The sequence below is a fragment of the Stenotrophomonas sp. 63632_Sma genome, from assembly GCF_056482875.1.
The window spans coordinates 447,375-560,051 of record NZ_CM151220.1 but is presented as its reverse complement, the minus strand read 5'-3'; the positions used below and the strand labels follow the sequence as shown (position 1 = coordinate 560,051).

The window sequence follows — 112,677 nt, the reverse complement described above, 5'->3', positions numbered from 1 at the left end:
TGGCCTGCCGACCAGATCGAGCGATCCAACTATCTACTGGCTGCACGCATGCTGCGTGATGCCGCACCGCCCGGTGCGTCCGCCAGCATCAGCGGCTTCATGTTCAGCGTGTATCCGCTGTCCGGGCGCCTGCCACCCTCCGGTGAACTGAACAACCTCAGTGCGCGTATCATCCAGCTCGACCTTGATCCAGCACGGCTCGCGAAAGAGCTTGCGACCTGCTCTCCCGACCTGGTGTTGACCACCACGCGCACCGACTGGCCAGGCGCGCACGAGCTGGAGCAGGCGATCGCAATGTCTTCGCTGTACGAGCAGATCGGCGTCCTTCCAGCCGACCCGGCCAAGCACTACGGCATCTTTGGCGGCACGTTGTACCGGCGGATCAAACCCGGTGGTCATCACTGCGCGCAGTGAGAGTCAGTGCTGCTGCCGCAATAGTTGCCGCATCACCGCGTGCAAGCCATGACGCCAGTCGGGCAACTGGATCTCCAGCGCCTGCTGCAGGCCACGGTTGTCCAGCACCGACCATGACGGGCGTCGCGCAGGCGTGGGGTAATCAGCAGCGGGGATCGCCTCGACGTCCGGCACCCGCTCCAGCAGGCCCAGCGCGAGTGCTTCGGCAAAGATCGCTTCGGCGAATCCATGCCAGCTGGTCTGGCCGTTCGCCGTCAGGTGCCAGGTGCCCGACAATGATGGTGATCGTTGCAGTGCCAACACCGTAACATCGGCGATCAGCGCTGCAGAGGTCGGTGTACCGATCTGATCAGCCACCACGCGCAGCCGATCGCGCTCGGCGCCCACACGCAGCATGGTGCGCAGGAAGTTCGCGCCATGCGAGGCATACACCCATGCCGTGCGGAAGATCAGATGGCGTCCTCCCGCAGCCCGTACGGCGTCCTCGCCATCACGCTTGCTGATGCCATAGACACCCAGCGGTGCGGTCGGCTCGTCCTCACGGTACGGTGCCGTGCCCTGGCCATCGAACACATAGTCGGTGGAGTAATGCACGAACGGCACATCATGCGCCGCACACCAACGCGCGATCACGCCCGGTGCCTGTGCGTTGACCGCAAAGGCCGCGTCGACTTCCCGTTCGGCACGGTCGACGGCGGTGTAAGCCGCCGCATTGACGACGACCGATGGCTGAAGCCGGTCGAGCAAGGCCGGCAGGCTGTCCGGCTGGTCGAAATCGGCGGTTTGGCAGACACTGCCATCGGGCAGGATGCCGCTGCGGGTGGTCGTGACCACCTTGCCCAGCGGCACCAGCGCGCGCAGCAGTTCCTGGCCGACCTGGCCGTTGCCGCCGAATACCAGAACGGTCATGGCACGTAGACCGGCAGGCGGTCTTCAGCGATGTCCTTCAGGAAGGGAGCACTCTCATCCTTGGCCGACAGCGTCGGTGCACTGATCGGCCAGTCCACGGCGATGTCCGCATCGTTCCAGCGCACGCCGGCATCGAAGTCCTTGAGGTACACCTCGGTGCACAGGTAACTGAACACCGCGCGTTCGGACAGCACCGCAAAGCCGTGCGCGAAGCCATCCGGAATCCAGAACTGCTTCTTGTTCTCGGCGCTCAGCACTACCGCTTCCCACTGGCCGAAGGTCGGCGAGCCACGGCGGATATCTACGGCGACATCATAGACCTCCCCTTCCAGCACGCTCACCAACTTGCCCTGCGGGCGCGGCCACTGATAATGCAGGCCGCGCAGCACTCCCTGCGCCGAGGTGGAAACATTGCTCTGTACGAAGCGATGCGGCAGGCCCAGCGCGGCGAAGCGCTCGGCATTCCAGGTTTCGAAGAAGTAACCACGGGCATCACCAAACACGGCCGGCTCGATCACTACGCAGCCGGGCAACCTGGTTTCAATCACTTTCACGGAACGACTCCACGCAGCGCGAGTTTATGCAGGTACTGGCCGTAGCCATTCTTGATCAGCGGTGCAGCCAGTGCTTCCAGCTGCTCGGCGCTGATCCAGCCCTTTCCGAACGCGATTTCTTCCGGGCAACAGACCTGCAGGCCCTGGCGGGTCTGGATGGTCTCAATGAAGTTGGATGCTTCCAGCAGCGACTGGTGGGTGCCGGTGTCGAGCCAGGCATAGCCACGGCCCAGCGCTTCCAGGTGAAGATTGCCTTCCTCCAGGTAGCGCTTGTTGAGATCCGTGATCTCCAGCTCGCCGCGCGGCGACGGCTTCAGTTCCGCCGCGTAATCGCTGGCGTTGCCGTCGTAGAAATACAGGCCGGTCACCGCATAGTTCGAGCGCGGGTTCTCCGGCTTCTCCACCAGGTCGATGATCTTGCCGCTGGTGTCGAACTCGGCCACGCCGTAACGTTCTGGATCATTGACCCAGTAGCCGAACACGGTCGAGCCATCCACGCGCTCGTCGGCGCGCTTGAGCACTTCGCGCAGGCCGTGGCCGTGGAAGATGTTGTCGCCCAGCACCAGGCAGCTCGGCTTGCCGGCCACGAAGTCGCGGCCGATCAGGTAGGCCTGGGCCAGGCCATCGGGGCTGGGCTGCACCGCGTACTGGATGTCCATGCCCCACTGCGAGCCGTCGCCCAGCAACTGCTGGAACAGCGCCTGTTCGTGCGGGGTATTGATGATCAACACTTCGCGGATGCCCGCCAGCATCAACACGCTGAGCGGGTAATAGATCATCGGCTTGTCGTACACCGGCAACAGCTGCTTGCTGACGCCCTTGGTGATCGGATAAAGGCGGGTGCCGGAACCACCGGCGAGGATGATGCCCTTGCGCTGGGTCATGGTGTCTCCTGGGTTCAGGCCGCAGTGCCGATGCGCTGCAGGCGGTAGCTGCCGTCGAGCACGCCGTTGACCCAGTCCTGGTTGTCCAGGTACCAGTCGACGGTGAAGGCGATGCCCTGCTCGAAGGTGTAGGCCGGTCCCCAGCCCAGGTCGTTCTTCAGCTTCGACGCATCGATCGCGTAACGGCGGTCATGGCCGGGGCGGTCGGTGACGTAGGTGATCTGGCTGCTGCGCGGCTGGCCATCCTCACGCGGGCGGCGCGCATCGAGCAGCGCGCAGATGGCCTGCACCACTTCGATGTTCTGCTTTTCCGAGTTGCCGCCGACGTTGTAGGTCTCGCCGACCTGGCCCTTGGCCAGCACGGTACGGATCGCTTCGCAGTGATCGGACACGAACAGCCAGTCGCGCACCTGCTTGCCGTCGCCGTACACCGGCAGCGGCTCGCCGGCCAGCGCCTTGGCGATCACCAGCGGGATCAGCTTCTCGGGGAAGTGGTAGGGGCCGTAATTGTTCGAACAGTTGGTGGTCAGCACCGGCAGCCCATAGGTGTGGTGGAACGCACGTACCAGGTGATCCGACGCAGCCTTGGACGCCGAGTACGGCGAATTGGGCGCGTACTGGGTCGTTTCACTGAATTTGCCGGTCTCACCCAGCGTGCCGTACACCTCGTCGGTGGACACGTGCAGGAAACGGAACGCCGCGCCCTGTTCGGCCGGCAGCGCCTTCCAGTAGTCACGGACCGCTTCCAGCAGGCCCAGGGTGCCCACAACATTGGTCTGGATGAAGGTGCCGGGGCCATCGATGGAGCGGTCAACGTGGCTTTCGGCGGCGAAGTTCACCACGGCATCCGGCTGATGCTCGGCCAGCAGTCGGGCGACCAGTTCGCGGTCGCCGATGTCGCCTTGGACAAACAGGTGGTTCGGGTTGCCATCAAGGCTGGACAGGGTCTTCAGGTTGCCGGCGTAGGTCAGCACATCGAGGTTGATGACCTTGACGCCGCGCGCGACGGCCTCGAGAACGAAGTTACCGCCAATGAATCCGGCGCCGCCGGTGACAAGCCATGTGGGCACTACCTGTTCTCCTGATCGATCTATCGAAGTCCGGCGATATGAGAACCGTCCGATTCAGCCATACAGAATACATGGAGGGCCCCCGCCAACTGTCTGCCGAGCATGAACAAAGGACCCGGCGCGATGGATTTTGCCGCGCCGCAGCAAAACCATACGCATTCGCATGGTCACCCCAAGCCAGCTAGAATCGGGGTCCCACCCCCGAACCGGTTGCTGTTGCAGGACCGGGCGTTCTCCGCAACTGTGAGCCGGCCAGCGGCCGGCACTACAAGGATCGAGCAGCAGATGAAAATCCTCGTCGCGTACAAGCGCGTGGTGGACTACAACGTCCGCATTCAGGTCAAGCCGGACGGTTCCGGCGTGGTCACCGACGGCGTCAAGCTGTCCCCCAACCCCTTCGATGAAATCGCCTTGGAAGAAGCCCTGCGCCTGCGCGACAAGGGCATCGCCAGCGAAGTCGTGGTTGCCACCATCGCCCCGGCCGACGCCCAGGCGCACCTGCGCAACGGCCTGGCCATGGGCGCCAACCGTGCCATCCACGTCGTCACCGACCAGGCCATCCAGCCGCTGACCGCCTCGCGCACCCTGCTCAAGCTGATCGAGAAGGAACAGCCGGACCTGGTGATCCTCGGCAAGCAGGCCATCGACGACGACGCCAACCAGACCGGCCAGATGCTGGCCACGCTCTGGGGCCGCCCGCAGGCGACCTTCGCCAGCAAGCTCGACATTGCCGACGGCAAGGCCACGGTGACCCGTGAAGTCGACGCCGGCCTGGAAACGCTGGAAGTGGACCTGCCGGCCGTGGTCACCACCGATCTGCGCCTGAACGAACCGCGCTTCATCAAGCTGCCGGACATCATGAAGGCCAAGGCCAAGCCGCTGGAGACCCTGCAGCTGGCCGACCTCGGCGTTGAAGCCGCCGACACCTTCAAGACCACCCAGTACGCCGCGCCGTCCAAGCGCAGCAGGGGTGTGATGGTCAAGGACGCGGCCGAACTGGTTGCCGCACTCAAGCAGAAGGGGTTGCTGTAATGAGCAGGATTCTCGTCATCGCCGAGCACCACGACGGCAAGCTCAACGCCGCCACCGCTAAGACCGTCAGTGCCGCCGCCGCCATCAGCGGTGCCAGCATCGACGTGCTGGTGCTGGCCGCCGATCCGGCCGCTGTCGCCGCTGAAGCCGCGAAGATCGCTGGGGTCGCCAAGGTCCTGACCGTCGCCAACGCGGCCAACGCGCAGGCCATCGCCCAGGTGCTGGCGCCGCAGATCGCACAGCTGGCCAAGGGCTACACCCACGTATTCGGCCCGTCGACCACCTTCGGCAAGGACCTGATGCCGTGCGTGGCCGCCCTGCTCGGCGTCAACCAGGTCTCCGACCTGATGAGCGTTGAAGGCAGCCACACCTTCAAGCGCCCGATCTACGCTGGCAACGCGATCATCACCGTGGAAGCCCCGGCCGACCAGATCGTGGTCGCCACCGTGCGTGCCGCGTCGTGGCCGGAAGCGGCCCAGGGTGGCAATGCCGCCGTTGAAGCAGCAAGCGTCGACGCTGCCCTGCCGACCCATACCCGCTTCGTCGGCCTGGCCGCCGGTGCCAGCGACCGTCCGGACCTGCAGAGCGCCAAGCGCGTGGTTTCGGGAGGCCGTGGCGTCGGTTCGGAAGAGAACTTCAAGGTCATCTTCCAGCTGGCCGACAAGCTCGGTGCTGCCGTCGGTGCCTCGCGTGCGGCGGTCGATGCCGGCTACGTGCCCAGCGACCTGCAGGTCGGCCAGACCGGCAAGATCATCGCGCCGGAACTGTACGTGGCCGTTGGCATCAGTGGTGCGATCCAGCACCTGACCGGCATCAAGGATGCCGGCACGATCGTGGCGATCAACAAGGACGGCGACGCGCCGATCTTCGAGATTGCCGATATCGGCCTGGTGGGGGATCTGTTTGCGATCCTGCCAGAGCTGGAAAAAGCGCTCTGATCTGCTGAAAGTGAAGGCCGGCCCCGACAGGGCCGGCCTCTTTCATGCAGTGCTCAACGATCGATATAGCGACCGGCGTCTGCCGTTTCCGCACCACCCAGCAGGCGCAGCATCAACATCACGCCAAATGCGATGTAGGCTGCCGCCTCCAACGTCGCCAGCAGAGACGGATAGTTCACACCCAATGCCACGATGTGATGGACCCTTTCCGGGCTGAAAAGCACTTTGCCGAAGATGCCCGCCATGTCCCCGACTTCGCCGGTTCCCCAACCCACCAACAGGAGGATCGACGCCAGCCAGACACCCGCGGCACGCCAACGGTCCTCAGCTTCGGCCACCAGCAGCATCAGAGCCGGGAACATCAGCATGGCCATGCCGAAGGTGTGCGCATAGGCCGCCTGGAACCAGGCAGTTAATGCTGCGGTCACCAGCGCGACAACCTGCCAGGCCCCCATGCCATCGGCAACGTGCTTCACCCGGTAAGCCAGGACCAGGAACGCAATGGTCAGGAAGGCCAACGGTCGGTTGATCACCACTGCATCGCCAAACAACGGGAACCAGGTGGCCCAGCCGATCCGCTGCGACTGCGGGTTCACCCCCAGTGACAGGGCATAGGCCGGCACCCGACCGTAGCTCCAGTAGATGGCCAGGCTGGCCACTGTCACCGCGGCCGCGATCAGCAGGATGCGCCCCTTGAGTGCCTGCCTACGGGCAGCGAACAGGGCGATGGCGAATGCAGGGAGGACCAGCATGTGCTGAGGCTTGGCGAACACCAGGCCCAGCACCACCAGTCCCAGTCCGGCGGCCAGTGTTCCCGGAGCGAGAACCCGGCGCGCGCCCGCCACCAGCAGGGCCACCGCAATCACATCGACCTGGCCCAGGACCAGCGAATAGTAGAGGCCGAAGGGATTGAACAGCAGTACGAAGAACAGCAGGCGCGGATTGCCGCGCCAGCGCTCCTTGAACAGCAACTGCAATTCCAGGCACAGCCAGATATAGGCAGCCACGATCGACAGGCTGACCAGTGCATAGGGACGCAGATTCATCCCGATCGACTGCAGGTCGCCCTGAATGCCAGCGAGGGCCTGCATCCAGATCAGGCTCACCGGGTTGTACGGGTAGATCGTCAGCGCCCCACCGGTACCGACCAGCACGTCATGGACGTAGAAGTTCAGTCCGAACTGCAGCCCGGTGACGACCTGCCCGAAGGGGCCCATGTCGATGATGCCTACCTTGAGCAGGGAGAACAGCAACAGGCCTGCCGCAACCAGCAGATCCACCGGCCGCAACCATGGACAGGCGGTGCGCAGCCGACCCAGCCAGCGCCCTGCAACCTGGCGGCGCCACATCAGGATCGTCAAGACAAGGACAACCCCAAGGCCCAGCCAGCGAACCGCCGCCGAGTGCAGCGGACCGCCACCGGCATGAAATACTTTCACCTGCTTGTCGGCATGACTGGACAGAGGCTGTCCGTCCCGGGTCAGGACGTCGCCTTCCCAGCGCAGACCACGCCCCTCCAATGCTTCTACCGGGATGTGCCGTGCACGCTGATCGAACACCTTTTTTTCAGCGTCGTCCACCAGGACGTAGTAGCTCTCCCCCCAGGTGTTGTACTGGAAGGCCAGCACGGCACGGCCGGCCACCAGGCACAGGTACCCCAGCAACAGGGTCAGCAGTATCCGGGCGACAACCGGCATGGTTCAGCTCCCAAGGATTTCGTGCGCCACCTTGCGACCTTCGCGGATCGCATAGTTGGTACCACGGTCTTCCGGATAGATCTGCGCCATCGAGCACAGGTAGAAGCCCTGTTCCGGCCCACGCACTTCGGGAATCAGGCGGCTGTAGAACTTCTCGACAACCGGTTGCGACCAGCGTGCACGCCACAGGTGGTGCTTGGTGATCCATTCGCGGCGTAGTGCCGGGAACATCTTCTGCAGATAAGGCAACGCGAAGTCGAGGAACTGATCGCGGTCCATCGAATAGAGCGCATCCGTATGCGGCAGATACTTGGACAGATACACGATATGGCTGCCGCCGTAGGTTTCGGCACGCTCGAAGTTGGTGTGCTCGATGACGCCGACGAACGGGAAGCTGGGATCGTTGACGTTCAACCAATAGGTATCAGACAGCTTGCGGTCCATCTCCAGCACCAGGCAGACATTGCCGATGTACTGGATGCGCTGCAACGACTGCACATACTCCGGCGACGCCCAGCCGGAGACCATGTCGGCCACCAGCGGCAGCGCGGTGGTGGCCAGCACCTTGTCGGCATCGATCGGGCCGGCACTCGTCTGCAACTGCCAGCCGTCGCCATTGGGGGCGAAGCTGTCGACCCGGGTACCGGTGATCACCTTGCCCCCCAGCGCCACGATGCGGGCCGCCAACGCCTCGGCCAGGCTGGCAAAGCCACCGCGGAAATAGGCAAGACGCTCTTCACCGCCCTTGCCACGGCTGCCGCCACGCAACTTCAGCTTGTTCCAGAACCACACGGCGGAAATCGTCTCGGCGTAAGGGCCGAACTTGCCCTTCAGCAGCGGCTCCCACACCACCTCATAGACCTTCTCACCGCCCAGGCTCTTCAACCATTGGGCCGCAGTCAGGCCTTCCAGCTCCATCCAGTGCTTGACCCTGCGCGCGCGCAGGGCGAGCAGGCCCAGGCGGATGCGATCGACGAACGAAAGCGGTGTGAAGTTGAGCAGGTCCCATGGAGTGGACAGGCGGAAGAAGTTGTTGGCGTAGTACATGCCAGTGTTCGTCGGATTCACTTCAACCCGGTCATTGAGACCCAGCTCGTCGATGAGCTGCATGACCTCCAGGTCGTTGGTGAACCAGTGGTGATAGAAGCAATCCAGCTTCTCCCCACCAACGTCGAATGCTGCTGCCAGGCCGGCAACATCGGCTTCGGCCTCCAGCACCGTCACCTGCACGCCATTGCGTGCCAGTTCATAAGCAGCGGTAAGACCGGTGAATCCGCCACCGATGATGGCAACGCTCTTGTTCTTCATTTCCTATCCTCGGAAGACGGCTTGCCCCGCATCGAACGGGTCATAAGGAACAGACCGCCAATCACTGTCGGCGGCAGCCACAACATGAAATGGACCAGCAGCGCATAGACCGTCGATTCGGCAACACCATTGCCCATCGTCTTCATCGCCCTGACCACGAAGTAATCGAAAGTCCCCACATAACCTGGCGTGCCGGGGAGCAGCGTGGCCAGCGTTCCCAGCGGCAAAGCCAGCCAGGCTGCCGCGGCAACAGCGAGGCTGGCCAGCGCCTTGGCGCACAGGTAGAACACCAGCCCCTCGCCGGTCCATGCCAACACCGACCACAGCATCAGGCCGGCCATGGTGCCCTTGCCGGAAAGATGGCCAAGGGTATCGACCCCCTTCAACAGTTCACCCTGCACGCGGGCTCCGATGCGGGGCGAAATGCGCGAGAGCAGGCGACCGCCCCAGGCCAGCAACGGCGAGAACGCGCCCGGGAACAACAGCACCAGGGCAATTACCAGCCCTGCCGCCGCCAGCGTCCAGATCCCGACGCCGCCGGCCAGCGAATCACTGGCGCCACTGACCCACAAGGCAATGCCGAGCAGCAGCACGACCATCAGCAGGTCCAGCAGGCGCTCGACGAACAGGGTCGCCACCACCACGCCGGAGGTAACGCCCAGACGGTCATTGAATGCAAAGGCACGGAGGATGTCGCCAGCGCGCATCGGCAGTACATTGTTCATGGCGAAACTGCCCATGAACGGTCCCGCGCAGTCGCGCCAACGCAGGTCGGCGTTGTCGCGCGCCAACATCCGGCGCCAGCGTTCGATGCGTGCAGAGTAGCCCAGCAGGAAGCAAAACAGGGCCAGACCCAGCCAGCCCCAGCCGACGTTGGCAAAGGCATTCTTCATCTGCTCGACGCTGACCTGGCGCAGCACCAGCCAGCCGAACAAGCCCGCCACCCCCACCCCGACCAGCAGTCGCAGGACCTTTCGGGCCCCCCTCATTCACCAGACTCCGTCCGACTGACGGCAGCGGTGCCATCCCTCGTTTCCTGCACGATGTACAATGGGCGACGCTTGACCTCACGGTAGATGCGGCCGATGTACTCGCCCAGGATGCCGACGCAGATCAGCTGCACGCCCCCCAGGAACAGCACCGCGATCATCAGTGCGGTCCAGCCCGGCACCCATACCTGGGTGAACAGGCGCATGGCCAGCGAATAGACAATGACGAACATCGCGAGCAACGAACTCAGCACACCCAGCGTCACCGAAATCTGCAGTGGCTTGGCCGAAAAAGACAGGATTCCGTCGGTCGCGAAGCGCACCATCTTCCGCAACGGATACTTGCTTTCGCCCGCAAAACGCTTGTCACGGCGATAGGGCAAGGCAATCTGGTTGAAACCCACCCAGCTGACCATGCCGCGAACGAAGCGATCCTGCTCCGGCATCGACTTCAGCACCTCGACAACATTGCGGCTCATCAGGCGGAAGTCCCCTGTATCCAACGGGATCGGCACATCGGACAGGTGGTTGAGCACGCGGTAGAAGGCGCGAGCAGTGGCCAGCTTGAACCGCGATTCACCTGGACGGTCCGTGCGGGTTCCATAGACCACGTCGAACCCCTCTTCCCAGCGATCGACCATTTCCGCGATCACTTCCGGCGGATCCTGCAGGTCGGCGTCGATCAGGACCACGGCATCGCCGCGCGCTGCGTCAATGCCGGCGGTTACCGCCAGCTGATGGCCAAAATTGCGTGCGAAGCCCAGCATGCGGACACGACGATCACTGGCGGCATAGTACCTCAGCAGTTGACGGGTACGATCCCGGCTGCCATCGTCAACGAATACCAATTCAACCTTCAGTCCACGGGCCTCAAGGGTTTCCGCGGTCTCGGAGAGGCGGCGCAGTGTCTCGGCCAGCACCTCTTCCTCGTTGTAGCAAGGTACGACGATAGACAACAATCTGCCGTCCGGATTGTCAATGCTCATTGCAGGGTCCTGGGTCCACATCCTTCGGATGAACGGCGCACAGCCCATTCAGGCCGCGTCATTTTCAGCCGGACATGATATCCGAGCCTCGCCACCTTTGCGCTACCGCGGTCCCAGGCGACGCTGATACCATCTCTATCCCCTCTTGCGTAACCCGCACCCTTTCGCTACAGGCCATTCACGACAGTCCATGACCCAAGAGCATTGCACCGATATCGACCCGAAGGGGGTCATGAGTGAAATTGAACGCATTCAGCCTTCGGTGGTCTGCTTCGACTACTTCGATACCCTGGTATCGCGGGGCGTCCATCCGGAGGACGTAAAGCGGCTGTGGGCCGAGGGGATTGCCCGCACCTTCCCAGAGGGTCCTGACGGCCCCGAGCTGTATCGCCAGCGCAACGCGCGCGAGGCCGCTCATTGCGCCATCGACCGTGGTCCCGGCCTGGACAGCGAATTCCGCGCCAGCGAGGTCTATATCGAACTTTGGGACGCCAACCCGGGGCTGCAGTCGATGCCTCGCACCGCATTCACCACACTCGCGCTGGACCTGGAAGTCTCGCTGGAATTGTCTACTCAGCAGCTGGACGAACAGGTGGTTGGCCTGGTCCGGGAGCTAGCGGCAAAGGGCATTGAATGCTGGCTGGTCAGCGATTTCTATCTTGAAACCGATGTTTTCCAGCGGTTCCTTGCCCATCATGGGCTGGATACGGCCTTCAAACGCATGTTCGTATCATGCGATTCGTTCACGACCAAGCGCGGCAATGGAATGTATGCCCGCCTGCTTGCGGAAACGGGCATCGCGCCAGGCCGGGTGCTGATGATCGGCGACAACGAGCACGCTGATTTCAACAACGCCAGGGCCGCTGGACTCCACGCCATCCACCTGGATCGCAGTCGACGTCACGCCCATTACCAGGTGCTGGCTGAACGTGCCGCCGACCTTGCCCGTACCCGTGCCGACGTCAATCGCCTGCTCAGTGCAGGACCCGGCGTGTTCCGCGAGCTTGCGCTCACGCTCCATCTTTTCATCGACCGTCTACATGCGCGCCTGGTCCGCGAGGGTGCCCGCGATGTGTTTTTCCTGGCCCGTGAGGGCCAGTTCCTGAAGCGCCTGTTCGACCACTACCAGAGCACGCGGCAGCTCCAGGGCGCAGTCCGCATTCGCAGCCATTATCTCGAGGTCTCGCGCCGCGCCACCCTGCTGCCGTCACTGCAGCCACTGGCCCAGGAAACCTTCGAGACGCTGTTCCGCCAGTATCGGCGCATCTCGCTCAACGACTTCCTGTCCAGCCTTGGCCTGCAGTCGATGTCTGCTGAACTGGCCGAGCGCCTTGGCGTTGGGGCCGACGCCATCCAGGATGACCTCCCGTCCAGCGAAGTCTTCGCCCGCCTGCGTGCCGATGCGCTGTTCCAGCAGACCTATGAACAGGAACGCCTGGCACGCCGCTCGGCGTTCCTCGCCTACCTGAACGCCTTCGGGGCCGACCCCACAGCCCAGACCCTGCATCTGGTCGATGTGGGCTGGAAGGGCACCATCCAGGACAACATTTCGGCCATCGTCATCGGTGCGGACAACGGCCTGACAGCCGTACAAGGCCATTACATCGGCCTGGTGGCCAGCGGTTCGGCTTCGGCCCGGAACCGGAAGGATGGCCTGCTGTTCTCCTGCGTTGGCAACACCAGCCGCAACTTCGCAGTTTTCAACGAAAACCGTGCACTGTTCGAAGTCGTGCTCGCGGCCGACCATGGCTCGGCATTGCGCTACAGCTTCGATGCCAACGGCCTGCCCGTGGTGAGCCACCAGGAGTTCAGCGAGGAGTCGCTGTTCCGCAGCAAGGTCGCACCGCTGCAAGCCCAGTTGTGGGACCTGTTCGTTGAACTGGATCGCGTCTTCCGCCACCACAACATCCCTGCCCGTGAGCTGGAACGCCTGGCCACGCGCGCGCATGCACGCATGCTGCTGCAGCCGGACCAGGCCGCAATCGAGTGGTTCGAGAACGTTTACCACGTCGAGAACTTCGGCGTGTTCAACCATTCCACCTTCGATGTCGGCGCACATCAGCCATCGTTCATCGACAAGCTTCGTTTCTACCTGTCATTGCGCCGCAATGGCGTGGACAACCTCGGCTTCTGGCCCCTGTTGACCTGCCTGCAGCGCGGTGGCCGCTGGGTTGCCTCGCGCTACGCCTCAGGTCGACTGCGCGGCATTGAAGATTGATCACCGGGAAGCCTGAATGAAAATTGCGTTCTTTGTCGGCTCTGCCGACATCAGCGGTGGTACCTACGTGGTGTTCCAGCATGCACTGCATGCGATCCAGGAAGGGCATGACGTCACCCTGGTACTGCAGTACCCCCATGTCGCGAGCCAACGCAAATGGCACCCCGCACTTGATGTCCTGCGGATCGTGCAGATCTGGGACCTCGGCGAGGAGCACTTCGATCTGGCGGTCGCCACCTGGTGGCGTACCGCCACCGAGCTGCACAAGATCAATGCCGACCAGTACGCCTACTTTGTGCAGTCCATCGAATCGCGTTTTTACCCCGACGCGGAGCGACCACTACAGGCGCTGGTCGACAGCACCTACGATCTGGGGCTCCCGGCCGTCACCGAGGCAACCTGGATCCAGGAACACCTGGGGGAACACCATGGAAACGATGCCCGATTGGTGCGTAATGGCATCCGCAAGGATCTGTACCGCCTGGACGGCCCGGTCCACGCGCCGCGGGGCCGCGATCTGCGCGTGTTGGTCGAAGGTCCCTTCGGTGTGTTCTTCAAGAACGTCGGCCGCAGCCTAAAACTTACCCGCAACAGCCGCGCCGACCAGACCTGGCTGCTGACCTCCAGTCAGCTGCGCTGGTATCCAGGCATCGACCGTCTGTTCTCGAGGGTTCCGATCGACCAGGTTCCCGCGATCTATCGCTCATGCGATGTGATCGTCAAGCTCAGCTATGTCGAAGGCATGTTCGGGCCGCCGCTGGAGATGTTCCACTGTGGCGGCACCGCGATCGTCTATAACGTCACCGGCCATGACGAGTACATCCGCAATGGCGAGAACGCCTTGGTCCTGCAGCGTGACGACGAGAGTGGTGTAGTCAATGCCCTGAATCTGCTGAAGGACTCGCCGGATGAACTGCAGCGGCTGAAGCACAATGCAATCGCGACGGCCGAGGCCTGGCCCGACTGGAATACCTCGTCGACCCAGTTCGAGTCAGTGCTTCGTCAGATGCAGTCGTTGCCGGCAGTCGACCGCACCGAACTGCGCGAACGCAACGAGCATTTCTGGGCGCGATATGTTGCCGATGAGAACGAACGTCTTAAGCACATCCCGCAGCACGTCAGCCTGCGCAAGCGCGTCGGCGCGCGCCTGTACCGCATCCGCGCCATCCACGACTTCCGTCAATGGTGCCGCTACATCGGCGAGGGCTGGTTCTGAACCAGCCCGTAAGTCGGGACGCTACTCAAACGTCCTGGTAGCCTCTCGGATACTGCGTCTGCCAGCGCCAGCTGTCTTCACACATACGCTGCAGGTCGAACTGCGCCTTCCAGCCCAGCAACTGCTCGGCCAGGCCCGTATCAGCAAAGCACTCCGCCACGTCACCTTCCCGACGTGGCGCGAAGTCCACCGCGATGCTCTGGCCCGACGCCCGCTCGAATGCATGCACCACCTCAAGCACGCTATAGCCGCGCCCCGTTCCCAGGTTCACGGTGAAGCCCCGCGGGTGCTTCTGCAGGGCATCGATGGCACGCACATGGGCCTCGGCCAGGTCGACCACGTGCACGTAGTCGCGCACTCCCGTGCCGTCACTGGTGGGATAGTCATTGCCGAACACGTTCAATGCGGTACGACGGCCAATTGCAACCTGCGAGATGTAGGGCATCAGATTGTTCGGCGGGCCGTTGGGATCCTCGCCGATCAATCCGCTCTCGTGGGCACCGACAGGGTTGAAGTAGCGCAGCAGCGCTGCCCCGAACTCCGGCATGGAGGCGGTCAGATCGCCGATCATCTGTTCCATCACCAGCTTGGTACGGCCATAGGGATTGACCGCACCAAGGCCGGCCGACTCTGTGATCGGCGAGGTGTTGCCATCGCCATAGACCGTGGCCGATGAACTGAACACGAGTTTGCCGACACCTGCGTCCTTCATGGCCCGCAGCAGGCACAGGGTGCCGGTGATGTTGTTGTCGAAGTAGGAAAGCGGATCGGCGACCGACTGGGCCACCGACTTGAGCGCGGCGAAATGGATCACCGCCTCCGCACCGCTGCTGCGCAGCAGCTCGGCGAATGCCGGCTCGCGGATGTCCATCTGATGGAACTCGGGAGTGAAGCCGATGATCTTGGCCAGCTGGTCTACCACACGTGCCGAGGAGTTGCAGAGATTGTCCACCAGGCAGACATCGTAACCCTGCTCGACAAGCTTCACGCACGTGTGCGAGCCGATGTAGCCGGTGCCGCCAGTTACCAGGATCTTCATCCTTGTTCTTCCTTATTTCTTCGTACATGCCGCTGGGATGGACTACTTGCCGAGCTTCTGGTTGAGGCTCGCAATGATCTGGTCACGCGCCGCGATTTCAGCATCCATATGGGTCATCACCTTCCAGCGCGCTTCAAGGAGGTCGGCCTGCCCCTGCAGAGCCTCATCACGCGCATCGATCAAGGCAGTCATCGAACGGATCGATTCATCGCGGCCATCGATCAGGTGCCCCTGGGATTGAATCACCTCGTCGCGTTCGGACACCATCCGTTCGAGCGACGTGATGATCTCATCCCGTTCGGACACCATCTGGTCCAGCGACTGCAGAACCTGCCAACGCTCGTCCAGCAGGCGCGCCTGGGATGCAATCGAGTCGGTACGCTCGCGGATCATCCACTTCCAGCATTGCCGGCTCTGCTCAAGCAGGCGCTCCTGGGGCAGCTGTCGCGCGGGAGCCGACCAGCGCAGCGCCTTGATGCTGCGCGTCGCCGAGTCCAGAAGCTCAACCCCCACGATCGATGCGAACTGCTGCGGCTGCTCCGGATCCCCCAGGTAAGCCTCATGCCCGCACGCAAGCATCTCGAAGGCAACCGTGCTGGCCATGCGCCAACGCGCACGGGCCTGTTCCGGCTGACCGCCAGCGGCCAGCAGCTGCCCGGCCTCGTAGGCGGCATCGACGATCTTGGTACCGATGGTCGGGCTGAACGAGCGCCAGTCAACGGCAACAACCGCATCAAGCGCTTCCAGCGCTCCATCCAGATCACCGATACGACGCAACAGGGATGCGCACAGATAGCGCAGCGAGATCGACCAGCGCAACGCGTGTGGAGACGGGATGGCGCGGTCCAAGTGCTCCACCATCCGCCTGACCACGACAGTGACCTCCTCGGCCACAAGCTCCTCACGTTCGAGCATCTGGTAGCCGAGTACGGCCAACGCAGCCGCCGCGTCCGGAGCACCCTCGTTCGCAGGTTGCGCCAGCACGCGCCGGGCGATGTCGGCGAGTACCTGCGGATTGCGTGCGCGGAACGGGAACTCCACCAGCGCACGAAGCAGCCAGGGATTACGGTAGTCGCGGGCGAACTCCAGAACTTCGGCCGGTCTATCACTGGCTCCGTAGACGGATTCACGGTAGACGAATCCCGAAGCCAGCGGATCCCGCATCACGACCAGTAGCAACTCGGCGCCCTTCGGGACCGTGTCCGTGCACTCCAGCCCGCAGGGGGCAAATGCACGCACCGCACCGCCCCTGCCCCGGGGAATGCCACCGAGCAGGCTGAAGGCCTGTTCGAGGTACCAACCGGACGGGAGTACATCCTGCAGTTTGGGCCATGATTCCGAGGCGTCGCCACCGTCTGCCACCAGTGACAGCAGCACGCGACCTCCAGGCGAAACCCCGCCCTGCAGCGAATCCAGCACATCCACCAGCGTCCCGCGCGACTTCGGGTCACCGACCGCGACGACGAAATCGACTTCAGGTGCTGCGCCGGACAGCGTCGGGCGAAGGCGGGGATCCATTGCGACATAGGCCGCCTCAAAGGCCAAACGTGCCGCGGGATCGATCACGCAGTAGAGCGTGTCCGCTTCGGAGCGGCGCGACAGCAGATAGCTGCCTGCACCGGCCGCCGCCTCCAGATCCAGCACCCGGTCACCCGGGCGTACATAACCCGCCGCCCAGTGGTACTTGTAGAGTTCGGCGTCGGCCACGATACCCGTGCTGCAGCAGGAGTCGCACACTGCATCGCCCGCCACCACGGGCTTCGCCTCCAGTGCCAGCAAAATCACACCGTCGTCGAAGTTCAACGACTCGAAGTTGATCAGGTCGAAGTAGCCGGGGTGCTTGCGGAAGCCCGCGTCGAAGCACTTCTGCTCCCACCAGCTGCGGCCCTCGATGACCTGCCTGCCATCCCCCTCCTCCACGACCGCCGACACCTGCACGCGTACCAGTAACTGCCCCTGGCAGATCCGTCGCAGCTCGGCGAGCACGGGCGGCACATCCACTTCATCCAGGTACTCGAAGAGGCCGTTGGCCACGACACAATCGAAATGGCCATCGGGGTAAGGCAGGGCCGTCGCAGCAGCGCAGGCGAAACGACCCGGCGCACGCTGCTGCGCCGCGCTGATCGCGACCTGCGATATATCGACACCACGGGCGTCCACGCCTTGCTTGAGCAGCTCTGCGACCAGCCCGCCACGGCCACAGCCGACGTCCAGCACCTTGCCAGCACCGGCAGTAGCCAAGATTGTCTGCGCGAACGCAGCAATCGCCGGAGTGTCGTCCTCTGCACCGGCACTCCAACACCGGTCCCAACGCAGCTGGTAGACCGCTACGCTCTCGTTCTCACCCATATCCACACACCCATCGCTAACGGTCCCAATCGGCCTGCATCCTCAGGTCGATGACACCGCCAAAGAAATGCTCATCCCTGCGCATCAGCACCTGGAAGAACGCGGCTTCATCCATCCAGTGCAGTATGCGCTGGCTGGTGTAGTCCGGCCGCTCTTCAAAGGACACTGCGGCCTGAATTTCGTACAGATTGACACCGAGATCACAATCGCAGGTGAACGTGACACTGAAGCGCTCACCCGGGGCAAACTGGCGATTCCAGAAGACCTCGCCTTCTGCCAGGCCTGCCAGGCGCTTCATGTCCTGATTCAGGGTGCCCCATGAATAAATCTTGAAACCTTCCTTGTTTCGAATGCGAACTCCGACATTCAAATTGCTGATTGCGACACGACTCTCGCATTCGACGCGAATGGTGATCCGCTGCGAGGGGTAGTACACGGATACGTTGTCACCCGCCTCGTCCAGCGTCTCCACCTTCACAACAAAGGCCTGCTGGTCGCCGAATGACATGTTGCCCGAGCGTGCGCCCTGGGCCACTTCTACCTCTCCGGCCGGCGGCGACGAAGCAGCATCGGCCCGCGTGTCGAGGGGCAGCACGGGAAGCGAAGGCTCCGATTCCTGCTTGTGGAGGGCTGCCGACGCCGCGATCTTCTCAGTCAATGAGGAGAAGTAGCGCGACTCCTCCTCATGCAGCAGTCGCCGATAGCTCACGATCACTTCCGAAGACGTTCCCCAGCCGATCTGCCGGCCATCGCGCAGCAGCAGCGCCCGATTGGTCAAGGTGCGCACCGATTCCTGGTCGTGGGAAACGAACAGCAACGATACGCCGTCACTGACGAGGCGCTCGATCTGCTGGAAGCAGCGCTTCTGGAACAGCGCGTCACCCACGGCCAAGGCCTCGTCAACGATCAGGATGTCGGGCCTCAACTGCACCTGCACGGCGAACGCCAGACGTACGAGCATGCCGCTGGAATAGGTCTTGACGGGTTGTTCCAAGTGGTCGCCGATATCGGCGAACCCAGCAATAGCGTCAAACTTTTCGTCGATCTCGGCCGGCGTCAGGCCCAGCAGCGCGCCGTTGAGATAAACGTTCTCGCGCCCTGAGTACTCATGATTGAAACCCGATCCGAGCTCCAGCAGCGCAGCAATGCGCCCGCTGGTACGGACCTCGCCGGCGGTAGGCGACAAGGTGCCCGTGATGATCTGCAACAGCGTGCTCTTGCCGCTGCCGTTGCGCCCGACAATACCGACCGCCTCACCGCGCTTGACCTCGAAATCGATGTCGCGGAGTGCCCAGAACTCACGGAACTGATCGTGGCAAAGGCCCGGCGAAACACGGTTCAGCGCCGGCACGAAGAACTGTTTCAGGCGCTGCCGCGGGGTGTCATACATCTCATAGCGCTTGCTGACGCCACGTACACTGATTGCTATTTCATCAGAGGACATCGGCAAACCCCTTCCTGGTCTTCTGGAACCACCAGAAGCCGAATATGGCAACAACACCGGCGATTACCGTACCCACCAGCAGCTGGCGGAAGTCAGGATAGGTTCCGAACACGATCACCTTGCGCGCATTCTCGATGATGAAGGTCAGTGGATTGAGCATCAGCCAGCCGCGGTACTTCTCAGGAAGCGCGGTGATGGGATAGAACACCGGCGACAGGAACAGCAGGATCGTCATCACCGTACCAGTCATCTGCCCCACATCGCGGACGAATACGCCCAGCGATGCAAGGATCCACGACAGGCCCATGGCCGCAAGGATCAGGGGCAACATTACCAACGGCAGGAACACGACGGTCCAGTGCATCTCCTGCATGAAGGCCAGCTGCGCGGCAAACAACGCCAGGAGACTGATTGCCGCATGGAACAGCGCCGAGCCCAGCGAGATCAGCGTAAGAATCTCCAATGGAAACACGACACGCTTGACGTAGTTCACATTGCCCACGATCAGACCGGGGGCACGGTTGATGCATTCGGCCAGGAAGGTATGCATGATCAGGCCGGAGAACAGGATGATCGCGAATGCAGCCTTGCCACCTGGGGCATCAGTGCCCCAGCGCGCGTTGAAGATCACCGAGAAGAAGAACGTATAGATGACCAACATCAGCAGTGGATTGAAGAACGACCACGCCAGGCCGAGCAACGACCCCTTGTAGCGCCCGGTCACTTCACGCCGGGTCATCTGCACGATCAGGCTGCGATGGATCCAGATGCTCCGCGCCAGCTTCCTGGGCGCATTGAACAGATTGGTACGCTCTGAAATCGAGTTCGGCGTATGGACGACAACGTCATTCATGGATGTAAGTACTCCCGGGCTAGCCGCTGTCTCACGAGCCCAGCGCCCGTTCCAGATCCACCTGCAGATCCCCCAACTCCTCCACACCCACGCTCAGCCTTACCAGCGCATCACTGATACCCAGCTGCTCCCGCCGCGCGACCGGAATCGAGGCATGCGTCATCACCGCCGGGTGGTTGACCAGGCTTTCCACGCCGCCCAGCGACTCGGCCAGAGTGAACAGTTCGGTCTTCTCGCAGAAGCGCTTGGCCGCCTCGAAACCGCCCTTGAGCACGATCGAAACGATGCCGCCGTAACCGGCCATCTGCTTGCCGGCCAGCTCATGCTGCGGGTGCGACGGCAGGCCCGGGTAGATCACCTTTTCCACGGCCGGGTGCTTCTCCAGCCACTGGGCCAGCGCCAGCGCGTTGGCGCAGTGCGCCTTCATGCGCAGCGGCAGGGTCTTCAGGCCACGCAGGGCCAGGAAGCTGTCGAACGGGCCCTGCACACCACCCACCGAGTTCTGCAGGAAGGCCATCTGCTCGGCCAGTTCGGCGTTGTCGCCGACCACGACCATGCCGCCGACCATGTCCGAGTGGCCATTGAGATACTTGGTGGCCGAATGCAGGACCAGGTCCGCACCCAGTTCCAGCGGACGCTGCAGCATCGGCGAGGCGAAGGTGTTGTCGACGACGACGATCAGGCCATGGCGCTTGGCGATGGCAGCGACCGCGGCGATGTCGACGATCTTCAGCATCGGGTTGGTCGGGGTCTCGATCCACACCATCTTCGTCTTCGGCGTGATGGAGGCCTCGAACGCGGCCAGATCGGTCAGGTCGACGAAGCTGAAGTCCAGCCCGGCAGTGCGGCGACGCACGCGCTCGAACAGGCGGAAGCTGCCGCCGTAGATGTCGTCCATCGCCACCACATGGCTGCCGGCGTCCAGCAGCTCGATCACGGTCGAGCTGGCCGCCATGCCCGAAGCGAAGGCAAAGCCGCGGGTGCCGCCTTCCAGCGACGCCACGCAACGCTCATAGGCGAAGCGGGTCGGGTTGTGGGTGCGCGAGTACTCGAAGCCCTGATGCTCGCCCGGGCTGGACTGGGCGTAGGTCGAGGTGGCGTAGATCGGCGGCATCACCGCGCCGGTGCTGGGGTCGGGCGACTGGCCACCGTGGATGGCCAGGGTAGCCAGGGCCAGGGCGCGATCCTGGGAAGTTGCGTTGGACATGTTCTTTCCTGAGGGGCGCCGACGCACGGCGCCATCGAAGGTGCGGAAGTCTACCAGCGCGGCCTTAACGACCTTTGACGCGGATAAACCAGGATTCAGCAGTGAACGTCGGCGATCAGCGGCTTACTGCACGCGACGGCGCAGATAGTTCAGCAGATCGATACGGGTGATCAGGCCCAGGAAAGTGTCGCCGTCCATCACGATCGCCACCTGGCCGCGGTCGAACACCGGCAGCAGCGCCTCGATCGGGGACTTCACGTCCAGCCGGTCCAGCTTGCTGACCATCGCGGTGGCGACGGTGTCGCGGAAGCGTGCCTCATCGCCATACACGTGCAGCAGCACGTCGCTTTCGTCGACGATGCCGACCAGCTGCTCGCCGTCCATCACCGGCAGCTGCGATACGTCGTACAGCTTCATGCGCTGGTAGGCGGTGGTCAGCAGGTCGTTCGGACCGATCACCACGGTGTCGCGCTGGCCGTACGGGCGCAGGATCAGGTCGCGCAGGTCACCGTGCTGCGGGCGCTGCAGGAAACCGTTGTCCAGCATCCAGTAGTCGTTGTACATCTTCGACAGGTACTTGTTGCCGGTATCCGGCACCAGCACCAGCACCTTCTTCGGCGTGGTCTGCTCCTTGCAGTACTTCAGGCCGGCGGCCAGCAGGGTGCCGGTGGACGAGCCACCCAGGATGCCTTCCTTGCCCAGCAGTTCGCGTGCGGTGTGGAAGCTCTCGGCGTCGCTGATGGCATAAGCCTTCTTGACGCGGCTGAAATCGGAGATCGACGGCAGGAAGTCCTCGCCGATGCCTTCCACCAGCCAGCTGCCCGACTTGTCGTTGAGATTGCCGTCGTTGATGTACTCGGCCAGGATCGAACCGACCGGATCGGCCAGCACCAGCTCGGTCTTCGGCGACAGCTTGGCGAAGGCACGCGACAGGCCGGTCATGGTGCCGGAGCTGCCGCAGCCGAACACGATGGCGTCAAGGTCGCCGCCCATCTGCTCGAGGATTTCCGGGCCGGTACCGAATTCATGCGCGGCCGGATTGTCCGGGTTGCCGAACTGGTTGATGAAGTAGGCGCCCGGGGTCTGCTCGGCGATGGTCTTGGCCAGATCCTGGTAGTACTCCGGATGGCCCTTGGCCACGTCCGAGCGCGTCAGGCGAACTTCGGCACCCATCGCCTTCAGGTTGAAGATCTTCTCGCGGCTCATCTTGTCGGGAACGACCAGGATCAGCTTATAGCCCTTCTGCTGGGCCACCAGCGCCAGGCCCAGGCCGGTGTTGCCAGCCGTGCCCTCGACCAGGGTGGCACCGGGCTTCAGGTCGCCGCGCTTTTCCGCCGCCTCGATCATCGACAGGCCGATGCGATCCTTGATCGATCCGCCCGGGTTGGCGCTCTCCAGCTTCAGGTAGAGCTCGCAGACGCCGGTGTCCAGGCGCTGGGCCTTGACGATCGGGGTCTGGCCGATGAGTTCGAGGACGGAAGAATGGATGGGCATTCGGAGGACTTTCGGTTCGCGCCGCACAGGGCCGGACCGATGATTATCCGACGGATGGCGATGAAAGTCAGGTCGGCAGGGCCGCAGCCCGTCCACCGTAAAAAGAGATGCGGACGGCCCCGGATCGACGAGGAGACCGGTACCGCCCGCATCGGTGAGCTGTGCCTGCAGGCCAAGGCACCACGGCCTGTGGTGCCTTGGCGCGGCCGCCTCATCGGCGGTGCCGCGATGCCGGGGCAGGAGCGCCCGGCGGGGCCATCGATGGCCGGGTCACGCCGTTCCGGGCGTGACGGGGTGCGTCAAAGCGTGGGGGACGTCATTGGGAGCGGTGTTTCGTACATTCGCAGAAGTCGTTGCTTGGCCAGCAGCTTCTCGCGCTTCATGCGACCCAGGGTGACATCATCGATCGGGAGTACACCCAACTCCGCGTCCATGCACTTCTTGTTCAACTTACGGTGCTGGTCATGGAGTGCCCTGAACTCCGGATCACGCGCGCGACGGGCGTCGATCTCGCTCTGGGGCTGATCTTCAAACATGATGGACCTCCTTCGACAGATACACGAACGCCCCGGCCGCAAGGCACGGGGCGTTGTTCATGGAGGAGCGCCGGTCGATGGCCACCTGGACGCCTGCAACGACCTGCGGCACTGGCCTGCGCACGTCGATCTGCTGCGGTTCGCGCCCTGTTTGCATCGGCCCGGCCCTCCCATCGTCCGGTCCGCGGCATTGCGTCCCGGACGATTGACCCTACGCCTGCTCAAGGCGGGGTACAAGACCCCTGCGGCAAAAAGACCGAACCCCGCCGGGGCGGGGTTCAGGCTGAATGCTCATCGCAACGAAAAACAAACAATATCAAGCAATTACGGGGCGATGATGACCTCGGCCGAGCGTGCCCGGGTGGACGCGGCCTTCTTGCCACTGAGCTGGATCCGGTTGCTGGCGACACCGCCCGCGACCAGGGCGTCGCGCAGCGCTTCGGCGCGCTTCTGACCGACCCCGTTGGCGCTGTCATAGGCCTCGATGCGCAGGCGGCCCTTCTTGCCGATGTTCAGGTACTCGGCCAGCGCCTTGGCCTGGTTGCGGGCCCCACCGGACAGGCTGGAGGCGCCAGCGGCAAATGCGTCACCATTGAAGGTGAAGACTTCGCCACGGCCATCGAACTTCGAGCCCGGCAACTTCTGCCCGGATACCAGCTCGGCTTCCTCGCGGGCCAGCTTGGCGGCGTTCTGCTGGGCGGCGCTGAGGCGCTGCTGCTGCTTGCCGGCCACGCTGGTCAGAGCATTCTCGGCATCCTGGCGGGCCAGGGTCTCGGCCTCGGCGGCCTGGCGCAGGCGCTCAGCCTCCTCGGCCTGCATCTGCGCCTGCATGCGCAGCTGCTCGGCCTCCTGGCGGGCACGGGCGGCATCGCGGCGGCTGGCCTCGATCAGCAGATCACTGCGGGTGCGCTCCAGGCGGTCGACCTCACGCGCGGCCAGTGCGGCACGCACGGCAGTCTCGGCAATCTCCACCCGGCGCTCGGCCAGGTAGGTGGCCAGCTCCTGGTCGCGGCGCTTGGCCTTTTCCAGGGTGGCGATGGCCTGCTGGGCCTGCATGCGCTCGAAGGCGCCCAGCTCAGCCGTGTCGGGATTGGCCTGGATGGCCATCAGACGCTGGCTCAGCTGCGCCACCATCGGGTTGTCGGCGGCCAGGGCCAGGGTCGGCAGCGTCAGCAGGGCAGCCAGGGTTGCGGCAGTCATCGGCTTCACCGGCGGTCCTCCCCGGTCGACAGCTGGCGCTGCAGCTGGTTGACCTCGTTGCGGCGCAGCTGCAGCTGCGCGGTGACGGTGGCTTCCTCGCTGCGGGCGCGGGCCAGGTCGGCATCGGCAGCGGCGCGCAGGGCGATCGCCGGGGCGTTCTTGCGCTCGCGGCGGTCGCCGGCAGCACGCTGGGCCTGTTCCAGCCCCTGCCGGGCCAGCCCGATCAGGTCCGGGGCGTACTGGTCGGCGTCGGCCTGGGTGGCCTTGTCGACCGCCTGCCGGGCCTGGGCCAGTTCCAGTGCGCCGTCCTGCGCCCAGGCGGGGGCAGACAGTGCGAATGCAAACGCCATCACATACAGGCCATGGCGCATTCGTGCGAAGCTAAGTCGTTTCATTGGGGAGGCCGTACCGGTTGTCGGTTCACGGCCATTGTCGTCAAGCCGACACCGTGCTGGCAACGGGCGTCGGCCGTTTCGTTGGGGAAAATTCGCAATGGATATCGGCTACTTCCTGAAGCTGATGACCGAAAAGAACGCTTCGGACATGTTCCTGACCACCGGAGCACCGGTCTACATCAAGATCGAGGGGAAGCTTTATCCGCTGGGCAATACCGGCCTGCCGCCGGGCATGGTCAAGAAGATCGCCTACTCGCTGATGGACGAAGGCCAAGTGCCGCAGTTCGAGCGCGAGCTGGAGCTCAACATGGCCATCGCCCTGCCCGATGCCGGGCGCTTCCGCGTCAACGTGTTCAAGCAGCGCGGCGAAGTGGGCATGGTCATCCGCGCCATCCGCAGCCGCATCCCGAGCATCGAGGAGCTGAACCTGCCGCAGGTGCTGAAGGACGTCATCATGACCCCGCGCGGGCTGGTGCTGGTGGTGGGGTCCACCGGTTCCGGCAAGTCCACCTCGCTGGCGTCGATGATCGACCACCGCAACAGCACCACCACCGGTCACATCCTCACCATCGAGGACCCGATCGAGTACCTGCACAAGCACAAGATGTCGATCGTCAACCAGCGCGAGGTCGGGCTGGACACCCATGCCTTCCACAACGCGCTGAAGAACGCGATGCGTGAAGCGCCGGACGTGATCCTGATCGGCGAGATCCTGGATGCGGAAACGATGGAGGCGGCGATCGCCTTCGCCGAGACCGGCCACCTGTGCCTGGCCACCCTGCACTCCAACAACGCCGACCAGACCATCGAGCGCATCCTCAACTTCTTCCCGGAAAGCGCGCACAAGAACGTGCTGATGAACCTGGCGCTGAACCTGCGTGCGGTGATCAGCCAGCGCCTGGTGAAGAACAAGGAGGGCCGTCGCCTGCCGGCCACCGAGGTGCTGATCAACACGCCGATGATCCGTGACCTGCTGCGTCGCGGCCAGGTGCACGAGATCAAGGCGGCGATGGAAGGCTCGCTGGAGGAAGGCATGGAGAGTTTCGACCAGTGCCTGTTCCGTCTGGCCAAGGCGGGGATCATCGAGCAGGAGGAAGCGCTGCGCGCGGCCGACTCGCGCGATGGCCTGGCCCTGAAGTTCCGCCTGTCCGAAGGCAGCAGCGGCGAGCACGACCCGTACGCGGATTTCTCAGCCGGCCAGCCAAGCATCACTCACGGGTTCTGACCGCACGAAAAAGGGGACGGAGGGGATTAAGTCGTAAGTGCATTTACGACTTAATCCCCTCCGTCCCCTTTTCCTGAAGAATTCAGGGGCGGTCTCATCCAATGAGACCCCTCATCCGTAGGTTTCCTCAATGGAAACCATCCGCAAGCTGGCCATCCTGGCCGATGCCGCCAAGTACGATGCGTCCTGCGCCTCCAGCGGCTCGGGCAAGCGCGATTCGCGCGTCAGTGGCGGTATCGGCAGCACCGAGGGCATGGGCATCTGTCACAGCTACACGCCCGATGGCCGCTGCGTTTCGTTGCTGAAGATCCTGCTGACCAACTTCTGCATCTACGACTGCGCCTATTGCGTGAACCGCGTCTCCAGCAACGTGCCCCGCGCACGTTTCAGCGTGGACGAGGTGGTCACACTCACCCTGGACTTCTACAAACGCAACTACATCGAGGGCCTGTTCCTGTCCAGCGGCATCATCCGCAATGCGGACTACACCATGGAACAGATGGTGGAAGTGGCCCGGCAGCTGCGCGAAGAACACCGCTACGCTGGCTACATCCACCTCAAGACCATTCCCGAGGCCTCGCCGGAGCTGCTGGCCAGCGCCGGGCGCCATGCCGACCGCCTGTCCATCAACGTGGAACTGCCGACCGAAGCCGGCCTGAGCGCCTTGGCGCCGGAGAAGACGGTGCATTCGATCCGCGGCGCGATGGGCGAACTGCGCTGGCGCATCGAGGAAGCCAAGGAGGCGCGCAAAGCCCCCGCAGCGATGGCACCGAGGGCCAGCCGCAGTCCACGCCCTCCCCGTTTCGCACCCGCCGGGCAGAGCACGCAGATGATCGTCGGCGCGGACGGGGCCAACGACCAACAGATCCTGGCCAGCGCCGATGCGCTGTACGGCAACTACCGCATGCGCCGGGTGTACTACTCCGCGTTCAGCCCGATTCCGGACGCCAGCCGGCAGCTGCCACTGCAACCGCCTCCGCTGCAGCGCGAACATCGCCTCTACCAGGCCGACTGGTTGCTGCGCTTCTACGGTTACGGCGTGGATGAGATTACCGATACCACCCAGGACGGCATGCTCGACCTGGATATCGACCCGAAAATGGCTTGGGCGATCCGTCACCCCGAGCGCTTTCCTGTGGATCTCAACCGTGCGCCGAAGGAAATGCTGCTGCGCGTACCCGGGCTGGGCGTGCGCAACGTGAAACGGGTGCTGATGGCACGCCGCCACGGTCGCCTGCGGGTTGCCGATGTAGCACGCCTGAAGGCACCGATGAGCAAACTGCTTCCGTTTGTGCAGCTGGCTGACCACCATCCACGCAAATCGCTGGACGATCCGGCGGCGCTGCGCGCGCAGTTGGCCCCACCGCCTCGTCAGGGATCGCTGTTTGATGCACCGCCCGCCGCCTGACGCGCAGCGCTGGTCGCTGCGGGTGGACCCGCAGTGGTCGCTGCAGGCCTGGCGCGATGCTGCGCGCGAAGCGTTGCTGCGAGGCGTGGCCCCGCCTCAGCTGGACTGGCTGGAAGGGAGCGAAACGTCGTTGCTGGATGCGCCGGCCGTGCAGCGGGCGCCGATGCTGGCCGATGCCAGTGCACCCAACGTGCCCCGCGATTTCCTGGAACTGGCGGCCACCTGCCTGTGCCATCGCGACCCCCAGCGACTGGCCTTGCTGTATCGCCTGCTGTGGCGCATCGTCCATGGCGAGCGTTCGGTGCTGAGCAACCCCGCCGACGCCGATGTCCTGCGCGCAACGGCGCTCGCCCAGGCCGTCCGCCGTGACACGCACAAGATGAAGGCATTCGTGCGCTTCCGCGAGGTGCCTGGCCAGCCTGATGCGTTCATCGCCTGGTTTGAGCCACAGCACCACATTGTCGACCGGGTCGCGCCCTTCTTCGCGCGCCGCTTCACCGGCATGCGCTGGGCGATCCTCACGCCTTCGCGCAGCGTCGCATGGGATGGGCAGGCGCTTGCCTTCGGCCCCGGCGCACGGCGCGAGGATGCCCCGGCCGAGGATGCGCGCGAATCACTGTGGCAGACCTACTACGCCAGCATCTTCAATCCGGCGCGACTCAATACACGCATGATGATGCAGGAGATGCCGGCAAAGTACTGGCGCCACCTGCCGGAGGCCCAGCTGCTGCCACGCCTGGTGCGCGATGCGGCCGACCGCGTACAGGAAATGCATGACCGTCCCGCGCAGGCACCGCAGCGCAGGATCCCCCTGCGTGCAGGTGTTGCGATGCCAGCAGCGGATGCCAGCAGTCTGGAGAATCTACGCGGACAGGCCAGCACCTGCCGCCAGTGCCCGCTGTGGGAGCAGTCCACGCAGACCGTGTTCGGGCAGGGGCCTGCAGACGCCCGCATGATGCTGATCGGGGAACAACCTGGCGACACCGAGGATCTGCGCGGACAGCCGTTCATGGGTCCTGCCGGTCAGCTGCTGGACCGTGCGCTGACCGAATTGGGAATCGATCGCGCGGCGCTGTACCTCACCAACGCGGTGAAGCACTTCCACCATGAACGGCGCGGCAAGGTGCGGCTGCACAAACGGCCGGAAAGCCGCCACGTCCAGGCCTGCCGCCCCTGGCTGATGGGTGAGATCGCGCGCGTGCGGCCCCAGGTGATCGTGTGCCTCGGCGCGACAGCGGCAGCCTCGGTGTTTGGTCGAGGGTTCGACCTCTCACGCGACCGCGGACGCTGGCACACCCTCGAGGACGGCACTCGCGGCTATGCCACGGTGCACCCGGCATGGGTGTTGCGGCAGACCGACGATGCGCGCCGCGAGGATGCCTATCGGCTGTTCCGAGATGATCTGGCCCGATTGCAACAAAAAGGGGACGGAGGGGATTAAGTCGTAACTGCACAAACGACTTAATCCCCTCCGTCCCCTCTACTTTCAGGCGGCGTCGGGCTGGTTTTCCGGGCGGGCGCGGTCGAAGGCGTCCAGCGCCTGGCAGGCGGCTTCGATGCGGCGCAGGGTCGGGTACGGCGTCAGGTCCAGGCCGAAGCGGTGGGCGTTGTACAGCTGCGGCAGCAGGCAGAGGTCGGCCAGGCCGGGGCGGTCGCCGTGGCAGAAGGTGCCGGTGTCGCGACTGCTGGCCAGCATCGCTTCCATGGCATCGAAGCCTTCGGCGATCCAGTGCAGGGTCCACTGCGTGCGGGCATCGGCTGGCAGCTGCAGGCTGCGCTCCAGGTACTGCATCACCCGCAGGTTGTTGATCGGATGGATATCGCAGGCCACCAGCTGGGCCAGCGCACGCACCCGCGCGCGGCCGGCGGCGTCGGCCGGCAGCAGCGGCACCTGCGGGAAGCGCTCGTCCAGATACTCGACGATCGCCAACGACTGGGTCAGCGTGTGCCCGTCATGCAGCAGGGTGGGCACCAGCTGCTGCGGATTCAGCGCGCGATAGGCGTCGAGGTGCTGCTCGCCGCCCTCGCGCACCAGGTGCACCGGCCGTGCGTCCCAGGCCAGGCCCTTCAGCTCCAGGCCGATGCGCACGCGGTAGGCGGCGCTGGATCGCCAGTAGGTGTACAGCACGATGCCGTCGTCGACCGGGATCTCCATCGCCGCCTCCCTGCTCAGGGCCTGGTCGCCTGTTCGATGCGCTGCTCGATCGCACCGAAGATGCTGTTGCCGGCGGCATCGAGCATCTCGATGCGGACCACGTCGCCGAACGACATGAACGGCGTACTCGGCTTGCCGTCGCGCAGGGTCTCCACCACGCGCTGCTCGGCGAAGCACGAGGCGCCCTTGCTGGTGTCCTCGTTGGCGATGGTGCCCGAGCCAACGATGGTACCGGCGCTGAGCGGACGGGTCTTGGCCGCATGCGCAACCAACTGGGCGAAGTTGAACTGCATGTCCACGCCCGCTTCCGGCGCACCGAACCACTGGCCGTTGATGTGGGTCAGCAGCGGCAGGTGCACCTTGCTGTCCTGCCACGCGGCGCCCAGCTCGTCGGGGGTGACGAACACCGGCGACAGCGCCGAGCGCGGCTTGGACTGCAGGAAGCCGAAGCCCTTGGCCAGCTCGCCCGGAATCAGGTTGCGCAGCGAGACATCGTTGACCAGGCCGACCAGCTGGATATGGCCTGCGGCCTGTTCCGGGGTGGCGGCCATCGGCACGTCGTCGGTGATCACCACGATCTCTGCTTCCAGGTCGATGCCGTAGTCCTCGCTGACCACCTTCACCGCGTCGCGCGGACCGTAGAAACCGGCGCTGGTCGCCTGGTACATCAGCGGGTCGGTGTAGAAGCTCTCCGGCACCTCGGCGCCACGGGCGCGGCGCACGCGCTCGACATGTGGCAGGTAGGCGCTGCCATCGACGAACTCATAGGCACGCGGCATCGGCGCGGCCAGCGCCTGCGGGTCCAGGTCGAACACGCCATCGGCGTCGCCCGCGTTGAGCGATTCGTACAGGGCGTTCAGGCGCGGCGCGATGTGGCTCCAGTCCTCCAGGGCCTGCTGCAGGGTGGCGGCAATGCCGGTGGCGCGCACGCCGTGGCGCAGGTCACGCGAGACGACGATCAGGGTGCCGTCGCGGCCGCCTTCCTTCAAAGAACCAAGCTTCATGGGTGGGTGTCCGGAGTCGTGGGCAAACAAGTTTCAAGTGTAATCAAATCTGCGGCGGCGCCAAGCTGCAGCGCCGCATCGGCCCACCCTACCGTAGTGGGGGGTTCGGCAGGGTTGCACCCTGCACCTGCTTCAAGCCAGGGCAACGTCAACAGCAACAGCCGGCTCTGGGTTGTCTGTGAGCTGGGCGGGACGGTGTGGGTGGGCAGGACACGCCGTAAACCCGTCCTTGAAGTGACCCCCGGGAGTTGGACACCAGATCCAACCCCGAGGGATACATGAACAAATACGACGCGCGTTTCAAACTGCAGGTCGCCAAAGAGGCCTGCAAGACCTCCACATCGGTCAAAGCCATTGCCCGTCGCCACGGCCTGGAGTTCTCCACGGTCAGGCGCTGGGTGGCGACCTATCGGCTGCATGGTAGGCGGGGATTTCATCGCCAGGCCCGGTCCTATGACCTCCCGTTCAAACTGGCTGTCCTGGAGAAGATGAGCCAGGACGGCTTGTCCGGGCGGGAGGCCACCACCTACTTTCAAATTGGCGATGCCGGCGGTGGGGCGATGGCGGCGCCTGTATGCTCAAGGCGGTGCCCAAGCGTTGGCACCCCCTCCGCCGCCGCCCCGAAAGCCGATGAAAAAGACCCGTTCGTCCAAGCCACCTGAGGATATGAGCCGCGATGAGCTGCTCAAGGAAGTCGCCTATCTGCGTGCGGAGACCGACTACCTAAAAAAACTCGATGCCTTGATCCGGGAAGAGCAGGCGGCGCAGGACGCAAAGCGCAAGCCGTCCAAGGATTGAGGCAGGTTCATACGCTGTCGCTTCTGCTCGAAGCAGCTGAGCTGTCACGCAGTACGTTCTATTACCAGAACCATGTCCTGGCCCATCCGGATCAGGATGAGGCAGCCCTGTGCGAGCGCATCCGTGCAATCTACGATCAAAGCCAAGGGCGCTATGGCTATCGCACGGTGACGCTGGAATTAGCCAATCAGGGTCATCGGACCAATCACAAGCGGGTTCAGCGCCTGATGGGGGAGATGGGACTGAAATCGCGGGTGCGTGTGAAGCGCTACCAGGCCTTCAAGGGGGCGGCCAATGTTGTGGTTGGCAATGACCTCAATCGCCAGTTCCATGCCGAGCGGCCCAACCAGAAGTGGGTGACTGACGTGACCGAGTTCAAGGTGCAGGGCATGAAGCTGTACCTGTCGCCGATCATGGACCTCTACAACGGCGAAATCGTGGCTTATCAGATCAAGCGTCGGCCCGTATTTGATCTGGTGGGTCAAATGCTGGAGGAGGCCATCAAGAAGCTTTCCCCGGATGAGCGCCCGATGATCCACTCCGACCAGGGCTGGCAGTACCAGCATGAAAACTACCGGCATATGCTGGAAAAGCACTCGTTGAAGCAAAGCATGTCCCGGCGCGGCAACTGCCTGGACAATGCGGCGATGGAGAGCTTCTTTGGAACGCTGAAGTCGGAGTTCTTCTACCTGAACAGCTTTGACAGCCTCGAGAGTCTGGAGGCTGGGCTGGTGGAATACATCCAGTACTACAACGAAGAGCGCATCAAACTGAAACTGAAAGGTCTGAGCCCGATAAAGTACCGGGAGCAGGCCCAATCGGCCGCCTGACCCCGTCCAAGTCTCGGGGGTCACTTCACCATGGGGGCTCGATGGCGCCATCCATGGCGCCAACGGTCCTGCCCACCCACACCGCCCCACCCCCGACAGGTTCCCAATGACTGATCGAACATCCACATCATTCATCGTCGAGATCCGTCAGACACCGAAATTGATCGAATGAGATTCGACAGATCGCGGAAAACTGTCGAAGGCGGGGTGGGTCCGGTGACAGGGGCGTGAGCCGCATGGATGCGGCGACCGAGCTTACATGGACGTACTTGCAGCGTCCCCTGCCACCGGACCCACCCCGCCTACCCACAGGAACCCTGCCTTTGACGTTGCTTCAGCCTCTGCGGGTGCAGGGCGCAGCCCTGCAGAGAGCCCGCCCTACCTGAACAGGCCTTTTTGCGTGAAGTCTCAAACATCGTTTAGACTTACAGGGTCTGCAGCGGCCGTCCGTTTCCCTCCGGGACCGCCGGCGACCAGGGTCCGCCCTCTTCGCCCGCCCCCACTCCGACGCCGTTCGTCACGCATTCCAGCCTGCGCTTCGTGCCGGCTGCACCCAATTCTCGCAGCGCGGTTCACGGGAACGCTCCGAGTCAGCCGATCAGTTTGATCTGCCCCCGTCTGTCCGATCGGACAGGCGTTTCTTGTACTTGGAGCAATCTCAATGTCTTTTGAATCGCTGGGCCTGGCGCCCTTCCTGCTGCGTGCGCTTGCCGAGCAGGGCTACGAAAACCCGACCCCGATCCAGCAGCAGGCGATCCCGCTGGCGCTGGCGGGTCGCGACCTGCTGGCCGGCGCACAGACCGGTACCGGCAAGACCGCTGCCTTTGGCCTGCCGCTGCTGCAGCACCTGGGCACCGCCTCGCAGGAAGTGCGCAGCGGCCCGCGCAAGCCGCGCGCGCTGATCCTGGCCCCGACCCGCGAGCTGGCCACCCAGGTGCATGACAGCCTGCGCGGTTATAGCAAGTACCTGCGCATCCCCAGCGCCTGCATCTACGGCGGCGTCGGCATGGGCAACCAGCTGGACATCCTGCGCCGTGGCGTGGACCTGCTGGTGGCCTGCCCGGGCCGCCTGATCGACCACCTCGAGCGTCGCAGCATCGACCTGTCCGGCATTGAACTGCTGGTGCTGGACGAAGCCGACCGCATGCTCGACATGGGCTTCCTGCCGTCGATCAAGCGCATCCTGGCCAAGCTGCCGAAGCAGAACCGCCAGACCCTGCTGTTCTCGGCCACTTTCGAGGACAACATCCGCCAGCTGGCGCTGGAGTTCATGCGCAACCCGGAACAGATCCAGGTGACGCCGAAGAACACCGTGGCCGAAACCATCACCCACCGCGTGCACCCGGTCGATGCCGGTCGCAAGCGTGACCTGCTGCTGCACCTGCTGGCGCAGGACAGCCGCGAGCAGACCCTGGTGTTCGCCCGCACCAAGCACGGCAGCGACAAGCTGGCCACGTTCCTGGAAAAGTCGGGCATCAAGACCGCGGCGATCCATGGCAACAAGAGCCAGGGCCAGCGCCTGCGTGCGCTGGGCGACTTCAAGGCCGGCCGCGTGACCGTGCTGGTGGCCACCGACATCGCCGCGCGCGGCATCGACATCAACGAGCTGCCGAAGGTGATCAACTTCGACCTGCCGATGGTGGCCGAAGATTACGTGCACCGCATCGGCCGCACCGGCCGCAACGGCGCGACCGGCCAGGCGATCTCGCTGGTGGCGCAGGATGAAGTGAAGCTGCTGCGCGCGATCGTGCGCCTGCTGGGCCGCGACATGGACATCCGCGATGTGCCGGGCTTCGAGCTGCAGACGCCGATCCGCTGGGGCAACAGTGCGCCGGGCAAAGCCGAGCACGATACCGGCGAGCGCGCACCGCGCAAGAGCCACGCGCGCCGTCCGCACGGCGATGCGCCGCGCCATGCGCATGCGGGCCCGAAGAAGGCCGGTGGTGGCCGTCGCGAGGGCGGTGGCAATGGCCAGCAGCGTGCAGGTGCCGGTCAGGGCCAGCGTCGTGGCGGTGGCGGCAATGGTGGCGGCCGTGGCCGCGGCCAGGGTGGCAACGGCGGCGGTCGCGCCGGCTGATCCCAGCTGACATGGAGGGTGCTTCCCGCTGCGCGGGGGCTATCGAGGGACGGCGCTGACGCGCCGTCCTTTTTTGTTGCGGGCTACCGGGTGATAAAGCACGCGGTGGCAGTACCGAGGGCGAATGGGCATGGGGGCAGCGCAGAACACGCTGTAAATACGTCCATGTAAGCTCGATGGCGCCATCCATGGCGCCAACGGTTCTGCGCTGCCCCCATGCCCATCCGCTTCAAGCATTGCCTGCGCCTTCTTGTCCCGCCGGGTAGCCGGGAGAAGAAAGATCAAATTCAAATTCAAATTCAAATTCAAATTCAAATTCAAAGGCAAAAGCCGAAGTCGCAATTCCTGGCTTTGCTTTTGCTTTTGCTTTTGCTTTTGTATTTGCCCTTGCTCCCGCCTTGGGGTCTGATGCGTCCGCGCCCGCAGGAAACTGTCATGGGAGGCAGGGGGCCTCAGCCAGGACCGTTGGCGCCAAGGATGGCGCCATCGAGCCCCCATGGATGGGTTTACGGCGTGTCCTGGCTGAGGCCCCCTGCCTCCCAAACCCAGCAACAACTCGGCGCCAAACGCCTCAACCCCGCGCTTTACTCGGATTCACCAGATTCCCGAAGAAGACCGCGTTGATCAGCAGTCGATCCGTCCCGTGCCAGTACTTGCGATGCGCCGGATCATCGGCGAACAGCACCACGTTGCCCTGCCCTTGCGCCGACACCAGCAGCCACGCGCTGCCTGCCACCCGCGCGCGGTTGCGCTCGGACAGATAACCATTCACCCGCGGCGGCGTGTCGATGCGCACCACCGTCGAGAACGGGTTCGTGCTCGGCTGCAGCGTTACCGTGTTCTCCTTGTTGATCGCCAGCTGCCGGCGCGGCACACCGAACGCCAGCGGATGACTGGTATCAACATCGGCACTGAGGATGTTGCCGCTGACCCGCTCGATCGCGGCGATGTCGCGCTGATCGCCGAACGCGCGACGGCTTTCGTCAGCTGCATCTTCTTCCTTGCCGAGCTTCTCGCCGTCGGCCAGCTTCTGTTCGATCGCCCACTTCGAGGCACTGCCGTACGTCACCAGCGAGCCACCGGCCTGTACCCAGCGCTTCAGTGCAGCCACCGCCGTGGCATCGACGCCGGTATAGGTGCCGCCGGACAACACGATGGTGGTGTAGCGGTCCAGCGGCACTTTGCCCAGCTGTTGCGGATCCAGCTTGCTGGCCGGCAACCGCAGCTGCTGGTCCAACAGGAACCACGCCGATCCGATTTCGGTGGCGGCCACGCCCTCGCCCATCACGAGTGCCACCGCAGGCTTGCGCAGCGCTTTGACGCCGTCACTGCCGAGGTCGATGCCTTCGCGGCTGCGGCCACTGGACAGCGCGTGCACCTGCACACCTGCCTCGCGTGCGGCGGATGTAACTGCCTCAAGCAACGCCGTGCCCTGCAGTGGTTGCCCGGCTACCGGAATCACCAGGCTGCCGGCGGCGAAGCTGGCCTCGCCCTGCGCCGTCGCGGTGGTGAACGGCTGGAATGCCGCGCGTGCATTCACGCCCTTGCCCTGCAGCGCGGCCAGCGCGCGCCCGGCATTGTAGTCGCGCCAGTCGATCGCGTAGGCGAATCCTGCCTGGCCGCCCAGCACGGTGCCCTGCTCCGCCGGCAGCGCCGCCACGCGTGCGCCGCCGTCGATGCGGCTGCGGCTACCGGCGAAGGCCACGCCGTAGGCCGGTGCAATCGCGTAGCTGGTGCTGCCGTAGAACACATCGCCCTTGATCGGCGGCGTCTCGGCAAAGATCGAATGCACCAGGCGGAACTGCGCCTGCTGCACCGGCACCGCGTAGGCGCTGCCGGCATCGAAGCGCTGGCCATCGACACTGACGTCACGATCCAGCGCGCGCACCTCGATGCGATGCAGCAGCAACAGTTCCAGCAGGCGCCGGGTCAGTGCCGGATCATGCGCATCGCCGAACACGAAGCTCTTCACCGGCTGCTGTGCGGCCTGCTTCAACGCGCTCCGGAAGAACTGCTTCTGCAGGTCGAACAGGCCGCTGCGCTCGGCTACCGCGCCGCGCACCGTGCCCAGCCCGGTAGCCACCTGGTTGCGGATGGTGAACGGGAACGTCAGCAGACCATTCATCGACTCCTGCACGCGGCCCCGCGAGCTGGCCTGCTCGACGGTAACGCCGACGGCACCGTGGAAATCAGGATAGGTCGAGCCGTACACCGGCGAGAAGTTGTCGAAGTTCTCGCCGGTGTAGTACAGCGAGCCCAGCGCATCCAGCGCCTGCGCGTGGTACTTGGCCAGGGTCTTGTTGAATTCATACGACGCCGCTGGAATCAGCGGGCTGTGCATGCTCTTCGGCGACGGTTCGAAGTAGTAGGTGCTGTCCTTTCCCATCTCGTGGAAATCGATCTGCACGTTCGGGTACCACTGGTGGAACACCTCCACCTTCGGCCGCGAGTCCTGCTGGGTCAGGGCCAGCCAGTCGCGGTTGAGATCGGTGAAGTAGTGGTTGGTGCGGCCCTGCGGGAACGGCTCGACGTGTTCCTTGTCGGCCGGGTCGGCCGAAGCCGGATCGGAGGCCCAGGCGTTGTGCCAGTTGGCGGCACGATCACGGCCATCCGGATTCTGTGCCGGGTCGAACAGCACCACCGCCTGCTGCAGCCACTGCTGGGTTTCGGCACTGCGGTTGGCCACCAGGTAGTACGCCGTCAGCATCGCCGCTTCGGCACTGGAGGTCTCGTTGCCATGCACGCTGTAGCCCAGCCACACCACCACCGGGCTGTCACCGGCGGCGCTGCGCGGCTGCGCCGGATCGGCCAGGGTCGCGTGCTGCTGGCGGATCTGTTCCAGCCGCGCGTGGTTGCCTGCAGCAGTGACGGTGGCGATCAGCAGCGGGCGACCTTCATAGCTGCGGCCGATCTCGCGCACGCTGATCTTGTCCGAGCGTTTCGCAAGTTCCTGGAAGTACGCCACCAGCTGATCGTGCCGGGTGTAACGGCTGCCGATCGGGTAGCCGAGGAACTGCTCCGGCGTGGGCACCGCTGCATCGAACGCCGCTGCGTCGGTGACCTGCGGGAAGAAGTACGCGCTCTGTGCCTGCGCCGGCTGCGGCGAGGACAGTGCGGTGGCGGCGGCAAGCAGCAACGGAAGAACGGCACGACGATGCAAGGACACGATGACTCCCCTGGAACACAACGGCAGACAGTCGCGCGGCCGGTCCCTTCAGGTGACCGGTCGCGGCGGATGGATCAGAAGCGGTAATCGAAGCCCAGCGTGAAGTAGCGGCCACGCAGGTCGTACTGGCTGAAGTCGTACGGCGCGCGGATGCCCGGGAACGAGGCGTCGTACGGCGGCGTCTTGTCGGCCAGGTTCTGCACCTTGGCGTACACGGTCAGCTTGTCGATGCCGGTGTAGGCCAGGTACAGGTCGTACTGGCTGTAGCTGCCGACACGCTGCTGCACGGCCTTGGCGGCGGTACTGGCTTCCTGGCGGTAGCTGCTGGTGTAGTACCAGGTCACGGCTGCGTTGAAGTCGCCGTACTTCCAGTCCAGCGTGGTGGTGGCCTTGTCCTTGGGCAGGGTTGCGCCCAGGTTGCTGCCGGCGTAGTCCACCAGTGGGCCGCCGACCACGGTCGGGCGACGGTAGTCGCGCACGTGGGTGTAGGCCGAGGACACGGTGAAGTCGCCCTGCGCAGCGGTCGGGATGCGCTGGCGCAGCTCGACGTCGATGCCCGAGGTCTTCAGCTCGCTCAGGTTCTGGTAGCGGTTGTAGACCGCCTGCAGCTTGCCGCGCTCATCGCGCTGCACCGCACCGGCCACGTTGTCGTTGACCAGGGTCTGGGTGTTGTTGGTGCCGACCAGGTTGTCCAGCTGGATGCGGTAGTAGTCCACGCTCAGGTTGGTGTTGGCCCACGGCGACAGCACCACGCCGAAGTTCACGCTCTTGGTGCGCTCGGGCTTCAGTTCGTTGTTGCCGACGGTGAAGAAGGTGGGGTTCTGACGCGAGCCCGGCACGTCCGGGTCACGCGGATCGACCACGCTGCCGTAGGCGATGCTGGTGCTGTTGGAGTTCTCCGACAGCGACGGCGCACGGAAGCCCTTCGAGGCGGAGGCACGCACCAGCAGGAAGTCGAGCGGCTGCCAGCGCAGGCCGATCTTCGGCGAGAACGCATCGCCGAAATCATCGTAGTGATCGGCGCGCGCGGCAGCGGACAGCTCCAGCGTCGATGCCAGCGGCACGTTCACTTCGGCGTAGGCCGCACTAACCTGGCGCTTGCCGTGCACTTCGGCGATGGCCGGGCGCACCTGCAGGCCTGCGTCGATCTGCCACGGGTTGTTGGAATCGAGCTTCTCGCGGCGCCACTCGGCACCGGCGGCGAAGCCGATCTCGCCGGCCCAGGTATGGCCGAGGCTGCCGGAAATCTTCGCATCGATGCCCTGCAGCTTGGACTCGGCCGGACGCAGCGTGGCGATGTTGATCGAGTCGCGCACCGACTGCGGCGTGGCGGCCGGGTTCAGCAGGTTGTAGCTGCCGGTGGCCAGCGCATCGGCCAGCGCCCAGCGGTTGGCGAAGCCACCGGAGACGCTCTCGCGCTCGCTGCTGCGCGCGCCGAACGCTGCGACTTCCCAGTCCCACTTCGCGGTGGTGCCACGCAGGCCGAACACGCCGCGGTAAGCGGTGGAGCGGTTGGTCTTGAGGGTGCCGCCCAGGTCGAAGAAGGTGTACTCGATCGGGATCGCACGGCCGTACGGGTTGTACGGATTGTTGGCCGGCAGCAGCGACGACACTGGCTCGGCCAGGCCACTGTCCGCGTTCAGTGCGAAGCGGCCGCTCTCCAGAGTGAAGAACGGGCTGCTGCCAAACCACGCGGTGCTCTTGATCTGGCTGTACAGCACTTCGCCGAAGGCTTCGACGTTGTCGTTCAGGCGGAAGGTGCCGTTGGCATAGGCCTGGTAGCGCTTGGTCGAGGGAATCAGCGTGGTGAACGGCGCCTGGTTGAAGCCGCAGGTATCACCGGCCAAGCCGTCGATCGGCGCGCTGGCAACGCGGGTGGTACCGGTCGGGCAGTTACCGTTGGCATCGAGCATCGGCACCGACACGCCGTTGACCAGATAGCGCGCACCCTTGGCCGACCAGCCGTTCCAGCGGCCGCCGGGCTTGTCGGTGTAGATGCCGCTCTTTGTCAGGTTGCGTTCGTCCTGATCCAGGCGTTCGCGGTTGTAGCCCTGCAGGCTGAAGAGGATGTTGTAGCCGTCGGTATCGAGATCACCGAGGCCGCCGACGAACTTCAGGTTCTGCTCGTGCAGGCCGCCCTGGTCGGCGCCGCCGAAGCTGCCGCCGATCTCGGCGCCTTCGAAGTTCTGCCGGGTGATGATGTTGACCACACCGGCCACGGCGTCGGAGCCGTAGACCGCCGAGGCGCCATCCTTGAGCACTTCGATGCGTTCGACCGCGACCAGCGGAAGCGCGTTGAGATCAACAAAGGTGTCGGACAGGCCACCGGCCGGGAAGCCGTAGTTGGCCAGGCGACGGCCATTGAGCAGCACCAGCGTGTTCTTCTGCGACAGGCCACGCAGGCCGATGCCGGCCGAGCCGGAGGCCCAGCCGTTGTTGGTGGTTTCGTTGCTGGCGTTGCCGGTGTTCGCCGAGATCGAACGCAGCACATCGGCCACGGTGGCCTTGCCGGTCTGTTCCAGCTGCTGGCGGCCGATCACCTGCACCGGGTTGGAGGCCTCGGTATCGGTGCGCTTGATGTTGGAACCGGTGACGCGCACGGCAGCCAGGGTGCTGGCTTCGCCACTGGCGTCGGCGAAGGTTTCGGCGGCGGCGGACAAAGGCGCGGCCAGAGCGACGGCCAGGGCCGCCACGAGCAGGGTGTGCTTGGGCATGACGATGTGGGGGAGGTGGAAAGGGCGACGAAGTTCCGCAGTAGTCCATGCCCGGCCGGGGTCCGGCCAATAACATCTCTTCATACGGATATAAGTGAAACTATCATCTCTTCATCCGGATGAAAAGACTTAATTCACAAAAGCCCAACATCCGCTCAGGCTGGCCGGCCACCTGCGGCGTACAATCGCGCCATGGAAATCTTCAAAGTCTTCATGCTCGAGGCGGCGCACCGCCTCCCCAACGTGCCGCCGGGGCACAAGTGCGCGCGCCTGCACGGCCACTCGTTCCGGGTGGAACTGAAGGTCGAGGGCGAGCCGGGTGCGCAGACCGGCTGGATCATGGATTTCGGCGACGTCAAGGCGGCCTTCCAGCCGATCTATGACCGCCTGGACCATCACTACCTCAATGACATCCCCGGCCTGGAGAATCCGACCAGCGAGAACCTGGCGGTGTGGATCTGGAACGAACTCAAGCCGAGCCTGCCGGCGCTGAGCGAGATCACCGTGCACGAAACCTGCACGTCGGGGTGCCGTTACCGCGGCCCCACTGCCTGATCAACCCATTGATCTGAAAGGTGTTTCAAAGGCGCCTTGGGCGCCTTTGTTATTTTTGTTGCATTGCCGCATCAACGGCGTATGCTGCACTGCATCAAGCCACTCCCTGATGCCCCCATGGCCACCGCCTTCAGCGATCGCTTCAGTGATGCCACCCGCCAGCTCGCCGCCGCGGCAACGCGTGCGAACCGGCTGGCGTTGGAGAACGCGGAAAGCATGTTCGGGGTGCAGCTGAAGGCGATGGAGCGCAACCTGACCGCGACCGGCGGCTGGCTCGGCGAGCTGGCCCGCAGTGACGACGCGGCCGGGGTGCTCAACAAGGGCGCACAGCTGTGGCAGGACAACCTGCAGCGGCTGGGCCAGGCCCAGCAGGACGTAGTCGGTCTCAGCCTGCAGGCCAGCAAGGCCTGGTCCGAACTGGTGCAGGGCTACAACGAATCAACGGCGGACGCGAACAACCACTGACGCGACGCAACGCTCATTGCGTGGGTCCCTCCCCCCGCGCAATCCGGACCCGGCAGATCCCTCCCTCTGCCGGGTCTTTTTTTGCCTGGCGTTCGGATTCCAAAGCGCTTCCTCGTCTGGACTCTCTGCGAGCTGAGGGGCCCCGCCGGGGCGGGCAGGGGCCTGGGCAAATGTCCCCCGGCGCCGGCCGTTGGCCGTCACCTCCTCCTTTACTTTGCCCAGACCCCTGCCCGCCCCGACGAGGCTCGGCTTACGGCAGGTAAAGCGCAGCGCTCGTGGCGCCTTTCAACTAGGCGCCGGAGGACATTCGTACGCAAGGGCATCCGCCCCGCGCCACGATGATTCAATCCGCCGCACGCGATGCAGAAACCGCTCAGCGCCCGCGACCACCGTGCCAATGCTGGTGCCACGCCTGGAACATCAGCACGTTCCACAGGTGCGTGTGCCACTTGCGCTCGCCACGCAGGAACGCCTCCCAGATACCGCGCACGCGCGCAACATCGAAACACCCCTGGTTGCGCAACAGCTGCGGGTCCAGCAGCGCCTCCGCCCAATCGCGCAGCGGGCCCGCCAACCAACGCGCCATCGGCGGGCCAAAACCGCGCTTGGGGCGGTACACCAGCGGTTCCGGCAGGTAGCGCGCCAGCAGGTGCTTGAGGATCCGCTTGTGCTCACCATCGTGGTACTTCAGGTGCTGCGGCAGGCGCCAGGCCAGACGCACCACCTCCATGTCCAGCAGCGGCGCACGCGTCTCCACGCCCGCCGCCATGCCCGCACGATCGACCTTGGCGAGGATGCCCTCGGCCAGATCCATGCGGAAATCCAACAGCTGGATGCGCGCCTCGGCCGGCAGCGCGGTGTCCTGCTGCTGGAAGATCGTCATCGGCTCACGTGCGCCCAGCACCACCTGCGCCGGCTGCCGCCAGCGGGTGACACGTTGCAGGTAATGCCCTTCCACATCGTTGGCGGCAACCTCGGCCACCAGCGCACGCCAACCGCCCAGGCGGCCACGCTCGACGTTCATGCGGTTGCCACTGCGCCGCGCCAAGTCACGCACCCAGTCCGGCAAGCCACCACAGAGGCGTGCATTGCGCAGCGCCCGGCCATAGCTGGGATGACCGAAGAACAGTTCATCGCCACCGTCGCCGGTCAGCGCCACCGGCTTGCGCGCGCCCAGCAGTTCGCTGGCCAACAGGGTCGGCAGCTGCGAGGCGTCGGCGAACGGTTCGCACCAGACCTGCGGCAGGCGCTGCAGCAGGTCCAGGCCCTGGCGCGCATCCATCCGGTGCAGATGGTGCTGCACACCCAGGTGGCGAGCGACCTGCGAGGCCCAATCGCTTTCGTCGTGGCCGGGATCGTCGAAGCCGACCGTCCAGGCCTCGATCGGCAGCGTCGACTGCGCCTGCATCATCGCGGTCACCAGCGACGAGTCGGTGCCGCCAGACAGGAACGCACCGCAGGCCAGCGGCGAATGCATGCGTGCCGCGATCGCCTTCTGCAACACCACTTCCAGCTGGTCGGTGGCCTGTTCCAGGCTCGGCGCCGGCTGCAGGGGTTCCTGCAGCGCACTCTGCATCGCATCGCGTGCGCACCAGTAGCGCGCGCCCCCTTCCGCCGCCTGGCTGGAACCGCCGGCAGCGTGGTCATCCAGATCGACGCGCAGCACCGCGCCGGCCACCAGCTTGTGGATGCCCCGGTAGATGGTGTGCGGCGCCGGCACATAGTCGTGGCGCAGCAGCAGGCTCAGCGCATCCTGGTCGATGCTCGGGGCGAAACCGGCGAAGGCCTGCAGCGCCTTCATTTCCGAAGCGAACAGGAACTGGCCCTGGAACCAGCCGTAATACAGCGGCCGCTCGCCCACCGGATCACGCGCCAGCCACAACGCTCGCGACTCACGGTCCCAGACGCTGAAACCGAACGCGCCTTCGATACGCGACAGCGCCCGCTCTACGCCCCATTCAACGATCGCCTGCAGCAGCAGCCGGGCGTCGCTGCAGCTGCGTGGCAGCTCGCGCAGCTGCGCCTGCAGGTCGGCGCGGTTGTACAGGCGGCCGTCCAAGCACAACACGTAGCGGCCGCAATCCGAGCTCAGCGGCTGCAGCGGGGTATCGGTCGGCGCCCGGCAATGGCCCAGCGCGAGGCCGGCCTCGGCGTCGGTCCAGTAACCGATGCGGCCCCGGCCACGCTGCTGCAGGGCGCGCAGCATCGGTGCCAGCTGCTGCAGCAGATGTTCGTCCTCGGCGGGCGGCAACCAGGCCCCGACCACGCCGCTCATCGGGCACCTCCGCAGCGGCAGCGGCGGGACGGGTTCAGCAGGCAGGGGGCGGCGAGCGACATGGGAACGGCACGCGGAGCGGAGGAGACTCCATGCTCGGCGCCCCACCTGCCCCGCGTCAGTCGCTTTGCTGTCAGCGATGGTCACCAGACGTATCACGAAGGTAACGTTTTGTAACGGCAACAAGCTATGCTGGACGCCAAGTTGTTGCCAGGCCTGAGGCCCGGCCCGAGCGCCAGCAACCCCGGCTGAATGGCGCCCGCCCCCGGGACCCGGGCGGCCCGCAGGCTGGGATAGCATCGCCGCGCTCGTGCCGTGGCGGTACGTACGCCCCACGGAGGCCTTGAAAATGCTGGATATCGTACTGGTTGAAGACGATGCCCGCCTGGGTACGATGGTCAGCGACTATCTGCAGCGGCATGGCTATCAGGTGGCCCATGAGCGCAGTGGTGAGCGCGCGGTGGCCCGGATCCTGGCCGAGAAGCCGGCCCTGGTCCTGCTCGATGTCGGCCTGCCCGACCAGGATGGTTTCGAAGTGTGTCGGCAGATCCGGCCCCACTATGACGGCATCATCTGTGTGCTGACCGCCCGCACCGACAACATCGACCAGGTGCTGGGACTGGAGCTGGGGGCCGACGATTACATCGGTAAACCCATCGAACCGCGGGTGCTGCTCGCCCGCCTGCGTGCCCACCTGCGCCGCCATCGCCGGGTCGAACCGCGCGACGGCAGCCTGCGCTTCGGCGAGCTGAACATCGACCCGTCCACCCGCAACGTGCACCTGCAGGGCGGCCTGCTGGAGCTGACCACGGCCGAGTTCGACCTGCTGTTCCTGCTGGCCAGCAACGCCGGCCAGATCCTGGACCGCGATGCGCTGCTGCGCGGCCTGCGTGGCATCGCCTTTGACGGCCTGGACCGTTCGATCGATGCGCGCATCTCGCGCCTGCGCCGCAAGCTGGGCGACAACCCTGAACAACCGGAGCGGATCAAGACCGTCCGTGGACGCGGCTACCTGTTCAGCCGCTCGGCATGGGGATGAAGCGCACGCACTCGGCGATGCGCGGCCACGCCTTCCACTTCCTGCGCTACGGCATCGGCTTCCTGGTCGCCCACCTGCTGCTGATCGTGCTGGGCCTGTGGGCCTGGGATGCGCTGCTGGAAGACCGCACCGAAGCCAGCCTGCTGGCCGAGATGCGTGGCACCCATGCGCTGCTGCAGCAACGCTTCGCGGAAACACCACGTGACCAGTGGCCGGCGCTGGCACGAGGGCTCGACGCCGACTTCGCCTATGCCCTGCGGATGGTGCCGCTGGCCGAGGCGGAGAAGGCGCTGTCGGCCAGCCAGCGACCGCCGTTCAACAACGGCCGTGTGCAGATCGACCTGGAACACATGCGCAGCCTGCAGCGGATCGGCGACAGCGACTATGCCGTGATGCTGGGGCCACTGGATGAAGCGTTGCCTGAGGAAGGCTGGCAGGACAGCGAAGTGTCCGGCGTGGCGATCCTGCTGCTGATCCTGATGGTGGCCGTGGCGCTGCCGATGTATGTAATGGTCTACCGCCTGTGGCGCGATGTGTCGCAGCTGGCACAGGCGGCGCGGCAGATGCGCGACGGCCAGCTGGATACGCGTGCGCCGCGTGCCGGCACCGCGCTGGTGCGGCCGCTGGCCAATGCCTTCAACCACATGGCCGAGCAGCTGCAGCAGCTGCTGGAGAGCCAGCGCGTGCTGGCGCAGGCGGTCGCGCATGAAGTGCGCACGCCGTTGGCGCGGATGCGCTTCGGCCTGGCCGACCTGGAGGACACCGCACTCGACGAGATCCAGCGCGATGCGCTGGGTGGCCTGCGCACCGACGTCGATCGCCTGCAGCACCTCACCGATGCCGGCGTCGAGTACGCCGCGCTGGGCCGCTGCCATCAGCTGACCCGCCAGCGCCTGCAGCTGGCGGCACTGGTCCGTGGCGTGGTGGCCCAGTTCGCACCGCTGCCGCTGCCGGTACAGCAGGTGCTGTCGCCGGCAGGCCTGGTCAACGTCAACCGGCATATGCTGGAACTGGCGCTGCGCAACCTGCTCGGCAATGCCCTGCGTTACGCACGGCGGCAGATCCGTATCGCCAGCACGGTCAACGACGGCTGGCTGTGCCTGCAGGTGGAGGACGACGGCCCCGGTATCGCGCCCGAACTGCGCGGCCAGGTACTGCAACCCTATGTGCGGCTGGATCCGGGCAGCCCCGGTTTCGGCCTCGGCCTGGCGCTGGTGCAGGTGGTGGCCGACAAGCATGGCGGCCACGTTGAAGTGACCGATTCGGAGCTGGGCGGTGCCTGCATCCGCCTGCACCTGCCGCTGGAAAGCGGCGGTGCCGTGGAGAGCGAGGCGGCCTGCTAGGCCGCCGGCTCCGCGCGCGGCAACGCGAACACGAACAGCGCGCCACGCTCACTGTCACGCAGTTCGATGCGGCGGCCATGCAGCTGCACGATCCGCTGCACGATCAGCAGGCCAAGCCCACCGTTCTCGCCACGCCGTGCGCCCAGCGCGGCCGGCGCCTGGAACAACTGCGCACGCAGCGCCGCTGCCACGCCGGGACCATCATCGGCCACGCTCACCTCGATGCTGTCCGCGGTCGCACGCAGGCACACTTCGATCCGGCCACCTTCCGGTGCGTGCCGCAATGCATTGTCGAGCAGGTTGGTCAGCACGCGCTCGACCAGGCCCAGGTCGGCACGCACCAGCGGCAGGCCGGGCGGGAACGCGGCGTGCAGGCGCTGGTTGCGTGCCTGCGCCGCCAGCTCGAATTTCTGCAGTACGTCCTGCAGCAGTTCCGGCAGCGCGAACACTTCCCACTCCAGGCGCACTTCGCCATGCTCCAGCCGCGCCAGCTCGAACAGCGCGCGCGCCAGCCGACCAACCTTGGCGCTCTGCGCCAGCGCGATACCGAGGTAACGGCGGCGCTCGTCCGGGGACAGCGTGGCGTCCTTCAGCGCCAGCGTTTCCAGGTAGCCGTGCAGCGACGACAACGGCGTGCGCAGGTCATGCGAGATGTTGGCCACCAGTTCGCGCCGCTGCAGGTCCTGCTGGCGCAGCTGCTGCCATTGCTCCCCCAGGCGCTGCGCCATCTGCGCATGTGCGTGTTCCAGGATCACCAGTTCATCGCGCTCACCGGGCCGCAGTGGCTCCGGCGGCGGCAGTGGGGTCGGCGCGTCGATGTCGAACGCCTGGATGCGTCGGGTCAGGCGCCGCAGCGGACGCGTCACCCAGTAGAACGCCACCAGCCCGGCAAACAGGCCGAGGCCCCCCACCAGCACGACTGACCACAGCGTGGTGTTCCATTGGCTGCCCGCGGCAAGATCGTCGGCGAGCATCTGCCGGTGCTCGCCGACCAGCACCACGTATACATAGCCGGCCGGCCGGCCCTGCACGATCAATGGTGCGGCGCTGAACACCTTGCGGCCATCGGCGCTGCGCGGGTCATCACCGAGGATCGGCAGCGGCGCACCGGCCAGCAGGCGACGCAACGGTGCCACGTCCACCTTGTTGCGCACCAGATGCCCACTGGGTGCATCGTGGCCGAGGATGCGACCCTGGTCGTCCAGCAGGTAGACCTCGACGCTGGGATTGACCGCCATCAGCTGGCCGAACAGCGCACGCACCGCCGCATCGCGCATGCCGCTGGTGTCCATCAGTTCGCTGCGCTGGGCGATGTGTTCGGCCAGGCCCAGCGACAGCCGCTGCACCACTTCCTGCTCATGGCGGGTGTTGGCGCGCATCTGCAGTGCCAGCAACGCCATGCAGCACATCAGCATCAGCGCGGCGATCACCGCCGCCAGCTTCTGCCATAGATTGGGCTTGATCATGCCGCCGCCCCGGCCGGGTCGACCAGCTTGTAGCCGCGGCCCCACACCGTCAGCAGCCGCCGCGGGTTGGCCGGGTCCGGCTCGATCTTGCTGCGCAGGCGGTTGATATGGGTATTGACCGTATGCTCGTAACCATCGTGCTGATAGCCCCAGACCTGGTTGAGCAGCTCCATGCGCGCGAACACCTGGTCCGGATGACGGGCGAAGAACAGCAGCAGATCAAATTCGCGCGGCGTCAGCTCCAACGTATTGCCATCCACCGACGCGGTGCGCGCGACCGGATCCAGCTGCAGCCCGCCCAGCTCGATCGCGCCGGCATCGATGCGCGCGCTCTGCGCCATCGCCTCGGCGCGGCGCAGCAGCGCGCGCACCCGTGCCACCAGTTCCGGCATCGAAAAAGGTTTTGCCAGGTAATCGTCCGCGCCGAGTTCCAGGCCGACGATCCGCTGCGTTTCGCTGCCGCGCGCGCTGATGATGATGATCGGTACATAGCGCGCCATCGCGCGTGCACGCTGGCACACCTGCAGCCCATCCACGCCGGGCAGCATCACGTCCAGCACCAGTGCATCCCACGGGCCGTCCTGCTCGAGCAGGCGCAGGCCGGCATCGCCGCTGGCGGCATGGGCGACGTCGTAACCCTCATCGCCCAGATGCATGCGCAGCAGGTCGGCGATGTGGGCATCGTCTTCAACGATCAGCACGCGTTTGGTGGACATTGGCAGCTCGGGGCCAGTGGGGAAGCTGGCTGCATTGTGGCGCGGGACGGCCGCCGATACCTCACGAAAAATTGAATCCTGCGTGAGGATTCGTTGACCCGGGCGGGCGCAGCATGGCCCCGTCGCCCCTTCCCGGAGTCCGCCATGTCCCTCTCCCGCCGCCATCTGCTGGGCCTGGGCGGTGTTGCCACCGCCGCCGGCCTGCTCGGCCTGGGGGCCTGCAGCCGCGCCGCCCCGGCGGCCGCTGAAGCACGCCCGCCGCGACAGTTCGAGGTCATGCACAGCGATGCGCAGTGGCGCCAGCAGCTGACCCCGGCGCAGTACGCGGTGCTGCGCCAGCAGGCCACCGAGCGCCCGTACAGCAGCCCGCTCAACAAGGAACATCGGCAGGGCACTTTCGCCTGCGCCGGCTGTGCGCTGCCGCTGTTCTCCTCCTCCACCAAGTTCGAGAGCGGCACCGGCTGGCCCAGCTTCTGGGCACCGCTGCACAACGCCATCGGCGAAGACCGCGACGTCACCTTCGGGATGCTGCGGGTGGAGGTGCATTGCCGCCGCTGCGGCGGCCATCTCGGCCATGTGTTCAACGATGGGCCACGCCCGACCGGGCTGCGCTACTGCATGAACGGTGCGGCGATGGTGTTCGTTCCCGGTGCCACTGATGGCACTGCCGACGGCTGGCGGGTGCCGGTCGGTTCTTCCCCTGCTTCCGGAGCCTGACGATGCTGCTGTTGCTGCTTGCCTACCTCGGGGGCGCGCTGACCCTGCTCAGCCCCTGCATCCTGCCGGTGCTGCCGTTCGTGTTCGCGCGTGCCGATCGCCCGTTCCTGCGCAGCACGCTGCCGTTGCTGCTGGGCATGGCGCTCACCTTCACCGTGGTCGCCAGCCTGGCCGCGGTGGGTAGCCAATGGGTGGCGCAGGCCAACCAGGTTGGACGCTGGATCGCCCTGCTGCTGATGGCGTTGTTCGCGGTCGCGCTGCTCTGGCCGCGGCTGGCCGACCACCTGCTGGCACCGTTCCAGCGCGTGGGTGCCCGCCTGAGCGCACGCGCCGATGCGGCGGATGCCGCGGGGCACGGCGGCGCGTGGACCTCGTTGCTGATCGGCATCGCCACTGGCCTGCTGTGGGCGCCGTGCGCCGGTCCAATCCTCGGCCTGGTGCTGACCGGTGCTGCCCTGCATGGCGCCAGCGTCGGTACCAGCACCCTGCTGCTTGCCTATGCATCGGGTGCGATCACCGCGCTGGCGCTGGCGGTGTGGGTCGGCGGCCGGGTGTTCCGTGCGCTGCATGCGAGGCTCGGCCTCGGCGATGTCCTGCGCAAGGTGCTGGGTGTAGCCGCGCTGCTGGCCGTCGTGGCGATCGGCCTCGGCTGGGATACCGGCCTGCTGACCCGTCTTTCAACGGTCAGCACCGCGCGTATCGAACAAAGCCTGCTCGACGCCGTGCCCGGCGCGCAGCCGGCGGCACCGCCGATGATGATGATGGCTGGCCCCAATGCGGGTGCAGATGCACCGCTGCCAGTGGAAGGCACCCTGCCCGCACTGGACGGTGCCACGGGCTGGCTCAACAGCCCTCCGCTGAGTGCACGGCAGCTGCGTGGCAAGGTGGTGCTGGTCGACTTCTGGACCTACTCCTGCATCAACTGCCTGCGCGCGATGCCGTTCGTGCACGAATGGGAACGTCGCTACCGTGACCATGGGCTGGTGGTGATCGGCGTGCACACGCCGGAGTTCGCCTTCGAACGCAACCCGAGCAACGTGATGAAGGCGGTGCAGGAACTGAAGGTCGAGTACCCGGTGGCGCTCGACAACCAGTACACGATCTGGCGCGCGTTCAACAACCGCTACTGGCCGGCGCAGTACTTCGTCGATGCACAGGGCAACATCCGCGGCCACCAGTTCGGCGAGGGCAACTATGCACGCTCGGAACAAGTGATCCGCCGGCTTCTGACCGAAGCCGGGCAGACCAACCTGCCACCACCGGCCGACCCCGCCGCCGCCGACCTGAAGGGTGTGGCCGTGCAGGCCGACATGAGCAACCTGCGCTCGCCGGAGACCTATCTGGGCCACGCGCGTGCCGAGCAGTTCGCCTCACCCGGCGGCCAACGCAGCGATAGCCCGTTCGACTACACGCTGCCAACCACCCTGGCACTGAACCAGTGGGGCCTGTCCGGACGCTGGACCGTCACCGACGAGGCCGCACAGCTGCAGCAGGCCGGTGGCCGCATCGCCTTCCAGTTCCACGCACGTGACCTGCACCTGGTGCTGGCACCGAACGAGGACGGCAAGCCAGTGCGCTTCCGCGTCTGGCTGGATGGCAAGCCGCTGCCCGCCGCCGATGCCGGCAGCGATGTCGACGCCGATGGCAGCGGCGTGGTCAACGAACACCGCCTGTACCAGCTGGTGCGCCAGCACGGCGCGGTCGGCCCGCATCGCTTCGAGATCGAATTCCTCGATGCGGGCGTGCAGGCCTATGCCTTCACCTTCGGTTGAAACGGGAGCACACGATGAAACTCTCTTTTGAACAAGGTATCGCCGCCGGTGTCGCCGGCTTGGTAGCTGCTGCATTGATCGCTGGCGTGCTGCTGGTCGACCACGGCGCAGTCGCGGCACCGCTGGAAGCCAGCGCGCAGGCCAAGGCACTACCGGCGCCCAGCGGCGACGCCGCGTTCCGCGATGACGCCACCCATGCCAGCGTGGTGTTCGCCGGCGGTTGCTTCTGGGGCGTGCAGGGCGTGTTCCAGCACGTCAAAGGCGTGAGCAATGCGGTGTCCGGCTACATCGGTGGCAGCGCGGCCAATGCGCGCTATGAGCGCGTCAGCGGTGGCCAGACCGGTCATGCCGAGGCGGTGAAGATCGACTACGACCCGCGCCAGGTCAGCTATGGCCAGCTGATGCAGGTGTTCTTCTCGGTGGTGCACGATCCGACCCAGCTCAATCGACAGGGGCCGGACCACGGCAGCCAGTACCGCTCGGCGATCTTCAGTGATGACGCACGCCAGCAGGCGGCCAGCCGCGCCTACATCGCCCAGCTCGGCCAGGCCGGCAGCTACCGCGCACCGATCGTCACCCAGCTGGTCAGCGGCCAGCACTTCTACCCGGCCGAGAGCTACCACCAGAACTACATGACCAACTACCCGCAGGCGGCCTACATCCGCTACTACGACGCACCGAAGCTGGCGGCACTGGGCAAGCAGTTCCCGGCGCTGTACCGGCGCGACGCGGCACTGGTGCCGATGCGGTAACGACCCGGGTAGTGCCGGCCGCTGGCCGGCTCCTGCGGATCTGGGGATCGCCGGCCAGCGGCCGGTACCACCTCCCAAAAAAGACGCACGGCCATCCAGCCGTGCGCTTGGGAAGTATCGGCCGTGCCCCGATCAGGCCCGTCCGACAACGACATGCTAGGCTCGCCATCATCATGGGTACAGAACCAGATGGCGGGAAGTTCGATGGATACAGATAACCAGAGCGCGATGATCCCACCCCGCTACCAACGGCTGTCCGATGAACTGGCCGAAGCCATCCACGGCGGACGTCTCCCGGTCGGCAGCCGCCTGCCTTCACTGCGGCAGATGGCCCTGCAGCGAAGGCTCAGCCTGAACACGGTGATCGCCGCCTATCGCCAGCTGGAAGATGCCGGCCTGGTGATTCCGCGGCCCAAAGCCGGCTTCGAGGTCGCGCCGCGATTGTCGGTGCCGGAACGTTCGCTGCGCGACACGCCGTCTGCGCCCACCGCGCCGCTGCAGCAGGTGTTGATGGCTCGCGTGCTGGAGGCACAACGTCGCTCCGGAGTGATCGACCTGGCGTTCGCCGGTCCGCGCGGTCGCCAGTTCTATCCGGGCGCGCAGCTGGCCCGGCATACCGCGCAGGTGCTGCGCCACGGCCAGCAGACAGTGGAAACCTACGCGCGCCCGAACGGCTCCCCCAGGCTGCTGGCGCAGATCGTGCGTCGCGGTCCACGCATGGGCCTGCACACCCACAGCGAGCGGCTGCTGCTGACCCACGGCGCGATGGAGGCCCTGCAGCTGGCGTTGCGTGCGGTTACCCAGCCCGGCGACGCGGTCGGCATCGAGGCGCCGTCCTACTTCAACCTCTACCCCTTGCTGGCCAACCTCGGCCTGCAGGCCATCGAGCTGCCCACCCACCCGCAGCACGGGCTGGATGTCGACGCATTGGATGCGCTGCTGGAGCACACGCCGCTGGCCGCACTGGTGGTGATGCCCACCGTGCACAATCCGCTGGGCTGCACCATGCCGACACCCGCCAAGCAACGCCTGGCCGAACTGGTCAACGCACGGCAACTGCCGCTGATCGAGGATGCGGTGTACGCCGAGCTGCAGTTCTGCGAACCGCCGGCGCCCTTGCTGAAGGCCTTCGATCGCGATGGCTGGGTGATGGTGGTCGGTGGGTTCTCCAAGACACTGGCGCCGGATTACCGTATCGGCTGGCTGGATGGCGGCCGCTTCGCCGAGCGCATCGCGCTGCTGAAATTCCAGTCCACCGGTGGCGAGCCTCAACTGCTCGGCGATGCGGTGGCGGCGTATCTGGAAGCCGGAAGCTACGAGCATCACCTGCACCGCATGCGCCGGCTGTACCGCGAACAGGTGGGACGGCTGCGCCAGCTGGTAGCCGAACACTTCCCGGCCGGCACCCGTGCCACCGAGCCGCAAGGCGGCTTCCTGCTGTGGCTCGAACTGCCGGGCGTGGATACGCGTGAGCTGTTCGAACGTGCGCTGGTAGAGGACATCGTGTTCATGCCCGGCCAGGTGTATTCGCGTGGTGCGCGTTACCGCCACTGCCTGCGGCTGTCGTGCTGCCAGACCTTGGATGCGCGCTTCATCGGTGCGGTGGAGCGGCTGGGTGCGATCGCGCGGGAGCTGGCGGCTGCAGCACGGTAACGCGGGCCGCTGGCCGGCAACCTCGGGATCGCCGAGTGGATGCAGTTGCCGGCCAGCGGCCGGCACTACCCAGGATCATTCGAGCAGGTGCACGCTCAGCGCTTCGCCATCCGCTCCCGGCAGATACGGCAGCCGCCCCCAGCACGGCATCGGCAGGCGCTGCTGCAACGTCGCGATGGAACGACTGGGTGCGATTGCGCGGGAGCTGACAGCTGCAACACGGTAGTCCCGCCCCCCCCCCCCCCCCCCCCCCCCCCCCATCCACCCCCCTTCCCATCCCTCCCGCAGATACGGCAGCCGCCCCCAGCACGGCATCGGCAGGCGCTGCTGCAACGTCGCGATGTTCTCATCCTGGCGCTGCATCACCGGGTCGATGTGGTTGCCGATCCAGCCCAGGCACTCCACGCCGCTGGCCTGCAGCGACTGCGCAGTCAGCCGTGCGTGGTTGATGCAGCCCAGCCGCATGCCGACCACAAGTACTACCGGCAGATGCAATGCACGCACCAGGTCAAGCTGGTCCAGCGTGGTCGAGACCGGCGCCAGCCAACCGCCAACACCCTCCACCACCACGACATCGGCCTGCGCACGCAGACGTTCGAACGCGGCCACGATCGGTGCCAGTTCCACCTGCACGCCATCCTCGGCAGCGGCCAGCTCCGGCGCCAGCGGTTGCCGCAGCGCGTACGGATTCAGGTCGGCATAGTCCGGCACCGGCCAACTGGCCGCCTGCAGCGCCAGCGCGTCCTCGTTGCGCAGGCCCTGCCCCAGATCTTCACTGCCACTGGCCACGGGCTTCATGCCGACTGCGCGCAGGCCGCGCCGGCGCAGTGCATGCAGCAGCGCGGTGCTGGCCGCGGTCTTGCCGATCTCGGTATCGGTGCCGGTGACGAACAGGGCAGGCGGCAGCGTGGCGGGCAACGGCATCGATAAGCTCCAGCGGGGCAACAGAGCGTGCATTATCGCCGGCCCGGCGTGCTTGCTAGACTGCGGGCATGTTCGCCAATGCCTCGCTCACCGGCAGCAAGCCGGAACAATACGCCCAGCTGCTGGAACAGGCCCGTGGCCTGGTCTACGCCGAGTCCGACCGCATCGCCAACGCGGCCAACCTCTCCGCACTGGTCTACCACGCCCTGCCCGACCTGAACTGGGTGGGCTTCTACCTGTATGACGGCAAGGAGCTGGTGGTCGGCCCGTTCCAGGGCCTGCCGGCCTGCGTGCGCATCCCGCTGGACAAGGGCGTGTGCGGTGCCGCCGCCAGCCAGCGCGTGACCCAGCGCGTGGACGACGTCGATGCCTTCCCCGGCCATATCGCCTGCGATTCGGCCTCGCGTTCGGAACTGGTGGTGCCGCTGCTGCGCGGCGATGAACTGATCGGCGTATTCGACATCGACAGCCCGAAGGTCGGCCGCTTCGATGCTGACGACCAAGCCGGCCTGGAGGCGATCGCCCGCGTGTTCGTCGAGGCGCTGGGATGAGCGCACCGAAGCTGCGCAACATCGGCCCGAAGAGTGCGGCGTGGCTGCGTCAGGTCGGCCTGCGCAGCCGCGAGGATCTGGTTGCGATCGGCGCGGTCGGTGCCTTCGTCAAGGTCAAGCGCGCCGGCTTCAAGCCCAGCCTGAACCTGCTCTATTCACTGGAAGGCGCGTTGCTGGACTGCCATTGGCAGGAACTGAGCGAGCCGCAGCGTGAGGCGCTGGTGCAGGATTACGAAGCGCGCATCGCTGCGCATCCGCTGAAGGCGGCCGGCCCCGCTTCGGGCCCGGTGCATGAGCAGCGCTTCGATGCTGACGACGACGCTGAGGACAGCGTGGCCGAGCGCGCGGACGAGGATTGAGGCCTCCGCGTTCCTGGGGATGCCGGCCAGCGGCCGGCACTACCACTGTGATGCGGGATCGGTAGCGCCGGATCATGCCCGGCGAGTGCGGTCAGGGCTGCTGCAGCTCCAGCAGTTCGCCCACCAGCCCGACCTCGCCGCGCTCGAGCCACACCCGCAGGCGTGTGCCGTGGTCAATACGCAGGGCCCAGCACAGCGACATCGGCAGGCCGCAGACCTGCGACAGCACCATGCGCAGCGGGCCGCCGTGGCTGACCACCAGCGTCGGCACCGGATCGTCATCATCAAGCAGGCGATCCAGCGCGCGCGCGATGCGCCGCTCGAAGTGGCCCCAGCTTTCGCCGTTCGGCGGCGGGAATGCATGCGGGTCGGCATGGAAGGCCGCCAATGCATCCTCCGGCAGGTCGAACAGCGACTGTCCGTCCCAATCGCCGAAATCCAGCTCTTCCCATTCCTCGTCCGCTTCCACGTCCAGCCCGCGCGGGGTGGCCAGGGCCATCGCCGTGTGCAGCGAGCGCAGCCGCGGCGAACTGATCACCCGCTCCCAGGGCTGCGCAGCGTAGGCGTCGACCAGTTCCTGCGGCAGGCGGGCCAGCTGCGGTGGATCGCTGCGGCCATCGAGGAACTCATCGCGACCGTTGCCGGCATGGCGGACCAGGTCGAGGATCATGCGTGCGTCCTGTACAGGCAACGCGGGAAAAGCGGAAAACGGGCGGACATCGGCAACGGCACCACGGGATCGAGGGACCATTCTAAGGGCACAGCAAAGGCAGTCGAGCAGGCTCGACGCTACGGGCCGCCTGCGATGCCGTAGACTGCGCGCACTTCCAGGTGACCTGCGGCCACGGCCGGCAGGTTGAAACGGGAAGCCGGTGACGCGTGATTCCACGCCAGGCCGGCGCTGCCCCCGCAACGGTAAGCACGTCAGTTCCAGGCAACAACGCCACTGTGCCGCAGGCATGGGAAGGCGCCTGGACGGTGGCCTCGCGCCACCCGGCGGCAAGCCCGGAGACCGGCCAGGAAGCCTCAGGTCGCGATGCGGTGGGCATGGCGCTGGATGACCGCAGCCTGCGCTGCGGCGTCGGCGCATGCCTGCCTTCGCGGCTCCTCCCCTTCGCCACGCGGGCGTGCGTGGCACCTGGAGTCCCCCATGAAGCTGCAGTCCCGAATGCTGTCCCTGGCCGTGCTGGCCGCCCTGCCCGCGCTGGCCCAGGCGGCCGATGACACCACCGCGCTCGACCAGATCCTGGTTACCGCCACCCGCACCCCGATCGCCCTGCAGGACAGCATCGCGCCGGCCCAGGTGATCGACCGCGCGCAGATCGAATCCAGCCCGGCCACCTCGCTGCAGGAACTGCTGCGCGGCCGCGCCGGCATCAACCTGACCAACTCCGGCGGCCTCGGCAAGCAGAGCTCGCTGTTCCTGCGCGGCACCAACTCGGGCCACACCGTGGTGCTGGTGGATGGCGTGCGCATCAACAGTGCCGACCTCGGCCTGGCCATGTACCAGGACCTGCCACTGGCGCAGATCGAACGCGTGGAAATCGTGCGCGGCCCGCAGTCCAGCCTGTACGGTGCCGACGCCATTGGTGGCGTGATCCAGATCTTCACCCGCCGCAACCAGGGCGATTTCGCTCCGCACTTCCAGCTCGGCGGTGGCAGCAACGGCCTGCGCGAAGCCAGCGGCGGCATCGGCGGTGGCACCGAACGCGGCTGGTTCGGCGCCGACATCGCCTACCAGCATTCCGACGGCATCGATGCCTGCCGCGGCTCCGCCTCGGTGTTCACCGCGGGCTGCTTTGCCGACGAGCACGACCGCGACGGCTACCGCAACCTGTCCAAGAGCCTGCGCGGCGGCTACAGCTTCAACGACCAGTGGACCGTGGAAGGCAGCGCACTGCGCGCCGACGGCAAGAACCACTACGACGGTTACTACAACTATTCGGAAACCCGCCAGCAGGTGCTCGCTGGCAAAGTGCACTACACCCCGTCTGAACGCCTGGCTTTCACAGCCAACGTCGGCCGCAGTGACAACGAGTCGGACAACTTCGGCGCACCGGGGGTGTTCGGCAGCGCCCAGACCCATCGTGACAGCGCCTCGCTGCAGGGCGACTTCGGCGTGGCCGAGGGCCAGCTGCTGAGTGCAGGCGTGGATTGGAGCGAAGACAACCTGGACGGCAGCAGCGCCGGATATCTCGTCGACAGCCGCCGCAACACCGGTGTGTTCGTGCAGTACCAGGGTCGCTTCGGCCGCCATCAGCTGCTGGCCAGCGCGCGCAATGACGACAACCAGCAGTTCGGCAACCATGCCACCGGCAGCGTGGGCTGGGCGATGGAACTGGAGCACGGCCTGCGCGTCAATGCCAGCTACGGCACGGCGTTCAAGGCGCCGACCTTCAGCGACCTGTACGACCCGTGGAGCGGCGTGCCGACGTTGAACCCGGAGAAGTCCAAGAGCGCCAACCTCGGTGTTTCGCAGCAGGGCCAGGGCTGGCACTGGGGCCTGGACGTCTATGAGACCCGCATCGATGACCTGATCACCTACGATGCGTCCACGATGAAAATGCAGCAGGTGGAGAAGGCGCGCATCCGCGGTGCCGAGCTGACCGGTGGCGTGCTGTTGGCCGGTTTCGACATCAACGCGCAGCTGAGCTACACCGACCCGCGCAACCGCACCCATGGCAGCACCCAGTTCGACAACTGGCTGCCGCGCCGTGCGCAGCAGACCGCGCGCCTGGACGTCGACCGCCGCTTCGGTGACGTCCGCGCCGGCCTGACCGTGCAGGGTGCGGGCAAGCGCTATGACAACGCCAGCAACTCGGTGAAGGTTGGCGGCTACGGCACGCTGGACCTGCGCGCCGAGTACGCGCTGACGCCGTCGTGGTCGCTGCTGGCGCGCGCCGCCAACGTATTCGACCGCACGTATGAAACCGTGGCGTGGTTCAACCAGCCGGGCCGCGAGTACCAGCTGAGCGTGCGTTACCAGCCGAAGTGACCGCGACGGTCATGGCAGTGCCGGCCGCTGGCCGGCACTACCATGACCTTCGGCAACGCATCCCGGGTTGCCGGCCAGCGGCCGGCACTACCCAATGCGCCGATCCGGGATTGCCGGCCAGCGGCCGGCACTACCCATTTCGTCAGCCCGGGTTACCGGCCGGCGACCAGGGATGTCCGTTGCATCAGCCCTGCAACCCCGGCAACTCACGCAGGTCGTCGATCACCGCCACCGCATGCGCGGTGGCCAGGTCCAGGCCACGCGGATAGCCGTAACGCACCAGTGCGATCGGCATGCCCGCATCTTCGGCGGCGCGGTAGTCGGTCAACGAATCACCCACCATCAGGCATGCGTCCACCGGCAGCCCGAAGTGCGCGGCGACGTGCCGCAGCGGTTCACCACTGGGCTTGCGCTGCGGCAGGGAGTCGCCACCCAGCACCAGCGCGAACGCATCACCGATGCCCAGGTGCTGCAGCAGCGGTGGCACCAGCGCTTCGGGCTTGTTGGTGCAGATCGCCAGCGGCACGTTGCGCGCACGCAGCTGCGTCAGCGCTTCGGCCACGCCATCGAACAGGCGCGGGCTGCGCAGCAGGCACTCACGGTAGTGCACCATGAACACCGGCATCACTTCGGCCAGGTCGACTTCGCGACCGGCGGCATGCACGGCCTGCTCGACCAGGCGGCGCACACCATCTCCGATCCAGCCCAGCACCGTGGCTTCCGGCACGCGTGCCACACCGATGTCCTCCAGCGTGCGGTTCAGTGCTTCGGCGATATCGGCGGCGCTGTCGACCAGCGTGCCATCAAGGTCGAACACGACCAGCGGATAGGGATACGACAAGGGACGGCACCTGCATGACGTGGGGCCGTCCATTGTACGCCGCTGGTTTTTGCGCCGATCCGCCTCAGCCGATCCGGCGCGCGCGGGTCGCCAGGAAGGTGGGCAGATAGCGATCGATCAGGAAGCGCGGCTGCGGCTGCCAGTCTTCCATGAAGCGATCGATGATGAAGCCGGCATCGAGCTGACCACCGATCAGTTCGGTCAGGCTGTGGCCGAAGGTCAGCGCGTCACCCCGTGCCAGCTTCGCCTCGCGCTCGGCCGGCGCCAGGTCTTCCAGGTCCGAATAGGGAATGGCGTACTGTGGCCGGATCAGGCCTTGTGCATCCAGCTGCGGATCGCGCGCGCCAACGAACAGCACCGGGTTGTAGAAGCTGGCCATCAGCATGCCATCGCGTGCCAGCACGCGGCGGCACTCGGTCCACACCGGGCGCACATCAGGCACGTACAGGTTCGAGATCGGGTGGAACACCACATCGAAACTGTCGTTGGCAAACACGTGCAGATCGCGCATGTCGCCCTGCACGGTGCGCAGCTGCAGGCCATCGCGCGCGGCGACCCTGCGGTCCTGTTCCAGCTGCCCGTCGGAGAGATCGAACACGGTGACGTCAGCGCCCGCAGCGGCCAGCACCGGTGCCTGCTGGCCACCGCCCGAGGCCAGGCACAGGATGCGACGGCCGCGCACATCACCCATCCAGTCCAGTGGCAACGCGCGGGGCGTCAGGTGCACCTGCCAGCGGCCTTCGCGCGCGGCGGCAATCGTTGAACTTTCCACCGGGCGCGACCATTCGCGCACTTCGCTGGCCTGGCGGTCCCAGGCAGCACGGTTGTGGTCGATCAAGGCCTGTCCATGGTTCATGTGTTCTCCTTGCCCGGTGGGCGCCAATCCAGATCCTGGAAGGCCGGGCTGGCGAAGCACTCGGCCAGGAAGTCCAGGAATCGCCGCATGATAGCGGGCTGCTGGCGCCGTGACGCGTACACGGCATGAATGCCGAGTTCGTCCAGGCTGAATTCGGGCAGCAGTTCGATCAGTTCGCCACTGCGCAGCAGCGGCGCCACCTGGTAGGTCGGCAGCATGGCGATGCCGGCACCGGCGCGCACCGCCTCCAGCAGCAGCGAGGCCTCGTTGGCACTGATGTTGCCACCCACCGCCACCGACAGCGAACGCCCATCGCGGTGCAGCTGCCACAGGCTCTTGCCGACGTAGTGGTGGGTCAGGCAGTTGTGCGCGGCCAGGTGCTCGGGGGCGGTCGGTGTGCCACGTGCCTGCAGGTAGGATGGCGTCGCGCACAGCACCGAGCGGCAGGTGGCCAGCCGCCGTGCGATCAGGCTGGGATCGATCTGGCGCGCGATGCGCACGGCCAGGTCCACCCGCTCCTCCACCAGGTTCACCGTGCGGTCGACCAGCAGCAGCTCGATGCGCGCCGCCGGATGGCGCGCGACGAAGCCGGCCACCGCCCGCGCCAGGTGGCTCTGCCCGAATGAGACGCTGGCGGTCACCCGCAGCGTACCGTGCGGCTCGGGATCATCACTGGCCAGCTCGCCCTGCAGTTCTTCGCCGATCGCCAGCATCTGCCGGAAGCGCGCCAGCGCTGCCTCGCCGGGGCCGGTCAGGCTGACCCGGCGCGTGGTCCGGTGCAGCAGGCGTGCGCCCAGCCAGCTCTCGACCTCGGCCAGGTAGCGGCTGACCATCGCCCGCGACATGTCCAGCACCTCGGCGGCGGCGGTGAGGCTGCCGCGCTCGGCCACCTCGACGAACACGGTCATGGCGGTCAATCGGTCCATATGCTCGATCCATGCAACAAACAAGCGCGTTATACGCTGTTTTTCGAGCAACTGCAGCAGCCTAGAGTGGCCCCATTCCCACCCCACACCGCCCCACGGAGTCATGCCATGAAAATCGCCCTCGTTGGTTCCACCGGCAACATCGGCCGCCAGATCGCCCGCCACGCGCTGGCCCGCGGCCACGAACTCACTGTCATCGTGCGCAGCGCGCAGGACCTCCCGGCCGAGCTGGCCGGTGCCCATCCCGTGATCGCCTCGCTGGATGACCAGGACGCGCTGGTTGCCGCCATCACCGGCCACGACGTGCTGGCCAGTGCCTACGGCCCGCGCCCGGGCGATGACATCGGCCGCGTCGGCGAGGTCGCCGCGCAGCTGGCCGCCGCCGCACGCAAGGCCGGTGTACCGCGCCTGGTGGTGGTCGGTGGCGCCGGCAGCCTCGAAGTCGCACCCGGCGTGCAGCTGGTCGATACCCCCACCTTCCCGGACGCCTACAAGCCGTACGCACTGGCACACCGTGAGGCGTTCAACCGCCTGCAGGCGGTGGATGACCTGGACTGGACCTTCTTCTCGCCGGCCGCCGAAATCGGCCCGGGTGAACAGCGCGGCCAGTACCGCGTGCAGGCCAAGGCCTTCCTCGCTGATGCCAGCGGCCACAGCCGCATCAGCTACGCCGACTACGGCGCGGCGTTCGTCGCCGAGCTGGAAGCGCACCAGTACCCGAAGCAGATCATCACTGCGGCGTACTGATGCCAGGCCGCCGGGCATGGCCCGGCGCTACCCACCTGTGAGCCAGGCCCACGCCCGGCTCGCCGTCCGCCACAAGGAATGCCCCATGCGTACCGCTGCCCTGCTGCTCCCCCTCGCCCTGGCCGCCAGCTTCACCAGTGCGCCACTGCTCGCCGCGCCGGCCGCCGCAGCGCCGGCCACGGCCACGAAATCCCAACTGCACCTGCAGACCTTCCATCCCGGCCCGCAGGCGATGTTCTCGGTGTCCTCGGTGCTGATCGAAGGCCGCCACGACGCGATCCTGGTCAATGCGCAGTTTGCTGCCAGCGACGCGCGCAAGCTGGTCGAGCTGATCCGCGCCAGCGGCAAGCAGCTGACCACCATCTACATCAGCCACGGTGATCCGGACTACTACTTCGGCCTGGCCACGCTGCAGGACGCGTTCCCGCAGGCGCGCATCGTCGCCACCGCGCAGACCGTCGCCCACATCCAGCAGACCCAGGCCGGCAAGCTGGCCTACTGGGGGCCGAAGATGGGTGCCGACGTGCCGGCGCGCATCGTGGTGCCGCAGGTGCTGGACGGCGATGCCCTGCAACTGGAAGGCCAGCGCCTGCCGCTGATCGGCCTCGATGGCCCGACCCCGGACCGCACGGTGCTATGGGTGCCGTCGCTGCGCGCGATCGTCGGTGGTATTCCGGTGGTAGCCGGTGAGCACGTGTGGATGGCCGATACGCAGACGCCGAAGTCACATGCCGACTGGCTGCAGACCCTGCAGCGGCTGCAGGCACTGAAGCCGAAGGTGGTGGTGCCGGGGCACTACGCGCCGGGCGCGGCGCTGGATGCCAGTGCGCTGCGCTTCACCGCGGACTACATCCGTGCGTTCGATGTTGAGGCGGCAAAGGCGAAGGACAGTGCGGCACTGGTGAAGGCGATGCAGGCGCGCTACCCGAAGCTGGCGGGCGTGGCGTCGCTGGAGTTGAGTGCGAAGGTGGCCAAGGGCGAGATGCAGTGGCCATGAGGTAGGGAGTTTTCTTTTGCAGGGCTGCGCCCTGCACCTGCTCAATGCAACGGCAACAGCCGAAGCAACAGCAACAGCTGGCTATCCGTGGGATGGCGGGGTGGGTCCGGTTGCGGGGGACGCCGTGAATCCGTCCATGGAGGCTCGGTCGCGCCATCCATGGCGCTCACGCCCCCGCAACCGGACCCACCCCGCCTTCGACAGTTCTCTGCGATCTGCCTGGATGGCATGTCTGCGCAACCTGTCTGGATGGCATGACCTGCTCTTGGTAGGTGTCGACCTTGGTCGACACGAAGATCAGCTAGGTGGGGACTCGTTCGGTTCGTGCTCGAACAGTTCCCCCTGCACCACCGGCTCCTTTTCGCGGAAGCCACCGAGTCCGACACCCACCAGCCGGTAGCGGGTCTCCGCCGGCAGGTCGACGCGGGCGCGCAGGGCCAGGGCGATGTCGCGCAGTTCTTCCATCGATTCCGGCGGGCGCTCCGGGGTGAAGCTGCGGGTGAGGATGCGGAACTGCGCGGTCTTCAGTTTCAGCACCACGGTGTGGCCGACGCGTTCGGTCTTGCGCGTGGCATTCCAGGTCTTCTCTGCCAACTGCACGATCGCCTCCCCCAGGTCTTCCAGCGGCAGATCCTCGGCGAAGGTGTCTTCGGAGGAAATCGACTGCACCTGCTGGTCCGGCTCCACCGGCCGCTCGTCGATGCCGCGTGCGCGGTTGTACAGGCTGCGGCCGAAACTGCCGAACGCCTCTTCCAGGTCGATCAGTGCCCACTGCCGCAGGTCGCCGCAGGTGACGATGCCGCGCGCGGCCAGCTTGCCTTCCATCACCTTGCCGACGCCGGGCACGCGGTTCACCGGCAGCGGCAGCAGGAACGCGTCCACCCGCTGCGGCGGAATCACGAACTGGCCATCGGGCTTGCGCCAGTCCGAAGCGATCTTGGCCAGGAACTTGTTCGGCGCGATCCCGGCTGAAGCGGTCAGGTTCGTCTCCTCGCGGATCTGCGCACGGATGGTGCGGGCGATGTCGGTGGCCAGTTCGATGCCGCTCTTCGGCTCGGTCACATCCAGGTAGGCCTCGTCCAGCGACAGCGGCTCGACCAGGTCGGTGTGGCGCAGGAAGATCTCGCGCACGTGGCGTGACACCGCCTTGTAACGTGCAAAGTCCGGCGGCACGAAGATCGCATCCGGACACAGGCGTTCGGCACGCAGCGCCGGCATTGCCGAACGCACGCCGAACACGCGTGCCTCGTACGAGGCCGCGCACACCACCGAGCGCGCGCCGCGCCATGCCACAACCACCGGCTTGCCGCGCAGTGACGGATCGTCGCGCTGCTCCACCGACGCGTAGAACGCGTCCATGTCGACGTGGATGATCTTGCGCAGTCGGGTCATGTCAGGCGGAAAGGGCGGGGGCGTGCCGAACGGGCCACACGCCGAAGTATGGTCGTTGCACATCAACAGGATGCGCGTATTCCATTGAAAACACTACGGTTGCGTACGGTTGAAATGTTTGATCGGCGCAGTTTCCACGGGCATCCTCGAGCGCTTGTTTCCCTGTTTCCCCGCTTCCAGGATTGTGCTTCATGACCCGTCTCCACGCGTTCAACCGCGAACAGCTGCTGGCCAGCGCACGCGGTGAACTGTTCGGCACCGCCGCCGGCCGTTTGCCCAACGATCCGATGCTGATGTTCGACCGCATCACCGACATCCGCGAGGACGGCGGACCGCATGGCAAGGGCATGGTACGCGCCGAACTGGATATCCGCCCGGACCTGTGGTTCTTCGGCTGCCACTTCATCGGCGACCCGGTGATGCCCGGCTGCCTCGGCCTGGATGCCATGTGGCAGCTGACCGGCTTCTTCCTGACCTGGCTGGGCGCCCCCGGCAAGGGCCGCGCACTGGGCTGCGGCGAGGTGAAGTTCACCGGCCAGGTACTGCCGGAGGCCAAACTGGTGCGCTACGAGATCGACATCAGCCGTGTCATCAACCGCAAGCTGGTGATGGCCCAGTCGGACGCCCGCATGTACGTGGATGACCGCGAAATCTACAGCGCGCGCGACCTGCGCGTCGGCCTGTTCACTGAAACCGGGAGCTTCTGATGCGTCGCGTCGTCATCACCGGCATGGGCATCACGTCCTGCCTCGGCAATGATCTGGATACCGTTTCGGCTGCGCTGCGCGAAGGGCGCTCGGGCATCACCGCCCTGGCCGACCACGCAGAAGCGGGCCTGCGCAGCCAGGTAGGCGGTCGCGTCGACCTCGACCTGGAGGCGCTGATCGACCGCAAGCAGAAGCGCTTCATGAGCGATGCGGCGGCCTTCGCCTACCTGTCCATGCGCGATGCGATCGCCGATGCCGGGCTCAGCCCCGAGCAGGTCAGCAACCTGCGCACCGGCCTGATCGCCGGCTCCGGCGGCGGCTCCAGCGAATGGCAGATCGGCGCAGTCGACCTGCTGCGCGAACGTGGTGTACGCAAGGTCGGCCCGTACATGGTGCCGCGCACGATGTGCTCGACGGTCTCGGCCTGCCTGGCCACCGCCTACCAGATCAAGGGTGTCAGCTACTCGCTGTCGGCCGCCTGCGCGACCTCGGCGCACTGCATCGGCGCCGCCGCGGACATGATCCGCCATGGCGCGCAGGACATCATGTTCGCCGGTGGCGGTGAAGACCTGCACTGGTCGATGAGCGTGATGTTCGATGCGATGGGTGCGCTGTCGACCAGCTTCAACGAGACCCCGGCCAGCGCCTCGCGTCCGTACGACAAGGACCGCGACGGCTTCGTCATCGCCGGTGGCGGCGGCATGCTGGTGCTGGAGGACTACGACCACGCCGTTGCGCGCGGTGCGCACATCCATGCCGAGCTGATCGGCTATGGCGTGACCTCCGATGGCGCCGACATGGTCGCGCCGTCCGGTGAAGGCGCGGTGCGCTGCATGAAGATGGCGCTGCAGGGCGTCGATCGTCCGCTTGACTACCTCAACACCCACGGCACTTCCACGCCGCTGGGCGACGTCACCGAGCTCAACGCGATCCGCGAAGTGTTCGGCGATGCGGTGCCACCGCTGTCCTCGACCAAGGCGTTGTCCGGCCACTCGCTGGGTGCGGCCAGCGTGCATGAGGCGATCTACTGCCTGCTGATGATGCGCGATGGCTTCGTTGCCGGTTCGGCCAACATCGGCGAACTGGACCCGAAGGTGGAAAGCTTCCCGATCCTGCGCGAGAGCCGCGAGCAGACGCTGGATACGGTGATGTCCAACAGCTTTGGCTTCGGTGGCACCAACGCTGCGCTGGTGTTCGGGCGGGTGTGATGGGAAGGCGTGCCGACCAACGGTCGGCACCTACCAGGGCGTTTGGGCGTGCCAACCAAGGTTGGCACCTACCGGGGCATTGGGTGTGCCGACCCACGGTCGGGCGCCCACCGTTACCTCGGCAGCAGCGGCAGCAGCAGCGCGTGCGCGTCCACCAGCGAGCCGACGATGCGGTGGCCCAGCGCGCGCAGCTCTTCATCCGGATGCACCAGGTCCGGCACCTGGATCACGGTCATGCCTGCCGCCAGCGCTGCACGCGTGCCGGCCGGTGAGTCTTCCAGCGCCAGGCAGCGCTCGGGCACCTGGCCCAGCCGCTGCGCGGCCAGCAGGTAGATATCCGGCGCCGGCTTCGGCCGCGCCACATCACCACTGGTGATCACGGCATCGAAATACGGCAGCAGGCCGGCCGCGGCCAGCTTGCGGTTGGCCCGCGGCTGCCGCGTGGTGGTTGCCACCGCGCGCGGTACCGCGTGCGCTTTCAGCAGCTCCAGCAGCTCCAGAATGCCCGGACGCAGCGGCAGGCCGGTCTGTGTGCGTGCTTCGTACAGCTCATGGCAACGTGCAGCCACCGCGTCGATCACGCTGTCCTCGATGCCCTGCGCGCGCAACAGGGCGTGCGTATCGCGGTCGCCGAGGCCGACCATGCGCAGGAACACCGTCTCGTCCAGACCCAGCCCGAATTCGTCGGCCGCCTCGCTCCAGCAGGCCAGCGAGACCCGCTCGCTGTCGATCATCAGGCCGTCCATGTCAAAGATGACGGCGTCGGGGAGGAACGGCAGCGCAGCGATGGTGGTCATGGAGCGAACAGCGTATCCAGATCGGTGGAGGTGAGCTGCCGCCATTGCCCCTCGTCCAGTCCCCGCAGGTCCAGCCCGCCGACACGGCTGCGGTGCAGGGCCTGCACGTGGTTGCCGGTGGCGGCGAACATGCGGCGTACCTGATGGTAGCGGCCTTCATGCAGCACCAGGCGTGCGCGACGCGCATCCAGCACTTCCAGTTCAGCCGGCAGCAGGGGGGTCTTCTCGGACTCCAGCATCAGCGTACCGCTGGCGAACAACGCCACTTCGTCGCCGCGCAGGTCGTCGCTCAGTTCCACTTCGTAGACCTTGGGCAGCTTCGACTTCGGCGAGATGATCCGGTGCAGCAGGCCGCCATCGTCGGTCAGCAGCAGCAGGCCGCTGGTCTCGCGGTCGAGGCGGCCCACGGTGGACAGCACCGGATCGCGGTCGCGGAAGCGCGGCGGCAGCAGGTCGTAGATCAGGCGGCCGGTGTCCTTGGTCGAACAGGTGTAGCCGGCCGGCTTGTGCAGCGCGATCGACAGCCCCACCGGCGGGTCCAGCGGCTCGCCATCGACCCGGATCGCCTCGTGCGGCACCTGGTCGTCGGCATACAGCACCTCGCCGTCGGCGTCGGTGACGCGGCCTTCGCGGAACATCCACTGCACCTGCTTGCGGCTGCCATAGCCCAGGTTGGCGATGAGCTTGACCAGCTTCACTTGCCCTTCCCCTTCACCGCTTCCACCAGCTTGAAGCCATCACGCTCGGCGATCACGCGCACCGCGCCAAAGCTCTCGTTGAGCGTGTACTCGTACGGCAGGTGGCGGTTGGCCACCACGTACAGGCGTCCGCCCGGGCGCAGCGCCTGCGCGGCCACGGCGATGAAGCGCTGGCCGATATCCGGGCGATCGGCGCGCGAGGGCGTGTGGAACGGCGGGTTGCTGATGATGACGTCGTAGCCCGGCTCGATGCCGCCGGTGACGTCCTGCCACAGGAAGCGCAGCGGCAGCGCGCGCGGCGGCGGCGCCAGGTTCAGTTCGGCAAGGGCCAGCGCACGCTGCTCGGCTTCGTACAGATCCAGCGCGGTGATCTTCGGGCAGCGCTCCAGCAGCTCGCGCGACAGATAGCCATAGCCCGCGCCGAGGTCGGCGGCACGCCCGGCCAGGTCGGCCGGCAGGTGCTCGGCCAACAGCGCCGACGCCGGGTCGATGCGATCCCAGGCGAACACGCCCGGGCGGCTGAGGAAACGGCCGCCGACGATCGGCCGCACCGCATCCAGTGCCGACCAGCGCTTGGCCAGGTCGGCGTCGTGCTGGCCCTGCATCGGGGCGGTCCAGTACACGCGACAGTGGTTCTTGGTCAGGCTGCCGCCGAGGCCGGTCAGTTGCTTGAGGTCGCCCTCGCCCGAACGTGCGCCTTCGTTGTTGGACTGGCAGGCGACGATGCGGCCGCCGTCGGCGACCAGCGCCAGCGCGCGCGCAAACAGGGCACGGGCCTCCTCGCGCTGGCGCGGCGGCAGCACCAGCACCAGCGGGTAGCGGCCCTTGCCGGCCACATCATCCAGCTGGCCGCTGACGGTCCAGCCGGCGGCCTGCTGCAGCGGCTGCGCGAACGGGGCAAAGCTCTGCTCGCAATGCACTTCGCGGTTGCCGGCCACTTCGCGCAGCGGCCAGCCGTCGCGGGCACGCAGGAAGGCCACCGGGCCCTCCGGCCAGCGCAGGGCGCCTTGGGAGAACGGCAGGAACAGGGTCTGCAGGGGGGCGTCGTCGCTGGAGGCCATCGGCGCGGGTACTTCAAGCGTGAGGGCCGTCCATTGTACCGGCTTGGCCGGGCCGGCCCCGGCGGCCGCTTTGCGAAACCCGAACGGGGCCTTGATCTGCCAGCAACATTGAAACGTTCAGGGTAGAGGCTCCCCCCGGAAACCCAGGAGAACCTGCATGCGAGCCTTGTTCGTCGGTGGCGTGGTCGACAACAGTGAAATGGACCTGGAAGGCAGCCATCCGCCCGTGCATTACCCCGAGGACACCGGCGGTGGCCACTCGCGCTACCGGCTGCACCAGGTCGGCCATGGTGCCGACGGAAGCGTGGCCTATGCGGTGTACGGCGCACCGGACCTGGCCGACGACGAGGTGGCGAGGGTGGCGGAAGAACGCGCCTACGCGCGCCGGTTCGAGGCGACGCCTACGTTGTTCGAGCATTGATCCCAACAGCCACGCATGGCGTGGCTCTACTGCAACCTCTGGAAAATCCACGCTGTGCGTGGACGGCATGAGGCCTGGCCGATGACGAGGTCACGCACATCCATGCGTGGCCCTTTCCAGTAGATCCACGCCATGCGTGGATGGGGTTGGCAGGTTGCCGTCAGACCCTGGGCGGCAACCTGCGGATGCTGGCGATCTCGTCCAGCCACACGTGGTGCTGCTGCACCGGCGTATCGTAGTCATCCAGCCGCAGCTGGCCGTTGCTGCCTTCGTCGCCGGCCTCGTTGCGGTACTGCTGCACTGTCGGTTTCACGGCGACGGTGCCGAGCAGGCGGCGACCATCGTGCAGGGTCAGTTCCACCTGCGTTTCGCCTTCCAGCTGCGGCAGCAGGGCTTCCAGGCGCGCAATCTGCGCCGGATCGGTGTGGATGCGGGGAGCTGTACGGGACATCGGCGACCTCCTGCGTACAGGGTCGCCGATCGGCCGTGAATGCTCAGTGCAGCGCGCTGTCCGCGCGTGGCACCTGCACTTTGCGTACCGCAGCCACCAGCTGCGCCACCGAGTACGGCTTGGCCACGTGTTCCTGGAAGCCCGACGCCAGCGCCCGGCGCCGGTCATCGGCACGTGCCAGCGCGGTCACGGCAACCGCCGGCAGGGTCATCGCATCCACGCCCATGTCCTCGCGCAGCGTGCGCACCAGGCCATAGCCATCCATGCCCGGCATGCCGATGTCGGTCAGCATCACGTGGTACTGCAGGTGCCCGGTATCGGCCAGCAGCGCCAGCGCTTCACCGGCCGAGCTGGCTGCCGACACGCTTGCGCCCTGCTCTTCCAGCATGCGCCGCAGGTACTCCAGCACTTCCGGCTGGTCTTCCACCGCCAGCACGTGCATGCCACGCAGCGGATACGGCTCGACGATCACCGGCTCCAGGATCGGTCCGCTGATCACTTCGCGCAGCGGCCGCCGTTCGGCATCGGGAATGTGCTGCGGCAGGCGCACGGTGAAGGTGGCGCCGTGGCCATGGCCCTCGCTGGCAGCGGTGACGGTACCGCCATGCAGTTCAACCAGCTGCTGCACGATGGCCAGGCCCAGGCCGAGGCCGCCATGGCGTCGGGTGGTGGTGCCATCGGCCTGGCGGAAGCGGCTGAACAGATGATTGAGGAATTCGGGCGCGATGCCGTCGCCGGTGTCGCGCACGGTGATCACCCAGTGGTTGCCGTCGGCCTGCAGCTGCAGATCGATGCGGCCTTCGGCCGGGGTGAACTTGATCGCATTCGACAGCAGGTTCCACAACACCTGCTGCAGGCGGGTGGCATCGCCCAGCACCAGGCTGGGCTGCTCCGGCAGCTGCAGGCTCACGTCCAGCGCCTTGCCTTCGGCGACCAGCTCCTGCGCGCCGATGGCTTCGCCCAGCAGGTCGCGCAGATCCAGTATCTCCACCTCCAGCTGCACCTTGCCCAGCAGCATGCTGCTGAGGTCGAGCATGTCCGAGATCAGCCGCTTCTGCGCACCGGCGCTGTTGGCGATCACGTTCAGGCCCTTGTACAGCGGGCTGGTGTTGTCCACGCGCTGCAGCAGCAGTTCGCTCCAACCGAGGATGGTGGTCAGTGGCGTACGCAGTTCATGCGACAGCGTGGCCAGGAACTCGTCCTTCAGCCGCGCCATGTTCTCCGCGGCGCTGCGCGCGGCACGCTCGGACTGCAGCAGCTCCTCGCGGGCCAGTTCGATCTCGCGGCGTTCGGTCACGTCCGGGCTGCTGCCGGCCAGGCCGATGAAGCGGCCCATCCGCGAGAAGCGCGGACGCGCGTTCATCTCCAACCAACGCCAGTCGCCATCGGCGCGTCGGGCCCGCACCAGCGCATGCATCGACCGCTGTGCCTTCAGCGCTTCCTGCAGTTCGTACTCGAACACCGACGCATCGTCCGGGTGCACCAGGCCACGCCAGACGTCTTCCGGCACGCGCGTCTCGTCGCCGCCGAAGAACTCACTGAAAGCGCTGTTGACGAAACGGGCATGGCCGCGCTCGTCGAGCACCCACACCGGCATCGGCAGACCGTCGGCCAGCGCACTGAAGCGGGCTTCGCTTTCGCCCAGCTCCACTTCCATCTGCTTGCGCGCGGTGATGTCGAAGAACAGGATGCCGACCTTGTCCTCACCCGGGCGGCCCACGCGCACCGCATCCACCGCGAACGAGCGGCCCAGCGCACGCGCTTCCATCTCGAACTGTGCCGGCCGGCCACTGCGGGCAACTTCGCCGTAGATGCGGAACCAGTCTTCCTCGTGGCCCGGTTCCAGCGCCGTCATGCGCTGGCCACGCGCATCCTTCAGGCCGGTGTGGCGCTCGAAGGCGTCGTTGACCTCGATGAAACGATAGTCGACCGCACGATCGCCCTCGAACAGCACCTGGATCACGCAGAAACCGGCGTTGATGCGCTCAAGCACGCCATGATGCAGGTCGGGTTCGGGCGCCGGCACCATCATCGGTGGGCGCTCCACGAGGGGCGGCAGTGTGGACAAGGGCGTCAGTGCAGGCCAGGTTGGAGGCACAGCATCTTCCAAAGGGCGTATTCACAGCGTCAAGCGCCGTCAGTCATGGTTGACGACGATGAATTGGCGGCAACCACTCTTGCGCATGACGCAATCTGCCATTGCGGCGCCCCGGCCGCAGGATCACACTCGATCTGTGATCAACATCGTCCCCATCGCGGGGACGCAGGAGACCGTCATGAAACGCTCACTCGCGATTGCCCTGCTGGCAGGCGCCCTGGTGGCGGGCGGCGCCGCCGCTGCACCGCGCACCGTGACCGATGCGGACGCGCCACGTGCGTTGCAGGCCGATGGCCCGGTCAGCGTGAAATGGGAGGACCCGGCCAAATTCACCGAGATCCGCCAGAGCACCAACCGCTTCGAGGCCGAGCGTGGCGACTGGGTACAGCAGCTGGCACGCTACCTGCAGACCACCGCCGCCAAGCCGCTGCAGCCTGGGCAGACCCTCGATGTGACCCTGGTCGACATCAAGCGCGCCGGTGACTACGAGCCGTGGCATGGCCCGCGTGGCCGCGACATCCGGATCATGCGTGACATCTACCCGCCGCGGATCAGCCTGCAGTACACGTTGAAGGACGCCAGCGGCCGTATCGTCAGCGAGGGCGATGCGCGCCTCAGCGATACCGGCTACCTGCACAACCTGGGGCTGAAGAGCGACAGTGATCCGCTGCGCTACGAGAAGCGCCTGATCGATGACTGGGTGAAGCGGCAGCTGGCCAGCCAGGCCACCGCCGCGCGATGATCCGGGGCGGCGCGACTCACCGGTAGGTGTCGACCTTGGTCGACACGCATTCAAAGCGCCGACCAAGGTCGGCCGCTACCAGTGCCGCGCCCGGCGACCACTGCGCGTTAGACCCATCGGTAGGCGTCGACCTTGGTCGACACGCATTCACAGCGCCGACCAAGGTCGGCCGCTACCAGAGCCGCGTGCGGCGGCCACTGCGTGTTAGACCTACCGGTAGGTGTCGACCTTGGTCGACACGCATTCAAAGCGCCGACCAAGGTCGGCCGCTACCAGAACCGCGCCCGGCGGCCACTGCGTGTTAGGCCCGTCGGTAGGTGTCGACCTTGGTCGACACGCATTCACAGCGCCGACCAAGGTCGGCCGCTACCAGAGCCGTGCACGGCCAGCGTTCGGTCAGTCCTGATAGACCTTCGCCACGCGCTTGACCGCGCAGGGCAGCTGGTACGCACTCACGCCGCAGCGCGGCGCCAGTTCGGACAGCGTCGGTGCACTGCCCCACAGTTCCACCACGCTGCCGATGCCGGCCTGCGCGTGCGCGGTCAGGTCCACGGTCAGCATGTCCATCGACACGCGCCCGATCAGGGCACCGGGCTGACCATCGATCAGCACCGGGGTGCCATTCGGGGCGAACTGCGGATAACCGTCGGCATAGCCGAGCGCGACCACGCCCACGCGGGTGCGTGCCTTGGCCACGAAGCGCGCGCCATAGCCCACCGGTTCACCGGCCTCGATCCAGCGCTCGGCGATCACCTTCGACTGCATCGTCATCACCGGGCGCAGGCGCTCGGTCAGCGCGGTGTTGTCCGGCAGCGGGTTGGCGCCGTACAGCATCAGGCCCGGGCGCACCCAGTCGCTGCGCACATCCGGCCAGCCCAGCAGCGCCGGCGAGTTGCACACACTGGTCTCGCCATCGAGGCCGTCGATGGCCCGCGCGAACGTCGCGGCCTGCTCGTGGGTGCGTTCGCTGTCCAGCTCGTCGGCGCGTGCCAGGTGGGTCATCAGCACGATGCGTTCGACCTGCGGCAGCGCCAACAGGCGTGCATGCGCCGCGCGGAAGCTGTCCACGTCCAGGCCGAGGCGATGCATGCCGCTGTCCAGCTTCAGCCACACCGTCAACGGACGCGGACTGTCGAAGGCAGCGACGGCTTCCAGTTGCCACGGCGAACCGACGGCGAACCAGAAATCATGCTCGGCCACCAGCGCCATGTCGCTGGGCTCGAAGATGCCTTCCAGCAGCAGGATCGGCGCACGGATGCCGGCCTGGCGCAGTTCCAGCGCCTCTTCGATGGTGGCCACGCCGAAACCATCGGCCTCGCCTTCCAGTGCCTGCGCACAGCGCACTGCGCCGTGGCCATAGGCATCGGCCTTGATGATCGCCAGGGCCTTGCCACCGCCCAGTTCACGGGCGAGCCGGTAGTTGCTGCGCAGGGCGCCCAGATCGATCAGCGCGCGGGCAGGACGCATGTGCGGTTCTCTTGTTGCGGCGCGTGACCGTACTGGCCGTAGCGGAAAATATCCAGGCCTTCGGTGCTGATCTGCGGCTGGCGCGCGCTCATCAGGTCGGCCAGGTAGCGGCCCGAGCCGCAGGCCATGGTCCAGCCCAGCGTGCCGTGGCCGGTGTTGAGGTACAGGTTGCGGAATGGCGTGGCGCCGATCACCGGCGTACCGTCCGGCGTGGCCGGGCGCAGGCCGGTCCAGAACTGCGCGCGCGACAGGTCGCCGCCCTTCGGGTAGAGATCGCTGACCACCAGCTCCAGGGTCTCGCGACGGCGCTGCGACAGCGACAGGTCGAAGCCGGCCACTTCGGCCATGCCACCGACGCGGATGCGGTCGTCGAAGCGGGTCACCGCCACCTTGTAGCTCTCATCGAGGATGGTCGAGGTCGGCGCCATCGCCGGGTCGGTGATCGGCAGCGTCAGCGAGTAGCCCTTCAGCGGATACACCGGCAGGCGCATGCCCAGCGATGCGACCAGCGCCGGCGAATAGCTGCCGAGCGCGACCACGAAGCGGTCGGCGGTTTCCAGCTTGCCATCGATGCGTACGCCGGTGATGCGGTCGCCATCGAACTCCAGGCCGGTGATGTCCTGGTCGAAACGGAACTCGACACCGGCATCCACGCACATCTGCGCCAGGCGGCGGGTGAACAGCTGGCAGTCGCCGGTCTGGTCACGCGGCAGGCGCAGCGCGCCGACCAGGCCGTCGACATGGGCCAGGGCCGGTTCGGCCTGGATGATGCCGGCGCGGTCCAGTACCTCGTACGGCACGCCGTACTGGGCCAGGATCTCGATGTCCTGCGCCGAGGCATCCAGCTGCTGCTGGGTGCGGAACAGCTGGGTGGTGCCCAGATCGCGGCCTTCGAACTCGATGCCGATCTGCGCGCGCAGCTCGTTCAGGCAGTCGCGGCTGTACTCGGACATGCGCACCATGCGCGCCTTGTTGATCGCGTAGCGCTCGTGGGTGCAGTTGCGCAGCATCTGCCACAGCCAGCGGTACTGGGCCAGGTCCATACCCGGCTTGATCGCCAGCGGCGCATGCTTCTCGAACAGCCAACCGATGGCCTTCTTCGGCACGCCCGGGGCGGCCCATGGCGAGGTGTAGCCGAACGACAGCTGGCCGGCATTGGCGAAGCTGGTTTCCAGCGCCGGGCCGGGTTGGCGGTCGATGACCGTGACTTCAAACCCGGCCTGTCGCAGGTACCAGGCACTGGTGGTGCCGATCACGCCGCTGCCGAGAACTAGGACTCGCATGGGACTTCTCCAACCCGATCATTCCCTGCACTGGAGCGTGCCGGGACCATAATTGGGGAAGTATAGACAGCCATTCCCAGTTGATTTGCCTGATTTGCAATCAAACGGCAGGATGTTCTCCTGCAATTCATTCCCCAAGGTTGACGGCCATGGCCACCCGTACCCGCGAACTGGACAAGATCGACCGCAAGATCCTGCGCATCCTGCAGGCCGAGGGCCGTATCTCCTTCACCGAACTGGGCGAGCGGGTCGGCCTGTCCACCACCCCATGCACCGAGCGCGTGCGCCGGCTCGAGCGCGAAGGGGTGATCACCGGTTACCACGCCCACCTCGACCCGGCGGCGGTGAAAGCCAGCCTGCTGGTGTTCGTGGAGATCAGCCTGGCCTACAAGTCCGGCGACATCTTCGAGGAGTTCCGGCGCGCCGCCCTGAAGCTGCCCAACGTGCTGGAGTGCCATCTGGTCTCGGGCGACTTCGATTACCTGCTGAAGGCGCGGATCAGCGAAATGGCCTCCTACCGCAAGCTGCTCGGCAGCACCTTGCTGACACTGCCGCATGTACGAGAGTCGAAGAGCTACATCGTGATGGAAGAAGTGAAGGAAACGCTGAGCCTGCCGATTCCGGATTGAGTCCGGAACGGTAGTGGGGCCAGATCCCGTGCAGCGGGCTCTGACCCCCGGGTCCGTCAGCGCTGCTGCGGATGCTTCTGCGAGCGCTGTTCCTGCTGCTTGCCGCCCTTGTGCGGCTGCTGCGGGTCCATCTGTTGCTGTTGCTGCTGTTGCTGCAGGTTGCGGCCCTGCGGTTCCTTGCCGGGATGACGGTTCTGCTGGTTTTTCATGATCGCGATCCAGTGGACGAAGGACATGCGGCGGCGGAATGCCGGCGCACGGTCACGTTGGTCCCGGAACGGTTAATCGCAGGCGAAAAAGCAGTGATCTGCAGCAGGTTGTTTTCGTGCGTTCAGGCCGGACAGCGTGCGGTAGCTGCCAACCTTGGCTGGCACCCGAGATCAGCGCTTGATCTGCTGGCCATCGCTACGTAAGCACGCTGTCGTAATAGCGGCCGGTACGCGAATCGAACACGCGGTTCGGACCGGCCGGCCGCACCCCGGGGACGATGCGGCCATTGCGGTCGTACACCTTGTCGGCCGGCTTCGGCGCCGGGGGGGGCGCGATCTGGGCGGGGCCGGTGGACCTGATCGGCTGCGCCGGCTGCGGCGACGGCAGGACCTGCGGCTGCGGGCGAGCGGCCTGCGGCGGCGGCATCACCGGCTGCGGTGCCACGGTGGTGGCACTGCGGGTGGCGGTCGGGCTCGACGACGTCGGTACCTGGGCCTGCGCGACCAGGGGCAACAGGGCCATCAACAGCAGGGAAAGGGTCGGTTTCATGTCACGCTCCGGCGTGGATCACATTTACCTTGCGCCTGCACCTGTGTGCCGGCCATGAACGGCCATCACACTTGCAAGCGCGCGCCGGCACCCCCACGTTTTCCGCCATCCCCAGGCCATCAACCCCACGGAGCGCCGCCATGACTGCCTTCGACCTGACGCCCCCCACCGCCACCCAGACCGAGGCACTGATCGCTGGCCTCAGCAGTGAAGAGCGCCGCGTGCTGCTGCAGCACGGTACCGAGGCGCCGTTCTGCGGCGTGTTCCTCGACAACAAGCGCGAGGGCGTTTACTGCTGCCGGCTGTGCGCGCTGCCGCTGTTCCGCTCCAGCACCAAGTTCGATTCCGGCACCGGTTGGCCGAGCTTCTTCGCCCCGTTCGACCCGGCGCACGTGCGCGAGATCCGCGATACCAGCCACGGCATGGTCCGCACCGAGATCACCTGCGCGCGCTGCGGCAGCCACCTGGGTCACGTTTTCCCGGACGGCCCGCCGCCCACCTACGAGCGCCACTGCCTGAACTCCGTCTCACTTTCGTTCACCGGTAATGGCGAGCCCTGGCCCGACCCGTTGCAGCGTGGCGGCGCCGAAAGCGGCGTGGCGGGCTGAAACACCCCGCTGACCGATTTCACAGAATTCCCTCTTCAGAAATCCGGGCGACGGGCCGACAAGGAGATATCCCCTCTCCTTGCGTCGCCCCATGCTCATCATCGTTGGATTCCTGGTCGTCATCGTCAGCGTGATCGGGGGCTATCTCGGCGCCCACGGCCGCCTGGGTGCCCTCTGGCAGCCCTACGAGCTGGTCATCATCGGCGGCGCCGCGCTCGGCGCCTTCCTGGTCGGCACCCCGGCCAAGACGGTCAAGCAGACCCTGCAGGCCATGGTCGGCGTGTTCAAGGGCCCGCGCTACAAGCAGCAGGACTACATCGATGTGCTCAGCCTGCTCTACGAACTGCTCAACAAGGCCCGCCGCGAAGGCTTCATGGCGCTGGAAGACCACGTCGAGCGCCCGGCCGAAAGCGCGCTGTTCGGCAACTACCCCAAGGTGCAGGCCGACCACCACCTGATCGACTTCATCACCGACTGCCTGCGCCTGATGATCGGCAGCAACATCGAGCCACACGAGCTGGAGCCGCTGCTGGAACTGGAGCTGGAAAAGCACCACGCCGAGGCCATGGCGCCGTCGCAGGTGCTGACCAAGGTCGCCGACGGACTGCCCGGTTTCGGCATCGTCGCGGCGGTGCTCGGCATCGTCATCACCATGGGTTCGATCGGCGGGGATATCGTCGAGGTCGGCGGCCATGTGGCCGGCGCGCTGGTCGGTACCTTCCTGGGCATCCTGCTGGGCTATGGCTTCGTCGGCCCGATGGCAGCCGCCATGGAAGCGCGCGCCGAGCAGGACAGCCGCATCTACGAATCGGTGAAGACCGCGCTGCTGGCCTGCCTGCGTGGCTACAACCCGAAGATCGCGCTGGAATTCGCCCGCAAGACGCTGCCGTCGAACGTGCGCCCGGCCTTCTCCGATTTCGAGCAGCACCTGAAGACGGTCAAGTAAGCCATGGCCGAGACCAAGCCCACCGTCATCGTCCGCCGGGTCAAGAAGGCCGGCCACGCCGCCCATCATGGCGGTTCGTGGAAGGTGGCCTATGCCGACTTCGTGACCGCGATGATGGCGTTCTTCCTGGTGTTGTGGCTGATGGCCACCACCAACAAGAACGACCGTGCGGCCATTTCCGAGTACTTCCGCAACCCCAGCCCGCTGAGCGGGCAGAACGCCACGCCGGCGCCCGGCATGGCCGGCCCGGGTGGCGCCAGCACCTCGATGATCAAGCTCGGTGGTGCCACCGACATCTCGCGGGGCAGCAGCAACGATCCCTTCCAGAACCAGAAGGAAGCCGTGCCGCAGCCGGTGGACCAGCAGCAGCGCGACAAGCAGCAGCTGGAAGCGCTGATGAAGGAACTGCAGGAAGCGATCAGCAAGAGCCAGGCACTGGAGCCGTTCAAGGACCAGCTGCTGCTGGATCTGACCCCGGAAGGCCTGCGCATCCAGATCGTGGACAAGCAGAACCGGCCGATGTTCGACCTCGGCAGCGCCACGCTGAAGCCGTACACGCAGCAGATCCTGCACGAGCTGGCCAATTACCTGAACCACGTGCCGAACCGGATAAGCCTGACCGGCCACACCGACATCACCGCCTATTCGGCCGCGCGCGGCTACGGCAACTGGGAACTAAGCGCCGATCGTGCCAACGCCGCACGGCGCGCACTGGTGGACGGCGGCCTGGAGGACAGCAAGATCACCCGCGTGGTCGGCCTGTCTTCGTCGGTGCTGTTCGACAAGGCCGACCCGCAGAACCCGATCAACCGCCGCATCAGCATCGTGGTGATGACCCAGGCCGCCGAAGCAGCCGCCCTGGCCGGTGCCGGCCCGCAGGTGGGGCTGTCGGCCCCCGCCGCCGACCCGGACGTGCAGGCCGCGCAGGGGCCGGCAAAGTAAACGGTAGGTGCGGACCTTGGTCCGCACATCCGGGAAAAGCGTGCGGACCAAGGTCCGCACCCACCAGGGGCATGACCCGGCGCACCCGCTACAATGGCGGTCTTTCCGTTTCCAGGTGACTCCACCCCATGTCCCAGAACTCCAAGGCCAAGCGCGACAAGCGCAAGAAGCAGCAGGCCAAGCGCCCGTTCCTCCGCCTGAACGCGCAGCAGCAGGTGCAGAACCATGCCGTGCTGACCAACGAAGACGGCCAGGTGGTCGCGGCCATCGGCCTGCAGGGCCGTGAGTGGCTGCTGGCCATCGGCGGCCAGACCATGGGCAATGCCGAGAACCCGGTACCGATGCTGGCCATGCTCAAGCACCTGGCCAACGTGCAGGAGAAGGAAGGCCGCAAGGTCAACCTGGAGTACTCCGAACTGCTGCAGAAGCTGCTGGACACCCTGGCCGCCGAATCCGAGCAGACCGCTGACGAGTACCTGGACAAGCTGGTCGCCGAGTTCGAAGGCGTCGACGCTGCTGAGGGCGAGGAAGGCGAAGCCGCCGAGGGCGACGTGGCCGAAGAAGCCGCTGCCGAGGCCGCTCCGGCCGCTCCGGCCGCTGACAGCGACAGCAAGCCGCAGGCCTGAACCGGCCGCGGCGGTGACGGTCTACGTCGATGACGCGGTGCATCCCTGGCGCGGACAGCGCTGGGCGCACCTGATGGCCGACACCCTGGCCGAGCTGCACGCGATGGCGGCGCAGCTCGGCATTCCCCCGCGGGCCTTCCAGAACAAGGCCAGCGGCGCCCACTACGACGTCACCGCCGAGCTGCGTACGCAGGCGATCGCGCTCGGCGCGCAGGCGATCTCAAGGCACACCGACCGCGCGCTGGTCAAAGCGGTGATCGCCAACGCCAGGGCGCAGTACCGGCCGTAGATGGGAGCGCCGGACATGGCCCGGCGCTACCATCAATCTCAGAACGGGTCGCTGCCCAGCCGGATTTCCACGTTCAGCAGCGAGCACAGCGCCAGCATCGCGTCGTCGTCGCGGGTCAGCGCCATCACGCCGGTGAAGCCGTCGCTGCCGGCATCCACGCTCCACAGCGTGTAATTGTGCTCGCGCAGGCGGTCGAAGGCGGTGGACATCAGCTGCACGCCGTCCAGGTCTTCAGCGAAGTCCTCGTCATCCAGGTCGCCGCCCCAGTCCAGCTGCAGGTTGAAGCGCGCCGACAGCTCGTTCACCGCCGACTGCAGCGATTCCAGGTCATCTCGTTCCACCTCGAAACCGGACTGCCAGGCAATGGCCGTGAACAGCGCCGGCAGCCAGTCGCTGTCCGCTTCCAGCGGCTGCCCGTCCTCGGACAGGTGCTCGCGCCAGCGGTTGAACTGCTGCAGGGCCAGCTCTTCGTCGCCCGGGTTGATCAGCACCAGCAGGTTCCAGACCCGCGCCTCGAAGCCGTCTTCGTCGAAGTCGTGGATGTCTTCCTCGAAGTCGAAATAGTCGCTGTTGTCGGGCATGGCGGAACTTCCTCTGGGGCAGGCCGGCATTCTACGGTTTATCCTGTGCCGCTGAAGCCGGCCTTGGTGGCCGTCACTGTGAATGAAGCGATGAGCGATACCCCTCCCGACCACCTGGCGATCAACCCGGCCAGCCCCTTCCATGATGCGCAGGCGCTGGAGCGCGGCGTTGGCGTGCGTTTCAACGACGTCGAGCGCGACAACGTCGAGGAATACTCGGTCAGCGAAGGCTGGATCCGCGTGCAGGCCGGCAAGGCCCGCGACCGCCGCGGCAACCCGATGACGATCAAGGTCAAGGGCAAGGTCGAGGCGTATTTCCTGGAAACGAAGCCGGAATAACCGGCTTGTGTAGAGTCGAGCCATGCTCGACTGCTTTCCGTTCCGGGTTCATGACGCCTGGGGCAAGAGCAGTCGAGCATGGCTCGACTCTACATTCGGCGTCATTCGCGCTTGCGCGATTCCAGCAGGTCCAGGTTGCGGATCAGGCGCCGTGAGATCTCGTCGGAGATCACCCCGCGCCGGGTCAGCCGGAACAGTTCCTCGCGCTCGGCATTGAGGCCGGCGCTGCGCAGCTGGCGGTAGCCCAGTTCCATGCGCCGCACCTTCTCCGGGTCCACGTCGGGCCCGTCGCTGTCCTTCTCCAGGTGGCGCTGGTACAGCAGGCTGACCCGCGAGGCGGCGTCGTTGTACAGCTGCACGTTCTCGGTGTTCTGGTTCATCACCATCTGCTGGCGCATGCGCTCGACCCCGGCCAGTGCGGCCTTCGACGACAGCCGGCGCGCCAGATCCTCTTCCTTGCGCTCACCCGAATCGGACGGCAGCTGCAGGCCTTTCAACAGCCGCGGCAGTGCGATGCTGGCGCCCAGCAGCGAGAACAGGATCACCGACGCGGCCAGGAAGATCACCAGGTCACGCGCCGGGAACGCACTGCCGTCGGGCAGGAACAGCGGCAGGGTCAACACGCCGGCCAGGGTAATCGCACCGCGCACGCCGGCCACCGAGGTCGCCACCACGATGCGCCAGTTCGGTGCCTCGCCCCGCTCCAGGCCGCGACGACGCGCGCGCAGCAGGTTCCAGCGCAGCGACAGCCACACCCACAGCAGGCGCAGCACGACCAGTGCCAGATTGATCACCACCACGTATACCAGCAGCCACCACGCACTCTGGTGGCCGGTCTCGTTCATGGTGGTGGTGGCGCGTTCGACGATGCCCGGCAGCTGCTCGCCCAGCAGCACGAACATGATGCCGTTGAAGCTGAACTGCAGCATGTTCCAGACCCCGGCACGCTGCACGCGCATGCTGCCGGAGACACGGCCGGTCAGCTCGACATAGCTCATCGCGATACCGGCAGCGACCGCGGCGAGGATGCCCGAGGCATGGATCTCTTCGGCCAGCAGGTAGGCTGCAAACGGAATCAGCAGGTTGACCAGCATCGCCGCGCCCGGCTCTTCGCCGAAGCGGCGCCACAGCCAGCGCTGGAAGGTCGACACGCCCAGCGTCACCGCCACGCCCACGGCGAGGCCGGCCACCGCCACCCATACGAAGGTCAGCGAGGCCGTGGCCAGCGAGAAGGTGCCGGTCATCACTGCCGCCACCGCGAAGCGGAAGCAGACCAGGCCCGAGGCATCGTTCAGCAGCGACTCGCCCTCAAGGATGTGCATCAGGCGCTTGGGAATCGGCGCCTTGGAAGCGATGGCCCCGACCGCCACCGGGTCGGTCGGCGACACGATGGCCGCCAGCGCGAAGCACACCGCCAGCGGCATCACCGGAATCAGCCAGTGGATGAGGAAGCCAGCGCCGATGACGGTGAACACCACCAGGCCGAACGCCAGCTCGAGGATCGCGCCCTTGTCGCGGAACAGGCCCTGCTTGGGAATACGCCAGCCATCCAGGAACAGCAGCGGCGGCAGGAACAGCAGGAAGAACACCTCCGGCTCCAGCGCGTGGCCGCGGTTGAACACGCCGGCGATGACCGCACCCAGGCCGATCTGCACCAGCGGCAGCGGCAACGAGAACGGCAGGACACGAACCAGGTAGCCGCTGGCGACAACGGCCACCAGCATCGCCAGGACGACTTCAATGGTATGCATGCTTCTTCCAGGAAGCGGCGCGCGGGGAGGCTCGCAAGCCAGCGCCGGAAACCCGGAAAAAACTACCACATGCGGCCATGACCGCGACGGCCGGGGCCGCCGCGCGTCAGCCCCGGCTCATGCCCCGTCGAAGCGGTACAGATCCATGGCGAGGAAGCCAGCATCGATACCGGCGTCGATGCGGCGTGCACCGAAGCCGCCCTCGCCGGCCGCGCCCATCGCGAAGAACAGCGGCAGCAGGTGCTCGTCGGTCGGGTGCGCACGTTCGGCGAATGGCGCCTGCCTGCGGTAATCCAACAGGGCCTGGCGGTCATTGGCGGCCAGACGCTGCTCCACCCACTCGATGAAGGGCCGCACGTACGGCGCTTCCTTGCCGTCCTGGTAGTCCCCCCAGTCGTGCAGGTTGTGGGTGATGCTGCCCGAGCCGACCAGCAGCACGCCCTGCTCGCGCAGCGGCGCCAGCGCACGGCCCAGCGCGAACTGGTGCTCGGGCCCGAGCAGTGGCTGGATCGACAGCGGCACCACCGGGATGTCGGCCTGCGGGCGCAACAGCCGCAGCGGCACCCAGGCACCGTGGTCGAGGCCACGCTGCGGGTCGAGTGCCACCGGCAGGCCAGCGGCCGCGATGCGGCCGGCCACCTCTTCGGCCAGCGCCGGATCGCCCGGCGCCGGGTACTGCAGTTCAAACAGCGCGCGCGGGAAGCCGCCGAAGTCATGGATGGTCGGTGGCTGCGGATGCGCGCCGACCAGCGGCTGCCGGCCCAGCCAGTGCGCCGAGGCCATCACGATGGCGCGCGGCGTCGGCAGGTCGCGCGCCAGCTCGGCCAGGCGCACGCCAACCTGGCCCGGATGCAGGGCGGTCATCGGCGAACCATGCGAGATGTACAGCGAAGGCAGGCGGGACATGGAATTCTCCAGTTGCAGGGTCAGGCGGCGATCAGCGCGAACGCAGGGTCCACTTGCCATCGCCGACCAGGAACAGCACTACCAGCGCCAGTGCCCAGAACGCCGGGTATTCCCAGCCGCCGCCGGCATTGGCGAAACCGAAGCCGTTGGCGCCGTGCACGGTGACGATGGTGCCCAGCAGCAGCGGCACACCGACAAGGCTCACCCAGCGTGCGTAGATGCCCAGCAGGAGCGCGACGGTGATCACCAGCTCGACGCCGATGGTGAGGTAGCCGAGCACGCCGGGCAGGCCCAGCGACTCGAAGAACGCCGCCGTGCCGGCCGGGGTGAATACCAGCAGCTTGATCAGCGCATGGACCAGGAACAGCACGCCCAGGGCCAGGCGCAGCAGGGTGGCGCCGTACGGGGCCAGCGGCGAAACAGGAGCGGTCGTGGTGTGCATGGGGAAACACCTTGAAGGGAGTGGGCACAGGTTATTGCGCCTTCGTTGACCAATAAATACGATGGATTGACCGTATTTATTTCAAAAGGCGCAACAATGGACACCCTCGAGGCGATGCGCGTGTTCGTGGCGGTGGTCGAGCGCAACGGCTTCAGTGCCGCCGCCCAGGCCCTGGATATGTCCACTGCCGGCGTCACCCGCCAGGTCGCCGCGCTGGAAAAGCGCCTGTCCACCCGCCTGCTCCACCGCACCACGCGCCGGGTCAGCCCGACCAGTACCGGTGCCGCCTACTACGCCCAGTGCGTGCGCCTGCTGGCCGAGTTCGACGCGCTGGAGGCCAGCATCGGCGCGCAGGCGCTGGAGCCCTCCGGCACGCTGCGCATCAACGCACCGGTCAGTTGGGGCATCGCCCGCCTCGGCCCGCTGCTGGCCAGCTACCGCGAACGCTTCCCGCAGGTGGAACTGGACCTGGCCCTGTCCGACCGGCTGGTGGACATGGTCGAGGAAGGCTACGACGTCGCCATCCGCATCACCCGCGAGCCGGGGCCGACGTTGATCGCGCGACGTCTGGGCGAATCGCGGGTGAGCCTGTGCGCCGCGCCGTCCTACCTGGCCGCACGCGGCACCCCACAGACGCCGCAGGACCTGCAGGCACACGCGTGCCTGAGCTACAGCTACTGGGCCGCCGGCAACAACTGGCCGCTGCAGGGGCCCGGCGGCGAAGTGAAGGTGGCGGTGAGCAGCCTGCTGCACGCCAACAACGGCGACGTGCTGCGCGAAGCAGCAATCGCCGGCATGGGCGTGATCCTGCAACCGGATTTCCTGCTGGAAGACGCGCTGGCCGATGGCCGCCTGGTGCGCATCCTGCCCGAATGGGAGGCCTCGCCGATCGGCATCTTCGCGGTCTATACCAGCCGCAGCCATCTGGCACCGAAGGTGCGCAGTTTCATCGACCACCTGGTGGAGGCCGGGGTGTAGCCGAGTCTGGCGCTTGCCGGTAGTGCCGGCCGCTGGCCGGCAATCAGACACATCCCGGTCCTGGGCGAATGCCGGCCAGCGGCCGGCACTACCACTTAGGCGGCAACCTCATCCAGCGCCTCGATGATCCGTTCCAGCGGCGCCGGCCGCCCCAGCAGGTAACCCTGCACCTGGTCGCAGCCGTGCGCAGCCAGCCAGTCCAGCTGCCCCGGCGTTTCCACGCCCTCGGCGATGATGGTCAGGCCCATGCTGTGGCCCAGCGACAGCAGCGCGCGGCAGATCGAGGCATTGCGCGGATTGGTTTCCACGTCGGCGACGAAGCTGCGGTCGATCTTCAGGATGTCCAATGGCAGGTGCTGCAGGTAGGACATGCTGGAATAGCCGGTACCGAAGTCATCCAGCGACACGCTGATGCCCTGCTCGTGCAGGCGTTGCATGGTCTGCATCGCCTGCGCCGGCTTGCGCATCAGGCTGCTCTCGGTCAGCTCCACGTGCAGCGCGCCGCGGGCCAGGCCGAACTCCTGCTGCGCGCGGGTGAACTCGGCCACCAGATCGCTGTTGAAGAACTGCACCGCCGATACATTGACCGCGATCGGCAGCTCGCCCCAACCGGCCTCGACCAGCCGGCGCTGCGCCTTCGCCGCCGCACGGATCACCCAGCGCCCCAGTGCCAGGATCAGCCCGGTGTCCTCACACAGCTGGATGAACTCGTTCGGCGGGATGAAGCTGCCATCGGCCTGCGGCCAGCGCAGCAGGGCCTCCAGCGCGGCCGGACTGCCATCGCTGGCGTGCCGGATCGGCTGGAAATACAGCTGGAACTCGTTGTCGATGGCGGCGTGGATGCGTCCGGCCAGGCGCAGGCGATCGGCCAACCGCGTGGTCACCGCCGCGTCGAACCAGACCACCACATTGCCTTCGGCGCGCGCGGCATGCGCGGCCTGTGCGGCCATGCCGATCACCTGCTCGGCGCTGTGGCCGTCGCCGGCAATGTGCACGGCCACGCCGATGCGCGGCTCGAACTGGTGCAGCGAATCCTTGCCGCGCATCGGCGCCGACACGATCTGCAGCAGGTCGTCCAGCACGCGCTGGGTATCGTGCTCGGCACCGATGGCGAACACGAAGTCCTCCGCCGGCTGGAACGCCAGCGTGCCGCAGCGCGCGCCCAGGCCACCAAGCCGGGTCGCCATCGACTGCAGCACCGCATCGCCGATCTCGCGGCCCAGCGTGTCGGCCACCAGCTGCAGGCCGCGCAACTGCACGAACGCAATGGTGTAGCCCGCATCGTGCTCGTCCAGCTGTTCGGTCAGCGCGCGCACGTTGAGCAGGCCGGTGGCCGGGTTGTGCCGCGCCTGGTAGGCCAGGTCGCGCTCGTAGGCCAGCCGTTCGCTCACATCCTCGGCCAGCACCAGGCAGGCGGGCTGGCCATCGAAATCGAGCCTGGACAGGTGTGCGCGCACTTCGAACACACTGCCGTCCTTGCGCCGGTGCAGGCGCACGGTGGCATCCTGCAGCTCGCCGACACGGGCCTTGGCGATCGCACCCTTCACCTCGTCCCAGCCTTCGCGCGGGCGGATGTCGAGGATGCTCATCGCCAGGAATTCCTCGCGGCTGTAGCCGTACTGGCGCACGGCGGCATCGTTGACCTCGATGAAGCGCAGCGTATCCGGATCGAACACCCAGAACGGTGCTGGATTGCGGTCGAACAACAGGCGGAAGCGGCGTTCCACTTCGCTCATCTGCTCGCGGGCCTGGTAGCGTTCGCTCAGGTCGGTCAGGGCACCGATCATGCGGCGCTCGCTGTCGGCCACCTCCACCCGCTGCCCGCGTGCGCCCACCCAGCGCACTGCGCCTCCGGGCAGTACCAGGCGGAACACCTGGTCGAGCACCGCGCCACCGGCGAAGGCCTGGTCGAAGGCCTGCTGCAGGCGCGCCGCATCATCACGATGCACGCGCGCGAAGAAATCGGCCACCGGCAGCGCATCGGTCTGCACGCCGAAGATTTCACGCGCCAGCGGTGACCAGCGCAACAGTGCGGCATCCTCGTCCACGTACCAGGTGCAGACGCGCCCGACCTGGTGGGCCAGGCGCAGTTCGGCATGCCCGGTCTTCAGTTCCTCCGCCATCGACTGCTGGCGGCGGGTGCTGCGGCGCACCGCGTACAGCAGGACCAGCAGCACCCCGACGTAGGCCAGCACGATCGCTACTGACGCCTGCAGGTAGGGCCACCAGGGTGCCAGCACGTCCTCATCGGCCAACCCGACCTGCACCGCCAGCGGGCTGCGCTCCAGCGTGCTGATGGTGATGATGCGGGGCACGCCATCCACCGCGCCCGGCAGGCTGCCCAGCTCGACCACCGCCTGCTTGCCGAGCAGATCGCGGCGCGGCAGGTCGTAGCGACGGCCGACCGTACCATGCGGGTCCGGCACGCGGGCCAGCATGTAACCTTCGGCATCGCTGATCGAGACCAGTCCGTTCGGACCGACATCGAGGCCACCGATGATGCGCTGCAGTTCGCCGCAGCGCAGCCGTGCCAGCAGCCAGCGGTCGCCGGCCATCGGCAGCGCCAGCGGCACCACCCAGCCGTCGTCGCTGGCACGCTGCGGCGGGCCGATGTACAGCGCGCTGCCCTGGCCACGGCGTTGCGGATCGGTCCACAGCGGCAGGTTCAGGTCACCTTTGCCGGCCGTCAGGGCGCGGCCATAGCTGTCCAGCACCACGATGCTGTGCAGCTCGGCATGCCGGCGCAGCACGCCGCCGATGGAGGCATCAAGCAGCGCCGGCGCCTGCGCGGGCACGCTGCGGAACACTTCAACGGCATCGGCGGCGATGCCGGACATCGCCCGCTCCAGGTTGCGCAGCTCCAGCGCCAGCAGGCGCTCGCTGCCCACCGCCAGTGCACGGCTCTGGCGCTGTGCGGCCTCCAGCCGGCGGTGATGGTCGTTGGCCAACATGGTGGTCAACCCGGCCACCAGCAGAATGCCCAGCAACACCCCGCCCCAGGTAATGGCGCGCAGCGGCCGGGCCAACGCCCGTTTCAGCGCGGGCATCGGTTGGTCTTCCTTGTGCAGTCGGCTGGCTTCATGCGCGAACGAATCCTCCACATCCCCGACCTCAACGGCCGGCGGACGCCATTCTTGACGCCTGACCCGCCCCTGCATGGCCACCTCCCCGTGTCCGCGCAGGGCTCCTGAGGCCAGCATGCACCACACCGGTGACGGCGTGAAGATCGCTTCCGCGCGTTCAGCCAGATCCCGCACAGGGCGGGCGGCACTACGGGAGGGCCAGCCGGGGCGGAGCGGATTAGACTTGGGGTTTTCCGCTGCAAGAGAAGTCCATGTCCAAGCTGCGCCGTCCCACCCTGGCACTGGCCATCGTTGCCAGCCTGTCCCTGGCCGCCTGCGACCGCCCGGCCGATCCGGCTGCCGGCACCGCCGCGCCTGCCGATGCCGCACCTGCGGCCGCCAAGCCGATGCTGGGCAGCTTCGGCTTCGATGCCAGCGGCATGGACCGCAGCATCAACGCCGGCGATGATTTCTTCGGCTTCGCCAACGGCACCTGGGTGAAGAACACCGAGATCCCGGCCGACCGCTCGCGCTTCGGCAGCTTCAACGTCATCGCCGAGAAGACCCTGGCCGACACCCGCGCCATTCTCGAAGGCGCCGCCGGCAACACCCAGGCCAGCGGTGACGACAAGCTGATCGGCGACTACTACGCCGCCTACATGGACGAAGCCGGCATCGAGCAGCACGGCATCGCGCCGGTGCAGCCGCAGCTGAAGGCCATCGATGCGATCGCCGACAAGGCCGGGTTGGCCCGAGCCCTGGGCGGCGAGATGCGCGCCGACGTCGACCTGCTCAATGCGACCAACTTCTACACCGACCGCCTGTTCGGCCTGTGGGTGTCGGTGGACCTGCTGCAGCCGGACCGCAACGCACCCTACCTGGTGCAGGGCGGCCTGGGCATGCCCGACCGCGATTTCTACCTGGGGGGTGGCCGCATGGCCGAACTGCGCAAGCAGTACCAGGCCTACATCGCACAGATGCTGCAGCTGGCCGGCGTTGCCGACCCGGCCGGCAAGGCGCAGCGCATCCTCGCGCTGGAGACCAAGATCGCGCAGGCACACGCCACCCAGGAAGAAACCAACGACGTGACCAAGGGTGCCAACCCCTGGACCCAGGCCGACTTCAATGCCAAGGCACCGGGCATGGACTGGAACGCCTTCCTCGACGCGGCTGCGCTGGGCAAGCAGCAGGACTTCATCGTCTGGCAACCCAAGGCCGTGGCCGGCCTGTCCAAGCTGGTCGCCACCGAGCCGCTGGATGTCTGGAAGGATTACCTGGCCTTCCACGCGCTGGACCGCGCCGCTGCCTACCTGCCGAAGAAGTTCGCCGATGCCCGCTTCGCCTTCCATGGCACCGCGCTGAGCGGCACCCCGCAGCAGAGCGACCGCTGGAAGCGTGCAGTGGACGACGCCAACCATGCCATCGGCGAAGCGATCGGCAAGCGTTACGTAGAGAAGCACTTCGACGCCAAGACCAAGGAACGCGCGGACGAGATGGCGAAGAACATCATCGCCGCCTTCGCCAAGCGCATCGACGCGCTCGCGTGGATGTCGCCGCAGACCAAGGCCAGCGCCAAGGCCAAGGTGGCCGGCCTGACCGTGGGCATGGGTTACCCGGAAAAGTGGCGTGATTACACCGGCCTGGAGATCCGCCGTGATGACGCGCTGGGCAATGCGCAGCGCGCCGAACTGTTCGAGTACCAGCGCAACATCGCCAAGCTGGGCAAGGCGGTCGACCACAGCGAGTGGGCGATGCTGCCGCAGACCATCAACGCGATGAACGTGCCGCTGGAGAACCGCCTGGTGTTCCCGGCCGCGATCCTGCAGCCGCCGTTCTTCGACGGTGCTGCCGACGACGCGGTGAACTACGGCGCCATCGGCGCAGTGATCGGCCACGAGATCAGCCACGGCTTCGACAACGCCGGTGCGCTGTTCGACGAGACCGGCAAGCTGCACAACTGGTGGACCGCTGAAGACCTGAAGCAGTTCAACGCCGCTGGTGATGCGCTGGCCGCACAGTTCAGCAGCTACGAGCCGTTCCCGGGCGTGCATGTGAACGGCAAGCTGACCCTGGGCGAGAACATCGCCGACGTGGCTGGCCTGGGTACCGCCTACGATGCCTACCAGCTGTCGCTGCAGGGCAAGCCGGGCCAGACCCTGGAAGGCTTCACCCCCGACCAGCGCTTCTTCCTCGGCTTCGCCCAGGCGTGGCGCAGCAAGAGCCGCGAGCAGGCGCTGCGCAACTCGCTGCTGACCGATGTGCATGCACCGGGCCAGTTCCGCGCACTCACCGTGCGCAACATCGACGCCTGGTACCCGGCGTTCGAAGTGAAGGAAGGCCAGAAGCTGTACCTGGCCCCGGACAAGCGGGTCAAGGTGTGGTGATGTAACCGGAACGGGCGCCGCAAGGCGCCCGTTTCATTTCCCGGTAGCTGCCAACCTGGGTTGGCACATGCCCCGCTCTGGTGGGTGCCAACCCTGGTCGGCACATGCCCCGCTCTGGTAGCTGCCAACCTTGGTTGGCACGGGGCAGGAATCCACGCATGGCGTGGATCTACCTGCGGGTGGTGGCAACCATCAGGAGAGCGCTCGCAGCCAACACCGCAGCAGCCCAAAGCGTGGCGTATGGCCCGACACCATCCAGCAGCCGTCCACCGCCCCACGCGCCAAGCGCGATGCCGATATTGAACACGCCTACATACAGGGCGGTGGCGATCTCCACGGCCTGCGGCACCGCTTTCATCATCCAGCTCATCAGGCCCACCGATACGCCGCCATAGGCCAGGCCCCATAGCAGCAGCACCGCAATGCCACCGCTCGGCGTGCCCCCCAGCCACAGCAACAGCAGCGGCGTCAGCAGCAGGCCCGATGCGATCGCCAGCAACGTACCGCGCGGATGGCGCGCTGCCAGCGGCCCGGCAATGAAGTTGCCGGCGATGCCGGCCAGGCCGTAGGCAAACAACAGTGCACCGATCCACGACGCCTCCACGCCCGAGACGGACGTCAGCAGCGGCCGCACGTAGGTGAAGGCGATGAAGTGCCCGGACACCAGCAGCACGGTCAGCCACAGGCCACGCCGCAGGTCGCGCTGGCCAAGCTGCTGCACGAACTGCCGCAGCCGCACCGATGTACTTACAGGTAACGCAGGAACCACCCGCAGATGCAGCAGCATCACCGCCGCACTGAACAACGCCATCGCTGCAAAGGCGCTGCGCCAACCCAATGCATCCCCGATCAGCGCGCCCAACGGAACGCCCAGCACCGACGCTGCGGCCACGCCGCCGAAGATGATCGAGGTAGCCAGGCCGATGCGGTCAGCCGGCACCAGGCGCGCAGCCAGACCGCCGGCGATGGCCCAGATGCCGCCCATGCAGAACCCCACCAGCACCCGTGCGGCCAACAGCCAGCCGATGCCCGGTGCCAGCGCCGACGCGAGGTTGGCGACCAGCAGGAGCGCAAGCAGCGCGCACAGGATGCGACGGCGATCAATGCCACCGGCTGCGATCACCACCAGCGGTGCGAACACTGCCGCCAGCAGGGCCGGCAGCGAGATCATCAGGCCGGCGGTGCCGGTGGACGCGCCGAGATCTTCGGCGATCGGGGTCAGCAGGCCGACCGGCAGCATTTCGGTGGTGACCACCGAGAACGTGGCGAGGCCGACGGCGGAAACCGACCACCACGGATGACGAGGCACAGTCGCGGCGTGCGCAGGCGATGAAGCGCTCACGGGACGATTCCTTCAGGGGATGTGGTCGAGGCAGACGGGCGCAGTGCACGTTGCGCGAGCACGGCGAACAGCAGCACGCCACCGCCTGCCACCAGCGCAACAGCAAAACCGCTGCGCACGCCCCCCGCATCGACACCCTGCCCGGACAGTGCCGCGCCCAGCGCCACGCCGATGTTCAATCCGGCCAGCAACCAGGTCATGCCTTCGGTCAGGCGCGATTCGGGCACGTACTGTTCGACCAGCGACATCGCAACGATCATCGTCGGCGCGAAGAACACCCCGGCCAGCAGCACGGCAACGGCCAGGGCAGGCAGGCTGCCGACCCACAGCGGCGGTAGCGTGGCCAATGCAGTGGCCGCTGCTCCGGTCAGCAACAGGCGCGGCAACGGGATCTGCAGCTTCTGCGCACCAAACAGCAGGCCCGCCGCGCAGCTGCCCAGCGCATAGGCCGACAGCACCCAACTGGCAGCCAGTGGCTGCCCGCTCTGTTCGGCGAAGGCCACGCTGGTGATGTCGACGGTACCGACAATCACACCCATCGCCAGCATCAGCAACGCCAGCAGGCGGATCTCCGCTTGCCGCAGCAGCGAGCGCGAGGGTGTTGCGCCTTCGCAGCGCTGCAGCGGTGGATCGGTACCGCGTTGCAGAACCAGTGCGGTCACCCCGAGCACCAGCAGCAGGGCGGCGGCCAGCACGCCGGCCTGCGGCCATACCGCCACCGACAACCCGACGGACAACGGTGGCCCGGCGATGAAGGTCACCTCGTCGAACACGGTCTCCAGCGAATACGCGGTCTGCAGCTGCGGGCGCCCGTGATGGATCGCGGTCCAGCGCGCGCGCACCATCGCCGACACGCTGGGCATGCAACCGGCCAGCATCGCCGCAATGAACAGCGTCCAGTCCGGCGCGGCCAGCAGCGTGCACGCAAGCAGCAACAGCAACCCCGCCGCACTGGCCGCGGTGGCCCACGGCAGCACCCTGCCCTGCCCGCGCCGGTCGACCCAGCGCGATACCTGCGGCGACAGCAACGCGTAGGTCAGCACGAAGGTGGCCGACACCGCACCGGCCAGTGCATAGCTGCCGCGCAGCTGGGACAGCAGGGTGATGATGCCGATACCGGTCATCGGTAGAGGAAGGCGTGCCAGCAGCCCGGCCAGGGCGAGGCCGGCGGTGCCGGGGGCAGCGAACAGGTCGCGATAGGGGGTGGCCATCAGGATCTCCAGGGCAGCGACTTGCCTGGCGCACCGAGCGCCACGACAATACATACAGAGCGTATGAATAAGAGGCTACATTCATACGTGCCGTATGTAAATAATCATGCACTGTGTATGTAAGGAGCTCCGGATGGTTCGTCGCACCCGCGCCGAGATGGAAGAAACCCGCGCCACCCTGCTGACCACCGCCCGCCGGGTGTTCAGCGCGCATGGCTATGCCGCCACCTCGATGGACGACCTGACCGCCCAGGCCGGGCTGACCCGCGGCGCGCTGTACCACCACTTCGGCGACAAGAAGGGTCTGCTGGCGGCTGTCGTCGCCCAGCTCGATGCCGAGACCGACCTGCGCCTGCAGGCGATCAGCGATGGCGCGGATGATGCCTGGGACGGCTTCGTGCAGCGTTGCCGCGCCTATCTGGAGATGGCACTGGAGCCGGAGATCCAGCGCATCGTGCTGCGCGATGCGCGCGCGGTACTCGGTGGCGCCTCACCGGAATCGCAGCGGCACTGCGTGAACTCGATGCAGCGCCTGATCGAGCAGCTGATTGCCGAGGGTGCGGTGGCGCCGGTGGATGCGCAGGCGATGGCGTCGCTGATCTACGGCAGCCTGGCCGAGGCCGCGTTCTGGATCGCCGAGGGCGAGCAGGGCGACGCGCGGTTGCGGCAGGCGACGGCGGCGTTGGAGATGCTGTTGCGTGGGTTGAAGTCGACGGAGTAAGGCCCATCCACGCATGGCGTGGATCTACGGCGGAATCCGTTTTGCATGGAATGGATCCACCCCATGGCCCGCTTTGGTAGATGCCAACCTTGGTTGGCGCTTCTGCGACACCGCGCGAAACGCGTGCCAACCAAGGTTGGCACCTACCGGGGAACGGTGGGCCACTCGCGGAGTACATCCACCGGCACGCCCACGCGCGTGCAGGCGCGGCTGGCGAGGCCATCGGGCAGTGCGCGGCGGAACAGCGGCGCCATGCCCCGCATCAGTTTCGCCGACGCGGCCGCCTGCGCCCGTTGGCGGCCATTGCGCTCGAGCATGCCTTCGGCCCAGTCCGGCAGCAGCGCCGCACCGGCGCCGAGGAACACTTCGCGCGAGAGACCCGGCACCGGTACCGGCAGGCGCACGCCGGACAACACCTCCAGCACTTCGCGCGAGCGTTCGTCGACGCGCAGTTCCGGCTGCCGCGCGCAGAAGTACGCGGCCACTTCCGCTTCACTGCGCGGCACATCCACCGCACCCAGTGCCTCGGCCACGCAGCGGTACTCGTCGTAGTAGCGATCGGCGATGTGCGCAGGCACCTCGCGCCCGTAGCGGCGGAAGCCTTGCAGGAAGCCAAACGCCTCGGTCACGTGCACCCACGTCAGCAGTTGCGGATCGTCCGCCGCATAGGGCTCCCCCTGCGCGGTCTGGCCGCGGATCTGCGCATGGATGCGGCGTACCTTGGCCACCAGCGCCTCCACCTCGCCGCTGGGCGCATAGCTGGTGCCGGCAACGAAGGCGGTGGTGCGGCGCAGGCGGCCCACCAGGTCCTGGCGGAAGTTGGAATGGTCATAGACCCCGGCCAGCGCGCGCGGGTGCAGGGTCTGCAGCATCAGCGCGCACAGGCCTCCGGCCAGCATCGACGGAAATTCCGCATGCAGCCGCCAGGTGACGCTGTCCGGGCCGAACCAGCCCGGGTCACCCAGCGGGTGGTCGTAGTCGATGCCGCTCTGGCCACGCGGGAAGGCCTCCAGGACCCAGCGCCGGATCGGCGCGGTCACGGGGCGGGAGAGTCGCTGCAGCAGAGCCGGCATCACAGGTCCAGGAGAGGCGGAAGAACGGCCACGCGTTGCGCGGTCGGCCCCGATTCTGGTCGATCACGACGCCGACGGCGAGTCTCCGCGCTCAGCCACGGTTTCATGTGCAGCCGCAGCACGTTTCACCCTGCGACATCCTGTCGCAGGCTGCGACCGTGATGTTGCGATGCAACAACATTCACCCATTCAGACAAAACCCTTACGCCGCTAGGCATTGCGCCCATTGCACGGCTCGCTGGAAGTGCTAGAACTGAACCCGCCACACCGTCCAACGCTGATCGACGCACGTTCCACAAGGAGCCAGCCATGATTGCTTTGTTCAAGGGTTTGGGACTACTGCTTCGCGACAACGAGCTCTACAGCAGCCCGTTCGAAAAACAGGTCGCGCACTGGCGCAGCCTCAGCGAGCAGCAGATCCGCGATGAAGTGGCTGTGCTGGCCCAGGCCAAGTGCCAATGGCTGATCGCCTCGATCGTCGGCTGGCAGGCGGCCTCGCTGCTGATCCTCGGGCTGATCACCAACTACCTGTGGCGCGACGATTACCACATCACCTTCACCCGCGTGGTCGTGGTGTTCGGCTCATGGATCTCGATCCTGTTCGTGATCTGGTTCATGGCCAACATGTTCGACCGCACCGCCGGTTTCGAGCGTTGGATGAAGGCCTTCAACAGCCGCGCCCGCATCAGCTCCAAGGCCGACAGCGTCGAGAACGTGGCCGAGGCACTGGACCTGGCCGAGCACTACCCGGAAGTGCTGGACTACAAGCAGGCCGTCACTGCCAAGCGCGAGCTGCGCCATGAGGACATCCGCATCATGACCGAGATCGGGCGCATGAAGCAGCACTCAGAACTGGTCGGCCGCCTGAACCATGTGGGTGAGAACGAGCACCACCACGACCTGACACTGCAACCTGCCTACTGACCCTTCAGGGAAGCGGGGGGACCCACAATGCCACCGTGATCACTCACGGTGGCATTGTTCTATCGGGTCCTGGCTGACGCATTGGTGGAAGCCCCTGGGCAGGTCACGCATCGCCTCGGTCTTTCCCACCGCCACCGCGAACCGACGCAACGGCGGCGTGGCACACGCGGCCCCGCTGCTGCATGCAGGGTCCAGCACCACGTAGTGGCAGTGGCCACTGCTGCTGGCGATGCACTGGAACCGCGCCTCGCCATCGACCACGGTGCGTTTGCTGTACAGCGTGTCCACGCCGTTGGCATTGGTACGGGTGATCGAGGTTTCGCTGGACTTCTCGCAGCCGGCCAACGACAGCGCAGCAACGCAGGCAAACAGGAACAGGCGCATGGTGCCTCCAGGGTGCGGCTACATGCCGCGGAACAGGCTCATGAAGGGTTGGCTGACCACCAGCGTCTCCGTACGCCCACGCAGGCGCAGCACCCCGCGCCCGGTATCGTCGCGGCTGACCGCTGCCACCGCCTTCATGTTGACGATGGTCGAGCGATGGATCTGGCGGAAGTGCTGCGGATCGAGCACTTCCAGCAGCTCGCGCAACGGTGTGCGCAGCAGGCTCTCACCGGCCGCGGTCATCACGGTGGTGTACTTGTTGTCAGCACGGAAATAGGCCACGTCTTCCAGCATGATCAGCTGCGTCTCGCGGCCGTTGCTGGCGGTGATCCAGGCCAAGGGCGGGCGCTCTGCCGCCCTCTGCGACGGCCCCAGGCGCTGAAGCAGGCGTTCGAGTACGGCATCGTCCTGGCGCGTTGATGGCAGCCGCGACAGGATGCGTTCGCGCGTGGCCAGCAGGCGCTCATCGCTGACCGGCTTCAGCAGGTAGTCCATCGCACCCTGCTCGAACGCGTCGATGGCGTACTGGTCGTAGGCGGTAACGAACACCACCTGGGTGCGCGGGCTCAGTTCGGACAGCGAACGGGCCACTTCAATGCCACTGATGCCGGGCATGCGGATATCGAGGAAGGCGATGTCCGGCTGTTTCTCGGCCAGCTGTTCCAGCGCACTGGCGCCATCCTCGCACTCGGCCACCAGCTTCAGGTCCGGCCACAACCGGCCCAGCTGCTCGACCAGCGACTGCCGCAGCAGTTCCTCGTCTTCGGCAATGAGCGCCTCAAGCGGCATGGCTGCGCTCCTTGCTCGACTGCGGCAGGGTCATGGTCGCGGCCACGCCGCTGGGGAAGTTGGCGACGATCGCCACGCCGGCCTGTTCGCCGCAGGTCAGGCGCAGGCGCTCGCGCAGGTTCTTCAGGCCGATGCCGGTACCGCTGGTGCCCTGGCCGAAGCCGAGGCCATCGTCGGCCACCGTCACCGTTACATGGTCATCGAAGCCACGCGCCAGGATCCAGATCGTGCCACCGCCGGGCTTCGGTTCCAGGCCATGCTTGATCGCGTTCTCCACCAGCGTCTGCAGCGCCATCGCCGGCAGCTGCACGCCGTGCAGTTCGTTCGGTACCTGCACCTCCACCCCCAGCCGTGCGCCCATGCGGATACGCAGGATCTCCAGGTAGGCACGGGTACGCTCCAGCTCCACGCCCAGCGTGGACAGCGATTCGTCCACCTGTGGCAACGAGCTGCGCAGGTACTGGATCAGGTGGCCCAGCATCTGGTCAGCACGTGCCGGGTCGGTGCGGGTCAGCACCTGCGCGTTGGCCAGCGTGTTGTAGAGGAAGTGCGGTTCCACCTGCGCGTGCAGCAGGTTCAACCGGGCCACCGACAGCTCCTTTTCCACCTGGGTCTGCTCGGCCGCGGCCTGCTCGTCGCGACGCTGGTCGGCAACACGGCGGCTGATCGCGCGGGTGACCGCTTCGGCGTTCTCGAAGTTGCTGCCCTCATCCAGTGCCAGCAGGTCGGCCCACCAGCCGGCATCCGGCTCAAACAACAGGGTGACGGTACTGGTGCCCTGCCCCGGCGTGACCGTCGCCAGCACGCTGTTGCGCTTGATCGCCAGCCGTGCCGGCAGGTTCCAGCGCGATGGCTGGCGGCCGTTCCAGGCATCCACGCGGCGCACGTAGGCCCGCACCTGCAGGCTGCCGGCCGAACTTTCCACGTCTTCAACGCGCGGCAGTTCAGCGATGGCCGCTTCCACCACCGAGAATGCCTGGCCGGCATCCATCGGCAGTTCCACCTGGCGGCGCTGGCGGCCGGAGAGCGTGGTCGAATCCAGCCGGCCGGCGACCAGCCAGACGCGGCGTACATGGGTAATCGCGCTGCCCAGCGCGGAAATCATCAGGAACATCACCAGCAGCCCGAACACCCAGCCAGGGCCGTCGTTCATGCCGCTGAAAATGCCGCTCCAGACCATGCCGGCGACGAACAGCGCCGCAGCCCAGGCCAGCAGGTGACGAAGCAGGAGAGAGAGGCTGGCGAACACGGCGGCGCCTTGGAGGAAGGGGGTGAGCCGAGCATAGGGCGGCCCGCCGGGCAAACAAGCGGGTTGCGACGAAGGGCCGGAAAGCGGGGATGGAAGCCATTCTGGTAGAGCCGGCCAGCGGCCGGCACTACCCGGGAGGCGCCGGGCAAGCCCGGCGCGTTGCCTTATTTGCGCTGGTCGGCGCTGGCGTCACGCACGGCGCGGAACGATTCGTCCTTGCTCCAGTTTGGCCAGCTGCGCGAGTTGGCCAGCTGGTTGCCCAGCGTGTACAGCACCTCCAGGTCGCGGGCGGCACCGGCGAACACCCAGTCCGGCTGCCACTCGTCGCCCTGCTGGTGGTAGCGCTTGGCGGTGTAGTCCTCGGAGGCCTTCTTGCCTGCGGCCACGCCACCGTCCACCCAGTCCTGGCCGGCCGACCAGGACAGCGCCGGCACGCCACGCTTGGCGAACGGGAAGTGATCGGAGCGGAAGAACAGGCCCGCTTCCGGCTTCGGGTCCGGCGTGTAGCGGATATCCCAGCCCTTGGCCACGTCCTTCAGCTGGTCCAGCAGCTCGAAGCGCGCGGCACCGTAGATGCCGAAATCACGCGACGGCCCGAACGGCGCCATGCCATCCATGTTGATCACCGCCACGGTCTTTTCCAGCGGATACAGCGGATGGGTGGCGTAGTACTCCGAACCCAGAAGGCCCTTTTCCTCGGCGGTGACCGCCAGGAACAGCAGCGAACGCTGCGGGCGCTTGGCCTTGGCGAAGCCACGGGCCAGTTCGATCAGCGATGCGGTGCCACTGGCGTTGTCCAGAGCGCCATTGAAGATCCGGTCGCCACGTGCGTCGGGCTCGCCCACGCCGATGTGATCCCAGTGCGCGCTGTAGACGAGGGTCTCGTCCGGGTGGCTGCTGCCCTCCAGGCGTGCGGCCACGTTGTGCGAGGTGATCACTTCGGTCTTCACCGCGTACTTCGCGTCCAGGCTGGCGCCGGTCAGCGGCACCGGGGTGAAGTCGCGCTGCTGCGCCTTCTTCTTCAGCGCCTCGAAGTCCTGGCCGGCCGAGCGGAACAGCTCCACGGCCAGGTCGCGCTGGATCCAGCCTTCCAGCAGCGGGTGGCTGTCGGCCGGGTTGTCGCGCACCACATCGAACATGGTGTTGGTGTTGGAACCGGCCACGGTGGCCCAGCCGTACGACGCCGGTGCGGTCTCGTGCACGATCAGCACGCCCAGCGCGCCCTGGCGGGCGCCTTCTTCGTACTTGTAGGTCCAACGGCCGTAGTAGGTCATGCCCTTGCCGTCGAAATCACCCTGGCCGGTCTCGAAGTCCGGGTCATTGATCAGCACGACGGCGATCTTGCCCTTCAGGTCCACGCCCTTGAAGTCATCCCAGTTGCGCTCCGGGGCCTTCACGCCGTAGCCGAGGAACACCAGCGGGGCCTTGCTGATGTCGACGTTGCTGGCGCCGTTCATGGCCGCGCGCACGGCGATCTGCTTGCCCTGTTCCAGCGCAACGGTCTTGCCGCCCTGGTGCAGCGCCAGCTGCGGTGCGCCGACGATGTCGCCCTTGCGCAGCGGCACCGCCTGGGTCCACAGGCGCTTGCCGTCCTTGAGGTCGCCGCCCGGCTGCAGGCCGGCGTCGGCGAACTGCTTGCTGAGGAAGGCGATGGTCTTCTCTTCGCCGGCGGTGGCCGGGGAGCGGCCTTCGTAGGCGTCGGAGGCCAGTTCCTTGACGTCGGCGGAGATCCGCGCGCCATCGAATTTCGGGGTGGCCGCCATCAGTGCGCTCGACACCGACAGGGCCAGCACGCCCAGTACCACTCGTTTCATTGCTCTCTCCAGCAGGGAAATCCTTCTGGAGTGTAAGGGGTTCGGCAGGGCTGCGCCCTGCACCTGCCGAAGCCAGGGCAACAGCAACAGCTGAAGCAACAGCGGCATTCCGTGGGATGGCGGGGTAGGTCCGGTTGCGGGGGACGCCGTGAATCCGTCCCTGGAGGCTTGGGCGCGCCATCCATGGCGCTTACACCCCCGCAACCGGACCCACCCCGCCTTCGACAGGTTCCCGCTGCTGTTGGTGGGTGTCGACCTTGGTCGGCACGCCGCTGTTGGTAGGTGTCGACCTTGGTCGACACGGACGGAAACAAGAAGGGGTCAGTTCCCTTTCCCGGTGGGAAAGGGCTCTGACCCCTTCTGTGTGCTGCCTTGGCGTGTTACCAGTTCGGGTCTTCGGCCGGGGCGGCAGCGGGCTTGGGCTTCGGCTTGGCCGCCGGGCGCGCGGCGGCGGCCGGTGCAGCCGAGGCCGTTGCGCCGGCAGCGGCAGCGGCCGGCTTGCTGCCCAGCTTCTGGCGCAGTTCAATCTGGCCCGGACGGAAGCCGCCGCGCATGGCGTCGACGCCGTCTTCGATGGTGCCGTACGAGGTCTGTGCGGCCACGCGGTCGATGCGGATGGTGCAGCACGGGTGTTCGCTGCGGCCCAGCGAACGGCCGGTCTGCGGGTCCTTCAGTTCTTCGCCCAGGCGCACGGCCTGCCAGCGCTGGCCGGCCTGCACGGTGTCACCGCCCTGGCTCAGCACCACCTGGTCTCCGTCCACCGAAACCACCGACACCGGGAACAGCGTGGTGACGATGGTGGTGCCGATCTGGCCGGACAGCGATTCCATCATCGCCGCGGCCATGTTGCGGCCATTGACCACGCGCGGCAGGGTGCTCGGGCCAGTCGAGGCCAGCTGGTGGTCGAAGCTGTCGGACATCACCACCTGGCCGGTGGTGGCGTTGATCAGGCGCAGGGTAATGCGGCCGCCACCGGAGTACGAGGTCACCTGGCGGTCGGACATGCGCAGGTTGCGCACGCTGCGCGGGTACTCGAAGCGTTCGATGGTCGGGATCAGGATCAGGTCGGTAGCCAGCTGCTGGCCCACGCGTGCGGTGTCCTGCAGGCGCACGTTGCCACTGTTGATGTGGTCGATCTCGGCCTGCAGTTCGTCGCCGAATTCGCGGTCCAGCACGATGAAGCGCTGGGTCTGGGTCAGCGTGTCGGACAGCCGTGCGCGGATCGCATCGGCCACTTCGTCCGCGTCCACGCGGCCGTCGCCCACGGCATAGCTGCCGGCCTTGGTGCGCGGCAGTGCAACCACGATCTTCGGCTTGCCCTGCTCGTCCGGCGCGCGGTACTGGGCAATCTGTGCGCGCACGCGCACCTTCCAGTAGCTGCGCATGCGGCGATGGGTCACGTCGGAATCGAACGAACTGGCGCCACGCTTGGCATCGACGCTGACCTTCTCGTCGTAGCTTTCCCTGACGCTGGCCGAGGCCGAACCGCTCTTGGCCGAGGCTTCGCCGGAGGCACTGGCCGACGCCGAGCCCTTGAAGCTCCAGCCTTCGTCGCTGGCGCGCACGCGGGCGATGGTTTCCTCGTCCAGCTGCCGCACTTCATCCTGCGACAGGATTTCATAGCCCAGCACCGCGCCCTGCGAGCCGGCGATCATCTGCTGGGTGAACGCGTCGGCGCGGATATCGCCGACGTGTTCGTCATCCACATCCACATGCAGGCCTGCACGCAGGCTCTGCATCTGGCTGGCCACGCGTACGCCGTTGACCTGCGCCACCGCCGACTGCAATGCCGCCAGCACCGCCAGTTCCGGGGTGCTGCCGATGCCGTCGGCTTCGCGCGCGACCTGGGTGGTGCCGCCGAAATCCGGCGTGCCACGCAGGGGCGCTGCTTCCGCTGGCGCATTGCTGGCCAGTGCACTGGTTGCCTTGTCCTTGGCGGGCGCGGCGGCCGGGGTGTCCTGCTTGCCACAGGCTGCAAGCAGCGTGGCAGCCAGGCCCAGGCCGATCAAACGGTAGGTCATACGCATGGAGATTCGCCTCGGATCAGAGCGTGTCGAGCATCGAATCAGCGTTGGACGGCACCTTCACCTTGCTCTTCTTGGCGAAGGTCACGGCCGACTTGGTCGAACCGTACAGGCCCTGGATGAAGCCCGGCGATTCCTTGGCCACCCATGCACCTGCTGCCAGCTTGCGGCCGACGGTGGCCAGCTGGGTCGCGCCCAGGTTCTTCATGCCGGCGGTGAAGTTGCTGGCTTCGCCGCCCAGCTTCTGTGCTTCGGCCGCCGAGGACAGCAGCGAGACCAGGCCTTCGGCGTAGTGCTGCTTGGATTCAGCGTTCAGTTCCGGCTGTGCGGCCTGGCGCTCGTTGATCGCCGCCTGCGCAGCTTCACTGACCGACACCGACTTCTTCATCGCATCGACGCTGACCGAACCCGACGACAGCGCCTGGCGCTCGGCTTCCAGCAGCTGCACCTGCTCGGCCAGGCCGAAGGCGCGGGCAAACGAGGTCTGGGCCTGCAGCGAGTGCGACTGCGAGCTGACGAAACGACGCACCAGCGCTTCCTGCGCGGCTTCGTCCGGAGCGGCGGCGCTGGAGGCGCTGCTGCTGGAGGTGCCGGTAGCGGCGCCAGCCAGGTCCTTCAGCTTGCCCAGGCCCGCGTGGGCCGGCATCGACAGGGTGGCGGCAGCGATGGCCACGACAAGAGCGGTATTGCGGATCATATGAGTGTCCTTTGGGAGAGACGGCCGCGAAGCGGCACGTGGGAAATCGGTAACCCCGGGCGATGCCGAGCGAGCTCGGCACCCACCGGGGTGGCGGATCAACGAACTGCCTTGACGTTCAGTTCGTTGATCATCTGCTGGGCAGCCTTTTCAGCCGCCAGCTGCAGCGCGTTGGTACGGGCGACGGTTTCGTTCGGGCCGGTACCGGAGAACTGCACCGGGCCCACCGACGACACGGTGCGCGGGAAGCGACCGGTCACGTCCAGCACCTTGCCGGTAACCGTGACGAACACGCGGGTGTTGCCGCTGGCCGGGTCACGGTCGCGCATGCCGACGTCGAGGGTGCCGACGGCGATGTACGGGATGTTGGCCGCGCGGATGCCGTTGGCGGTATCACGCAGGGTGGCCGGGGCCAGGTCGTTGCCGGTGCTGAAGTCCTTGCGGATACGCTCGATGCTGAGCAGACCGCGCGATTCGCCTTCCACGTATTCGGCTTCAACCACTTCGTAGCCGGCGGCGCTGAAGGCACCGGTCATCGCGGTGTTCACTTCGGCGGCGTTGGCCACCTTCCAGCTGATGTTGTCGCTGCGCTGGGTGGTGCTGCCGCCGCTGGTGACCGACATCGAACCGTTCTGGTTGATGCTGCCGTTGGTGCTGACCGAGTTGCCGCGGAAGCTGTCGCCTTCACGGGTGTTCTCGCTGTAGCTGCTGCTGGCGTCGACGCGGCGGTATTCCTTGTCCTGGAACGACTGCACGGTGTCCTGCGAGCGCGCCATGAACAGGAAGGTCAGCAGCGAGCGCTGCGCGGCGGTGGCACCGGCCACGGCCGAGCCGGCATCCAGCTTGGTCTGCAGCAGTGTGGTGTTGATCTCGGCGCGGACGGTGACGGTGTAGGTCTTGGCCTTCTTGTCTTCGGTGTCCGACAGCTGCACGGCGCTGAGCACGTAGCGGTCGATCTCGCCGATGAACTCGGAGCGACGTGCTTCGAACAGGCGCAGCTTGGCCGCACCGGTCTCGGCGATGTACGCCTCCAGTGCATTGACCTTGGCCTTGTTCAGGGCCTGGGCGCGGGTGTCGGCACTCAGGCGCAGGCCGTAGCTGGCCGAACCGGTACCGCGTGAACTGGCGGTCTGTGCAGCGACCGGGGAGGCCACCACCAGGGCGATGAGGATGAGCAGGATGGTACGCATCAACGACATGACTTGATCAACTCCTGGAGGGCTTGGGTCTGCTGCTGCAACGGGCGGCCGCCCGGCTTCTGTTCGTCCAGCCAGCCGCGCGAATCGGCGCGCTTGGCGGCGGCGCCGGCGAAGGCGTCGAAGCCGGCCAGCAGGGTTTCGTAGCTGGCCGACCACTGGTCGACCTGCCACTGCGTGACCGGCACCACCTTGGTGGCACCCTTGCGCAGCGGCTGTTCGAAATAGACCTTGCCGGAGAACGGCTCGGTCACCTTGGCGGTGAAGAACGCGCCGAACAGCATCGTCTTCATCGCCGGCGTTTCTTCGATCACGCCGTTCTTCAGCGCATCCACCTGCAGGTTGATGACGTAGTCCGGCTCGGGAATCTTCAGCTGGTAGACCTTGCCGTCGGCAAAGCGCGCCGCCATCGCACCACCGATCGCCTGGCCCGAGGCCGGCGGCAGCAGGCCGACGCCGGTATTGGACGACAGCGTCTTGGACAGCTCATGGGCCAGCGTGGCGCGCAGCGGGGCTTCCCACTTCGGGTCGGGCAGCTTGGCGCGGACCGCGTCGGACAGGGTTACGCCACCGACCTGCAGGCGACGCACGGCGGCATCGGGCAGCCTGGCCTGGGCGAGGCTGGCAGCCAGCACCTGCGACAGGCTGGTATCGGCGCTGCCATACAGGAGATCGGCGACGATCGCGTCGATATCGTCGTTGTCCGGCCGGTAATCCTGCACGTCGATGCGCTGCAGGGTAAGCGGATAGGACGCGATCACCTGGCGCTCGCGGAAATCGAAGAACAGCGCCTGCAGCGCCACTTCCACCAGCACCTTGTACTGGTCACCGATCGGCTCGACCGAGACCAGTTCGCGGTCCAGTGCCGCGGCCAGCACTGTCGCACTGGTGGTGCCGTCGAGCATCGCCACCGGCTGGTCGATCAGTTCCAGATTGGCCGGCGGGCGACGCTTGAGCCCCTGCCCCAGGGTCTGGTTGAGCGGGATCAAGCCACGCTTTTCCAGCACGGCGTGCGCATGCGGTGTGGTCGCCTGCACGGCAGCGGCATCAGCGGTATAGGCAAAACCGGCCCAATAGGCCTGCTGTGATTTGTCTGCCGCCTGTACGGCCATCGGCCATACGGCCAGGCACAGGGCACAGGCAAGCAGGCGCGCAAAAGCGCGCGATGCGCTCTTCGTCCTTGAATACATCCAACCGCTCCTCGGTCAATACGCATGGAAAGTGGACGCTGACGCGTCCGCTGGGCGCGAAACATAACGGCTCGCGGGCCCGCCGACAAGTGCTGCCTTCGTCGAGGTCACTCCGTGGGAGGCAGGCCGGCCCGTTGCCGCAGCAGGCCCCGCTCTGCCTGGTTCTGGCTGAGTCTGGCGGCTTCCGCAAAAGCGTGACGTGCGTCCAGGTCGCGCCCCAGCGCCTGTAGTAACTCCCCGCGCACCACCTGCAGCGGCGCGTACTCACGCAGTCGCGCGTCCACCAGCAACGGCTGCAGCTGCGCCCACGCCGCGAAGGCACCGTCACTGCGCAGCACCGCCACGACCCGGTTCAATGCAACAACCGGCGAGGGCTGCACCTGCAGCAGCTGCGTATAGAGCGCTGCGATGCGCGGCCAGTCGGTATCCTCGGGGCGGCGCGCCGCTGCATGGCACGCTGCGATACGCGCCTGCAGTACATAGGGATCATCAGCGCCACCGGCGGCCAGCGCGCGCGCCAGCACCTGCTGCCCGCGTTCAATCTGCAGCCAGTCCCAGCGCGCGCGGTTCTGCTGGTCCAGCAGTACCGGCACGCCCTGCGCATCGGTCCGTGCCGCGGCACGCGAGGCCTGCAGCTCCATCAGCGCCAGCAGGCCCAGCACCGGCGGCACCGGCAGCCGGTGCGCCAGGATGCGCGCGAGCCGCAGCGCCTCCTCGCACAGTGCCGGGCGCATCCAGTCGTCACCGGCACTGGCCGCATAGCCTTCGTTGAACACCAGGTAGATCGCTTCCAGCACCGAACCAAGCCGCTCGGGCATCGCGTCAGCACGCGGGACCTCGTAGGGCACCTGCTTCTGCGCCAAGGTGCGCTTGGCGCGCACGATGCGCTGGGCGATGGTCGGCTCGGGCTGCAGGAAGGCGCGCGCGATCTCGACAGTGGTCAGGCCACCCAGCAGGCGCAGGGTCAATGCCACCCGTGCATCGGCCGGCAGCACCGGATGGCAGGCCACGAACATCAGCCGCAGCAGGTCGTCACCCAGATCATCTTCCAGCGCTTGACTGTCATCGGGCGCCGGCAGCGGCGCCGGATGCAGTTCCTCGCCCCACTGCGCATGCTGCTGCGCCACCCGCTGGTGCTGGCGCAGCACATCAATGGCACGGTTGCGCGCAGTGGTCATCAGCCAGGCTCCGGGGTTGTCCGGGATGCCCTGCTCCGGCCAGCGCTCCAGCGCGGCCAGCCAGGTGTCCTGGGCCAGCTCCTCGGCGCGGCCGACATCGCCCCCGAGCAGCCGCGCCAGGCGCGCGATCAACACCGGCGACTCCATCCGCCAGAGGGTTTCCAGACGCTGCGTCAGTGCGGGCTCGAGCATGCGCCGATCACAGCACGCACGCCCGGCCCGCACAAGCGCCGCAGCTCACGCTTCAACTATCGGCTTGAAGCCACCCCAGAACATGCGCTTGGTATCAAACGGCATGTCCTTCGGGCCCAGCGACGCCAGCCGCGGGTCCGCCATCACTTTCGCGTTGATACGGTCGCGCGCCGCGCGCGAACGGAACACGACGAAGGCGACGATCACCGTTTCGCCCGGTTTGGCCTTGACCGCACGTGGAAACGACGTGCTCTTTCCCGGTTCCACATCGTCAGCCACGCATTCCATGTACTGCAGCGCGCCATGGTCCTTCCACACCGCACCGGCCTTGCGGGCAAGGCGGCGGTAGGCCGCCACCTTGTCCTGGGGGCACGGCAGCACGTAAGCATCCACGTAAGCCATGAGGATTCTCCCTGCGGCGGCCGTCAGCCCGGCTCGCCGTCCATGTGTGCGATTTCCCAGAGATGGCCATCCAGATCCTGGAAGCCGCGCTGGTACATGAAGCCCAGGTCGCGCGGCGGCTGCGGTTCGCTGCCGCCGGCGGCCAGTGCCTTGTCCACCAACTCGTCAACTGCCTTGCGACTGGGTGCCGAGAGTGCGTTGATCACTTCCGTGTGGGTGTGCGCATCGGCAATCGGCTTGTTGGTGAACTGCTGGAAAAAAGGCTGGGTCAGCAGCATCACGTAGATGCTCTCGCTGATGACCATGCCTGCCGCGTCATCGTTGGTGTAAGTTGGATTGAAGCTGTAGCCCAGCGCGGTGAAGAAGGCCTTGGATTTCTCCAGGTCCTTCACCGGAAGATTGACGAAGATCATCTGCGGTTGCGGTGCACTCATCGGTGAAGCTCCTTGTGGATGAAAGAAAGAAGAATCAGGGCTGCTTCATGCAGTTGACCATCCACGGCTTGCCGTAGCGATCGATCAACATGCCCCAGCGGTGCGCCCAGAACGTTTCGGCGATCGGCATCTGCACCTGGCCACCTTCGGCCAGCGCCGCGAACACGCGTTCGGCTTCTTCGATGCTGTCGACGTCGACATTGATGGTGGTCGAACCACCCTCGCCACCGCCGGGACCGTCGGCCGCCATCACGATGGCGCTACCGATTTCCAGCTGGCTGTGCGCGACGTGGTCCAGGGTTTCCGGCGGCATCTCGTTGCAGCCCGGCGAGCCATCGGAGGGCGGCATGTCGCGGTATTTCATTTCCGAGGTGACCTGGCCACCGAGTGCCTTTGCATAGAACGCCATCGCCTCATGGGCCTGGCCGCTGAAGCCGAGGAAGGGAATCAATTTCATGGCAATACTCCGTCGTGGGTTTCAGGGGGGTAGCGCCGGTCCATGCCCGGCGGGGGAAATGAACCGGGTCAACCTTCCAACTGTGCACGCAGACGCTGTTCCTACTGCTGTAATTCGGGGGTGAAGGCTTCACCAAAGTCTTCGGCGGAGATCAGCGGGCGCAGCTCCAGCGTGCCGCCACTGTTGAACGGCGCGCGGCTGGCCCATTCAACGGCCTCGTCCAGCGAGCGCACGTCCCACAGCCAGAAGCCGGCGATCTGGTCGCTGGCGGGGCCAAACGGACCGGCCTCGATCTTGGGCGCGCCACTGCCGAAATGAATGCGACGTCCGCGCTGGGTGGCATGCAGGCCTTCACCGGCCAGCATGATGCCGGCGGCCACGAGCTGTTCGTTGAAGGCGCCCATTTCGGACAGTTCCTGTTCGCTGGGCATGCGGCCGGCTTCGGAGTCGGCGTTGGCCTTTACGATCACCATCACTTTCATTGCGGTCTCCCGTGGGAACGCGTGGTGCGTGCCCTTCACTGGGTACAACGAACCAGGGGGCTGGGAATCGACACGTTCTCTGAAAATTGTTTCTTCCGTGGAAAGCGCGCCTTCGGCGGGAGTCGGCGAACGGCGGAGCCCCTCCGTGGTGGGTGGGTTGGTCGCTGAAAGCTGGTTTCCTGTGGGTGGGCCGGGCGGGTGGGATTGGCGGGGACGCCGTAAACCCGTCCATGGGGGCTTAGCCGCGGCATCCATGCCGCGGATACCCCGCCAACCCCACCCGCCCGGCCCCAGACAGATTCCGGTGGCCGAACCACCACGGGAAGATCAAGAAAAAAGGCAGAAGCAACAGCAACAGCGGGTGGCTGGCGACCTCGGCTTTGCGAGCGGAGCGACCCGCTTTTGCTCTTGTTGTTGATCTCCCGTGGTGGGTCAGCCGCAGAGATCTGTCCAAGGCCGGGTGGGGAGGCAGGGCAGGGGCGTGAGCCGCATGGATGCGGCGACCGAGCTTACATGGACGTACTTGCAGCGCCCCCTGCCCTGCCTCCCCACCCGGCCAAATCCAAGAACCCGAGCTTTCAGCGCCCCCCCCCCACCACGGAGGGGCTCCGCCGTTCGCCGATCGCCCGCCGCAGGCGGCTTTTCGCACTGCAGCATGCCGGCAGGCAAACCTGCGCCATCATGGGCACCCCGCCCCCGCCAGGACCGTGCCATGCAGCAGTACCTGCTTCTGATCTACATCGAGCCTGCCCTGCTGCAGGCGCTGCCCACCGAAGAATTCAACGCGCTGATGCGCGACTGCCTCGCCCACGCCGACAAACTGCAGGCGGAAGGCACGCTGCTGGCCGCGCAGAAGCTGCAGCCGGTCGACACCGCGCAGACCCTGCGCGTGCGCGATGGCCACAGCCGCGTACTGGATGGCCCGTTCGCCGAAACCCGCGAACTGCTGGCCGGCTTCAACCTGATCGTCGCCCGCGACAGCGACGAAGCCATGCGCATCGCCCGCGATTTCCCGTGGGCACGCTTCGGCAGCATCGAGGTGCGGCCGCTGGAAGACATGGACGCCGAGCGCGAACGCTGCGGCGCCCCGGCTGCGGCTATGGCAGCAACCGTACTCTGATCTCGCGCGGGCCCACGCCTTCGTTGCCGCTGTAGTCGCGCACGCTGGCGCGCACGGTGTACTCGCCCGGAGGCAATGCCGCCGGCTGCCAGCGCCCGGTTTCCATCAGGCCGTCACGCACGGTGTTGGTGGCGAGGTAGCGGAAGCGGGTCACCGCACTGCCATGCACGGTGATGCCGCTGTCCGGTGCGTAGGCCACGCGCACCGCTTCGGTCTGCGGCGGCATGCGGTTGAACACGATGTTCCAGCGCGGCTGCTCATAACCCTGCAGCGGCTGCCCGGCAGCATCGAGGATCTGGTAGCCCACCTGGTACATGCCCAGCCGGCGCCGCGGCAGGTTGTTGTCGACCTGGTCCCAGGCCTCGACCACGATCTGCACGCCACGGCCCTGCCGCGCCAGCATCACCACGCCGTCGCTGCCCGCCGCCAGCGGCTGGTCGTTGTCGTCCAGCAGCGCCACATCGGTGATGCGCGGTGCGAAGTGGTCGGCGTAGTTATGGAAACCCAGCGCCACGGCGTTGGTTTCGAAGCCGCCGGTGCCCACCGCCAGGTGCACGTGCGCCTGGTTGTTGATGCTGCCCAGGCGATCGCCGACGTGGATGCGCGTGCCGCGACGCACGCGCATCCGCTCCAGCTTGCCCTGTTCGTCGTACAGCGCCTGCCAGCGCGCATCGAACGGCTGGTCGCGCGGTGTGCGGCCGACCCGCATGTGGATGTACTTGAGGCGGTCCACGGCCAGGCCCTCGGCCTGCCCACCCAGGCTCCACGCCGCTACCGGGCTGCTGATCTTGCCATCGGCGATCGCCAGCACGGTCTGGCCGACATCGCCGCGCACATCGAAACCGCCGTGCAGGTGGTGGCGGCTCTCGCCCTTGAAGTTGCCGCGCACCTCGCCCAGCGTGCCGACCACTTCATGCCAGCCGTCCTGGGGTGCCAATGGCCAGCGCCCACCGGTGTCCGGCAATGCTGCATCGGCAGCGGGCCCGACCAGCGCCGGTGCCGGCAGGTCACCCACCGGCAGCGGGCGCAGGCGGTGCAGGCGATAGCTGGCGGAATCGGCGACCAGCACGCTGCCATCGGCATCCATCGCCAACCCACTGGGGCGGGCCAGGCGTGGCAGGCGGCCGTTGCCCACCAGCGCGATCTGGTGGCCCTGCGGTGTTACCTGCACGATGCGGCCATCAAGGTCACCCACGTACAGCACGCCGTCGTGCGTGGTGGCCAGCGACAGCGGCCCATTGATCACGCCGCCATCGCCCAGCAGCGTGCTGACCATGCCGTCGGCACCGACCCGACGCACCGCGTTGTTGAACAGGTCGGCCACCAGCAGCGCGCCGTGCGCATCGAAGGCCAGCGCCACTGGTGTATCGAAGCGTGCATCGCCCGCCAGGCCATCGGCCAGCCCCGGGCGCTCGCCGCCGGCCAGGGTACGCACGTTGCCGTCGGTACCGATCACCCGGATGCGGTCGTTGAAGGTATCGGCCACATAGACCTGGCCCTGCGCGTCCACCGCGATGCCCATCGGCGCATCGAACCGCGCCTGCGCGGCAGAGCCATCGGCGTAGCCCTGTTCGCCACCGGCCAGCGTGGTCACCTGGCCATCGGTGCCGATACGGCGGATCGCGTGGTTGCCGGTGTCGGTCACATACAGGTTGCCCTGCGCGTCGGCGGCGATGCCCGACGGCGTATTGAAACTGGCCTGCAGTGCCGGGCCATCGATACGCCCCTCGCCCTGCCCGGCCACCGTTTCAACGCGGCCATCGGGAAGTCGACGACGGATCCGGTTGTTGTCACCGGCATCGGTGAAATAGACGCTGCCATCGGCACTGCGCAGCAACGCGTACGGATCGGCGAAACGCGCCTGCGCGGACGCGCCATCGCGGTCACCCGGGTGACCATCGCCGGCCAGCGGCTCGATCTGCGCGGTCCACGCCAGCGGCGTTGGAACCGGACCTGCCGGTTCAGCCGGCGTATGCAGCGGCGTCTCCCACCAGGTCGCGGCCAGTGCCACTACGGTCGCCAACGCTACGCCTGCCGCCATCCATTGCCACCGTGCCATCGTGCTGTGCTGCCTGCCTGCTGTCTGAAGAGGCACTGACAATAGACGCTGAACGCAGGATCCGCCAAGGCCAAACGTACTGCCGGATACCAGAGTTCCATGCGTCGCGCTTGTTCTCCCTGGCTACAGCGGGTTCAATGCTCTTCCCACGGATGGAGATCCTCCATGCCCCGCATCTTCCCCCTCGCCGCCCTGCTGGTGGCCGCACTGGCCAGCACGCCGGCCTCCGCCTCGATCTCGGTGGCACCACAGAAGCCGTCAGTCACCGCCGATGCGATGCACCAGGCCTATGCCACGCGATGGGATGAGGCGATCCAGCAGTCACGCAGTGGCAACACGCTGGGCGCACTCATCGCGATGGAACGGCTGATGGAAGATCCAATGCTGGATGACTTCGATGCTGAACATCGCGGCCGCGCCGCGCAGGTGGCCGGCTGGACCGCGATGGTGCAGAAGAAGCCGGACCAGGCTCGCCGCTATCTGCAGCGCGCGCAGGAGGCACTGCCGGACGATGCGCAGATCCTGCTGACCCTGGTCTCGGTGGAACTGTCCGAGAACCAACCGGCGCCTGCCACCAAGCACCTGGTGCAGGCGCTGAAGCATGCCGACGCGCCGTTGCCGGTGGACCACCACGCGATCAACTACCTGCAGTTCCGCCTGCGGGACCAGCCGCAGCAGCGCATGGAACTGCTGCAGGCACTGTTCGACAACGGCTGGAAGAGCGGCGGCCTGGAACCCACCGGACTGTGGCTGGCACTGGCCACGCTGCAGGCCGACAACGGCCGTGGCGAGGCCATCCCCGCGACCCTGGCCCGCATCTCCGCGCCCGCCGAAATCATCCGGCTGCGCAGTGACAAGCGCTTCGATCCCTATGTCGACCGCGCCAACCCGCGCTTTGATCCCGTGCAGGCTGCACAGAAGCACCTCGACGAACTGCGGGTTTCCGGCCTGCTCGACCGGGCGCTGGACGCGCGCATGGCCGAGTTCAGCAGCACGCTGCTGATGCTGGACCGCAACGAGGAAGTGCTGGCGCTGACCGATGGCATGGCCGCTGCGGCCGCCGAAGGCGAGGCGCCTTCGGCGGCAGAAGCCGAATGGGTGGCATGGCTGCTCAACAGCCGGCTCACGGCGCTGCGCCGGCTGGGTCGCAACGAGGATGCGCTGGCGGCAGCCAAGCTGGCCGCACGCATCGGTGCACTGGGCCCCGATGGTGCCGAGCACCAGTTCAACGTCGGCTTCGTGTTCAGTTCGCTGGGCCGCATGCAGGATGCCGCCACGGCAGTGAATGAGATGCCGGGCCTGGCCGGTTACGGCAAGGCAGCCCAGGCACTGCTGCAGTTCGTTGCCGCCCGTGAACGTGGCGATGCCAAAGCCGAACAGGCCGCGCGTGCAGCGATCCTGGCCCAGGGCGATGATGCGCGCCTGTTCCAGCGCGAAATGCTGCTGGACGAGGGCAATCTCGACGGCGCAGCTGCCGTGCTGATCGAACAGTTGCGCTCACCCATTGAACGCGGTGAAACGCTGGCCAGCCTGCAGGACATGCGCACCTATCCGTCGCTGCCCGGCGACGTGAAGATCGATGCGGCCTGGCGTGCGCTGAAGCAGCGCGCCGACGTGCAGGCCGAGGTTGCCCGCTTGGGCCGCATCGAACGCTACGAACTGGTCAGCACCTCCACCTCGCGCTGAGCAAGCTCCCATGTAGAACCACGTGCGTGCAGCACCACCCGCCTAGCGCGCCGGCACCTCGGTACGGATGCCCATCGCCTCGCGGTAGCGTGCGTACAGGGCCATCACCTTGTCCACGTAGGCCAGGGTTTCGGCATAGGGCGGCACGCCCTTGTAGCGGGTGACCGCGCCGATGCCGGCGTTGTAAGCGGCCGCTGCCAGCGGCCGATCACCGTTGTAGCGACGCAGCAACGCGCGCATGTAGCGGGCGCCGCCATCGATCGACTGCTGCGGCGAGAACGGATCATTCACCCCGTACTCCTGCGCGGTGTCCGGCATCAACTGCATCACGCCCTGTGCGCCTTTGCTGGACACCGCCAGCGCATCGAAGTTGCTTTCGGCATGGGCGATCGCGCGCAGCCACGCATCATCCACGCCGGTGGCCTTGG

Annotated in this window: 99 protein-coding genes, 3 pseudogenes and 1 riboswitch (2 of these 103 running past the window's edge); of the genes and pseudogenes, 40 read left to right on the top strand and 62 right to left on the bottom strand. The window is 66.5% G+C overall.

Annotation, left to right across the window (positions count from 1 at the left end):
• Positions 1-414, top strand: partial view of a hypothetical protein gene (locus tag ACZK45_RS02550; RefSeq protein ID WP_478445413.1) — the final stretch only. It extends 1,152 nt beyond the left edge of the window; the window shows 414 of its 1,566 coding nt (coding positions 1,153-1,566); its start codon lies off the left edge, out of view; its stop codon occupies positions 412-414.
• 3 nt (positions 415-417) lie between these two features.
• On the opposite strand, the gene rfbD is transcribed toward ACZK45_RS02550, so the two are convergent.
• Genes rfbD through rfbB form a run of 4 tightly spaced genes read right to left on the bottom strand, consistent with a single transcriptional unit; the run spans position 418 to position 3,831 of the window.
• Positions 418-1,323 carry a dTDP-4-dehydrorhamnose reductase gene (gene rfbD / locus ACZK45_RS02545; protein ID WP_100434005.1) on the bottom strand — a complete coding sequence of 302 codons (906 nt, stop codon included), beginning with the start codon at positions 1,321-1,323 and terminating at the stop codon, positions 418-420.
• Positions 1,320-1,877, bottom strand: a complete 558-nt coding sequence (gene rfbC, locus ACZK45_RS02540) for a dTDP-4-dehydrorhamnose 3,5-epimerase (RefSeq protein WP_065722719.1) — start codon at positions 1,875-1,877, stop codon at positions 1,320-1,322. Before rfbC ends, rfbD begins: the two co-directional genes overlap by 4 nt.
• A complete protein-coding gene (rfbA, locus tag ACZK45_RS02535; RefSeq protein WP_478445412.1) occupies positions 1,874-2,761 on the bottom strand; it encodes a glucose-1-phosphate thymidylyltransferase RfbA in 888 nt (295 codons plus the stop codon). The genes rfbC and rfbA overlap by 4 nt, the downstream gene beginning before the upstream one ends.
• A 14-nt stretch (positions 2,762-2,775) precedes the next feature.
• The gene (gene rfbB, locus ACZK45_RS02530; RefSeq protein WP_478445411.1) at positions 2,776-3,831 is read right to left on the bottom strand and encodes a dTDP-glucose 4,6-dehydratase; all 1,056 of its coding nucleotides are present in this window, start codon (positions 3,829-3,831) and stop codon (positions 2,776-2,778) included.
• Between the two features lie 285 nt (positions 3,832-4,116).
• Between rfbB and ACZK45_RS02525 the strand changes: the two genes are divergently transcribed.
• Together ACZK45_RS02525 and ACZK45_RS02520 are read left to right on the top strand one after the other, a co-directional pair.
• Positions 4,117-4,863, top strand: a complete 747-nt coding sequence (locus ACZK45_RS02525; RefSeq protein WP_478445410.1) for an electron transfer flavoprotein subunit beta/FixA family protein — start codon at positions 4,117-4,119, stop codon at positions 4,861-4,863.
• Positions 4,863-5,801, top strand: a complete 939-nt coding sequence (locus ACZK45_RS02520; protein ID WP_132809124.1) for an electron transfer flavoprotein subunit alpha/FixB family protein — start codon at positions 4,863-4,865, stop codon at positions 5,799-5,801. The genes ACZK45_RS02525 and ACZK45_RS02520 overlap by 1 nt, the downstream gene beginning before the upstream one ends.
• 53 nt (positions 5,802-5,854) lie before the next feature.
• On the opposite strand, the gene ACZK45_RS02515 is transcribed toward ACZK45_RS02520, so the two are convergent.
• Genes ACZK45_RS02515 through ACZK45_RS02500 form a run of 4 tightly spaced genes read right to left on the bottom strand, consistent with a single transcriptional unit; the run spans position 5,855 to position 10,781 of the window.
• Positions 5,855-7,498: a hypothetical protein gene (locus ACZK45_RS02515; protein WP_478445409.1), complete on the bottom strand. Its 1,644-nt coding sequence runs from the start codon at positions 7,496-7,498 to the stop codon at positions 5,855-5,857.
• A gap of 3 nt (positions 7,499-7,501) precedes the next feature.
• Complete coding sequence (locus ACZK45_RS02510) at positions 7,502-8,806, bottom strand: NAD(P)/FAD-dependent oxidoreductase (RefSeq protein WP_065722713.1); 1,305 nt, start codon at positions 8,804-8,806, stop codon at positions 7,502-7,504.
• Positions 8,803-9,795 (bottom strand): lysylphosphatidylglycerol synthase transmembrane domain-containing protein, encoded by a 993-nt coding sequence (locus tag ACZK45_RS02505; protein ID WP_478445408.1) that lies wholly within the window; start codon positions 9,793-9,795, stop codon positions 8,803-8,805. Before ACZK45_RS02505 ends, ACZK45_RS02510 begins: the two co-directional genes overlap by 4 nt.
• Complete coding sequence (locus tag ACZK45_RS02500) at positions 9,792-10,781, bottom strand: glycosyltransferase family 2 protein (RefSeq protein WP_478445407.1); 990 nt, start codon at positions 10,779-10,781, stop codon at positions 9,792-9,794. The genes ACZK45_RS02505 and ACZK45_RS02500 overlap by 4 nt, the downstream gene beginning before the upstream one ends.
• A 232-nt stretch (positions 10,782-11,013) precedes the next feature.
• Between ACZK45_RS02500 and ACZK45_RS02495 the strand changes: the two genes are divergently transcribed.
• On the top strand, positions 11,014-12,999 hold the full coding sequence (locus ACZK45_RS02495) for an HAD family hydrolase (RefSeq protein WP_478445406.1): 1,986 nt from the start codon (positions 11,014-11,016) through the stop codon (positions 12,997-12,999).
• 16 nt (positions 13,000-13,015) lie between these two features.
• Positions 13,016-14,215 carry a glycosyltransferase gene (locus tag ACZK45_RS02490; RefSeq protein ID WP_478445405.1) on the top strand — a complete coding sequence of 400 codons (1,200 nt, stop codon included), beginning with the start codon at positions 13,016-13,018 and terminating at the stop codon, positions 14,213-14,215.
• 25 nt (positions 14,216-14,240) lie between these two features.
• Here the strand turns inward: ACZK45_RS02490 and galE are convergent, their stop codons facing one another.
• The 9 genes from galE to ACZK45_RS02445 all read right to left on the bottom strand — a co-directional run bounded on the left by galE (position 14,241) and on the right by ACZK45_RS02445 (position 24,708).
• Complete coding sequence (gene galE, locus ACZK45_RS02485) at positions 14,241-15,254, bottom strand: UDP-glucose 4-epimerase GalE (protein ID WP_478445404.1); 1,014 nt, start codon at positions 15,252-15,254, stop codon at positions 14,241-14,243.
• A 42-nt stretch (positions 15,255-15,296) separates the two neighbouring features.
• Entirely contained in the window at positions 15,297-17,603 is a 2,307-nt protein-coding gene (locus tag ACZK45_RS02480; RefSeq protein WP_478445403.1) for a class I SAM-dependent methyltransferase, read from the bottom strand.
• 16 nt (positions 17,604-17,619) lie between these two features.
• A complete protein-coding gene (locus tag ACZK45_RS02475) occupies positions 17,620-19,047 on the bottom strand; it encodes an ABC transporter ATP-binding protein (RefSeq protein ID WP_478445402.1) in 1,428 nt (475 codons plus the stop codon).
• Entirely contained in the window at positions 19,037-19,900 is an 864-nt protein-coding gene (locus ACZK45_RS02470) for an ABC transporter permease (protein WP_065722706.1), read from the bottom strand. Before ACZK45_RS02470 ends, ACZK45_RS02475 begins: the two co-directional genes overlap by 11 nt.
• Before the next feature lie 31 nt (positions 19,901-19,931).
• Positions 19,932-21,107, bottom strand: coding sequence for a cystathionine gamma-synthase (locus ACZK45_RS02465; RefSeq protein WP_478445401.1), 1,176 nt, complete (start codon positions 21,105-21,107; stop codon positions 19,932-19,934).
• Positions 21,108-21,230: 123 nt separating this feature from the next.
• On the bottom strand, positions 21,231-22,601 hold the full coding sequence (locus ACZK45_RS02460) for a pyridoxal-phosphate dependent enzyme (protein ID WP_032127973.1): 1,371 nt from the start codon (positions 22,599-22,601) through the stop codon (positions 21,231-21,233).
• Positions 22,602-22,900: 299 nt separating this feature from the next.
• Entirely contained in the window at positions 22,901-23,137 is a 237-nt protein-coding gene (locus ACZK45_RS02455; protein WP_004154075.1) for an HP1242/YdcH family protein, read from the bottom strand.
• Between the two features lie 324 nt (positions 23,138-23,461).
• Entirely contained in the window at positions 23,462-24,346 is an 885-nt protein-coding gene (locus ACZK45_RS02450) for an OmpA family protein (protein ID WP_478445400.1), read from the bottom strand.
• Complete coding sequence (locus tag ACZK45_RS02445) at positions 24,343-24,708, bottom strand: DUF4398 domain-containing protein (protein WP_049398394.1); 366 nt, start codon at positions 24,706-24,708, stop codon at positions 24,343-24,345. Before ACZK45_RS02445 ends, ACZK45_RS02450 begins: the two co-directional genes overlap by 4 nt.
• Positions 24,709-24,829: 121 nt before the next feature.
• Between ACZK45_RS02445 and ACZK45_RS02440 the strand changes: the two genes are divergently transcribed.
• The 3 genes from ACZK45_RS02440 (at position 24,830) to ACZK45_RS02430 (ending at position 28,806) form a co-directional block, all read left to right on the top strand.
• Positions 24,830-25,957: a PilT/PilU family type 4a pilus ATPase gene (locus ACZK45_RS02440; protein ID WP_032127971.1), complete on the top strand. Its 1,128-nt coding sequence runs from the start codon at positions 24,830-24,832 to the stop codon at positions 25,955-25,957.
• 130 nt (positions 25,958-26,087) lie between these two features.
• Entirely contained in the window at positions 26,088-27,365 is a 1,278-nt protein-coding gene (locus ACZK45_RS02435; RefSeq protein ID WP_478445399.1) for a putative DNA modification/repair radical SAM protein, read from the top strand.
• Positions 27,346-28,806: a UdgX family uracil-DNA binding protein gene (locus ACZK45_RS02430; RefSeq protein WP_478445398.1), complete on the top strand. Its 1,461-nt coding sequence runs from the start codon at positions 27,346-27,348 to the stop codon at positions 28,804-28,806. The genes ACZK45_RS02435 and ACZK45_RS02430 overlap by 20 nt, the downstream gene beginning before the upstream one ends.
• Before the next feature lie 45 nt (positions 28,807-28,851).
• On the opposite strand, the gene maiA is transcribed toward ACZK45_RS02430, so the two are convergent.
• Both maiA and ACZK45_RS02420 read right to left on the bottom strand, forming a co-directional pair.
• A complete protein-coding gene (gene maiA / locus ACZK45_RS02425; protein WP_478445397.1) occupies positions 28,852-29,520 on the bottom strand; it encodes a maleylacetoacetate isomerase in 669 nt (222 codons plus the stop codon).
• Positions 29,521-29,534: 14 nt separating this feature from the next.
• Positions 29,535-30,524, bottom strand: coding sequence for a fumarylacetoacetate hydrolase family protein (locus tag ACZK45_RS02420; protein ID WP_032127967.1), 990 nt, complete (start codon positions 30,522-30,524; stop codon positions 29,535-29,537).
• A 278-nt stretch (positions 30,525-30,802) separates the two neighbouring features.
• On the opposite strand from ACZK45_RS02420, the pseudogene ACZK45_RS02415 reads away from it, so the two are divergent.
• A pseudogene (locus ACZK45_RS02415) lies at positions 30,803-32,152 on the top strand (IS3-like element ISStma2 family transposase).
• Between the two features lie 661 nt (positions 32,153-32,813).
• The gene (locus ACZK45_RS02410; RefSeq protein ID WP_049461652.1) at positions 32,814-34,229 is read left to right on the top strand and encodes a DEAD/DEAH box helicase; all 1,416 of its coding nucleotides are present in this window, start codon (positions 32,814-32,816) and stop codon (positions 34,227-34,229) included.
• Between the two features lie 571 nt (positions 34,230-34,800).
• Here the strand turns inward: ACZK45_RS02410 and ACZK45_RS02405 are convergent.
• Together ACZK45_RS02405 and ACZK45_RS02400 are read right to left on the bottom strand one after the other, a co-directional pair.
• Complete coding sequence (locus ACZK45_RS02405; RefSeq protein ID WP_478445396.1) at positions 34,801-37,395, bottom strand: M14 family zinc carboxypeptidase; 2,595 nt, start codon at positions 37,393-37,395, stop codon at positions 34,801-34,803.
• Positions 37,396-37,469: 74 nt separating this feature from the next.
• A complete protein-coding gene (locus ACZK45_RS02400) occupies positions 37,470-40,109 on the bottom strand; it encodes a TonB-dependent receptor plug domain-containing protein (protein WP_478445395.1) in 2,640 nt (879 codons plus the stop codon).
• A 192-nt stretch (positions 40,110-40,301) separates the two neighbouring features.
• On the opposite strand from ACZK45_RS02400, the gene queD reads away from it, so the two are divergent.
• Entirely contained in the window at positions 40,302-40,664 is a 363-nt protein-coding gene (queD, locus tag ACZK45_RS02395) for a 6-carboxytetrahydropterin synthase QueD (RefSeq protein WP_005407953.1), read from the top strand.
• A gap of 117 nt (positions 40,665-40,781) precedes the next feature.
• Positions 40,782-41,129, top strand: coding sequence for a phasin family protein (locus tag ACZK45_RS02390; RefSeq protein WP_253143393.1), 348 nt, complete (start codon positions 40,782-40,784; stop codon positions 41,127-41,129).
• Positions 41,130-41,502: 373 nt separating this feature from the next.
• Here ACZK45_RS02390 and asnB read toward each other — a convergent pair whose 3' ends face one another.
• Complete coding sequence (gene asnB / locus ACZK45_RS02385; protein WP_121504809.1) at positions 41,503-43,404, bottom strand: asparagine synthase (glutamine-hydrolyzing); 1,902 nt, start codon at positions 43,402-43,404, stop codon at positions 41,503-41,505.
• 349 nt (positions 43,405-43,753) lie between these two features.
• Between asnB and ACZK45_RS02380 the strand changes: the two genes are divergently transcribed.
• Together ACZK45_RS02380 and ACZK45_RS02375 are read left to right on the top strand one after the other, a co-directional pair.
• Positions 43,754-44,443, top strand: a complete 690-nt coding sequence (locus ACZK45_RS02380; RefSeq protein WP_010484092.1) for a winged helix-turn-helix domain-containing protein — start codon at positions 43,754-43,756, stop codon at positions 44,441-44,443.
• A complete protein-coding gene (locus ACZK45_RS02375) occupies positions 44,440-45,786 on the top strand; it encodes an ATP-binding protein (RefSeq protein WP_253143392.1) in 1,347 nt (448 codons plus the stop codon). The genes ACZK45_RS02380 and ACZK45_RS02375 overlap by 4 nt, the downstream gene beginning before the upstream one ends.
• Here ACZK45_RS02375 and ACZK45_RS02370 read toward each other — a convergent pair.
• A complete protein-coding gene (locus ACZK45_RS02370; protein WP_180837565.1) occupies positions 45,783-47,252 on the bottom strand; it encodes a sensor histidine kinase in 1,470 nt (489 codons plus the stop codon). The two genes, ACZK45_RS02375 and ACZK45_RS02370, sit on opposite strands and share 4 nt — an antisense overlap.
• A complete protein-coding gene (locus tag ACZK45_RS02365) occupies positions 47,249-47,968 on the bottom strand; it encodes a response regulator transcription factor (protein WP_014645826.1) in 720 nt (239 codons plus the stop codon). Before ACZK45_RS02365 ends, ACZK45_RS02370 begins: the two co-directional genes overlap by 4 nt.
• Before the next feature lie 144 nt (positions 47,969-48,112).
• On the opposite strand from ACZK45_RS02365, the gene msrB (ACZK45_RS02360) reads away from it, so the two are divergent.
• The 4 genes from msrB (ACZK45_RS02360) (at position 48,113) to ACZK45_RS02345 (ending at position 52,862) form a co-directional block, all read left to right on the top strand.
• Positions 48,113-48,685, top strand: coding sequence for a peptide-methionine (R)-S-oxide reductase MsrB (gene msrB, locus ACZK45_RS02360; protein ID WP_049398356.1), 573 nt, complete (start codon positions 48,113-48,115; stop codon positions 48,683-48,685).
• Positions 48,686-48,687: 2 nt separating this feature from the next.
• On the top strand, positions 48,688-50,457 hold the full coding sequence (locus ACZK45_RS02355; protein WP_478445394.1) for a cytochrome c biogenesis protein DipZ: 1,770 nt from the start codon (positions 48,688-48,690) through the stop codon (positions 50,455-50,457).
• 14 nt (positions 50,458-50,471) lie between these two features.
• Positions 50,472-51,209: a peptide-methionine (S)-S-oxide reductase MsrA gene (gene msrA / locus ACZK45_RS02350; protein ID WP_197585374.1), complete on the top strand. Its 738-nt coding sequence runs from the start codon at positions 50,472-50,474 to the stop codon at positions 51,207-51,209.
• Positions 51,210-51,413: 204 nt separating this feature from the next.
• Complete coding sequence (locus ACZK45_RS02345; RefSeq protein ID WP_478445393.1) at positions 51,414-52,862, top strand: aminotransferase-like domain-containing protein; 1,449 nt, start codon at positions 51,414-51,416, stop codon at positions 52,860-52,862.
• A 288-nt stretch (positions 52,863-53,150) separates the two neighbouring features.
• Here ACZK45_RS02345 and bioD read toward each other — a convergent pair.
• Positions 53,151-53,786, bottom strand: a pseudogene (bioD, locus tag ACZK45_RS02340) (dethiobiotin synthase); the annotation flags it as partial.
• 68 nt (positions 53,787-53,854) lie between these two features.
• Between bioD and ACZK45_RS02335 the strand changes: the two are divergent.
• Positions 53,855-54,337 (top strand): GAF domain-containing protein, encoded by a 483-nt coding sequence (locus ACZK45_RS02335; RefSeq protein ID WP_004140850.1) that lies wholly within the window; start codon positions 53,855-53,857, stop codon positions 54,335-54,337.
• Positions 54,334-54,696: a TfoX/Sxy family protein gene (locus ACZK45_RS02330; RefSeq protein ID WP_032128727.1), complete on the top strand. Its 363-nt coding sequence runs from the start codon at positions 54,334-54,336 to the stop codon at positions 54,694-54,696. The genes ACZK45_RS02335 and ACZK45_RS02330 overlap by 4 nt, the downstream gene beginning before the upstream one ends.
• A 91-nt stretch (positions 54,697-54,787) precedes the next feature.
• Here ACZK45_RS02330 and ACZK45_RS02325 read toward each other — a convergent pair whose 3' ends face one another.
• The gene (locus tag ACZK45_RS02325) at positions 54,788-55,366 is read right to left on the bottom strand and encodes a histidine phosphatase family protein (protein ID WP_032128728.1); all 579 of its coding nucleotides are present in this window, start codon (positions 55,364-55,366) and stop codon (positions 54,788-54,790) included.
• A gap of 142 nt (positions 55,367-55,508) precedes the next feature.
• Positions 55,509-55,731: riboswitch (cobalamin riboswitch) on the top strand.
• 115 nt (positions 55,732-55,846) lie between these two features.
• Between ACZK45_RS02325 and btuB the strand changes: the two genes are divergently transcribed.
• Positions 55,847-57,691 carry a TonB-dependent vitamin B12 receptor gene (gene btuB / locus ACZK45_RS02320; RefSeq protein WP_478445392.1) on the top strand — a complete coding sequence of 615 codons (1,845 nt, stop codon included), beginning with the start codon at positions 55,847-55,849 and terminating at the stop codon, positions 57,689-57,691.
• 184 nt (positions 57,692-57,875) lie between these two features.
• Here the strand turns inward: btuB and gph are convergent, their stop codons facing one another.
• The 3 genes from gph to ACZK45_RS02305 form a co-directional block, all read right to left on the bottom strand.
• The gene (gene gph, locus ACZK45_RS02315; protein ID WP_180837560.1) at positions 57,876-58,532 is read right to left on the bottom strand and encodes a phosphoglycolate phosphatase; all 657 of its coding nucleotides are present in this window, start codon (positions 58,530-58,532) and stop codon (positions 57,876-57,878) included.
• Positions 58,533-58,596: 64 nt separating this feature from the next.
• Positions 58,597-59,388 carry a class I SAM-dependent methyltransferase gene (locus tag ACZK45_RS02310; protein WP_032128731.1) on the bottom strand — a complete coding sequence of 264 codons (792 nt, stop codon included), beginning with the start codon at positions 59,386-59,388 and terminating at the stop codon, positions 58,597-58,599.
• Complete coding sequence (locus ACZK45_RS02305; RefSeq protein WP_164080451.1) at positions 59,385-60,314, bottom strand: LysR family transcriptional regulator; 930 nt, start codon at positions 60,312-60,314, stop codon at positions 59,385-59,387. The genes ACZK45_RS02310 and ACZK45_RS02305 overlap by 4 nt, the downstream gene beginning before the upstream one ends.
• 108 nt (positions 60,315-60,422) lie before the next feature.
• On the opposite strand from ACZK45_RS02305, the gene ACZK45_RS02300 reads away from it, so the two are divergent.
• A complete protein-coding gene (locus tag ACZK45_RS02300) occupies positions 60,423-61,061 on the top strand; it encodes an NAD(P)-dependent oxidoreductase (protein ID WP_125892457.1) in 639 nt (212 codons plus the stop codon).
• 85 nt (positions 61,062-61,146) lie between these two features.
• Positions 61,147-62,058: an MBL fold metallo-hydrolase gene (locus ACZK45_RS02295; protein WP_125892454.1), complete on the top strand. Its 912-nt coding sequence runs from the start codon at positions 61,147-61,149 to the stop codon at positions 62,056-62,058.
• A 297-nt stretch (positions 62,059-62,355) separates the two neighbouring features.
• Here the strand turns inward: ACZK45_RS02295 and dinB are convergent, their stop codons facing one another.
• A complete protein-coding gene (dinB, locus tag ACZK45_RS02290; RefSeq protein WP_049398366.1) occupies positions 62,356-63,450 on the bottom strand; it encodes a DNA polymerase IV in 1,095 nt (364 codons plus the stop codon).
• Positions 63,451-63,641: 191 nt separating this feature from the next.
• On the opposite strand from dinB, the gene fabA reads away from it, so the two are divergent.
• Together fabA and fabB are read left to right on the top strand one after the other, a co-directional pair.
• On the top strand, positions 63,642-64,157 hold the full coding sequence (fabA, locus tag ACZK45_RS02285; RefSeq protein ID WP_005407930.1) for a 3-hydroxyacyl-[acyl-carrier-protein] dehydratase FabA: 516 nt from the start codon (positions 63,642-63,644) through the stop codon (positions 64,155-64,157).
• Positions 64,157-65,365, top strand: coding sequence for a beta-ketoacyl-ACP synthase I (fabB, locus tag ACZK45_RS02280; RefSeq protein WP_293796104.1), 1,209 nt, complete (start codon positions 64,157-64,159; stop codon positions 65,363-65,365). The genes fabA and fabB overlap by 1 nt, the downstream gene beginning before the upstream one ends.
• 113 nt (positions 65,366-65,478) lie before the next feature.
• Here the strand turns inward: fabB and ACZK45_RS02275 are convergent, their stop codons facing one another.
• The 3 genes from ACZK45_RS02275 to ACZK45_RS02265 are packed head-to-tail and all read right to left on the bottom strand — an operon-like array spanning position 65,479 to position 67,921.
• Positions 65,479-66,162: an HAD family hydrolase gene (locus ACZK45_RS02275; RefSeq protein ID WP_125892451.1), complete on the bottom strand. Its 684-nt coding sequence runs from the start codon at positions 66,160-66,162 to the stop codon at positions 65,479-65,481.
• Positions 66,159-66,860, bottom strand: coding sequence for a pseudouridine synthase (locus tag ACZK45_RS02270; RefSeq protein WP_279913795.1), 702 nt, complete (start codon positions 66,858-66,860; stop codon positions 66,159-66,161). Before ACZK45_RS02270 ends, ACZK45_RS02275 begins: the two co-directional genes overlap by 4 nt.
• Positions 66,857-67,921, bottom strand: a complete 1,065-nt coding sequence (locus ACZK45_RS02265; RefSeq protein WP_346485176.1) for a class I SAM-dependent methyltransferase — start codon at positions 67,919-67,921, stop codon at positions 66,857-66,859. The genes ACZK45_RS02270 and ACZK45_RS02265 overlap by 4 nt, the downstream gene beginning before the upstream one ends.
• 157 nt (positions 67,922-68,078) lie before the next feature.
• On the opposite strand from ACZK45_RS02265, the gene ACZK45_RS02260 reads away from it, so the two are divergent.
• Positions 68,079-68,342 carry a hypothetical protein gene (locus ACZK45_RS02260; RefSeq protein ID WP_005407925.1) on the top strand — a complete coding sequence of 88 codons (264 nt, stop codon included), beginning with the start codon at positions 68,079-68,081 and terminating at the stop codon, positions 68,340-68,342.
• Positions 68,343-68,502: 160 nt separating this feature from the next.
• Here the strand turns inward: ACZK45_RS02260 and ACZK45_RS02255 are convergent, their stop codons facing one another.
• Together ACZK45_RS02255 and ACZK45_RS02250 are read right to left on the bottom strand one after the other, a co-directional pair.
• On the bottom strand, positions 68,503-68,793 hold the full coding sequence (locus tag ACZK45_RS02255; RefSeq protein WP_049463459.1) for a DUF3247 family protein: 291 nt from the start codon (positions 68,791-68,793) through the stop codon (positions 68,503-68,505).
• A 43-nt stretch (positions 68,794-68,836) separates the two neighbouring features.
• A complete protein-coding gene (locus tag ACZK45_RS02250) occupies positions 68,837-70,825 on the bottom strand; it encodes a hybrid sensor histidine kinase/response regulator (protein WP_049424820.1) in 1,989 nt (662 codons plus the stop codon).
• Between the two features lie 244 nt (positions 70,826-71,069).
• Here ACZK45_RS02250 and ACZK45_RS02245 point away from each other — a divergent pair, with 244 nt between their 5' ends.
• The gene (locus tag ACZK45_RS02245) at positions 71,070-71,633 is read left to right on the top strand and encodes a DUF3016 domain-containing protein (RefSeq protein ID WP_032128740.1); all 564 of its coding nucleotides are present in this window, start codon (positions 71,070-71,072) and stop codon (positions 71,631-71,633) included.
• Positions 71,634-72,029: 396 nt separating this feature from the next.
• Here ACZK45_RS02245 and alr read toward each other — a convergent pair whose 3' ends face one another.
• Positions 72,030-73,100, bottom strand: coding sequence for an alanine racemase (gene alr / locus ACZK45_RS02240; RefSeq protein ID WP_253143387.1), 1,071 nt, complete (start codon positions 73,098-73,100; stop codon positions 72,030-72,032).
• Positions 73,079-74,383: a D-amino acid dehydrogenase gene (locus ACZK45_RS02235; RefSeq protein ID WP_032128742.1), complete on the bottom strand. Its 1,305-nt coding sequence runs from the start codon at positions 74,381-74,383 to the stop codon at positions 73,079-73,081. The genes alr and ACZK45_RS02235 overlap by 22 nt, the downstream gene beginning before the upstream one ends.
• A 149-nt stretch (positions 74,384-74,532) precedes the next feature.
• On the opposite strand from ACZK45_RS02235, the gene ACZK45_RS02230 reads away from it, so the two are divergent.
• Positions 74,533-75,012 carry a winged helix-turn-helix transcriptional regulator gene (locus ACZK45_RS02230; protein WP_005407919.1) on the top strand — a complete coding sequence of 160 codons (480 nt, stop codon included), beginning with the start codon at positions 74,533-74,535 and terminating at the stop codon, positions 75,010-75,012.
• Positions 75,013-75,068: 56 nt separating this feature from the next.
• Here the strand turns inward: ACZK45_RS02230 and ACZK45_RS02225 are convergent, their stop codons facing one another.
• Entirely contained in the window at positions 75,069-75,248 is a 180-nt protein-coding gene (locus ACZK45_RS02225; protein ID WP_253143386.1) for a lana protein, read from the bottom strand.
• A 144-nt stretch (positions 75,249-75,392) separates the two neighbouring features.
• A pseudogene (locus tag ACZK45_RS02220) lies at positions 75,393-75,771 on the bottom strand (classical arabinogalactan protein 4).
• Between the two features lie 140 nt (positions 75,772-75,911).
• Between ACZK45_RS02220 and msrB (ACZK45_RS02215) the strand changes: the two are divergent.
• The 5 genes from msrB (ACZK45_RS02215) to ACZK45_RS02195 all read left to right on the top strand — a co-directional run bounded on the left by msrB (ACZK45_RS02215) (position 75,912) and on the right by ACZK45_RS02195 (position 79,182).
• Positions 75,912-76,379, top strand: coding sequence for a peptide-methionine (R)-S-oxide reductase MsrB (gene msrB, locus ACZK45_RS02215; RefSeq protein WP_005415117.1), 468 nt, complete (start codon positions 75,912-75,914; stop codon positions 76,377-76,379).
• 91 nt (positions 76,380-76,470) lie between these two features.
• Entirely contained in the window at positions 76,471-77,325 is an 855-nt protein-coding gene (motA, locus tag ACZK45_RS02210) for a flagellar motor stator protein MotA (RefSeq protein ID WP_032128746.1), read from the top strand.
• Positions 77,326-77,328: 3 nt separating this feature from the next.
• Positions 77,329-78,267 carry a flagellar motor protein MotB gene (gene motB, locus ACZK45_RS02205; protein ID WP_049398339.1) on the top strand — a complete coding sequence of 313 codons (939 nt, stop codon included), beginning with the start codon at positions 77,329-77,331 and terminating at the stop codon, positions 78,265-78,267.
• Between the two features lie 128 nt (positions 78,268-78,395).
• Complete coding sequence (locus ACZK45_RS02200; protein ID WP_032128748.1) at positions 78,396-78,893, top strand: hypothetical protein; 498 nt, start codon at positions 78,396-78,398, stop codon at positions 78,891-78,893.
• Positions 78,894-78,906: 13 nt separating this feature from the next.
• Positions 78,907-79,182, top strand: a complete 276-nt coding sequence (locus tag ACZK45_RS02195) for a DUF4031 domain-containing protein (protein ID WP_049398338.1) — start codon at positions 78,907-78,909, stop codon at positions 79,180-79,182.
• Positions 79,183-79,220: 38 nt separating this feature from the next.
• Here the strand turns inward: ACZK45_RS02195 and ACZK45_RS02190 are convergent, their stop codons facing one another.
• Positions 79,221-79,763 carry a DUF6630 family protein gene (locus tag ACZK45_RS02190; RefSeq protein ID WP_049398337.1) on the bottom strand — a complete coding sequence of 181 codons (543 nt, stop codon included), beginning with the start codon at positions 79,761-79,763 and terminating at the stop codon, positions 79,221-79,223.
• A 90-nt stretch (positions 79,764-79,853) separates the two neighbouring features.
• Here ACZK45_RS02190 and ACZK45_RS02185 point away from each other — a divergent pair, with 90 nt between their 5' ends.
• Positions 79,854-80,102, top strand: coding sequence for a DUF3297 family protein (locus tag ACZK45_RS02185; protein ID WP_012509930.1), 249 nt, complete (start codon positions 79,854-79,856; stop codon positions 80,100-80,102).
• Positions 80,103-80,203: 101 nt separating this feature from the next.
• On the opposite strand, the gene ACZK45_RS02180 is transcribed toward ACZK45_RS02185, so the two are convergent.
• The 3 genes from ACZK45_RS02180 to ACZK45_RS02170 form a co-directional block, all read right to left on the bottom strand.
• Positions 80,204-81,853 (bottom strand): Na+/H+ antiporter, encoded by a 1,650-nt coding sequence (locus ACZK45_RS02180; RefSeq protein WP_032128751.1) that lies wholly within the window; start codon positions 81,851-81,853, stop codon positions 80,204-80,206.
• 117 nt (positions 81,854-81,970) lie between these two features.
• Positions 81,971-82,759, bottom strand: coding sequence for a dioxygenase family protein (locus ACZK45_RS02175; RefSeq protein ID WP_201118080.1), 789 nt, complete (start codon positions 82,757-82,759; stop codon positions 81,971-81,973).
• A 31-nt stretch (positions 82,760-82,790) separates the two neighbouring features.
• A complete protein-coding gene (locus tag ACZK45_RS02170; protein ID WP_293796137.1) occupies positions 82,791-83,201 on the bottom strand; it encodes a DoxX family protein in 411 nt (136 codons plus the stop codon).
• Between the two features lie 96 nt (positions 83,202-83,297).
• On the opposite strand from ACZK45_RS02170, the gene ACZK45_RS02165 reads away from it, so the two are divergent.
• Complete coding sequence (locus ACZK45_RS02165) at positions 83,298-84,179, top strand: LysR family transcriptional regulator (RefSeq protein ID WP_125892436.1); 882 nt, start codon at positions 83,298-83,300, stop codon at positions 84,177-84,179.
• A gap of 95 nt (positions 84,180-84,274) precedes the next feature.
• Here ACZK45_RS02165 and ACZK45_RS02160 read toward each other — a convergent pair whose 3' ends face one another.
• Complete coding sequence (locus ACZK45_RS02160; RefSeq protein ID WP_180837597.1) at positions 84,275-87,337, bottom strand: bifunctional diguanylate cyclase/phosphodiesterase; 3,063 nt, start codon at positions 87,335-87,337, stop codon at positions 84,275-84,277.
• Positions 87,338-87,513: 176 nt separating this feature from the next.
• Here ACZK45_RS02160 and ACZK45_RS02155 point away from each other — a divergent pair, with 176 nt between their 5' ends.
• Positions 87,514-89,625, top strand: coding sequence for a M13 family metallopeptidase (locus ACZK45_RS02155; protein ID WP_180837553.1), 2,112 nt, complete (start codon positions 87,514-87,516; stop codon positions 89,623-89,625).
• A gap of 169 nt (positions 89,626-89,794) precedes the next feature.
• On the opposite strand, the gene ACZK45_RS02150 is transcribed toward ACZK45_RS02155, so the two are convergent.
• The gene (locus tag ACZK45_RS02150; protein WP_293796145.1) at positions 89,795-90,967 is read right to left on the bottom strand and encodes an MFS transporter; all 1,173 of its coding nucleotides are present in this window, start codon (positions 90,965-90,967) and stop codon (positions 89,795-89,797) included.
• Positions 90,964-92,178, bottom strand: coding sequence for an MFS transporter (locus ACZK45_RS02145; RefSeq protein ID WP_478445391.1), 1,215 nt, complete (start codon positions 92,176-92,178; stop codon positions 90,964-90,966). The genes ACZK45_RS02150 and ACZK45_RS02145 overlap by 4 nt, the downstream gene beginning before the upstream one ends.
• A 133-nt stretch (positions 92,179-92,311) precedes the next feature.
• Between ACZK45_RS02145 and ACZK45_RS02140 the strand changes: the two genes are divergently transcribed.
• On the top strand, positions 92,312-92,899 hold the full coding sequence (locus tag ACZK45_RS02140; protein ID WP_478445390.1) for a TetR/AcrR family transcriptional regulator: 588 nt from the start codon (positions 92,312-92,314) through the stop codon (positions 92,897-92,899).
• Between the two features lie 143 nt (positions 92,900-93,042).
• Here ACZK45_RS02140 and ACZK45_RS02135 read toward each other — a convergent pair whose 3' ends face one another.
• Positions 93,043-93,972, bottom strand: a complete 930-nt coding sequence (locus ACZK45_RS02135) for an oxygenase MpaB family protein (protein WP_478445389.1) — start codon at positions 93,970-93,972, stop codon at positions 93,043-93,045.
• A gap of 309 nt (positions 93,973-94,281) precedes the next feature.
• On the opposite strand from ACZK45_RS02135, the gene ACZK45_RS02130 reads away from it, so the two are divergent.
• The gene (locus tag ACZK45_RS02130) at positions 94,282-94,896 is read left to right on the top strand and encodes a hypothetical protein (RefSeq protein ID WP_032128761.1); all 615 of its coding nucleotides are present in this window, start codon (positions 94,282-94,284) and stop codon (positions 94,894-94,896) included.
• A gap of 39 nt (positions 94,897-94,935) precedes the next feature.
• Here ACZK45_RS02130 and ACZK45_RS02125 read toward each other — a convergent pair whose 3' ends face one another.
• From ACZK45_RS02125 to ACZK45_RS02065, 13 genes are all read right to left on the bottom strand, one after another.
• Positions 94,936-95,280, bottom strand: a complete 345-nt coding sequence (locus ACZK45_RS02125; RefSeq protein WP_032128762.1) for a hypothetical protein — start codon at positions 95,278-95,280, stop codon at positions 94,936-94,938.
• Between the two features lie 18 nt (positions 95,281-95,298).
• Complete coding sequence (locus ACZK45_RS02120; RefSeq protein ID WP_032128763.1) at positions 95,299-96,069, bottom strand: LytR/AlgR family response regulator transcription factor; 771 nt, start codon at positions 96,067-96,069, stop codon at positions 95,299-95,301.
• Complete coding sequence (locus ACZK45_RS02115) at positions 96,059-97,318, bottom strand: sensor histidine kinase (protein ID WP_049398329.1); 1,260 nt, start codon at positions 97,316-97,318, stop codon at positions 96,059-96,061. Before ACZK45_RS02115 ends, ACZK45_RS02120 begins: the two co-directional genes overlap by 11 nt.
• 164 nt (positions 97,319-97,482) lie before the next feature.
• The gene (locus tag ACZK45_RS02110; protein WP_346487126.1) at positions 97,483-99,132 is read right to left on the bottom strand and encodes a M28 family metallopeptidase; all 1,650 of its coding nucleotides are present in this window, start codon (positions 99,130-99,132) and stop codon (positions 97,483-97,485) included.
• Between the two features lie 380 nt (positions 99,133-99,512).
• Positions 99,513-101,159, bottom strand: a complete 1,647-nt coding sequence (locus ACZK45_RS02105) for a CsgG/HfaB family protein (protein WP_478445388.1) — start codon at positions 101,157-101,159, stop codon at positions 99,513-99,515.
• 16 nt (positions 101,160-101,175) lie between these two features.
• Positions 101,176-101,853, bottom strand: a complete 678-nt coding sequence (locus ACZK45_RS02100; protein WP_049398327.1) for a hypothetical protein — start codon at positions 101,851-101,853, stop codon at positions 101,176-101,178.
• Between the two features lie 98 nt (positions 101,854-101,951).
• Positions 101,952-103,052, bottom strand: a complete 1,101-nt coding sequence (locus ACZK45_RS02095) for a hypothetical protein (RefSeq protein WP_049398326.1) — start codon at positions 103,050-103,052, stop codon at positions 101,952-101,954.
• A complete protein-coding gene (locus ACZK45_RS02090) occupies positions 103,043-104,239 on the bottom strand; it encodes a hypothetical protein (RefSeq protein WP_049398325.1) in 1,197 nt (398 codons plus the stop codon). Before ACZK45_RS02090 ends, ACZK45_RS02095 begins: the two co-directional genes overlap by 10 nt.
• Before the next feature lie 107 nt (positions 104,240-104,346).
• Positions 104,347-105,609 carry an RNA polymerase sigma factor gene (locus tag ACZK45_RS02085; RefSeq protein ID WP_012509914.1) on the bottom strand — a complete coding sequence of 421 codons (1,263 nt, stop codon included), beginning with the start codon at positions 105,607-105,609 and terminating at the stop codon, positions 104,347-104,349.
• Positions 105,610-105,654: 45 nt separating this feature from the next.
• Positions 105,655-106,011 (bottom strand): DUF1428 domain-containing protein, encoded by a 357-nt coding sequence (locus ACZK45_RS02080; RefSeq protein ID WP_032128771.1) that lies wholly within the window; start codon positions 106,009-106,011, stop codon positions 105,655-105,657.
• Between the two features lie 23 nt (positions 106,012-106,034).
• Entirely contained in the window at positions 106,035-106,445 is a 411-nt protein-coding gene (locus ACZK45_RS02075) for a VOC family protein (RefSeq protein WP_478445387.1), read from the bottom strand.
• A gap of 34 nt (positions 106,446-106,479) precedes the next feature.
• Positions 106,480-106,902: a VOC family protein gene (locus ACZK45_RS02070; protein ID WP_005407887.1), complete on the bottom strand. Its 423-nt coding sequence runs from the start codon at positions 106,900-106,902 to the stop codon at positions 106,480-106,482.
• A 101-nt stretch (positions 106,903-107,003) separates the two neighbouring features.
• A complete protein-coding gene (locus ACZK45_RS02065) occupies positions 107,004-107,384 on the bottom strand; it encodes a YciI family protein (RefSeq protein ID WP_478445386.1) in 381 nt (126 codons plus the stop codon).
• A 712-nt stretch (positions 107,385-108,096) separates the two neighbouring features.
• Between ACZK45_RS02065 and ACZK45_RS02060 the strand changes: the two genes are divergently transcribed.
• Positions 108,097-108,504 (top strand): YciI family protein, encoded by a 408-nt coding sequence (locus ACZK45_RS02060; protein WP_478445385.1) that lies wholly within the window; start codon positions 108,097-108,099, stop codon positions 108,502-108,504.
• On the opposite strand, the gene ACZK45_RS02055 is transcribed toward ACZK45_RS02060, so the two are convergent.
• The gene (locus ACZK45_RS02055) at positions 108,482-110,563 is read right to left on the bottom strand and encodes a gluconolaconase (RefSeq protein ID WP_478445384.1); all 2,082 of its coding nucleotides are present in this window, start codon (positions 110,561-110,563) and stop codon (positions 108,482-108,484) included. The genes ACZK45_RS02060 and ACZK45_RS02055 overlap by 23 nt on opposite strands.
• Before the next feature lie 165 nt (positions 110,564-110,728).
• Here ACZK45_RS02055 and ACZK45_RS02050 point away from each other — a divergent pair, with 165 nt between their 5' ends.
• Positions 110,729-112,249, top strand: a complete 1,521-nt coding sequence (locus tag ACZK45_RS02050) for a tetratricopeptide repeat protein (protein WP_478445383.1) — start codon at positions 110,729-110,731, stop codon at positions 112,247-112,249.
• Between the two features lie 42 nt (positions 112,250-112,291).
• On the opposite strand, the gene ACZK45_RS02045 is transcribed toward ACZK45_RS02050, so the two are convergent.
• A protein-coding gene (locus tag ACZK45_RS02045) for a lytic transglycosylase domain-containing protein (protein WP_125892404.1) crosses the window boundary here: on the bottom strand, positions 112,292-112,677 show its final stretch. It continues 391 nt past the right edge of the window; only the last 386 of its 777 coding nucleotides appear in the window; its start codon lies beyond the right edge, outside the window; the stop codon is at positions 112,292-112,294.

What these genes read in the sequence shown, in the direction of transcription:
- rfbD (WP_100434005.1), bottom strand. Translation starts at nt 1,323, where the DNA reads ATGACCGTTCTGGTATTCGGCGGCAACGGCCAGGTCGGCCAGGAACTG.
- rfbA (WP_478445412.1), bottom strand. Translation starts at nt 2,761, where the DNA reads ATGACCCAGCGCAAGGGCATCATCCTCGCCGGTGGTTCCGGCACCCGC.
- ACZK45_RS02525 (WP_478445410.1), top strand. Translation starts at nt 4,117, where the DNA reads ATGAAAATCCTCGTCGCGTACAAGCGCGTGGTGGACTACAACGTCCGC.
- ACZK45_RS02520 (WP_132809124.1), top strand. Translation starts at nt 4,863, where the DNA reads ATGAGCAGGATTCTCGTCATCGCCGAGCACCACGACGGCAAGCTCAAC.
- ACZK45_RS02515 (WP_478445409.1), bottom strand. Translation starts at nt 7,498, where the DNA reads ATGCCGGTTGTCGCCCGGATACTGCTGACCCTGTTGCTGGGGTACCTG.
- ACZK45_RS02510 (WP_065722713.1), bottom strand. Translation starts at nt 8,806, where the DNA reads ATGAAGAACAAGAGCGTTGCCATCATCGGTGGCGGATTCACCGGTCTT.
- ACZK45_RS02505 (WP_478445408.1), bottom strand. Translation starts at nt 9,795, where the DNA reads ATGAGGGGGGCCCGAAAGGTCCTGCGACTGCTGGTCGGGGTGGGGGTG.
- ACZK45_RS02500 (WP_478445407.1), bottom strand. Translation starts at nt 10,781, where the DNA reads ATGAGCATTGACAATCCGGACGGCAGATTGTTGTCTATCGTCGTACCT.
- ACZK45_RS02495 (WP_478445406.1), top strand. Translation starts at nt 11,014, where the DNA reads ATGAGTGAAATTGAACGCATTCAGCCTTCGGTGGTCTGCTTCGACTAC.
- ACZK45_RS02490 (WP_478445405.1), top strand. Translation starts at nt 13,016, where the DNA reads ATGAAAATTGCGTTCTTTGTCGGCTCTGCCGACATCAGCGGTGGTACC.
- galE (WP_478445404.1), bottom strand. Translation starts at nt 15,254, where the DNA reads ATGAAGATCCTGGTAACTGGCGGCACCGGCTACATCGGCTCGCACACG.
- ACZK45_RS02480 (WP_478445403.1), bottom strand. Translation starts at nt 17,603, where the DNA reads ATGGGTGAGAACGAGAGCGTAGCGGTCTACCAGCTGCGTTGGGACCGG.
- ACZK45_RS02475 (WP_478445402.1), bottom strand. Translation starts at nt 19,047, where the DNA reads ATGTCCTCTGATGAAATAGCAATCAGTGTACGTGGCGTCAGCAAGCGC.
- ACZK45_RS02470 (WP_065722706.1), bottom strand. Translation starts at nt 19,900, where the DNA reads ATGAATGACGTTGTCGTCCATACGCCGAACTCGATTTCAGAGCGTACC.
- ACZK45_RS02465 (WP_478445401.1), bottom strand. Translation starts at nt 21,107, where the DNA reads ATGTCCAACGCAACTTCCCAGGATCGCGCCCTGGCCCTGGCTACCCTG.
- ACZK45_RS02460 (WP_032127973.1), bottom strand. Translation starts at nt 22,601, where the DNA reads ATGCCCATCCATTCTTCCGTCCTCGAACTCATCGGCCAGACCCCGATC.
- ACZK45_RS02455 (WP_004154075.1), bottom strand. Translation starts at nt 23,137, where the DNA reads ATGTTTGAAGATCAGCCCCAGAGCGAGATCGACGCCCGTCGCGCGCGT.
- ACZK45_RS02445 (WP_049398394.1), bottom strand. Translation starts at nt 24,708, where the DNA reads ATGCGCCATGGCCTGTATGTGATGGCGTTTGCATTCGCACTGTCTGCC.
- ACZK45_RS02440 (WP_032127971.1), top strand. Translation starts at nt 24,830, where the DNA reads ATGGATATCGGCTACTTCCTGAAGCTGATGACCGAAAAGAACGCTTCG.
- ACZK45_RS02435 (WP_478445399.1), top strand. Translation starts at nt 26,088, where the DNA reads ATGGAAACCATCCGCAAGCTGGCCATCCTGGCCGATGCCGCCAAGTAC.
- ACZK45_RS02430 (WP_478445398.1), top strand. Translation starts at nt 27,346, where the DNA reads ATGCACCGCCCGCCGCCTGACGCGCAGCGCTGGTCGCTGCGGGTGGAC.
- maiA (WP_478445397.1), bottom strand. Translation starts at nt 29,520, where the DNA reads ATGGAGATCCCGGTCGACGACGGCATCGTGCTGTACACCTACTGGCGA.
- ACZK45_RS02420 (WP_032127967.1), bottom strand. Translation starts at nt 30,524, where the DNA reads ATGAAGCTTGGTTCTTTGAAGGAAGGCGGCCGCGACGGCACCCTGATC.
- ACZK45_RS02410 (WP_049461652.1), top strand. Translation starts at nt 32,814, where the DNA reads ATGTCTTTTGAATCGCTGGGCCTGGCGCCCTTCCTGCTGCGTGCGCTT.
- ACZK45_RS02400 (WP_478445395.1), bottom strand. Translation starts at nt 40,109, where the DNA reads ATGCCCAAGCACACCCTGCTCGTGGCGGCCCTGGCCGTCGCTCTGGCC.
- queD (WP_005407953.1), top strand. Translation starts at nt 40,302, where the DNA reads ATGGAAATCTTCAAAGTCTTCATGCTCGAGGCGGCGCACCGCCTCCCC.
- ACZK45_RS02390 (WP_253143393.1), top strand. Translation starts at nt 40,782, where the DNA reads ATGGCCACCGCCTTCAGCGATCGCTTCAGTGATGCCACCCGCCAGCTC.
- asnB (WP_121504809.1), bottom strand. Translation starts at nt 43,404, where the DNA reads ATGAGCGGCGTGGTCGGGGCCTGGTTGCCGCCCGCCGAGGACGAACAT.
- ACZK45_RS02380 (WP_010484092.1), top strand. Translation starts at nt 43,754, where the DNA reads ATGCTGGATATCGTACTGGTTGAAGACGATGCCCGCCTGGGTACGATG.
- ACZK45_RS02375 (WP_253143392.1), top strand. Translation starts at nt 44,440, where the DNA reads ATGAAGCGCACGCACTCGGCGATGCGCGGCCACGCCTTCCACTTCCTG.
- ACZK45_RS02370 (WP_180837565.1), bottom strand. Translation starts at nt 47,252, where the DNA reads ATGATCAAGCCCAATCTATGGCAGAAGCTGGCGGCGGTGATCGCCGCG.
- ACZK45_RS02365 (WP_014645826.1), bottom strand. Translation starts at nt 47,968, where the DNA reads ATGTCCACCAAACGCGTGCTGATCGTTGAAGACGATGCCCACATCGCC.
- msrB (WP_049398356.1), top strand. Translation starts at nt 48,113, where the DNA reads ATGTCCCTCTCCCGCCGCCATCTGCTGGGCCTGGGCGGTGTTGCCACC.
- ACZK45_RS02355 (WP_478445394.1), top strand. Translation starts at nt 48,688, where the DNA reads ATGCTGCTGTTGCTGCTTGCCTACCTCGGGGGCGCGCTGACCCTGCTC.
- msrA (WP_197585374.1), top strand. Translation starts at nt 50,472, where the DNA reads ATGAAACTCTCTTTTGAACAAGGTATCGCCGCCGGTGTCGCCGGCTTG.
- ACZK45_RS02345 (WP_478445393.1), top strand. Translation starts at nt 51,414, where the DNA reads ATGGATACAGATAACCAGAGCGCGATGATCCCACCCCGCTACCAACGG.
- ACZK45_RS02335 (WP_004140850.1), top strand. Translation starts at nt 53,855, where the DNA reads ATGTTCGCCAATGCCTCGCTCACCGGCAGCAAGCCGGAACAATACGCC.
- ACZK45_RS02330 (WP_032128727.1), top strand. Translation starts at nt 54,334, where the DNA reads ATGAGCGCACCGAAGCTGCGCAACATCGGCCCGAAGAGTGCGGCGTGG.
- ACZK45_RS02325 (WP_032128728.1), bottom strand. Translation starts at nt 55,366, where the DNA reads ATGATCCTCGACCTGGTCCGCCATGCCGGCAACGGTCGCGATGAGTTC.
- btuB (WP_478445392.1), top strand. Translation starts at nt 55,847, where the DNA reads ATGAAGCTGCAGTCCCGAATGCTGTCCCTGGCCGTGCTGGCCGCCCTG.
- ACZK45_RS02310 (WP_032128731.1), bottom strand. Translation starts at nt 59,388, where the DNA reads ATGAACCATGGACAGGCCTTGATCGACCACAACCGTGCTGCCTGGGAC.
- ACZK45_RS02305 (WP_164080451.1), bottom strand. Translation starts at nt 60,314, where the DNA reads ATGGACCGATTGACCGCCATGACCGTGTTCGTCGAGGTGGCCGAGCGC.
- ACZK45_RS02300 (WP_125892457.1), top strand. Translation starts at nt 60,423, where the DNA reads ATGAAAATCGCCCTCGTTGGTTCCACCGGCAACATCGGCCGCCAGATC.
- ACZK45_RS02295 (WP_125892454.1), top strand. Translation starts at nt 61,147, where the DNA reads ATGCGTACCGCTGCCCTGCTGCTCCCCCTCGCCCTGGCCGCCAGCTTC.
- dinB (WP_049398366.1), bottom strand. Translation starts at nt 63,450, where the DNA reads ATGACCCGACTGCGCAAGATCATCCACGTCGACATGGACGCGTTCTAC.
- fabA (WP_005407930.1), top strand. Translation starts at nt 63,642, where the DNA reads ATGACCCGTCTCCACGCGTTCAACCGCGAACAGCTGCTGGCCAGCGCA.
- fabB (WP_293796104.1), top strand. Translation starts at nt 64,157, where the DNA reads ATGCGTCGCGTCGTCATCACCGGCATGGGCATCACGTCCTGCCTCGGC.
- ACZK45_RS02275 (WP_125892451.1), bottom strand. Translation starts at nt 66,162, where the DNA reads ATGACCACCATCGCTGCGCTGCCGTTCCTCCCCGACGCCGTCATCTTT.
- ACZK45_RS02265 (WP_346485176.1), bottom strand. Translation starts at nt 67,921, where the DNA reads ATGGCCTCCAGCGACGACGCCCCCCTGCAGACCCTGTTCCTGCCGTTC.
- ACZK45_RS02260 (WP_005407925.1), top strand. Translation starts at nt 68,079, where the DNA reads ATGCGAGCCTTGTTCGTCGGTGGCGTGGTCGACAACAGTGAAATGGAC.
- ACZK45_RS02255 (WP_049463459.1), bottom strand. Translation starts at nt 68,793, where the DNA reads ATGTCCCGTACAGCTCCCCGCATCCACACCGATCCGGCGCAGATTGCG.
- ACZK45_RS02250 (WP_049424820.1), bottom strand. Translation starts at nt 70,825, where the DNA reads ATGATGGTGCCGGCGCCCGAACCCGACCTGCATCATGGCGTGCTTGAG.
- ACZK45_RS02245 (WP_032128740.1), top strand. Translation starts at nt 71,070, where the DNA reads ATGAAACGCTCACTCGCGATTGCCCTGCTGGCAGGCGCCCTGGTGGCG.
- alr (WP_253143387.1), bottom strand. Translation starts at nt 73,100, where the DNA reads ATGCGTCCTGCCCGCGCGCTGATCGATCTGGGCGCCCTGCGCAGCAAC.
- ACZK45_RS02235 (WP_032128742.1), bottom strand. Translation starts at nt 74,383, where the DNA reads ATGCGAGTCCTAGTTCTCGGCAGCGGCGTGATCGGCACCACCAGTGCC.
- ACZK45_RS02230 (WP_005407919.1), top strand. Translation starts at nt 74,533, where the DNA reads ATGGCCACCCGTACCCGCGAACTGGACAAGATCGACCGCAAGATCCTG.
- ACZK45_RS02225 (WP_253143386.1), bottom strand. Translation starts at nt 75,248, where the DNA reads ATGTCCTTCGTCCACTGGATCGCGATCATGAAAAACCAGCAGAACCGT.
- msrB (WP_005415117.1), top strand. Translation starts at nt 75,912, where the DNA reads ATGACTGCCTTCGACCTGACGCCCCCCACCGCCACCCAGACCGAGGCA.
- motA (WP_032128746.1), top strand. Translation starts at nt 76,471, where the DNA reads ATGCTCATCATCGTTGGATTCCTGGTCGTCATCGTCAGCGTGATCGGG.
- motB (WP_049398339.1), top strand. Translation starts at nt 77,329, where the DNA reads ATGGCCGAGACCAAGCCCACCGTCATCGTCCGCCGGGTCAAGAAGGCC.
- ACZK45_RS02200 (WP_032128748.1), top strand. Translation starts at nt 78,396, where the DNA reads ATGTCCCAGAACTCCAAGGCCAAGCGCGACAAGCGCAAGAAGCAGCAG.
- ACZK45_RS02190 (WP_049398337.1), bottom strand. Translation starts at nt 79,763, where the DNA reads ATGCCCGACAACAGCGACTATTTCGACTTCGAGGAAGACATCCACGAC.
- ACZK45_RS02185 (WP_012509930.1), top strand. Translation starts at nt 79,854, where the DNA reads ATGAGCGATACCCCTCCCGACCACCTGGCGATCAACCCGGCCAGCCCC.
- ACZK45_RS02180 (WP_032128751.1), bottom strand. Translation starts at nt 81,853, where the DNA reads ATGCATACCATTGAAGTCGTCCTGGCGATGCTGGTGGCCGTTGTCGCC.
- ACZK45_RS02175 (WP_201118080.1), bottom strand. Translation starts at nt 82,759, where the DNA reads ATGTCCCGCCTGCCTTCGCTGTACATCTCGCATGGTTCGCCGATGACC.
- ACZK45_RS02170 (WP_293796137.1), bottom strand. Translation starts at nt 83,201, where the DNA reads ATGCACACCACGACCGCTCCTGTTTCGCCGCTGGCCCCGTACGGCGCC.
- ACZK45_RS02165 (WP_125892436.1), top strand. Translation starts at nt 83,298, where the DNA reads ATGGACACCCTCGAGGCGATGCGCGTGTTCGTGGCGGTGGTCGAGCGC.
- ACZK45_RS02160 (WP_180837597.1), bottom strand. Translation starts at nt 87,337, where the DNA reads ATGCAGGGGCGGGTCAGGCGTCAAGAATGGCGTCCGCCGGCCGTTGAG.
- ACZK45_RS02155 (WP_180837553.1), top strand. Translation starts at nt 87,514, where the DNA reads ATGTCCAAGCTGCGCCGTCCCACCCTGGCACTGGCCATCGTTGCCAGC.
- ACZK45_RS02145 (WP_478445391.1), bottom strand. Translation starts at nt 92,178, where the DNA reads ATGGCCACCCCCTATCGCGACCTGTTCGCTGCCCCCGGCACCGCCGGC.
- ACZK45_RS02140 (WP_478445390.1), top strand. Translation starts at nt 92,312, where the DNA reads ATGGTTCGTCGCACCCGCGCCGAGATGGAAGAAACCCGCGCCACCCTG.
- ACZK45_RS02135 (WP_478445389.1), bottom strand. Translation starts at nt 93,972, where the DNA reads ATGCCGGCTCTGCTGCAGCGACTCTCCCGCCCCGTGACCGCGCCGATC.
- ACZK45_RS02130 (WP_032128761.1), top strand. Translation starts at nt 94,282, where the DNA reads ATGATTGCTTTGTTCAAGGGTTTGGGACTACTGCTTCGCGACAACGAG.
- ACZK45_RS02125 (WP_032128762.1), bottom strand. Translation starts at nt 95,280, where the DNA reads ATGCGCCTGTTCCTGTTTGCCTGCGTTGCTGCGCTGTCGTTGGCCGGC.
- ACZK45_RS02120 (WP_032128763.1), bottom strand. Translation starts at nt 96,069, where the DNA reads ATGCCGCTTGAGGCGCTCATTGCCGAAGACGAGGAACTGCTGCGGCAG.
- ACZK45_RS02110 (WP_346487126.1), bottom strand. Translation starts at nt 99,132, where the DNA reads ATGAAACGAGTGGTACTGGGCGTGCTGGCCCTGTCGGTGTCGAGCGCA.
- ACZK45_RS02105 (WP_478445388.1), bottom strand. Translation starts at nt 101,159, where the DNA reads ATGCGTATGACCTACCGTTTGATCGGCCTGGGCCTGGCTGCCACGCTG.
- ACZK45_RS02100 (WP_049398327.1), bottom strand. Translation starts at nt 101,853, where the DNA reads ATGATCCGCAATACCGCTCTTGTCGTGGCCATCGCTGCCGCCACCCTG.
- ACZK45_RS02095 (WP_049398326.1), bottom strand. Translation starts at nt 103,052, where the DNA reads ATGTCGTTGATGCGTACCATCCTGCTCATCCTCATCGCCCTGGTGGTG.
- ACZK45_RS02090 (WP_049398325.1), bottom strand. Translation starts at nt 104,239, where the DNA reads ATGTATTCAAGGACGAAGAGCGCATCGCGCGCTTTTGCGCGCCTGCTT.
- ACZK45_RS02085 (WP_012509914.1), bottom strand. Translation starts at nt 105,609, where the DNA reads ATGCTCGAGCCCGCACTGACGCAGCGTCTGGAAACCCTCTGGCGGATG.
- ACZK45_RS02080 (WP_032128771.1), bottom strand. Translation starts at nt 106,011, where the DNA reads ATGGCTTACGTGGATGCTTACGTGCTGCCGTGCCCCCAGGACAAGGTG.
- ACZK45_RS02075 (WP_478445387.1), bottom strand. Translation starts at nt 106,445, where the DNA reads ATGAGTGCACCGCAACCGCAGATGATCTTCGTCAATCTTCCGGTGAAG.
- ACZK45_RS02070 (WP_005407887.1), bottom strand. Translation starts at nt 106,902, where the DNA reads ATGAAATTGATTCCCTTCCTCGGCTTCAGCGGCCAGGCCCATGAGGCG.
- ACZK45_RS02065 (WP_478445386.1), bottom strand. Translation starts at nt 107,384, where the DNA reads ATGAAAGTGATGGTGATCGTAAAGGCCAACGCCGACTCCGAAGCCGGC.
- ACZK45_RS02060 (WP_478445385.1), top strand. Translation starts at nt 108,097, where the DNA reads ATGCAGCAGTACCTGCTTCTGATCTACATCGAGCCTGCCCTGCTGCAG.
- ACZK45_RS02055 (WP_478445384.1), bottom strand. Translation starts at nt 110,563, where the DNA reads ATGGCACGGTGGCAATGGATGGCGGCAGGCGTAGCGTTGGCGACCGTA.
- ACZK45_RS02050 (WP_478445383.1), top strand. Translation starts at nt 110,729, where the DNA reads ATGCCCCGCATCTTCCCCCTCGCCGCCCTGCTGGTGGCCGCACTGGCC.